The following is a 108,618-nucleotide window of genomic DNA, read 5'->3' on the forward strand; positions in this document are numbered from 1 at the left end:
CTGATCGTCCGTCAGCCAAAACAGGTCGCTCATCCGGGTCTCCTTGCAGAGCCTGAATCAGATCGCGACGCTCACATCAATGGGTCCTGACCCTAAAGTTTCTCGCCTAGCGTCGACGCGAAACTGTGGCCTCCCCGATCTGACACCCGAGCAGCTACGTTTCATCGATCACGTGACGCCGGAGCAGCGACGATCTTCCGTCGAGTGAGCCGAGCGAGAGGCGTCACGCTGGTGCGGTCCGCCTCACGACGACCTCGAGGTAGCTCACGTCGGTCGCCGACGCGTGTGCATGGCACGATCACCGGCTGCTCTCAGGCGCAGCAGCGCTTGTGCTTCTTGCCTGATCCACACGGGCACGGATCGTTCCGGCCGATCTTCGCCGCCATCATCGTGGACGGCGCTATGCGCGCCGCTTCCAGAGAACGATCAGACACCGCGTACAGGCGGAGCACCGCGTCTGTTAGGTCCCTAACGACATGGTCCTGGAGTGCGTTAACCTCCACGCTGTCCAGGTCGCTCTCGTTGCGGGCAATCTTGATGAGCGTCTCCAAGCGCGACCACGGCTGCGACAAAGATCCATCGCTCGCCAGCGCGCTCCACGCATCCGGCCGCAATGCCACCGCTTCCGCAAAGCCACCGACCCAGTCTTCCCAGAGCAGCTCTCGATCCCGCTCGTCGACGTCGAGGATCGGTTGGAATTTGCCGCGGGCAAGGTCGCGGGCGATCTCTGACTGGCGCGCCAATACCGCCGAGGCAAACCACTGCACGTCGAGCGGATCCTCGAAGGGCGGCACGCCTTCAGTCTCCGGTCCCCATATGATCTGCATCCACTCGTTCGCCGGCGCGGTTTGCGGGGACACAAGCAGCCCGGTCAGAAAGCCGTCGAGTTCAGTCAGTAGCATTGGCTGCTCGACCGGAAGGTCCGCAAGCGCGCCATCCAGGCGCCGAAAACGCGAAGGAGGTCGCATCACAAACTGATATGACGTCGACGCATTTCGTCCTGCGTCATCTCGCGCAATGGGCTGGGGTCTCTGTCGACAAAGATGTCGGCGAGATCGAGCAGATCCTCGTCGCCTAGAGCCGCTATCGACGCTTCTATGGCTGCAACGCGATCGAACATGCGTTCGACCCTCGCTTCGTGGCGCTTGATCTGTAATCTGAGCATGTGCAACCGGTAGCAGGATCGATGGCGATGACCAGTCACCCGTCGTGATGTGGGTGGATCACCCTCTTGGCGACTTTCCCTTTAACCGAGTCGACCTGCGGTTTGATGTCTCTAAAAAGTTGGTGCCGCGATTTTGAGGTTCGAATGTCCGATCGCCTGAAGGTTCTGCTTCAATATGTGCTGCCGAAGCAGCGCCTGACCGTGTTTGCGGGGCGCATCGCTGGCGCTCGGGGAAGCATGGTGACCACGCGGCTGATCCGCTGGTTCGTCGGCAGATACGCCGTCGACATGAGCGAAGCTGCCGATGCAGACGTCCGCAGCTACGGAAGTTTCAACGACTTCTTCACCCGCGCCCTCAAAGCGGGATCGCGCCCGATCGCGGACGTCGATTTCGTCTGTCCGGTTGACGGCGCGATTAGCCAATTCGGTCTCATCGACGATCATCATATCCTTCAGGCAAAGGGACATCGGTTCACCACAACCCAGCTGCTCGGCGGCGACGCCGCGTTGGCTGCTCAGTTCCGGCACGGCAGCTTCGCCAACCTGTACCTTTCGCCGAAGGATTACCACCGCCTGCACATGCCTTGCGAGGGGAAGCTCACGCGCATGATCTACGTGCCGGGAAAGCTCTTCTCCGTGAATCCGGTCACAGCGCGCGGCGTGCCCAACCTGTTCGCGCGCAACGAGCGCGTGGTTTGCACCTTCACATCAGGGGAGCATGGCCTGTTCGTCATGGTGCTGGTCGGCGCGACGATCGTCGGAAGCATGGCGACCGTGTGGCATGGAGTGGTCAATCCCAAGAGGACCAACGAAACCTCAATATGGGACTACACCAACGACGACATCGTGCTGGAAAAAGGCGAGGAGATGGGCCGCTTTCTTCTCGGCTCCACCGTGATCATGTTGTTCGAGCAGGGCACCATCGCGTTCGATGAAGATTGGGAGCCAGAGCGGAAAGTGCGCCTCGGCGAACCGATGGGTCATCGCCCGGCCTGAGCATCAGATGCCCCAGCTTTGTCTGACGTAGAACCCGATCACGGCCATTCAGTCTCCTTGAAGCGCAGCCAAACTTCGGTCATTCGTTCATCGGACTGGCGCGGCAGTTAAAGACAGCGCAGCGACCAATCGCAGGGTCGAGTTGTAGTAGCTTTTCGGTTTTGCTGGGCTTGGGCCACCAGTACGGAAGTGCCTTATTTGCGCTTAGGCAGAAAACCGCTCTTGAACTCGGTGCGAATTGCAACGAACGGCGCTGATCCACGGTTTGTGATGGCGTGCAATCCTTCCGGCTCGCCTCTTACGGTCTGCGACTTAGCAAGCGCAGGCGCGTTGAAGCGCTCCGTTTCGACGGGCTTTCCATTGATCAGCTTATAGGTGATGTAAGTGATTGGTCCTGGTTGTTCAAAATACATCACGCTTGGCCAACGATGTTCGTGAACGGCTTCGGTCACGCCGGGCGCCACCTCGACACGCAACACGCGGATGCTCTCATCCTCAAGCAGGACGCGGTGACTATTTGGCGCAGCGGCAACCGCGTCGAAGCTCGCAGGAGCAGCCTGAATCGCGAGCAGCAATGCACCTATCATCGCGTTCCCCACTTCTCGTAGTTCAGATCGCCATCAATCCAATGCCGCGGCAACTTGAAAGGGAGCAATCCGCAACGATCCACAAGCCGTCACTCAAGCCACCTGGCCGGCTAATCAACATCGGACATTCGTTCAGACGCGTTCCTGGTTGCGTTCTGGAACTGCCATTAGATCGCCGCAGCTTGAACTCGTATAGCCGCGGCAATCGGCTGCAACCCCGTCGTGGCGCTCGGCGCGACCACGCTGAAGCCGATGCCGCGGTCCGCCCAACTCACCTGCTGCACGTCATCGTCGCGTGTCGAGACCATGCTGGCGTCCTTGTCGATGTCCATCGGTCGGCTGAGAACGGCGAGGCGGGCACGCGCGGCGCCATCGTAGAGCAGCAGGAGCGCCGGCCCGTGGGGCGTCGCCACGAGGCGCCCGCCGGCGAAGCGGTAGCCGGCGGCCGCGAGATCAGGCACCGCTACCTTGCTTCCGATCCGCCGTGACGCCCAGCTGACGAGCTGCTGCTTTTCACCGGCACCCATCTCGGCCGGGCGCTGCGCATCGGAGGCGTAGACCCGGTAGCTATAGCCTGCCTCCCGAGCTAGCGCGCCAATCCCGGCCTGCGGCGGCAGCGTTCGCGTGCGCACGCCCCAGCCACCGCCGAAGCCTACCGCGAGGAGGAGCGCCGCTGCCACCGCCTGGAACCATGCGGGCCGCGTACCACGTTGGCTCGCTGCGATCGCTTCGATCCGCATCGTGGCAGGGAGCGGCTCCGCGGCGATCGGGGCGAAGAGGCTCCTGAGCGCGCTACGCTGGTTCTGCTGCTGCCGCAGACGCGCCGCGATATGCGGATGATCAGCGAGGTAACGCTCCACGACAGGGCGGCGCTCGACGGCGAGCCGGTCATCGACCCAGGCGGTCAGATCGTCCTCACCGACAGGAGCCGTCACTTCGCCCTCCGCAATCTGGCACGCGCGCCAGCGCCGATCAGCTCGGCCAACCTATCCCGCGCGCGCGACAGGCGCGACATCAGCGTACCCACCGGGATACCGAGCACCGTCGCCGCCTCCGCGTAGGACAGATCCTCGACCGATACGAGCAGGATAACTGCCTTCTGCTCGGGCGGCAGGGCATCGAGGCTGCGTAGCAGATCACCGTGCTCGATCGCGTCGGTCTGCTCCGCACGGACGGCGAGCGCCACCTCGTCCGCCATGTCGATCGGGACGAGCGTGGCGCGCCGCGGCGCGCGCCGGCCATGATCGACCAGCAGGTTGTGGAGGATCGCATACAGCCACGGGCGTACCGCATCACCGCGCCTTTGGCGCCAAGACGAGACGGCGCGCTCCAAGCAGTCCTGCACGATGTCGTCGGCCAGCGCAGCGTCGCGCAGCCACCCGCGAGCATAGCGCCGCAGACCGGGGATGAGCGGCTCGATCAGGGCGGCGCGCTCGTCCATCTCAGTCGCGCTGGACCTGGACGACGGCACCCGGAACTGTGCCGCTCTTCTCCGCGATGACCAGCCAGCGCCGACCCGACGTTGCCGTGCCTGCCACGATCTGGCGGATGGGGCCCGAGGTGTTGACGATCGCGGATCCCGCAGGATTGGTCATGAAGGTGGCGAGCGGCTCCAGCGGGCCAGAACCGTCGGCACGCCCGACGAGGGCGATGACGTAGGCGCGCTTGGGCTCCAGACCGGTCACTGATCCCTGCAGGACCTGCACGACGCCTTGATCGAACAGCGTGACGCTGGTCGCGGCCGAGGCCGTATCGCCGCGCGCCGCGAGGGTGAGGTGCGTCGCGTCGCCGGCGGTACCCAGCGGTTGCAGGTGCGCGGTGCCCGCGCCGTCCGGAACAGCGCCGGGCACATAGGCGATCGCCTGCGGCGCCTGCCCGATCGGCACCATGGCAATGACCTTGTTCGTCGCGGTGTCGATCACGGCCAGCTTGTCGTCGTTCTCGAGACCGACATAGATGCGCGAACCGTCGCCCGAAGGCCACACCCCGTGCGGCAGCTTGCCGACCGGAATGGTCGCGACCTGGCGGAAGTCACTGGTGCGGAATACCTTAACTTGGTTGAGGCCGCCGACCGTCACATAGGCGAACTGGCCCTTACCGGAGCTGGCGAAGTTGACGTGGTTGGTGATCGGACCGGTGTCGATGACCTGGCGGATCGTAAATGGCGGATGCGCGTCGAAGGCGACCGTCTTGCCCACGTCCTTCAGCGTGAACCAGACCTGCTTGCCGTCCGGGCTCGCCGCGATGTTCGGGCAGAAGGGGCTGGGTTGCTGAACCCGCCCGGCCTCACGGTGCGTCGCCACGTCGAACACGACCAGCTCAGGGTTGAAGGAGGAGCAGACGTAGCCGTAGCGGCCGTCCGGCGAGAAGATCGTCATCCCCGGTCCGCCAGGCGTCTTGATGCGACCGGTCTCCTCGTAGGTTCTGGGGTCGAGCACAGCGATATAGTCCTCGCCGCGCACAGTCACCCAGACTTCCTTGCCGTCCGGCGTGAAGAAGGCCTCGTGCGGGCTGCGGCCGACATAGGTGGTGTGTTTGACGGCGTTCGTAGCCGTGTCGATCCACGTGACCGAATTGGATCCGATCGACACCACCGCTAGGGTGCGACCATCTGGTGAGAAGCCGAGCCCGTGGACGAGCACCTGGCCCTTGTAGAGCGGGCTGAAATTGGCCGGCTGCGGGTCACCGAGCTTGATCACGCCCAGAAGCGTGTTGGTGGCCGGATCGGTGACCGAGAGCGTGTTCGAGAATTGCTCGGCAGCATAGACCCGGTCGCGGCCGCTGACCGCAACGTCGCGGTGATCCCATGGCGCCTGCACCTTCGCGGCGCTGCCGGTCGCCGGTGCCGCTGCTCGGTCATCGACGAGCGGGAGCTCGATCGCGGTCGGCGCCGCCCAGGGCGCCGACTGTGCGCCCGCCGAGCTGGCGAGCAGGGCGGCCGAGAGGAGGATGCGGTTCATGTCAGTGCTCCCTGGAAGGCGAAGAGGCGGGCTGAGGCTGCGTCGGTACGGGCCGCGATGGCGGCAGCGGCCGCCCCATCGCCAGCTGCATCGCCGCGATCTCCTGCTGCTGGTCGACGATGATCTCCTGCGCGATGCGCTTGAGCTGTTCGTTCTTGCCGTGACGCAGCTCGGCCACCGCCATGTCGATGGCGCCCTGGTGGTGCGGGAGCATCATGGTCACGAAGTCGGCGTCGACGTCGCCGCTGGGCGGCACCATCATCGCCTTCATCATGCGATCCATGGCGGCGTTCACCTCTGTGAGGTACGGTCCTTCGGGCGCTGTAGATGCCGCCAGCCCTGCACCGGCGCAGAGGGTCAGCAGTAGCGCGGCACATGCGCGCGTTGATGAGCGAGGGACGGGCACGGGTCGTCTCCGATTGAGCGGTTATGACCTGTGACGTCGATGCACCCGACTTTATTCCACCGCCGCATTTTTTCTGTGATGCCGAACTCGATCGGCCCACGCGTTTGTGAAAACTGAAAGAGTTTTCAACGTAGGGATTGGCAGCCTCCCATCTGCTCGGTCGTGGCACCCGCCGCAGTATCTAACCGCGATCGTTGCGGGCGCCCTGCCCGCCCCCTCGATGCCGCCTCCTATCCAGGATGAGATGGAGGACGCAGACAGACGAAGGGCGGAATGACGACGATCTAATGCTGAGGATCGGACTGGAGCATCCCACGAGGATCACGCCATGGCTTCAACGGTGATCGCAGGTGCGAACTCTATGGCAAGATGGTCAATAAGGGCGCGAACTGCCGGGGACAGACCCCGCCGCGTGGTAAAGACCAAGTGCACGATCCCGATCTGGCCGTGCCAGGCAGGCAGCACACGGATCAGCCGCCCGGCCTCCAGCGCCGGGCGACAAACGCGATCGGGCAAGAACGCGACGCCCATACCCGCTATCGCGGCAGCCAATAGCTGATCCATCGCCGAGCAACCTAGGCGAGGCTCCACACGGATCATCTGGCGCCGTCCGTCATCGGCTTCCAAATGCCAGTCGACCCGATCGTGTTCGTCGTTGGTCGATAGGGTCGGCAAGGACGCGAGCTGGTCTAGTGATGAGACCTGGCTTCCGAGCTGCGGCGAGGCGACCAAGATCCGCAAGGACTGTCCCAGGGATCTCACCGTGAGTTCGGCGTCGGTGGAGAGGTCTACGCGGACGCGCAGCGCCAGATCGATGCGCTCGTCGATGAGATCGACGGCATGATCCGTCGCGATGAGCTGCAGCCGAACTCTCGGATAGCGCGCTAGAAAGGACGCTATAGGACCGGATATTGGCGCGATCATCCCCGTCGGGCAGCTGAAGCGGATGCGGCCATGCGGCTCGGCCTGTGCCTGGACCACCAGCGCTTCGGCTTGCTCGGCCTCGGCGAGCATCGCCCGGCAGCGCTCGTAGAAGGCCTGGCCAGTCTCGGTCACGCGGAAGCGCCGGCTGGAGCGTTCAATCAGGCGCAGCCCCAACCGGTCTTCGAGCCCCGCGACCCGTCGACTGAGCTTTGATTTCGGCTCACGCAGCGCACGACCGGCTGCGGCAAACCCACCGTGGCTCACCACTTCGGCGAAATACGCCAGATCGTTCAGGTCCACCCGCATAGCGTTCCTCTCGTGGAACGCTGCGTGCAGCAACGACCGGCTACACGCAACATCGTCCGGGAGGCATCTCCGTGCAGCAGCGGCGCTCCGCCGCAACCACGAAGGAGACGTACAATGACAAAGCGCTTCAACAACAAGGTGGTCGTCGTCACCGGCGGCACCAGCGGGATCGGCCTGGCCGCCGCCAAAGCGTTCGTCGCCGAGGGCGCGGCGGTGTTCATCACCGGGCGCCGCCAGGACGTGCTAGACGCGGCAGTTCGCGAGATCGGCGGCCGGGTCACGGGCGTACGCGCGGACATGGCCAGGCTTGCCGACATCGACCGGGTCTATGACGCGGTCCAGCAGCGGCACGCGCAGATCGACGTGGTCGTTGCGAACGCGGGCGGGGGAACGATGCTTCCGCTCGGCGCGATTACGGAAGAGCAGTATCAGCAGACGTTCGACACGAACGTGAAGGGAACGATCTTCACCGTGCAGAAGGCCCTGCCGCTGCTGAAGGACGGCGCCTCGATCGTGCTGATGAGCTCCAATGCCGGCTCGTCGGGTACGCCCGCGTTCAGCGTCTATGGCGCCAGCAAGGCAGCGGTGCGCAACTTGGCACGCAGCTGGATCCTGGACCTCAGGGACCGCCACATCCGCGTGAACGTCGTCAGCCCGGGCCCAACCGAGACAGTCGGCCTCACCGACGTGTTCGGCGGCGGTGAGCAGGCTCAGAACATCAAAAACTCTCTGGCTACCCAGATCCCGGTCGGACGCGTCGGAAGGCCTGACGAGATTGCCGCAGCCGCACTGTTCCTCGCGTCCGACGAGGCTAGTTTCATCAACGGCGCGGAGCTGTTCGTCGATGGCGGCGTGACGCAGATCTGAGCCGCACGCATCCAACACTCGTCGCCCAACGATCGTCTGGGCGGCGCCTGCGGCCACGATAGTGTTAGACTTGCGCGCAAAGAGGGGATCGCTCGCTGGGCTTTGCTCCAGCGGCAGAACACGCCGGTCGCCGACCGTGGCCTACCCGCAGCGACAGGGTTGCCGTGGTGCCAAGGAGTCGCCGCTCCGCCGCGGCACCTCCTTTCGCTCGCCAGCTAAGGATTATTAGCGGGGCGGCGGAATAAAGCCGGGGACGGCCACGTCTTCATCGGTAGCTGCTGCACGAAAATCCTCATGTCCGCTCGCGGATCCTTGTTCCGCAAATACCTTTCCCGCTCCGGACCGCTCGCCAGCGCAACCGTGCTTACCATTACAACGAGGCTCCTATGAAACAACCGAACGACGGGGCGCGAGAGGTGCCGGCCAAGAACGAGAGCGCGATGCCCATGGCCGATCGGAATGATGCGAGCGAAGGAGGAGGCTGGTCTCTGAAGGTCTTTGCTTTGACGTGCGGAAGCTTTCAAGCGCCAAGAGATTTCATTCTCGAGGGCGGTGGCGCCAGCTTCCTACATGTGCCGGTGACGGCCTATCTGATCGATCATCCTAAGGGCCGGGCATTGTTCGACACGGGACTTGGCCTGCGCTTCCGCCGACAAGTGGATGAGGCCCTTGGTCCGCTCGATGTGGGCTTCGCGATCGATGAGAGCGCCGACGTCGCCGCGCGGCTTCGCCAGATCGAGGTCGATCCGGCTAGTATCCGCTGGATCATCAATTCGCACCTGCATCCAGACCACGCTGGTGGCAGCGCCTTCATTCCGAACGCCACGATCTTGGTGCAATCGCGCGAGCTGACCTATGCCCGGGAGCAGAAGGACGAACGGCTCTACCATCCCCAAGATATGGACACCGGTCATCCCATTCATGCGATCGACGGCGAACATGATCTGTATGGCGATGGATCAGTGGTTCTCTTCCCGACACCTGGTCACACTCCAGGACATCAGAGCGCCAGGATCAAATTGCCGGACGGCGATGCCATTCTAGCCGCAGACTGCTGCTATCTCAAAGAATCACTCGACAGCATGACCGTCTCATCATTGAGCGCCGACCGTGAGCAGAGTTTGCGCACGCTGCGTAGGCTTGCCGACCTTCGCGCTGGCGGCGTTCGCATCTTTTACGGGCACGATCCGAAGTTCTGGCAGACAATGCGGCAGGGCCGACCATTGCGCTGAGCCAATCGGTGGTGGATCGTCAAGTTGAAAGAAAGAGTGACATGACAGAGAGATCTGACGATAGCCTGCTGGTGCGCCGTGAGGGGCGCACGTTCGACGTCGCTGGCGCACACCTCGTCTGGAAGGCCAGGGCCGAGGAAACCAGCCATAGCTTCTGCTTTTTCGAGCAGACGCTGTTCCCAGGTGAGCAGGTACCATCGCACCGGCACAGCTACACCGAAGCCTTCTACGTCTTGGCCGGCACCTTGAGCTTCGTCGATGGCGCCGGGCAGACGCATCGCTGCGTCGCCGGCGAGACCGTGATTGCCTCGCCTGAGGTGTCTCACAGCTTTTTCAACGATGGCCCCGACATCGTTCGACTCCTGAGCATCGCGCCGGCTGCGCATCAACACTTTTTCGATGCGATTGAGGAAGCTAACGACGCAGCGCCCTTCGCCGATATGACGCATGAGCAAGCCATGCTCAGGGTAGGAGCGATCGGTGCGGAAACGGATACAAGGTTTCAACCGACGGCAGCTCAGGGTAGAAGTGTACGCTGATCCATCGGACACTAACCGTAACTTTCGGGCGAGGCGTTATGAAGCACTGCGGCGCCGAAGCAACTGACAGAGGGAGCTACACCGTCTCTGATGGTTGGAGAGGTCGGCGCGACCCCGCCAGCTGGTTCAGGTCCGGTTACCGATCCCCGACCGATAATTGATTGGACATGGCTTTTACTCTCGGCTGATCGCCTCCGCTGACTTAGCGGTCAGCTCAACGGCCGTGAGTAGGATCGATTAGCCTGATGTAAGGAAGGTTGGTGTAAGCACGCCCAGAGGTGCCGTACCGGTGCCTAGCGACCCACAGATCCTCAGCCACAAGGAACTGACCTTGGCCCGGCAGACCCAAGCTGTCGGGCCATTTTTCGTCAAGAATGAAGCCAAGTCTCCTCCCCTGCCTCCTGAACGATCGGCCGGTTTCCCCGGCCGACCCCCGATAGCGGACGGACAGTGTTCCACCCTCGGCCGGCGATCGAGCCCCCTCCCTGCCTGCTGAACGAACGGCCGGTTTCCCGGCCCACCGCCCTAAACCGGACCGGCCGCTATCCACCCATTTGGGTCGACCGGCTCATGGCGCTCGGCTGCTTGCTCATCTACAAGCGCGTGTACACTCAATCGTATGCACGCCTTTTTCGGAAGTGGCTCTTCCGCCAAGCGGAAGAGCCACCTCACGGCATTACGCCGCTGCACCGCCGTCGATGGTAAGCGTGGTGCCCGTAATGTAGCTCGCGTCCGGTCCGGCGAGGAACGACACCGCGCCAGCGATCTCCTCGACCTTGCCATAGCGGCCGAGTGGCACGAACGAGGTCATCTGCTGAGCAAACTCGCTGTCGGCAGGATTCATGTCGGTGTCGATCGGCCCCGGCTGCACCGTGTTGACCAGGATGTTGCGCGACGCGAGGTCCTTGGCCCAGCCGCGCGCCAGCGCGGCGACCGACGCCTTTGTCGCGCTGTAGACGGCGGTCGCCGGGAAGGCGAGCTCGCCCGAGACGCTGCCGATGAGGATGATGCGGCCGCCGTCATTCAGGTGAGGTAGCGCTGCACGGGTACCGACGTGCAACCCCTTCACGTTGACGCCGAACTGACGATCGAAGGCTTCGTCGGTATCGTCGCCGACAGCAGAGAACTCGGCGACGCCGGCATTGTGGACCAGGATGTCGAGAGCGCCCAGCGCCGCGGTAGCCTGCTCGACGCCCGCGCGCTGTGACGCCGGATCGGCGGCGTCCGCCTGGAACGCAAAGGCCGTCCCACCAGCGCCTTCGATCGCAGCCACGGTGGCATCCGCCGCCGCCTTGTTGCCGGCGTAGGTGATCGCGACCGCCGCGCCGTCGGCAGCCAGCCGCTTCGCAATTGCAGCGCCGATGCCGCGCGACCCGCCGGTGACAAGCGCCTTTTTGCCCTGGAGTGACATGCGAAATCCTTCGAGAACGTTGCCCGCGATCACACCATCGTGCGCTGTCGGCTGGCGGGTAGATGGGCTGCGATAGCGATAGTTCAATATTTCCGAAATATGAAAACTATGAATTGTTCTTATATCCCCCTCATGCCTCGCTTCACCCACCCACGGCTTGAGGACGTTCCGCTCGATCTGGCGATGCATGCGCTGGCTGATGCCAACCGCTTGAGCATGATAGCGCGGCTGGCGGCAGCCGAGCGATTGAGCTGCACGGGTGCGGCTCCGTGTGACGCCATTCCCAAGAGCACCCTGTCCAATCACTTGAAGGTGCTTCGCGCCGCTGGACTGATCGAGACGGTCCAGGTCGGGCGCGAGATGATCAACACCCTTCGTCGTGACGAGTTCGAGCGGCGTTTCCCTGGCCTCCTGAATGCGGTGCTCACCAACATCGAAGCGTGATGCCGCTAGGGGGTGCTGTCAGTCTAATGCGAACTCGTCTCTACACGATGCACCTCGCCCTCGGCTCGCGTCGGATCAGCTGGCGAGCGCCTGCCACTCTGCCAGCGCCGCGGGGCGGCGCTGCTTGTAGCTCTGTCTGTCGACGCGGTGGCGTTCGTGATTGAAGTGGTTGTGGACGTTGGCGTGAACCGAGGCGAACTTCTGTAACGTGCGCATCTGGCGAAACCGCTGCATCGCCCGCTCTCGTCGCCTGAACGGCAGGTGAGAGTTCTCCACCCGGTTGTTGGCCCAGCGACCCACCTCCTGCTTCTCGCGCGTGCCGAGTTCGCTCAGAGCAGCGCCGTAGGAGCGCAGACCGTCGGTGGTGAGCGCCTCGGGCGAACCGTGGCGCTTGAGCGCCTTCTTCATGAACACGAGCGCTGCTTTCTTGTCGCGGGTCTTGTTAACGTAGCTCTCGAGAACCTCACCCTCGTGATCCACCGCTCGCCATAGATAAACCATCTTGCCGTTCAGCTTCACGTACATCTCGTCCAGGTGCCAGCGCCAATGGCGGAAGCCGCGCATCCGGCTCGTGCGCTGCCGCCGCACCTCGCCGGCGAACAGCGGACCGAACCTGTTCCACCACAGCCTCACCGTCTCGTGGCAGATGTCGATCCCGCGTTCGAACAGCAGGTCTTCCACGTTCCGCGGCGACAACGGGAAGCGCACGTACATCAGCACCACCAGCCGGATCACCTCAGGCGACGAGTTGAAGTAGCGGAACGGACTGGCTGGCTTGCGGGGGCGGGACATGCCACCCTCCTAGCCCGGCCAGCTCCGTAGGTGCATTAGCCTTGACAGAGCCGTCTTTCGTAGCTCCCTGCCCGCCTTCCGAGTTCGAACGTCGAAACAGAGCGGTGCTCAAGGCTTTTGGGCGGTCCTAAGAGCCTGCCGATTAGAGGTCTCGCATGTGACCCCCGGGCGGTCACCAATAAGGTCTATTGGTTGTCCGCCGTTTAGTCGCTCGAAGTACGACGGCTGCTCGCTTCAGTCTCGCCTAAGTCCGGCAACTCGGCGAGCCTGTGGTCGAAATCCGCAGCGATGCTCGCAAGGGACACCTCATCCAAACGCCGCAGGAGCAGCGCTTCTGCCTCACGCAGCGCACCTTCGAGTGATGCGTTGACCGCTTGCTCGACCAGGCAGGTCGCCGTCGGGTCAGCTGGACCGAGCGCGAAGATGCGGTTTTCTCCCAGCGCTCGGTGGACGTCGAGCATGGTGATATCGTCCAAACGCCTGATCAGCGACCATCCGCCGCCATGGCCCTTCACCGAGCGGACGTAGCCCGCGTCGCGCAGCCCCGCCATTGTTCGGCGGACGACGACGGGGTTCGTTCCCAACATCGTGGCCGCTGCATCTGATGTCAGTGGTCCGCCCATGCGGCCCATGTGGATCAGCAGGTGCAGCATTCTCGACAGGCGGGCGTCCACAGCATCGATCCTCCTGAGCCCTCCCTATCACGTGACTTTAGCTGTTGCAAAAGCTTGCGGCGTACGTCATGTAACACCCGTAGTGCGCTGAAAGGCTCAATATGTACGACGTGATCGTTGTTGGCGGCAGCTTCGCCGGCCTGTCCGCTGCCCTGCAGCTTGCCCGGGCGAGACAGAAGGTGTTGGTGCTCGATGCCGGGCTGCCGCGGAACCGGTTCGCCGACGAAGCCCACGGCTTCCTGGGTCAGGATGGCCGGCCTCCCGCTGCGATCCTACGTGACGCTCGATCTCAGCTTCTACGCTATTCGACGGTGGAGATCCGGACAGGCGAGGCCAGCGCGGTCGAGCCGATCGATGACGGCTTCGCCGTGGGCCTCTCGTCTGGCGCCGACGAGCGCGCCCGACGTCTCGTGCTCGCCACAGGGGTGACGGACACGTTGCCTTCGATCCCGGGCTTGCGTGAGCGCTGGGGTGAGAGCGTGCTGCATTGCCCCTACTGCCACGGCTACGAAGTACGCGACCTGCCGCTCGCCGTGCTGGCCGCGAATCCCATGTCGCCGCACCAGGCATTGCTGATCCCGGACTGGGGACCCACCACCTACTTCACGCAAGGAGAGTTCGAGCCCGAGCCGGCCGAGCTCCAGGCGTTCGCCGCGCGGGGCGTGGCAATCGAGCGCACGCCCATCGTCGAGCTGCTCGGCGAAGCACCCGGACTCGATGGTGTTCGCCTGGCGGACGGGCGAATACTGAACGTCGCAGCAATCTTCACAGCGCCCCAGACGACACCCACGACTTCGCTGGCCGCTATTCTCGGATGCGATCATGAGGACGGACCAACCGGCCCCTACATCAAGGTCGATCAGTGGGGAGCCACCTCCGTCAAAGGCGTATGGGCTGCCGGGGACGCTGCCACCCCCATGCATAATGCCACGCTTGCGTCCGCGGCCGGCGTCTTGGCCGGCATTGGCGCGCATCAAGCCAGAGTGTGGGCTGCGGCGGAGTGATGGTCAGCTCGTCGACCCATTCCAGCAGACACCCGGGCGGCCTTTCCAGCTACGCCAGGTTGGGACGTCGTTTCATCATCGCTGCCCTGAGGCCCTTGCTAATCAACGGGGCTGCCTGCCTCGGCACGTAACCGCTCGTCGACCGTTCCCTGCTCACTCCATCAGCAGGAACTGAAATGACCGACGATCCGCGCATCAGCCATCCGACCAGCTTTCCTGACGAGCCGCAACAGCCGCGTCCCGGCCTAACGGCAGAGATGCGGACCAAGCCCGATCACGGCGAGGACAGCTATGTCGGCAAGGGATTGCTCAAGGATCGGATTGCGCTGATCACCGGCGGGGACTCAGGCATCGGGCGGGCCGTGGCGATCGCCTATGCTCGCGAAGGTGCAGATGTCGCGATATCCTACCTTCCCGACGAGCAGGTGGACGCGGAGGAGACCCGGGCCTGGGTCGAGAAAGCCGGGCGGCATTGTCTTCTGCTTCCGGGAGACATTCGTGACCGGGATCATTGCGCGAGCATTGTCGAACGAACGGTCGCCGAGCTCGGAGGTGTCGACGTACTCGTCAACAATGCCGCGGCTCAGACCATGAACGAGGGTTTGGACAGCATCGACGACGATGAAATGCAAGGCGCCTTCGCTGCAAACGTCTTCGCCATGATCCGCCTCGCGAAGGCAGCCGCGCCGCACATGAAGCCAGGCTCTGCCATCATCAACACGACCAGCGAGCAGGCCAAGGTCGCGAACAAGACCATGGTCGTGTACGCTGCTACGAAGGGCGCGATATCGAGCCTGACGGTGGGCCTGTCCAATCTTCTTTCCAGTGAAGGGATCCGCGTGAACGCAGTGGCGCCTGGCCCGATCTGGACTCCCATTCAGCCAATTGCCAAAACGCCGGAGAAATTGCAGACGCTGGGGCAGGATACGCCAATCGGGCGTGCCGGGCAGCCAGCGGAGCTTGCTCCCGCATATGTGCTGCTCGCCTCATCTGAGGGCAGCTACATGTCTGGTAACGTCGTAGCTGCCACGGGCGGCGTCCCCGTTTCTTAAACGACGAGCCTCGACATCAGCCGTCACTTGAGCGGTACTGGCTGATGTCGAAAACTCATCGCTCAACAGCCAATTTGACCCACAATCCGCCGTTTGCGCGGTTCGCTGCCGCCGCCAAGAATGGACGCTTGTTCATCGGCGGGAACAAGCAGCCACGCGCCCGCTCAACCTACCGGGCGAGCACGCCAGTAGGTGCTGTGAGTCTAACGCGAACTCGTCTGTACACGATGCATCTCGCCCTCGGCTCGCGTCGGATCAGCTGGCGAGCGCCTGACACTGAGCTAGCGCCGCGGAGCGGCGCTGCTTGTAGGTCTGGCGGTCGGCAAGGTGGCGTTCGTGATCGAAGTGGTTGTGGACGTTGGCATGAACCGAGGCGAACTTCTGTAAGGTGCGCATCTGCCGGAAGCGCAGCATCGCTCGCTCTCGACGCCTGAAGGGCAGGTGCGAGTTCTCCACCCGGTTGTTGGCCCAGCGGCCAACCTCCTGCTTCTCGCGCGTGCCGAGTTCGCTCAGCGCAGCGCCGTAGGAGCGTAGACCATCGGTGGTGATCGCCTCAGGCGAGCCGTGCCGCTTGAGCGCCTTCTTCATGAAGGCGAGCGCAGCCTTCTTGTCGCGTGTCTTGGTGACGTAGCTCTCGAGGATCTCGCCCTCGTGATCCACCGCTCGCCACAGGTAGACCATCTCACCATTCAGCTTCACGTACATCTCGTCCAGGTGCCAGCGCCAATGACGAAAGCCGCGCATGTGCCTCGTGCACTGCCGCCGCACCTCGCCGGCGAACAGCGGGCCGAACCTGTTCCACCACAGCCTCACGGTCTCGTGGCAGATGTCGATCCCACGCTCGAACAGCAGGTCCTCGACGTTCCGCAGCGACAGCGGGAAGCGCACGTACATCAGCACCACCAGCCGGATCACCTCCGGCGACGAGTTGAAGTAGCGGAACGGACTGGCTGGCTTGCGCGGGCGGAGCATGCCACTTTCCTAGCCCGGCCAGCTCCGCAGGTGCATTAGCTTTGACAGAGCCCATATCGTCTCTCGCCTGCATATCGTTGGTGCCGAAGCATTGGCGGAAATATGCGATAACGGTCTCGGCATTCTTTTCGATGAACGTGAGAAGGTGTTTCGACGCTTCTACCGGCGGGATGCCAGTCGCAACACAGAAGGCGCGGGGCTTGGCTTGGCACTCGTGGCTGCGATTGCCGCCCTGCATCAGGCGGACTGCACTATACCTCACAGCGTAGAGGGCCTATGCGTCCGTCTCACTTTCGATCGGTCGTCTGCAATAGATCAGGTGACCGATGCCCCGAAGCACCATGGCTTACCATGATCGCCGATAGTCATCATGGCCGGGCTCCATCCTGTCGCAGTCGGGTGGGTGACGTCGTTGGCCAGGCAGAATCGCGTCGCGTTGCGACCCGACAGGATTTTAGGGCCCTTCGACAAGGTCCGCCTCCATGGGTCTGCACCGCCCCATTATCCCGACCGGCATTCCTCGCGCTCGCATGATCAGAGGGACCAACCGCCGTCGACGACGATCGCCGAGCCGGTGACGAAGCCGCCCATATTCGACGACATCCAAAGGACCGCCTCGGCGACATCCTCGGGCTTGCCGAGCCGGCCGACCGGCTCAAGATCGATCGCCTTCTGGATGTCGCCATCGGTGAAGCGGTCCATCATTGGTGTCTCGATGTTGCCCGGCAGGACCGCATTCACCCGGATGTTCTGCTTGGCATAATCGAGCGCGGCCGACTTCGTGAGGCCGATGATCGCGTGCTTGGACGCCGCGTAGGCGGCGCCACCAGGAACACCCTTGATCCCGGCGCCTGAGGACGTGTTGACCACCACGCCGCTGCCCTGCGCCACCATCTGCGCGAGCTCATGCTTCATGCAGACGAACGTGCCGCGCAGGTTGATGTCGAGGATGCGATCCCACTCCTCCAGCGGGATCTCCGCGACCGGGAACGCCTTGTTCTCGACACCCGCGTTATTGAAGGCCACATCGAGGCGGCCGAATGTGTCGACGACCTTCTTGACCGCCGCTTCGACGTCTTCCGGCGTCGAGATGTCGGCTGCGATCGTCAGCACCTCGCCGCTCCCGGCGTTGCGCACAGCAGCTTCGACCTCCTGGAGAGCATCGACGGTGCAATCGAGAATCGCGACCTTCGCACCTTCCGCCGCAAAAGCGACTGCCGCGGCGCGACCAATGCCGCTCGCGGCGCCGGTGACGAAAGCAACTTTATCAGTGAAGCGTGCAGCGTTCGGCATGAGTTGTCCTTTGGACGAATGGACCGGCGTCCGCCTGTTGCGGTGCCGAGAGGAGCAAAGAACGACTGCTTCTCGCCATGCTTCCATGACCCGATCTCAACGTAGCGTTGCGAATGCATCATGCCGCGAGAGCTCGGATGGTGAGTTATCAGATCCGGCGCGAACGCGAGGATCTTCAATGCGACCACGGATTACCTGCCACATGGCGAGCAGCCTTGATGGCCGTATCTTGCCCGAACGCTGGTCGCCTCGCGATGCCCACTCCCACGAAGCCTATGATCGAATTCACGACCGGCTTGGCGGCGGGTCATGGATCGTCGGGCGCGTCACGGGGCAGGAGTTTGCCAAAGGCGAAGCCTATCCCCCGCAAACGGACCTGAGTTTTCCGCGCGAGGCGTGGCTGCCTCAACCTGACGCATCCGCCTACGCCGTTGTCGCGGACGCCCACGGCAAGATCGCCTGGGGTAGCGCCGATATAGGTGGCGATCCGATCGTCGTTCTGCTGACGGAGCAGGTATCCGACGCTCACCTTGCGGGCCTGCGCGGCAATGGCGTCGGCTATCTTTTCGCCGGGGTCGACGAGTTGATGTTCGAGCAGGCGATCGCGACGCTCGGCGATCAGCTTGGTATCGACCACCTTCTTCTTGAAGGCGGCGGACATATCAATGGTGCGTTCCTACAAGCCGGGCTGATCGATGCGATCAGCCTGATGATCGTCCCGGCCATAGACGGCAGCGCCGGCGCGGCGGCGGTCTTCGATGGTACCGAGCGGCCTGGCGCAGACCTCCTTCCCCTCACCCGTCTGACGCTCGAAGAGCAGGTAATTCTCAGCAGCGGTATCGTGTGGCTGCGCTACCGGGTTCATTACCCGGAAAGCTGACGTGACGCTGCAGTGTTGAGCAACGCTCACTGCTGCATGGACCTGCGACCGGATTGTTGCTGCAGCGACCGCGACCTAGATCCACCGTGTACGCGGCCCGTCCTCCCCCGACACGGGCCGCGCGCGCCCGAACCTTGCGCTTGTGTTCCCCCTCACATGCCAGGTTCGGGCGCCCCCGAGACAACAGGAAAAGACGATCATGGTGAGCCTCGCCGCCACGGCATCGACCGGTCTAGCCGGCCACGACAACAAACCCGCACGCTGGGGTGCTGTCTACGCGATGGCGCTATGCACGTTCGTGCTGATCGCGTCCGAGTTCATGCCCGTCAGCCTGCTGAGCCCGATCGCCCGGACCCTGGCGCTGACCGAGGGGCAAGCCGGTCAGGCCATCGCCATCTCGGGCGTGTTCGCGGTCGTTACCAGCTTGTCGCTCACCACTGTTCTGGGCACGCTGGATCGACGTCTGGCCCTTCTCGGATTGACCGCGTTGCTGGTCGTCTCCGGCGCGATCGTGGCCTTCGCGCCGAACTACGCCATCCTGATGGGCGGGCGGGCGCTACTCGGGGTCGCGATCGGCGGTTTCTGGTCGATGTCGACGTCGGTGGTCATGCGGCTGGTTCCGGAGCAGTCGGTTGCCAAGGCGCTTGCGATCGTGAACGGCGGCAATGCTCTCGCGACGGTGATCGCGGCGCCGCTAGGCAGTTTCATGGGGGGCCTGATCGGGTGGCGTGGCGCCTTCTTCTGCGTCGTGCCCGTCGCCGTTGCCGCGATCGTCTGGCAGGCAATAAGCCTGCCCGCCCTTGTGGTGACGACCAAGGGTAGCGCCCGCGGCATGTTCGCGCTTCTGAAGCGTCCTGCGGTCCTTCTCGGGCTTATTACCGTGGCCTTGCTCTTCGTCGGCCAGTTCGCGCTCTTCACCTATCTTCGTCCCTTCCTCGAGCAGGTGACGCATGTCAGCGTCTCGATGCTTTCTGGGCTGCTGCTGGCAATCGGCGTCGCTGGCTTCATTGGCACCCTGGTGATCGGTCGCGTCATCGAAACCGGGCTCAACCGTACGCTGATCGCTATCCCTGCGGTCATGGCGGCGGTTGCCGTCTCGTTGGCACTCTTCGGCAGCTCGACTGCTACGGTTGCCCTGCTACTCGGCATCTGGGGTTTCGTGGGTACTGCGGCACCGGTGGCCTGGTGGACCTGGCTCGCCCGCACCGTCCCAGGTGACGCGGAAGCTGGTGGCGGGCTGATGGTCGCTATCGTGCAGCTCGCGATCACGCTTGGAGCGACAGGGGGCGGCATCGTGTTCGATGCCGCGGGCCCCGCGCCTGAGTTCCTGGCGAGTGCTGGGCTCCTTGTACTTGCCACCCTGTCGGCCTTGGCGGTCGCGCGGCTCGACAAACGCATGGGCATCATCTGAGCCCATGAAGCAGGCGCTGCCTATCCTTCGCTTTCTAGCGGATCGAGCCGCCCGCGGCGAAGGCACCGTGCTGGTGACGCTGACCGACGTCACCGGTAGCGCCGCCCGGGCACCCGGTGAGCATATGGCAGTTGCGGAAGACGGCACTGCGGTCGGCTCCTTTTCAGGCGGGTGCGTCGAGGCAGCGGTTATCGCTGAGGCGCTGGATGTGCTCGCCGCCCGACGGGGACGGCTCGTGCGCTTCGGTGCCGGTTCGCGCTACATCGACATCCGGCTGCCCTGCGGGGGCGGCATCGACCTTCTGTTCACCCCGCTGCCCGCCATCGACCAGCTAACAGCGGCTATCGCGATGCTGGAGACGCGCCGACCTGTGACGCTTCGATTGACGGAGAGCGGGGGCTTCGGCGCTGCGCCGGCAGCTCGAATGGACGAAGCTGGATGGATCGATGGTGAATTCCGTGTCCGGCATGACCCGGACCTGCGCGTCGCCATTCTCGGGCACGGTGCCGAGCCGATGGCGCTCCACGACGCCGCGACGGCCTATGGCGCACAAACCCTTATTCTGACGCCACAAAGCAGTCTCGTCGACGAGGCGAGCAGCCGTGGCATTGAAGCGCACCTTCTGCGCACTCTCGACCGCTCCGAGCATTTGACGATTGATCGTTGGACGGCAGTCGTGACGCTGTTTCACGACCATGATTGGGAGACCGCACTGCTACTTCAGGCGATCGACGGCGAACCCTTCTTTATTGGCGCCATGGGAAGCCGAAAGACCCATGAGGAGCGTCAACGGCGTCTGCTGGCGGCCGGAGGAGAGAGAGAGCAGCCGTCGAGCGTATCGTTGGCCCTGTAGGTCTTCTTGCAGCGTCACTTGATTCCCGCACACTTGCTCTCTCGGTCATGGCGCAAGTTGTTCAAGCCTATGAAGAGGCCGCTGCAACCCGGCAAGTCGGGTGGTCAGTGAGTGGAGTGCACCGTTTCATTGAGCATCAGTCAGCGCGCGATTGCGAACCGCGCGCGTTATAACAGCTGCGCGGCGTTGCCGCTGGTCGAACGACGGCCGCTGGCTGAATAAACGTCCGGTGATGCACCGGGCAGGAAGGACACTTACCCATGCCGGAGACCTCCGAACTGGAGCTATCGCGCCGCGGCGTGCTGACTGCTGGCGCTGCCACCGCAGCGCTTGTCGCCGCTCCTGTATCCGGTGCGCCGAAGGCCATCGCCCCCTCCCCGCCCACGCCCGCAATGCCGGTTCGTTTCAAGGTGAACGGCGAGCGGCGCGAGCTGTCGCTGGATCCGCGCACGACACTCCTGGATGCACTACGCGAGCATCTGCATCTCACCGGCACCAAGAAGGGGTGCGACCATGGCCAGTGCGGTGCCTGCACCGTCCTGGTGGACGGTGTTCGCATCAATTCGTGCCTCAGCCTGGCGGTGATGCACGAGGGCGACGAGATCACGACGATTGAGGGCCTGGGCACGCCCGACAAGCTGCATCCGATGCAGGCGGCGTTCGTGAAGCATGACGGGTATCAGTGCGGCTATTGCACGCCGGGTCAGATCTGCTCCGCAGTCGCGATGCTCGACGAGATCAAGCGCGGTGTCCCCAGCCACGTCCAGGTCGACCTGACCGCGAAGCCGACCGCGACCAACGTCGAAATGCGCGAGCGCATGAGCGGCAATATCTGCCGCTGCGGTGCCTATTCGAACATCGCTGAAGCCATGGCCGAAGTCGCTGGAGCAAAGGCATGAGAGCTTTCACCTACGAGCGCGCCAAGGATGCGAGCGCAGCGGCACGCGCCGTCACCGCGAATCTGGCCGCCAAGTTCATCGCGGGCGGCACGAACCTGCTCGATCTCATGAAGATCGAGGTGGAAACGCCGACCCATCTGGTCGACGTACAGGATCTCGGCTTCGACAAGATCGAGGCAACGCGGGAAGGCGGCCTGCGCATCGGTGCGCTGGTCACCAATACCAATCTGGCGGCCGACGAGCGCGTCCGCCGCGATTATGGCGTGCTGACCGTGCGATCGTCGCGGGCGCGTCAGGCCAGCTGCGCAACAAGGCGTCGACCGCGGGCAACCTGCTCCAGCGGACGCGCTGCCCGTATTTTTACGACACCAACATGGCGTGCAACAAGCGCAAGCCGGGGTCGGGTTGTGCCGCTATCGGCGGATATTCACGCCAGCTCGGCGTCATCGGCGTCAGCGACAGCTGCATCGCAACGTTCCCTGGCGACATGGCCGTTGCCATGCGTGTGCTGGACGCGGTCGTCGAGACCGTCGATGCAACCGGTCAGCGCCGTTCGATCCCGATTGCCGATTTCCATCGGCTGTGGGGTGACAAGCCTGAACAGGACACCGTGCTGAAGCAGGGCGAACTGATCACCGCGGTCACGTTGCCGAAGCCGCTGGGCGGGAAGCAATTCTACGAGAAGGTGCGCGATCGCGCGTCCTACGCCTACGCACTCGTGTCGGTCGCCGCGGTGATCCAGCCCGACGGCACCGGACGCGTCGCCTTTGGTGGCGTCGCCCCCCGCCCCTGGCGTGTCGAAGCGGCCGATGCCCTGCTACCGCGCGGCGCCGCTGCGGTGACGGCGCGCGCGTTCCAGGGCGCAACGCCGACAAAGGACAACGCATTCAAGCTGCCGCTCGCCACACGCGCGCTCGCCTCCGTCCTCGCCGAAGCGAAGGCATAATCCCATGAAGTTCGAAACGCCCGCTACAACCAACCCGATCGATCGCATGAAGGTCGTCGGGCAGGCCAGAAGCCGGATCGATGGCCCGCTCAAGACCACCGGCACCGCGCCGTATGCCTATGAGCATCATCGTGAGATCGAGAACGTTGCCTATGGCTATGTCGTGGGCGCCGCGGTCGCCAAGGGGCGCATAAACGCGGTCGATACAGCGAGCGCCAAGGCAGCACCCGGTGTGGTCGCGGTCGTGACCGCGGCCGACGTGGGCAAGCTCGGCAAGGGTAAGTACAACACCGTCAAGCTGTTGGCCGGCCCGGATGTCGATCATTACCATCAGGCGGTCGCCGTCGTCGTCGCAGAGACGTTCGAGCAGGCACGGGCCGCTGCCGCACTGGTGCGGGTCGACTATGCACGCACCAACGGCCGGTTCGATCTCGATGCGGCCCTGAAGACGGCGCCCCTGACCGATGCGGACAAACCCGGCAAGGGTGAGGACCGCGTCGGCAAGTTCGAAACGGCTTTCGCATCGGCAGCGGTGAAGCTCGACGCCGAATATACGACGCCGGATCACAGCCATGCGATGATGGAACCGTTCGCATCGATCGCGGCATGGGATGGCGATGCGCTGACGGTGTGGACGTCGAACCAGATGATCGACTGGGGCCGCACCGATCTTGCCACGACGCTCAACATGCCCAAGGAGAAGGTCACCTTCCTGTCGCCGTACATCGGCAGTGGCTTTGGCGGGAAGCTCTTCCTGCGAAGCGATGCGGTGCTGGCAGCACTCGGTGCAAAGGCAGCCGGTCGTCCGGTCAAGGTCGCCATGAGCCGGCCTTTTATGGCGAACAACACGACGCACCGTCCTGCTACCCGTCAGCGTATCCGGATTGGTACGACCAAGGATGGCACGATTACCGCGATCGCCCACCAGAGCGGCTCGGGCGACCAGCCCATTGGCAGCCCGGAGGCTGCCGTTCTGCAGACGAACCTGCTCTACGCCGGTGCCAATCGCCTGACGTCGATGCGGTTGGCAGTGCTCGATTTGCCGGAAGGCAATGCGATGCGAGCACCGGGCGAGGCCCCGGGCCTGATGGCGCTCGAGGTTGCGATGGAGTGGCGAATATTAAGTTTACTTAAGTGGAAGCTGAGCGTCGAGCTCCTCCCCACCGATTGCAAGCGATTTGGTGCTCCAGCACGTTGCGAGGCTACGTTCGGAGCGAAAGTCCGCAGAGGTCATTGACACCAACGAGGGGGAGGTATCTTCGCCCGGGCCGACCCTGATGCCAGCAACGCGCTGGCTGGTGACGCGACGTCAGCTTTGTTCGTTTCCGGCAATCGGCCGACGAACGAGCCGCTGGAGAGCACTGCAATCCGTCTAGATGTGTCGTTTTAGCACTGGCATCCTGGCTCTAATTAGGTGCCGTCCTGCCTGTTACCGCGCGAACACCGCACATCGTCCCGACGGTTCTCTCCGTCCGCCGGCATCGCGTAGGCCTAGCGCTTTACGCACACCCGGTGGCCGCAACGACCTGGAACTCTTCTGACGAGTGAGCATCGCTCCTGCCGCCCGCGAGAGCTGTCCCGGCGCTCAGGAAGGCCGTAACCGCTTCCCGGGGCAACGGGCGACCGAGCAGGTAGCCCTGGACATGAGTGCAGCCGAGGTCTGAAAGCATCCTGAGCTGCTCCTCAGTTTCGACGCCCTCCGCGACGACGCTCATCCCCAGCCTGGCGCCGACCTGCGCCACCGCCTGGATGATCGCCTGCGCCGCCAGCTCGGCGGGCGCGGCGCTGACGAATGATCGGTCGATCTTGACCTTATCGAAGCGGAAGCGCTGGAAGTAGCTGAGCGACGAGTAGCCTACGCCGAAGTCGTCCATGAGGATCCTGATGCCGAAGCCGCGCAGCTCCTCGAGCTGCTCGAACGTGCGCTCGACGTCGCGGATGAGCAGCCCCTCGGTGACCTCGAGCTGCAGCCTTCCCGGCAGAAGCCCAGTCTCGGCGAGGACCTGTCGCACCGTGTCGCAGAGCCTGCCCGTCTGAAACTGGAGTGGCGAGAGGTTCACGGCGACGGGGACGGCCGCGTCCCATCCGGCGGCTTCCAGACAGGCCTTGTGGAGGACACGCGTCCCGAGCGCCTCGATCAGGCCGCACTCCTCCGCCAGGGCAACGAAGTCAGCGGGCGACACCAAACCCCGAGAGGGGTGCCGCCAGCGCGCCAGCGCCTCGAAGCTGGCGACCCTGCCGGACCGTACCTCGAAGACCGGCTGATAGGCGACTTCGATGCCGTCATCGTCGAGCGCATGTCGAAGCGCCTGCTCGAGCTGACGGCGGTCGCGCAGCGAGGCGTCGAGCGCCGCGCTGTAGAAGCACGCCGAGCCGCGCCCTGTTTCTTTGGCCCGGTACAGCGCCAGATCGGCGGCCTGCCGCACCTCGGTGGCGGTCCTGCCGTCGCCCGGACAAGACGCAGCACCGATGCTGGCACCGACGAAGGCCCGGGCACGGCCGGTTGGGAAGGGCTCGCTCATGGCGGCGACGATCAGTGGCGCCAGCTCGCCGGCGCGCCGGATTGCCTCGGCACCGACAAGGATCATCGCGAACTCGTCACCGCCTACCCTGGCCACCAGATCACCGCGACTGGCGAGCTCGCCAAGGCGAGCGCCCACCTGGGCGAGCACCTCGTCGCCGGCGAGATGGCCGAACTGGTCGTTGACCGCCTTGAACCGGTCCAGGTCGACGCTGAGCAGCGTGAAGGGCGTTCCGGCGCCCGCCAACGCTTCCACGCGGTCGACGAAGCCGCCCCGGCTGCGTAGGCCGGTCAGGGAGTCGTATTCCGCCATGCGGCGGACCTCGGCCTGTGCGCGCCGGGCCTCGGTCACGTCCTCCGTCATGCCGAGCAGGTAGCGTCCGTCACCGTTGGGCGCGTCGATCACGAGCCGCTTGGTGCGCAGGCTGAAGCGCTGCCCGTCCGCTCGGACGTGCTCGCTCTCGAAGACGTGCACGCCGGGCGCCGCTCCGGCGGCGCGATCCCTAGCCTCGTAGACCTCACCCTGACCCGGGAAGAGCTCGCCGTCGGTCTGCCCTGCGAAGTCCGACTGAGGCCTGCCCGCGATCTCCGCTCCAGCACGGTTCATGAGAAGGTAGCGACGGCTTTCCGCGTCCTTGACGAACAGCATCGCCGGCAGGTTCTCGATCACAGTGTCGAGGAACATGCGGGCTTGCTCGCGCTCGCGCTCCAGCATCTTGCGCGACGTCACGTCCCGGATGATCGCGGCGAAGGCGAACGACGTACCGTCGTGCCAGCGGCCGAGCGTCAGCTCGATCGGAAAGGACGATCCGTCCGCCCTCGTCGCGGTGAGCTCGACGGGACGCCCGGCAAGCGTCATGGGTGCGCCAGCCGCTGCCCGGGCGAAGCCATTCCGATGCGCGCCTCGGAACTCGCCCGGCATGATGATGTCGAGCGGAGCGCCGATCGCGACTGACGCCGTGTGGCCGAACATGGTCTCGGCGGCCGCGTTCCAGTATGTGATGCAGCCTCTGGCGTCGGCGCACAGGATCGCATCGGAGGTGACGTCCGCGACCTTCGCCGCCACCCTCCCGATCTGGCGGAACCGGCTGGTGTCCATGAGCTCAGTAGCGATTCGCGCCAGACCGCGGAGTGCCTCGCGCTGACCGTCGGTAAGCCCCTCGCGCGGCTCGCTATCAAACACGCATAGGCGCCCGACACAGTGACCGGAGGACGAGAAGAGGGGAGCGCCCGCGTAGAAGCGGATGGCGCCCTCGCCTTCGATCAGCGGGTTGCCGGCGCAGCGCTCGTCGAGCCATGTGTCGGGAATGACCAGGAGTTCGGCGCGGTCAATTTCCAGGCTGCACAACGCCTGCTCACGCGGCACCTCGGACACGTCGACGCACAGCCGCGACTTGAACCAGACCCGGTCGGCATCGACCAGTGTGACGCCCGCGCTGCCAGTACCGCAGGCCAGCGCCGCAAGGCGCCCCACCTCGTCAAAGTCATGCTGCGGCGGCGTGTCGAGGATGCCGAGGCTCAGCAGGCTCGTCAGCCGCTCCGCCTCGTCCAGGCCTGCCAATCCTACCGAGTCCATCATCGGCGACCCTTGCCACAACGACGGTTAAGCAATCACCCTGTGACTCCCCGAGGCTACGATCTCGCCAGCCCCGCCGACGTACATGCATGCCCTTCAACCCGTTCTGCTGATGAACACGTGCCCGCCAACGACTTCCGAAGAAGTCTTGAACGCACCCTGCCCGCCTCCCTCCAGACGTTTTCGAGCAAATCCGAGAACAGCCTGATACAGCATCGAGAGGGGAGTCGATCGTCAGCAGCAGGATGATAATTCAGGTAATCAGACGTTTGCGCTTACCACCTGGAGGTAGGATGGCCCGGAAGCAGCCTGTCACCCGCGCGTTCCTTTGCCTCGCTTCTTCGCAGAAGCCGAGAGCACCTTCCTACTGCTGTATGATGTCAGGCAGTCGCCCAATTTCTGGCTTGGCGTACCAGAAGCCTTGATGGAAGCGTATGCCCAGCTGTCGCAAGGCGTAGGCCTCTGCTTCTGTCTCGATACCTTCCGCGATAAGGAGGGTGTTCAACTCCTCGCACATGCTTACGACCGACCGTACGATGGCACGGCGAAGAACGTCCGTGTCGATGCCGCGAATCAGGCTCATGTCGAGCTTGACCTCGTCCGGCGCAAAACGCGCGAACATGTCTAGACCGGAGTGGCCGGCACCGAAGTCGTCGATGGCAATTGCGAAACCGATCTTCTTATATGTTTCGATGATGCTCATGACGTGCTGGGGCGAGCCCATCTGCTCGTTCTCGGTGAACTCGAAAATGAGCCGATCACGCGGCAGGCCCGCCTGCCCAGCGGTGCGTAGCATCAGCTGGATACACGCCAGCGGCGAGTAGACGGCATTGGGAAGAAAGTTGATGGAGAGACGTGCATCGGTGTTCAGCAGCCCCGCGCTGAGCGCACCTTGGATAGCCATGACCCTGCATGCCTGATCGAAGGCGTAACGGTTCGTCTCGTTAACACAAGACAGGACCGAGAGAGCACCCGAGCCGTCAACTCCGCGGACCAGTGCCTCATAGGCGAACGGTCGTCCGAGCTCTACGTCGACGATTGGCTGGTACGCCATCGTAAACGGTATATCGAAGTCCACGCCGTCCCGGCAGCCGGAGCAGATCCTACCCATTTCCATGCGAGCTTAACTACTCAGGCAGCGTTAAAACAGCCTGAAACCAGCTTCTTGCGTGGGATTCCGTGGGTTTTCCTCATCACGAGTTTGACTCTGGCAGGCCTGACAGCGGTTTGATCAGGAGGTGGACGCCTTCGCCGCCGCGCCCAGGGCACCGACGCTGCCCGTACCGCTCTCACACTGCGCTACCGTCCCGTCCTTCGCTACGATCCCTTCTCGAAGCTAACCCTGGCTCAGGTACGCCTCAGCAGCGTCGCGCGACAAGAAGACATCTGTGTAGCTTGGATCGTGCGAGACCTTTGTCTCACTCTTTCTGATCGAGTCTCGAACAACGACCGCGACGCGATCGTTGACTCGGTACAGGACCGGTAGCACCCGCGCGATATGAGCGCGTACCTCCGCAGGGTGCGGCGTGGCTGCACGAAGATCAATCATCAGCCTCACGCCCCTCGTCGATCGTCGCTCCATCACCAGCAATGATGAGAGTTCACGAAAGTGCTGCTGGGCTTCGGCAAGGCTCGCCAAGCCACTGCCTTGAACGAGGATGTGGCTCGGTCTCCGCTCGATTAGCAAGGGCATCAGAAGGCGGCCCAGTCTTCTTGCGCGGTTTGCCGCAACGCGGCCACCCGCGGCGCCGATCGCACGACCTCAAGCCGCCTGCTATCGCGCAGGTGCCGCGCGGGCTGCTGTCGATCCGTTCGACCAGCGCCCTCCTTCGGAAGCGTGAAGAGCGCGACCTCCTCGGCCAGCTTCTCGGCGTCCGCCGCCAAGCTGCGCGTCGCCGCCGTAGCCTGCTCGACCATGGCGGCATTCTGCTGCGTCACGCCATCCATCTCCGAAATGGCGGTGTTGACCTGCTGCAGGCCAATCGCCTGCTCCTTGGCCGACGTGGCGATCGTCGTGACGATCGCGCTGATCTCCTCGACGCGCTCGTTGATCCCGCGCAATGCCAGGCCAGTGGCATTCACCAACTCGACCCCCACTTCGACCTGGACGGTCGAGGCGGCGATCCGCGCCTTGACGTCCTTGGCGGCATCGGCGGAGCGCTGCGCGAGCGCGCGAACCTCCGAGGCCACCACGGCGAACCCTCTGCCCGCGTCGCCCGCGCGTGCCGCCTCGACGCCGGCGTTGAGCGCCAGCAGGTTCGTCTGGAAGGCGATGCCATCGATGACGCCGATGATGTCGGCGATCTCGGCGGACGTGCGCTCGATCCCGCCCATGGCGCTCACCGCGCGCTCGACGATGCCGCCGGAGGTCTGCGCCTCGCCTCGCGCCTGCGAGACGAGCTCACTGGCCTTTGCCGCGCCGTCAGCAGTCTCGCGCACCGTCGTCGTGATCTCCTCCATCGCCGCCGCAGTCTCCTCCAGCGCCGCCGCCTGCTGCTCGGTGCGCCGCGACAGGTCATCCGAGGCCGCACGGATGTCGCTGCTGCCGCTGTTGATGCCCGATGCCACGACCGACACCCTGTTCAGCGTCGACGCCATCGACTCCCTGGCAGCGTTGAAGTCGCGTCGAACCGTCTCGAACTGCTCGGCAAACGGTGTGTCGATCGGTGACGTCAGATCGCCGGCCGCCATGCGACCCAGGCCGGCTCCCAAAGCTTCGACCATCATCTGCGAGTCAGCGCTCGCTCGCCTGATCGTCTCGGCGTTGTCGCGGAAGACCTGCATCGCTCGGGTCATGCGCCCCACGCAGTCGCGGTGATCGAAGTAGAGGATCGCGCTGTCGAGATCGCCCGCTGCCAGCCCTTCCATGCGCACCACGGTGGTCACGTATGGATCGCTGATAAGCTTGCCGCTATACCAGGTGAGGAGCACCGGCAGCGATGCGAGGGCCGTGCCGCCCAGCATGATGCTCAACAGCTCGGTGGCCGGCGACACCGCTGCCAGATAGATCAGCCCGAGGCTCAGCGCGGCTACCACGATCTGAAAGGCGACCACCACGCGGAATTTAACGCGGATCGGGGCATTGTTGCGAAACCAGCTGATCATCTTCGTACTCCTGAGGCCGGCATAACTGCCGGACAGGAGTAAAGCTCCGATACACCTGCACCGAGCAAATCACATCACCGTGATCGATTTAGTGAAACAAGAATGCATTAACCTCTGCATGCATCCATTTACCATATAGGTACGTGATTGTCCTTGTATTCTCGCGTGAGAACGCGCGCCACCCTCCTTAACATACATGGTTTATCAATCTTTAATTATGGGCGCTCGAATGTCGCGCGATTCGGGTGTTTATATGACCTTACGTTATTCCACTTTTCCGGCGTGGCGAGCGGAATAGGACCGTTTCGAGTTTGGCTCGAGACGCCATCCGGGAACGGACGAGGCTTGTCCTCTAATCGACCGGTCGAGCGCCCCGCCCGCTTGCTCTAGATCATGCGCGATCACGCTAGCTGCTGATCATACATTAAGAGCTCAGGTGTAGCCCCAGCCGTATGGACGCCCTTCAAACCATCGCCCACTGCGTCGTGCACAACCACGATCACCGGCTTGCGAGCATGGCGGCGCTGGTCTGCGCGGTTGGTGTCTACGCGACCTTCGCCATCGCGCGCCACGCAGCGCGCGCAAGCGGGATCGCGCGACGGCGATGGGCTGAAGCGAGTATCGTCGCGGGCGGTTGCACCGCCTGGGCGACACACTTCATCGTACTGCTTGCTTTTCAACCTGGCATTGAGGCCGCCTTCGACCCGATGGCAACAATCGTGTCGCTGGCATGCGCAATCATCGGAATCGGCGCCGGCATGCTGGTGTCGATGGGATCACGCCGGAGCTCCCGACAATTCGTCGCCGGGCTAATCATCGGTGTGGGCATCGCCGGGCTCCACTACATCGGCCAGTCGGCCTACCTGGTTCGCGGCTCCGTCAGCTGGGACCCTGCGCTCATCCTCTTATCGCTGCTTCTCGGCGTGCCGCTCACCGGAGCGGGAATGATGACGCTCTCGCATCGCCGAAGCCGCGTCCGGCGCGCGGCGCCGGCTCTGCTTCTGCTCGCCATCGCCGTGCTGCACTTCTGCGGCATGGCCGCCATGACGCTGCGAAGCGATCCCACCGTGGTCTTCCCCGATGCCGCGATGTCGCCCGGGATGGTAACACCTTGGGTAGCCGGCGTTTCACTGGCGCTGCTTACGCTGGCGGTAATCGGGTGGTGTTTCGACGTGGCGGCGAAGGCGCGAGTTCGTCAGGACCAGCGCCGCCTCCGAGAACTCGCCGACGTGGCGCTGGAGGGCCTACTGATCTGTCGCGACGACGCGATCGTCACGGCCAATCGTAGCGTCGAGCGGCTCTCGGGTCACGTCGTCGGCGGTCTCGTGAGCCGACCACTCAGCTCGCTGCTTCCCGGTGTCGAGTTCGACAGCCTGCCGGAGCGGGAGGAGCGGGAGGCACAATTGGTCAGCGCGGACGGGACGACGATCCCGGTTCGCGTTCTTCGTTCCCAGGTCACGCTCGGGCATAAGCTGCAGACCGTCATCGCCGTGCGCGATCAGCGTGAGCGCCTGCGCACAGAGGCGCGTATGCACACACTGGCGTTCAACGACTCTCTTACCGGCGTGGCGAACCGGGCGCGCTTCTTCGACCTGCTGTCGCTGCACACCGCCTCGCGGCGCGATCGCGACCGGTCCTTTGCGGTGCTTATGCTCGACTTGGACCGTTTCAAGCCGGTCAACGACACTCTCGGCCACGCGGCAGGAGACGCCATCCTGCAGATGGTGGCGGAGCGATTGCAAGCTGCCTTGCGTGAAGATGATGTGCTGGCGCGCCTGGGCGGCGACGAATTCGCCGTGTTGCAGGGTGCCGCGGACCACCTCGACTCAGTGGCCATCCTCGCCGAGCGCCTGGTGAAGACGATCGGTGATCGTCCTTTCCCGTATCGCGGACAGACGGTGCACCTTGGCGCGAGTGTCGGCTTCGCCTGGGCGCCTGATGACGGTGACGATCCTGCTGAGTTGCTCCGCAACGCCGACCTCGCGCTCTATGCGGCCAAGTCCGATGGCCGCGCTACGTGGCGCCGTTACGATCCGGTGTTCGATGAGGAGACGCAGGAGCGTCGCAGGCTCGAGATTGGCTTGCGTCACGCGATCAGCGAGGGAGAGCTCGAGCTCCACTATCAGCCGCTGGTTGACGCCAAGACAGGGGAGATCACCGCGGCCGAAGCGCTGGTCAGGTGGAATCACCCTGACCGCGGTCTCGTCTCGCCGGTCGAGTTCATCCCACTCGCCGAGGAGACGGGGCTGATCCTGCCGCTCGGCGACTGGGTGCTGCGCACCGCATGCGCTCAGGCGGCGACTTGGCCAGTCCATGTTGGCGTCGCTGTCAACCTGTCGCCGGCCCAGTTCCGTGATCCCGCGCTCGCCTCGATCGTGCTGGCCGCGCTCCATTCGTCAGATTTGGCGGCCAGCCGGCTGGAGCTCGAGATCACCGAGGGCGTTCTGCTCAGCGACGAGGCGAACACGCTAGCCACCCTGAGGGAGCTCAAGGCCGCCGGCATCCGCATCTCCATGGATGATTTCGGCACCCGTTATTCCTCTCTGAGCTACCTTCGCAAATTCCCGCTCGACAAGATCAAGATTGATCAATCCTTCGTGCGACAGATACCGGATGATCCGGAGAGCGCGGCCATTGTCAGGGCGATCATAACAATGAGCGCCTGCCTAAGTATCGGCACAACGGTCGAGGGAGTGGAGACAAGCGAACAGCTCGCCTTCTCCGTCGCCGAAGGTTGCGACACGATCCAAGGCTACCACATCAGCCGACCACTGACCGGCACTGCGTTCGACCAGGTTCTCGATCTCACACAGCCGTGTAGGCCGCTGGCGGAGCGACCAAGCTTACGTGACTGCGAGGCAGTTTAGCCAGGACGCGGTCCTTTCCGCAGTCTATCGCCTGTCAGAGGCGTCGAAGCGCATACTACGCGAGAGAGGGGTGCGGATGCTCAAGCCACTCACGCAGGTGCGTTCTGGCTGTCAACGGGCGACCACCTCGCATCTGCCTTACTGCCTGTAGCCTGATCTTAATCAGTAATGCGCATTGCCTGACTGATGCAAGCGGGTGGATCCATGTTGGGCAGTGTACGTGATCACGCGTCTTTCAACAGCTATCGGCGTCATTTCCTGTACCCGCTATGCGCCCTCATGGCGGTCGCAGGCATCATCATCGTCGCCCTGCTGGTCTGGCTGACCGTCAATGCCGATGCTCAGGAAGCCGCTCGCGAGGCCGAACTCGCCCGCTTAGTCGTTTCCAGCCGGCTCGACTTCATGCTGCGCAATCAAAGCGACTACGCCACCTGGGACGATTCCGTAGCGAAGCTCGTGCTTTCCATCGATCCGGATTGGGCGAGCGGCAACATCGGCCCATACCTTTTTCGCACGCAGGGCTATGAGCACAGCTTCGTCATCGACGGCCACGACCGGACGATCTACGCCAGCGATCGTGGAGTTGCAGCCCGCGTCAATCCGTTCGCACTGATGGGACCGACGTTAACGCGCGCGCTGGCAGAGTTACGCCAAAAGCCGATCGGTGAGGATCATCGCCGCAGCGGTCTATTCCGTGTCGGCGACCAACTCGCCGCGTTCAGCATCGCCGCCATCGTCCCCGACCCGGGCAAAGTCCGGTTGCCACCCGGGCCCGCGTCCTACCTGCTGTTGGTGGACATCCTCACGCCGCAACAGCTCGCCAGCTTGGGCACAGAACGGCGCCTGCCGACCCTACATTTCACGGGAGATCCCGTCACGAAGCCGAACGTGCCCGGCTCCGTCGTGCTGCGGAGCGCAGATGGACGACCGCTTGGTCACCTGCGATGGGCCGTGCAGCTCCCTGGTACCGCCTTGCGCGATAGGTGTCTCCTACCGCTCGGTATATTGTTGTTGGCGATGGTGCTGATCGGAAGCCGCGTCTTGCGCCGCTGCCGTCTCGCTGTCGAACAGACCGACGCGGCGATGCGGCAGTCCGCCGCCGATGCTCAGGAAGCGCGGTTCGCCCTCGAGGATCTGAAAAGGGCCAGAGCCGACGCGACGATGGCGGACGCGGCGGCACGCGAAAAGCTCGAGGTCATCGTCCGAGACGTGAGGCACGAAAACAACGAGCTGAACCGGCGTCTCGCCGCTACTAGAGATGCCGCGCTGATCGACGCGAAAGAGCAACTCGAGGCGAAGCTGTCGCCGCTGCTGGATGCGATGCAGGGGCAGGCACGAACGTTGACGGCCGCCTCTGAACTGGTCCGCGATCAAGGGCGCGGGCTGGAGCAGCTGGTCGAGGTTGCGACCAAGGCCGCGACCGAGACGGAGCGATGTCTGGGCGAGCTGACGCCAAGGGCAGCAGCCTTCGCGGACGCAGGTCGCGAGATCGAGGCGGAGGCGCGCACCGCGCTGATCGAAGTGCAACGCGCCAGCGACGATGGCGAGGAGGTGCAGACCAGCATCGCCGCGCTTTCCTCGACACTCGACGAGATCGGCTCGATCGTCGGCGGCATCGACCAGGTTTCTCGTCAGACGAACCTTCTCGCGCTTAACGCGAGCATTGAGGCTGCGCGTTGCGGTGCCGCTGGTGCCGGCTTTGCCGTCGTGGCCGGCGAGGTGAAGGCGCTGGCCGATCACACCGCCGATCTCACCCGACAGGTGACCGACCAGCTCCACAACCTGCTGCGTCGTACCGCGGACACGTCCGGTGCGGCAAGGACCGTCGCCTCGGCGCTCGCCCGAACCGAACGCGCCGCAGAGGTTATCACTGCGGTGGTCCGACAACAGGTCCAGGGAGCATCCTCGATCCGGCAGAGTATCGACGCCGTCGCAGACGAGAGCCGCGGCACCACCACCGCGGTGGCGAACGCCCGAGCGGCGATAGCGGCCGGTCTCCACGCCGCCGACCGTATGGACGAGGTGGCGACGGATCTGACCACCGCGCTGAGCTCACTGAACGACGACATCGCCCTCTTCCTTCGCCAGTCGAGGGCAGCATGATTCCGCTCGCCTTGGCTATCCTCCTGGCCGCCCCTGCCGGCGCGGTCGGAGCCGTCGCACCACCCGAACAGACCAGCGGACCGCGGCCCAACCGCGATCCCGACGCCATCCCTGACGGCAAGCGGGTCCCGGCGGGCCGACCAACGCTGGCGTTCAATCTCGCTGCCGTCAGCGACTATCGGCTACGCGGCGTCAGCCAGACGAACGGCGGTCCCGCTGTCCAGGCCTCCGTGGAAGCGAGCGCACCAGCCGGCTTCTACGCTGGCCTGTGGAGCTCGTCTGTTGCCGCCTATGAAGGCGCACACTCGGAGGTCGACGCCTATGGCGGCTATCGTACGGCCCTTCATGGATGGAACGTCGACGCCGGCATCATGTCGTACTTCTACCCCGGCGCCGATGGTGTCAGCAGCGCCGAGATTTACGCCAGCGGCGCTCATGAGGTAGGCGATGCCGAGGTGAAGGCCGGCATCAGCTACACGCCGCATCAGGCCGCGCTGGGCGCAGGAGATGGTTTGTACCTCTTCACTGAAGCGGCAAAGCCGCTGCCGTCGATCCCGATCACCTTGCGCGCGCATCTCGGTCGCGAAACCGGAGTCAACACCATTAGCGGCTCGCCCAAGATCGATTGGTTACTCGGCGCGGATATCACGGTGAGCAGCGTTGTCTGGTCCTTGGCATGGGTCGACGTCCGCTATCGCGGGCGCTCGTCGGAGGATGACAGCAAGGGTCGGCTAGTTGCAGCGCTCGCCTTCGATTTTTAACAGAGCCATAGCAAATTTGATCTCCAGTGGCCTAGACCCAATGCCGGTCGGCACTGCCGCTGAAGTAGCAGCTCTATTGCTTACCTTTGTGGTCTAATATCATTTCAAGACGCGCCGGTCGCACCTGCGGCTAAGCGGTTGACTCTCCAGCATGATGTGGCGCTACCTGTCGCCAACAGCCGAGAAGAGAGGATCGCACGTGCGCCGTCTGCTTATCGCCGCTCTGGCCGCCGCTGCGGCTGTTCCAGCGCCAGCCCAGTACTACACGCCGGGTGGCAGCTTGGAGGCGGCTTACATCCCTCAGTTAGGTTCGAACGGCCGCACGACGAGGCGAACCGCCGGGTTCAGACGTCGCAACGCAAGTTGGTCGTGTTCTCGAGATCGGCGACGTGAGGGTACCACCCGTCTTAAGGGCTTTACGTGCCTACACCTCGGCGGCGTCCTTAGGATCCCATCTCATCAACGAAGAGCTGTTCACGCCAGAATTCTCTGAAGCGGACGGGCTGGTATCCACCCTCGAAAGCCGCTCGAGCCCCCTTCCTTGATGCTGAACGAACGGCCGGCTTTACCGGCATTCCGCCCGAAAGCGGACCGGCCGCTATCCACCCTCCGACGGCAATTAGCCCCCCCTTCGCTGCACGCTGAACGAACGGCCGACTTTCTACTACCGTCTGCTTAAAGCAGGCGGGCAGCTCTCCACGCCGAGCCCGCGATACAACACTAGCCCTGCGCCTTGGAAAAATTAGATTTTCGCCGCCGCCAGTCGGAAACGATTAGGAGATAACTCAGCGGCCCATGCCTAATTCCCGCGACTCCCCCCACAAGCGGCCATAAAGGCCGAGCCGCGGACCGAAACAGCCGGGCAGCTTGCGCGGTCGTTCCGCGGGACACCGGCGTACCGGCGTGATCTGGGCCGAGCTCGATGACCGCGGATCACCTTCGTAGACGACACCCAAACCTTTGTGGGACGGGTACTCTCAGATTGGACCCGGGGGGGGGCGTGACTACATCAGGATGGAACCGCTCTGAGCGACGGCGGCTTCCGCCTCACCACGTCCCCGCCCCCACGGGTAGCCTTTTGACAGTCTTGTCAGTGAAGCGCGTAGCGCGTCGTTGATGAAGCTATGACCGAAGCACGTGGACGAGATGGGATACAAAGCGTCCATGCTGCACACTGAGGGCTTGCGACATCGGAGGCTCGCCCTCTCAGTTCAGCGTTCGTAGCGGTTCATGGCCGATCGCCCGCAACCACAACGAAGTGTGGGAACAATCGTGGGAACTCAGAGCCAAGCCGAACAAAAAGCTTAAGCTTTCTGCCGATTTTGGCAGCACGGGTGGCGGAGCGGGAGCCCGTCGCAACATAGCGCGAAAGTGACGGCTTTCTGCGCCTTTCGCCGCCGCCGCCGCCGCCGATACCCCACTAGATACCCCACTCCCCTTTTGGCACGCGCACGACTCCCCCGCGCTCCGCCAAACCCTCGATCGCGAAGCGATCAGCCAGGGACTGATCGAACGATCAGCTCCCCCACTCGCTTCCCGCTGCCGGCGGCGGCGGTGCCGATCGTGTAGGTGGTTGCGACCTCGTCCAAGGCGAAGCGGGCGAACACCTCCCGCGCGCCTGGCGTGGCGTTGATCGACAGGACGAACGTGCCAGCGATCGCGGCCAGCTGGTCCGACAGCCGCTCGAAGTCGGCGCGGGCGAACACGCCCTCGCCATAGTCGGCCTCGCAGTCCCAATAGGGCGGGTCGAGATAGAACAGCGTCGCCGGGCTATCGTACCGCCGGATCACATCGGCGTAGGGCAGGCGCTCGATCGTCACCCGCTCGAGGCGATCGCGCAGGCCGCGCAGGTCACCGCGCAGCTTGGCGACGTTGAGCCGGCCGGGGGCGCGGTGATCCACACCGAAGGTCCGCCCGGTGACCTTGCCGCCGAACGATAGCCGCTGGAGGCAGAGGAACCGAGCCGCGCGCTCGATGTCCGTCAGCGTCGTCGGGTCGACGCGCCGCAGGCGCTCGAACTCGTCGCGGCTGCTGAGCATCCAGCCGAGCTCGTCGACCAGCGGCTCGTAGTGCTTCCGGGCGATCCGGAAGAGGTTCGTCACGTCGGCCGATATGTCGTTGATGACCTCGACCGGCGGCCTGACCGTTCGGCGCAGGAACACCCCGCCCATGCCGACGAACGGCTCGACGTAGGTGTGATGAGGAATGGTGGCGATCAGCGCGCAGAGGCGCCGCGACAGGTTGCGTTTGCCACCGAGGTACGGCGCAGGGGGATTGACCGGCAGCACGCCGGAAAGACTCGACTCCATGGTGTCTGATGCTCACACGAGCCCCGCCTGGTGCACAGGTGCGGGGCGTTAGCGGCTTGGCCAGCCGCGCGTGACGGGGGTCCTGGCAGATGCCCGTCGGTTTCCCAGTCTCAAGCTGGGCGACCCCCGCTTGGCCGATATGAGGATCCCCATATCGCCTCGCGGGCGTGTTTGAGAGGGTGCGAGTCGTCTCGCGTTTTTCGCGCTCCAAATCGTACCGAAACCCGCAGAAATCCTCAGGTTCTCACCCCTGAGTCGCCCGCTTCAAATCGTGCCGGTTCGATATACCCAATATATACTTAGTGCTTGCGTTCTCGTCGCATACTCGTATATACCGCGTATATTCGAAAGGGACGAACGATGATAAGCAGCCGCGAAGTGATGAAGGTGCTCAAGGCGAACGGATGGGAGCTGGTCGCGACCCGCGGTGATCACCACCAATTTAAGAAGGACGGGGTCAAGGTGACCGTCCAGCACCCGGTCAAAGACCTCTCGCTCCGCAACATCATCAGCATCGAGAAGGCCACCGGGATCAGGCTCCGGCCCTGAGGGGCCGGGCCATCCGCAAGGAACCCAGACGCTCGACTCCTGCCCGCGCGCAGCCTATATACGGCGTATAGCAAGGAAGCTGACATGCCCGCCACCTACTACCCCGCGATCATCGACCGGAGCGCCAGCGGCTTCGGCGTGACCTTCCCCGACTTCCCCGGCTGCATCGCCAACGGCGAGAGCGTGTCCGAGGCGTGCGTCCAAGGCGAGAAGGCGCTGGCGCTGCATATTGAGGCCATGGTCAAGGACAAGGACGCGATCCCGCAGCCGTCCGACTGCGAGCAGGTCCGCGCGGATCTGGGCGAGGACGAGGTCATCGCCATGATCCGCGCGGACGTGCCGGTGAAGGTCGAGCGCGTGCTGGTCTCAATCGACAGCAACCTGCTGCGCGCGATCGACGCCTCGGCCAGCAACCGTTCGGCTTTCATCGCCGACGCGGCGCGCGCCTACCTCGGCGGGGTCGTGGCGGCCGGGATCATCGGCCAAGGCGAACTTGCGACTAAGGGGTTCGAGGATCTGGAGAAGCGCTACGGGCTGAAGCCCAAGCGCCCACGCAACGACTTCGGAACCCATGTGGTCTCCGTCAAGGCTTGATCCCTAGCCGCGGTCCTGCGACGGCGCCGCCAGCCCGCGGCGCCGGCTCTGCATCCTGTCCTTGGCGCCGCGGGTGAACCTCAGATCGTTGGCACCGGCACGACGCGCGGCTCGGCCTTGTAGGTGAGAGGCGGCCCCTCCTGCTTCATCTGCCAGCCATCGCCGAGGTTGCCGCCGTTGCAGTTGAGCAGCTTATCGATGCAGTTGGCGGTCCAGCGCGCCATGGTGTCGTCGTCCCACGCGCCCCACCAGTCGGCATGCAGCGTGCTGCCCGGCCGCATCATGCCGTGGCCCATCGCGCTCATGTCGTCGCTCGACAGGCTCCACGTCGGCCGCTTGGCATCCCAGGTGCCGCTGCGGTCGAGATCGGCGTCGACCGTGTACCAGCCGCCGAGCGTGAAGGTCGGGATCACGTAGGGATGGGTCGCCGGGCAGGCCTCCCAGGTGCCGGTCGGGAAGTTGGTCCACTCCGAATAGGCGACGTGGTCGCGGTGGTTCGGGCTGTCGAGATCCTTGCCGTTCCAGCAATTGGGCGCGTTGATGATCAGCCCCAGCTGCGAACCGATCTGGCAGTGCGAGGCCGCCTCGACGATGTCGGCGTAGTGCCCCTCCTTCGCGCCGTTGCCCTGGCAGTTGAAGTAGCCGTGCCCGGTCGGCGCCTTGCCGCTGACCATGTCGTAGCCGAAGACGAAGCGAAGGCCTCGGGGCAGCGCGACGCAGGCCTTCCCCATGCGCTGGCACTCAGGGTCGGCCGCTGGGCGGCGCTTGTAATAGATCGACACGAAGTCCGGTCGCACGACGCCGCCCTTGCCGTTAAGCATCGCCGGCACCCAATAGGCGGATCGGTTAAGCCGGTTCGTGCAGGTGCTGTCGCCGCTCGTCCGCAGCGTGTTGAAGGTCGAGAAGGCGTTGGCCCCGGTGTTGCCGAAGAACTGGTGCAGGTGGCTTTGGCCGGGCTGACCCGGAAAGACGATCGGATCGTCACGCGCGATCTGCCCTGCGGTGCAGATGAAGCGGAAGGCTCCGACGACATCGGGCACGCCGCTCGGCGGGATTGCGCCCAGCACGCCCGTCTGGTAGGCCGGCTCGAGCAGACCCGCGGTCGGAAAGTTGCTGGCGATCGACGGCAGGCCGACCGCGACGGTGCCGCCGGGGATCGGCTGCGTGGCGTTGCCCTGGCTGGCGCTCGGGGTAGGCGTCGGAGCGGGCGGCGCGGGCGGCGACGTGACCACCGGCGGCTTAGGCGTGAGCGGAGACTTCGGCGGAGCGGCCAGTGCCGCCAGCCTGGCGACGCGCGCGGCGACCTGCTCGGCGTCGACCTTGTTGGCCGCCTGCAACCCGATGATCGTGTCCTGCCGGCCCTTGATGCGCGCGGTGCGGCACGCCACGCCCTTGTTAAGCGCCGCCGTGTCCGTGCTGGTCGCGACCTTGGCGTCGGCGGGGGTGGCGCAGGTGTCCGCGGCGTAGGCGGGCGAGGCGGCCAGCAGCGCGAACGCCGCGGCGAGGAGCGAGCGGATCATGCGAAGGCCTCCTTGAAGGCCGCGCCGATCTTCGCGCGGTTCCCGTTCGTGATGGCGGCGCCGATCGGGCCGTCGTTGCGGTCCCACCAGCAGTGGTGATGCAGGTTGTTCTTTCCGATCCAGTCGGCCGCGGCGTGGAGGTCCGGCAGGAACCGATCGTCGTCCATGCCCCACTCGGACCAGCCGTAATCCTTGCCGAGGCGCGTCGCGAGCTCGCGGCCCCACGCCAGCCCGCTCGGGCGGTCGCGGAAATAGCCGAAGAAGCCCGGGCCGTCGAAAGCGCGCTGAAGGTAGAAGTCCTGCGCGACGCAGTGGAAGAAGCCGCGGCCGGGCACCATCGACGCCGGATCGCAGCCGTAGACGCCGACGTTCGGGCACCAGATGATATAGGCATAGTCACCGCCCTTGCGGTCCTTGCCGAGCACTCGCTTGAAGATCGCGGCGACGTGCTCGAATGCCTGGACGTGAAGCGTCGGGCTCCACTTGCCATCCTTCGTGCGCGCGGCGTTCTCCTGCCACTCGAAATTCTGCTCCCAGAAAAGCCGAACCCGAGCCCGCGAGTCACCATGCCGGCGCGCCGCGGTGCCGATCGCCGCCGCGATCGCGCTGTAGAGCCCGTCGTGCAAACCCTGGATGATTGCCTCGAGCTGGCCCGGACCCGGGCACGGCACGGACCAGAGCAGCCGCGGTGCGCCCGCCTGGTAGAACTCGATGTTGCGCCCGACCTGCCACTGCCAGGACCCGGGCAGCATGCCCTTCCGCTGGTCGAAGAACAGATTGAATAGGTCGGGCGTGCGGCCGAGGAAGCTCGACTGCCGCTTGATGTCGCCGACGTCGTTCGTCGGGCAGATGCCTACGAGGGTCATGGGCGTGCCTCACATAGAGAAGCGCCCCGCGCTCACTGGAGTGAGGCGGGGCGCAGGGAGGGTGGACGGGGCGGCTGATCAGGCAGCAAGCATTGCGTTGACCGCGTCGCGGACGGACTTGGCCGCGCGCATGCCGAGCAGCCGCGCGCCGCGCAGGTTCGGGTGCGTGCCGTCCGTGCCGATCGCCACGTCCGAGTTGCCGGCGCCGGTCGTGGCCCCTTCCCGGCCGCTACCATCCGTATAGGGCGGCACCGCCTTTGCGACGGGCGCGAAGGCGATCAGCTTGTCCGCGGCACGCTGGACAGCGACGCGCTTCGCCTCTTCGACGCGAAGCGTGTTCGCATCGGTCGCGCCGCGAGCGCCGATCTGCGACCCGAGGACGACGATCGGGCCAGCGTGGAAGGCGCGCAGCTTGGCGAGGTTGTCGAGCACGACGTCCTGGTAGGCCACGTCGCCGTTCGTCGCCGGCTCGTTGCGGTCATTGAACCCGTGCGTGTCGACGATCAGGTCGAACGGCGCCTGATCCTTCCACATGGCGATCAGCTCGCGCGCGTTGCCCGCGGCACCATTCGCATTCGCGACCAGGCCGGTGCTGCCCAGGCCCATCTGACGCACGTCCTTGATACCCAGATAGTCGGCCATGACGATCGGGAACGGCGCGACCGCGCGAGCCGAGACGTTCTGGGTGATCGAGGCCGACTGAGGGCCGAAGCCGATCGAGAAGCTGTCGCCCTGGACGGCCATCTTCAGCGCGCCCGGTGCCGGCTTCCAGAAGCTGCCGAGCGGAGCGACGCGCGCCGAGAGAAGATACGCCATGTTGGCGGCCGCCGACTCGCCGCTGAGCACCAGCCGGACGCGAGCCCCGTCCGGGATGCCCGTCACCTTCAGGTAGACCGCCTGATTGCTGCCGCTCGCCGGCGCGAAGCCGGTGGTGAAGTCGCCAACATAGCGATCGTCGACCAGGACGAACGCCCAGCGGAACGATGCGCCCCACGTCTGGAACTCGATCGTGCCGCCCTCGACGTGCGTCTCGACGCTCCAGGTCCACTGAAAATCCTGCTGCGTGACGTTGCCGTTTGACGTGCTGGCGATCGTCGAGAAGCCCGAGGTCCCGGTGTACGGGGCCGGGATCCGACCGACCGGACCGGCGACGAAGTTGCCGCCGACCGCGACCGGCCCCTTGCAGCCGTAGAAGTTGAAGCGGTCGACGAAATTGGAGTTGAGCACGTTGCTCGCGGCGCCGTTGATCACCGGACCGAGAGTGGTATCCGTCGCGGATCCCACCGCGACCGCCGCGGTTGGGTGAGGAGCCAGAATGCGCGGTCCGCTTCGCGCCGCCGAGTCGAAGGTCCGCTTCAGTGCTGACAGAGTTTCGATGCCAGCGGCGCTGCTGAGCCCGCCGACAAGACCGGCGCCGACCAGCGCCGTGACCAGAGCCGCCTTATCGGCCGCCGAGAGCGATGCGATGTCCTTATAAGCCATGTCGTTCAAGCTCCGAGTGTGAGGACGTCGCCGCCCAGGGTGAGGAAGTCGCCGTTGAGGGTCATGGCGTTGGCTGGGATCGACGGGCTGGTGCCGCCGCCGGCAGCGACGCGGATCGGCTTGGAGCAGATCTCGACGACAGCGTTGGTCATGAGGACCGAGTCAGCACCGTCGACATTCTCAGTCGCGGCGAACACGCGGGCGCGCAGGTATCGGATCGATCCGTTGGGGAAGCTGACCCGCACCGGATAAAGGCGCTGCGTCTGATCGTCGGCGGCTGTCCGCAGCAGCGCCTGACCGGCATCGCTCTCGTCGTACGCCATGGATGGCGCCAGCGAGCCATAGTCCGGCGTCGACTTCAGCTTGTCCTTCGGCCCTTTCAGGGGCTGGAACTCCGCCTTGCCGAATGTCGGGCCGATGGAGCCGATCTTATCGACCCCGCCCACCTCGGTGTAGGTCAGCGCAGCGAAGCCCGCGGCGTCGAACGAGGCGAGTGTTCCGGCTGAGATCGCGAGCGCTGTGCCCGCTGCGGTGGTGGCCACCATGCGCGTTCCCCTGTGTTAGTGGTCGGTGATCGGGTTGCGGGGCCACGCGTCGAGCAGCAGCTGCCGCTTGTCGTCGCAGCGCTTCAGGTCGAAGCGACCTGAGCGGATCCCGCTCTCGGTGTCGGCAGCGGTGGCGCTACCGTCCGGCTGGCGCGGGATCGGAGTCGATGAGCACGGCTCCCTCGCTGCCGGGGGCGGGTCCGGGAGCCGTGCCGGTGAGGCTGGCGTCAAGCGCGTCGATGCCGCGCACCCGGTCAGCGCCGAGGCACAGAGCCCGGCCAGCAGCAGTCTGCGCATATTCCCTCACGGTGTTGGTGGAGTGGACGATCAGCGGCTCGCGCGCGGCGAGACGGTCGGCGAAGTCAGAGGTCGCTTTCGCCTGCCTCGTCAGGAAGCTCACCTCGAGCTCGGCCCGCTCGCGCTTCGCGCGCTCGTCCGCGGTCTCCTGATGGCTCCGCTCGAGCGCGAGATCGTGGCGCGCGTCGGTGAGTTGACCACGGGTAAGGAGCAGCGCGGCAGCGAGCAGCCCGATGGGGATCGCCGGCCAGAAGCGGCGCAGCAGGAGCAGGAGCGCTTTGGTCACGCCTCATTCCGCGACACCGGCTCGCCGTTGGACGCGAGCTGCACCGGCTTGCCGGTGAGCGTGCGCCCGACCGGCCAGCGCCGCGCGACGCAGCGCGACTTCTCGATCCAGGTGAGCGTGACCGCGTCGCCCTGATTGCCGCCGAGCACGCGGTACGCATCGGAGCGCTCGCCGTCGTAGAAGCCGACGTGCCCGCCACCTGGCCGCTCGAACACGAGCACCGCGCCCGGCGCCAGCTCGCCGACCTTCAGCGGTCGCCCCCAGGTCGCCCACGCTTTGGCGCGCACCGCGATCGGCGCCGGCGTGATGCCGGCCTCCTGCATGCAGGTCGCCACGAACAGCCCACACCAGGGCACGCTGTCGGCGTTGTAGACCATGCCGAGCACCTTCGTGCCGAGGCGCTTCGCCCAGCCCATGATGGTCGGCGAGTTGGCGGCGCCCGGCGCTTCACGCGTGCCGAGCTTCGCCCGCGCGGCTGCGAGCCACGCCGGTTCGGTTGCCATGTCAGGTCTCTCCGATGGTGGCGGTCAGCCCGCCGTGGTGTCGTCGTCGGTGCCGGGCACCTGATCGAGCTTGGTGATCGAGCGGTTCATCGCCCCGGCATCGCCGCCGGCGAGCGCGATCAGCATGGCCTGCATGCCGGTGCGGAAGGCCGCCCCGACCTGCCCCTTCGCGATGCCGATGATGCCGATGCCGATCGCAGCGATGCCGATGCCCGTAACACCGGCCTGGAGGAGGTCGAGGCTATGCGCCTGCGTCCACAGCGCCGAGACGAGCGCGCAGAGCATCGAGATCAGCACGTCGAGGATCACCTGCCGGCGGCCGGTGGTCTGGAGGAACACGATCGCGCGGGTGATCGCGACCGCGAGGACGGAGACCAGCACCGGGCCGGGATGGTAGGCATAGCCTAGAAAATCCCAGGTGACGGCATTGGCGGTGACCGGGAGCGTTGCAGCGGCCGCTCCTGCCGCGGCCGCGCGCATCACCGAAAGACTACGGCAACGAGCGCCGCGGCAAAGCACAGGACGACGACCAGAGCGGCGCGCGCGAGCACCGGCCATCGCGACCACATATCAACCGGCAGCGGCGCCTTGCGCAGCTGGTGCTCAATACCCGGCTCACCCAGGAGTACGATGCTCATCCACGCGAACCCAAGCATGAGGGAGACAGGGTCTATGATCCGCTTCGCCATCAGAGCGCGGGCGGTGATTGTCGGATCGCTCGGGTTCCAGCCCCAAAGGCTCAAGGCCTCGGCGCCGCAGCGTAGCGTCAGCGCGCCGCCGGCGAGCAGCGTCACGATGCGATAGAGGCTGACCGGATCCTTGGGATGGTCATAGAAGCGTTGCTGCCAGACGCGCATGGCCTGGCGCCCGACCATCATCGCGCCGAGGAACGTGCCGACCGTCATCAGGAAGATATTCCAGAAGAACAGGCTCGGATTGTTGTTGAAGGAAGGCGGTGCCGGCGAGGGCACGCGCTCGACGACGGCGGCCGACAGGCTGTTCGCCGCGTCGGCCGCCTGCGCAGCCGCCACCACGAGGGCGTGCGCGATCATCACGGGCTTACTTCGCCGTGCCGTCGTCGTAGGGCGCGGCCTCGACGTAAATCGTCGCGGTCGCGTTCGGGCTGGGGGAGCTCGCGTCTTCGTCGCAGGCAGCCAGCATCGCTGCGGCGGCCAGCACGGCCGCCAACATGATCGTCTTCATATTCGTTCTCCTTGTTGAACTCAGGCAGGCCATCCGCTGGCGGGATCGACCGCCGCGATCGCCGCGGCATCCATCGCCGCTTCGAGCTGCGCGCGCTTGGCGCGGCTGACCTCGTGGCAGGCGAGGACATGCTCACCGACCGCTAGACCCATTCCGATCATCGCCGCATCGTCGTGATCGACGGTGGTGTTGTCCTGCATCGTCCAGCCGATCGAGAACGGCTGACCGGCCACTTGGGCGAGCATCGCCATCTGGACCGCTCCGGCGATCTTGACCTGGCTCGCCTCGGTCGTGTCGATGCGGCCAAGCGGAGTGTCACAGCCCCCGATCTCGGCGCCATCCCGTGCCAGCTTGACCTCAGTCCACCGCAGCGCGCGCAGGGCGTCGAGATCCGGTTCCCAGACGGTGCCGGTCCACCGCTCGCGGGTGACGTCTGGCATGCGCTCGATCCGCCACGCCTTCTGCGTCGCGGCATCCCAAGCCCAGCCATTATCCTTCGGGTGACTACCCTCGCTCGGCGTGTGAAATGCCGTAGCGAGTACAGTCACGCCGTCGAGCGACGTGATTGTCCAAGCCTGCACCATCAGTTGCTGTCCCCGAGGATGCGGCCGGTCAGGACCGCCGTCTGCGCGCCCTGGAAGCGGCGGGTGAACACGCCAACCTCCCACCGCCCAGGCGACACGGTGCCGATGTGAACGCTGTTGACGTTACCCTGCTCGTCGATTGGTTCGGCAGGATTGTTGTTGTTGAGGCGAGCCTGCGATCCCTGCTTAGCTGGGAAGGTGGTCCACCCATCGTTCGTGCCAGCTCGGCGGAAGCCGATCATAGCTTCGACGTAGACGTTGCCCTGACCGCCGGCGCTATATGTCAGATCGTAGGTGCACCGTACCTGGTTGGAGACCACTGTCACGATCAGCGAGCTGTCGGGCTGACCCGGGTAGGTACTTGAGCTGACCGTCTTGCCGACGTACGCCGAGCCATGCTGATCGCTGTTTGCCGGCGGCGTGTCCTTCACCAGCACGATCGGGACCTTGATGGTGAAGGTCTGCCCCTTGTAGGTGCCCGACACTCGGAAGTAGCCGGATGCCGAGACGCTATTGAAGGTCACTAGCCCCGACGAGGTCATCTGTCCGGAGCAACCGGAAAACTCCGGGATCGTCCAATCGACAGAGGTCGAGACGTTGTTCGGGCCTTCCGTGTAGGTGAGCACGATGACCTGAGCGAGCTGGCCCGACTTCAGCGTGCCGTCGTAATCGGCCAGGAAGGTCAGGCTGCTGACCGACGCCGTCAGGTTGAGCGCGTTCGCGCCAGGCGTCCCCACTCCGTTCGCGCCGTCCTTCACCTTGGTCACCGAAGTGGTCGCGACGACGCCGCCCGACAGGCTCGTCGCCGCCTGGACGGTGTAGGAAGGTGCCGCGCCGCGATCGATCATCGCATTGCAGACCGCGGCGCTCCAAGAGCCGCTGGCCTTCATCACGAAGTTGTCCGGACCGTTCGAGGCGAACAGGTTGGGATAGTTGGCGACGTGCTGCGCTGCCGTGCCCCAGCCGAGCTGAGTCGAGCCGTCGCTGCCGATCACGCTGAAGAAGGGGTCGGTCGGCGAGTTGAAGCGGGTCGCCTGGAACGTCATGTCGACGTTCACCGGCGCATTGTTCGCGTCGTACCGTTGCGTGTTGAAGGTCGCCTGGAGGCTGATGCTCGGTAAGTTTGACGAGTAAGAGGCGAAGTCCACATCATACAGGGCAGCGCCGGGCGAGGCGAGTGCGCAGTCGAAGTAGAATGTGCGGTTCAGCCCAACGTCGACGCGACGATACACGGCGTCGTTATAGACGTACTCGACAAAGCGGCCGTTATACCGGACGTCGAACTTGCCCGCGCCATAACCGTCGACAAAGACAGTCTCGATGCCGGGCGTCGGTCGCGACTGCCCGTCCTCGTAGATGCAGGCGCGATTGTCAGAGCGGAGATACCAAGCAAAGTCGAGACTGCTGTAACTGGAGTCGGTGCGCGGATCGCTGTTCAACCCGAACATCATGGTGGCATTGCCGAGGTCCGCGCGCGCGGTGGCGATCGCGCCGCCGGTGTAACCATTGGTCGAGTAGGCGTCAGCGTCGCCCCAATTGTCCGGCGCGTTCGCGGCCTTGCGGATCGTCCGACCGGCCACCGAGGCCGTGCCCCGCGTGTCCATGCCGAACGGCGGCCCGACGTAGCGCGACCAGGTGTAGAGGCTCGGGATCGTCGGCTCGTTCACCGCAGTGCCCGTCGCGGTGCCGACATAGGTGCGCGTGCCGGGTTCGGTGGTCGTGAAGTTGACCGTGCCGTCCGGGCTGTCGGCATAGGCGAAGTAAGGATACCAGGTCTTGCCGTCCTTGCCGTCCTCGCCGGGCAGGCCGTCCGTGCCGGCCTTGCCCGCCGAGGGGATGCCGTTAACCACCGAGAACACCGTCTGGACGATGCCGCTGTCGCTCTGGATCGAGATGCCGCGGCCGGCGAGCCAGCCCTTCACGCCGACGTGGACGAAGGCAGAGCGCACCGCCCAAGCCTTGCTCACCACGTCCATCTGCGCACCGACCATGCTGAGCGCGCTGTTGACGAGCGGGTGCAGGTGGTTCGTGCTCGGCTCGTCCCAGGTGTAGATCGCCACCACCTTCCCGAGCGGGATGGCATTGATGCAATCGTAAAAGCCCTGGATCCCGCTGCCCGGGGGAGTGGGATTGCCGGCATAGTTGAGCGAGCCGTCATACAGGTCGAAGTGACGCGAGTGCCACACGGTCGGGCTATCCCGCCAGCACACCGTATAGCTGCGCGCTGCTCGCCCGGTGTGGTTCGGATCCGCATAGTAATCCGGGTCGATGAAGGTCTGCCCCTTGGCGCCCAGAAGGCCGAGGTTCGGCGGCTGGCCGAAGTTGGCGCCAGCTGCGACGAGGCTGTAGACCTCGGTGTCAGCGCCCGGATCGCCCTTGATCTGCGCCGGCAGCGACCATGGCCCGAGCAGGATGCCGTTGCGCTGGTAAGCGACGCTCAACCAGATCAGGTCGGTGCCATCCGGCACGCCATCGGACCAGCCAGCCGGGACGCCGCCGCCCGTTGGCGTCGCCGGCCGAGTCGGCGAGCGCTTGAAGACCTGCTGCTGATAGCTGCCGTCCTCGCCCGGCATCGCGTCCTCGCCTGCGATCCGAACCGGCGTGCCGAAGGTCGCGCCATAGTCGGTCGACAGGCGCATGTAGACGTCGCCGGTCTGAAGGCCATCGTGCCAGTTGACGGCGTCGACCGAGCCCTGCGCGACGACGTTCGGCCCCTCAGGCGGCGGCTTCGGCAGCGGCTGCGCCTTGCTCAGCCCTTCCACCGTCAGCGACAGCTTGCTCGTGTCGGCGCCAACCTCGATCGAAAAGTCCTTGAAGAAGCCGTAGATGGTGACGCTGTCGAGCGTGCCGTCAGCGATCCAGAGGCACGGCCGCGCGCGCACGGAGGCGATCCGGTTGGCGACCTGGTCGACCGCGTCGGTGCGGATCAGCGATCGCACGCTCATCCGCTTGGCGAAGGCGCGCGGCACGACGTTGATCGCGCCGAAGTCGTCCGCCTCCTTGCGGCTATAATCCGTGATGCCGGCGGTCGCAGAGGCCTCGGTGGTGCCTAGCCCGACCACGGAGCCGAGCAGCAGCGTGCCGATCGCGACCTGATTGGTCGCGGTGGCGGTGACGGTGATCGTGCCGGCATTGGCCGGCAGGTCGAGGAACAGCGTCGAGCCCGCGGTCGGGGCGAGCGTGCGATCGTAACCGGTCGCCTGCACCCGCACCGAGGTAGCCACCACGTCGAGCAGCGCGATCGCGCGCGCTCCGCCGGCGTTCAAGGCGACAGTGATCGAGCCGCCAGAGCGGGTCGCGGTCCCGAGCGCCTGATCGAACATCGCCCAGCGGTTCGTCGGCCCGGTGTCGAGCCATGCGGCCGGCGAAGCGCTCGGCTCCTTGCCGACATTGCCGGCTACGAGGCTCTCGTAGATCCGGTGCGCGCGGGTGACGCGCGCGCCCTTCGCGTACGTGGTGCCGGCGCCCCAGCTCGCCGCATCGTTCTCCGCGACGCTGCTCGACGCCAGCACGCTGTCGGTCACGTCGAGCGGCTGGAGCAGGCGAAGAGCGGACGTGCGGCCCGCGATCGCCGGATCGCCACCGGCGTCCGCAACCGTCTCGCTCTCCGCCAGCCCCTCAAACGAGAGGGTGCAGAAGCTGACGTTCTCCGACGCTAGGTCGAACTCGAACTCGCGGTAGAAGCCGCGGACCTGGAGCCACGCCAGAGCGTCGGCGGCGATCCAGCTGACCGGGGTGGCGCGCAGATCCTCAAGCTGACGGCGGGTCGCATCGACCGCGCTGGTCGACAGCCACATGCGGACCGACAGCTTACGCGAGAAGTTGCGCCGCACCACCGTCGTGACGCCGAAGTCGTCGGTCACGCGCCGGCTGTAATCGGTGATGCTGATCGTCGGCGTCGTCTCGGTCGCGCCGAGGTCGATCACCGACCCATTGTCGAGCTTGACCTTCACGCGGCGCTCGCGATCGTGCTGATCGCGTTGCCGCCGCTCTCCGACGTGACGTCATCGAGCTTGGTCGCGATCTTCCGCACTCCGCCGACCACGTCCGACAGACGACTGGCGTTCTCGCCGCGCATCGCGGTCATTTCCTCGAGCAGTCGATCGAGCGCATCCGCCATCGTCTCCTCCGGCATCTGCGACGCGCTCGCCGCCTCGCTGGCGGCGCTGGAGGCGCTGAGCTGGTCGGCAACCCGCGTGCCCGGTCCGCCGGCCGTCGCCGCGAACAGGCTGATCGCCGCATAGGTCGCCTCGAGCGACGCCGCGGTCTCCGCCTGGATGCGGTCGAGCTCCTGCCGGCTGGTCGCAGCATCGGCCGCGGCCGAGAGCAGCGCCTGGGACAGGCCCGGCAGCGACTTGGCAGCGTCCTGATCGCCTCCACGCGCCGCCGCCGTGGCGACGTTGAAGTCGCTCATGATCGCCGCGAACCCGCCGGCGGTATCCGCCTGCGACAGCCCGCGGATGCGCTTGACCTCGTCCATGATGCTGTCGCCGACCGACTTCCACGCCTCGCGCAGCTGCTCCGCCGCCTTGGCGGCCTCCTGCGCGTCCTGGATCGCCCAGATCTCCTGCTGGAGCGCGCGGTTGCTGGCGTCGAGCTTGGCGAGGTCGAGCGCGCGCAGCGCGGCGGTGTCGCCGCGCAGCTCGAGCAGCTGCCGCTCCAGATCCTGCCGCTCGGCCAGCACGTCGGCCGCCGACTTGGCGCCTTCCATGGCCTTTTGCAGGTCGGCGAACGCGGGCGCCAGGTTGAGGAGCGCGGCGTAGGTCGAGCGGCCCGCAGCGGTCGTCAAATCCTGCGCCTCGACCAGCTGGCGGAACGCAGCGAGCGATCCGGGCACCGTCAGCCCCAGGCTGGCGAAGACGCGGTTCATCTGAGCCGCCTGCGCCGCCTGCTTCTCCTCCGCCGTGTAATAGGCGTCGGCATATGCCTCGACGGCGCTCGAGAAGGCGCTGACGCTCTCGAATTGGTCGGCCAGGGCGACCTTTACGTCGATCCCAAGGTTGCGGCTGCTGCCGCCGAGCAGGTCGAGCGCCATGGTGACCGCCTCGACGGTCGACGCGACGCGGGTGAGCGTCTCGAACGCGCCCTCGCCGGCCTTCTGGAAGCGCGAGAGGCCTGGGAACGCCGCCGCGGCCATGTTGTCGGCCGCTGCGCCGAAGATAGCGTTCAACTTCTCCTCGATCTGCTCGCCGGTGAGCCCCTTCAGGTCCACTTTGCCGAGGTTCACGACGAAGCCGTTGAGGCGACGCTGGATCTCGTCCGTCGACTGCCCCAGCGGACCCGCCGCGGACGCGATCGCGTCGTTGAACTGCCGCAGAATGAGGGTAAATTGCCCCTCAAGCTCTCCGCTCGCCGCAGAGTATTGCGTCGACGTCTTCGACCCGGTCTTGATGCCGAGGAATGAGCTAGTCTTTTTGATATCGCTGTAATACTGCGCGTCGAAGCCTCGGTTTAGGATGCTATCGAGCGTCTGACCCTTCGCGAACAGGCCAGAGCCCGTCACTTCGGTCTTGCTGCCGAACAATCCGCCCAGAATGCCGCCGATCAGCGGGATCTTGCTCAGCACCGAGCCGATCAGGTTCTTCTGGAAGCCCTCCGTGACGCCTGCGGAGGCGTTCACGTCGCCAGCGCGGACGATCTGAGCCGCAACGCCGCCGATCGCGCCTTCGATCGAGCGCAGAGTAGCCAGCATTTCGCGCGTGTAGATGCTCGTCGCCGACTCAATGCCCGCCAGGTTGTCGATCGAGCGCTTCAGGCTCTCCGACTTGGCAGTCGGGTCACCCAGGACAGTGCCGGTGCCGGTGTTCGTCACCGGCGCGCTGCTCCCGCCGCTGCGGCCGGCGAAGATCGTCACGCCTGCGGCCACCAGCGCAGCCGCGGTGGCTGCCATCGCGGCCAGATTGAACGGGAATGGCAGTTTCGACTGCGCCGAGACGCCCTCGGCGCCGTTCGCCGCCGCGCGCGCGCCGCTGTTCGCCACCGACGAGATCGTCTCAGAGACGTCCTGCACCATCGCGCGCACCGACATGGCAAACTCGAAGGCTCGGTAGACCTTCTCTGCCGCCTGGAGCGCCGCATAGCCGCGGCTCTTCTCGTTGAAGAAGCCCTTCGCCGCAGAGGTCATGTCGCCGAAGAGGCCGATTTGTGCGGTCGCGGCGCGCACCTCATACTGAGCGTTGGTACGGCGCAGCGCTGCGGTCTTGGCCTCGCCTTCCGGCAGCTGACTGTAGAGGCGGACCTGCTGACGATAGACCTCGGTGAGGCGCTGCTGCTCGGCCCGAAACTGCGTGAAGATCGCGGCCGTGTCGCCGATTGCGCGCCCCGTGTCGCCAAACGCATCGGCCATGCCGCGAGCGGCGTTCGACACATTGGTGGCGATCGCGTCGAGCAGCTCGGACTGGTGCGTCAGGCTGCCGTTGAGCGCGTCGGTAAGCACCTGGCGCTGGACCTCGCCCTCAGCGATCTTCGCCTGCGTCTCGATGTAGGTCGCCGCCTCCGAACCGGTCCACTGACGGCGCGCGGCCTCCTGCGTCGCCGTGAGGATCGCCAGCGAACGAGCGCGGGCGACGTCGGTGGCGCCGATCAAGCGGATCTCTTCCTGGAGCTGCGCCAAGCGGTCATCGGCGCCGCCCTGCGCCGCCAGCAGCGAGGCGCGGCGCTCCGCGTCGGTGAGGTCGTCGCGCGCCTGGCGCGCGTCCTCCATGGCCTTCTTCGCTTCTTCGACTGCCTTGGTGCCCTCCTGCCCCTTGATTGTGCGGGCGGCCTCCAGCGCGTTGAGCAAGGGCAGGTCGGCGATGCGATCCTTCAGCAGCTCTGCGGCGCGCTCGGCCGGGATGACGCCGTTTGCCACGTCGTCATTTACGGCGCGCTGCGCGGCGGCCTGCTCGCGCATCCCGGCGGCGGTGCGCGAGGCATCGGAGATCCGCTGCGCGACCGCGAGGCGGATCTGGCGCGACACGAACTCCTCGGCGTCGCCGCGCTTCAGGATGGCGCTCGTTTCGGCCTTCACCTGCGCCTCAGCGAGGATCGCCTGCCCGCCCGACACGCGGTAGGCGGCAGCGATCTTGTATTGGCCGGCGATCTGCGCCTCTTCCGCCTCTGCCTGGCGCGCCAACTGCTCGGCGTGACGGTCGACCTTCGGCGGCTTCGGCGCATTGTAGCCGATCTTGTCGGCGAGCCGGTCGCGAGCGTTCTCGACGGCAGCCTTGCGGACTCGGGTGCCGAGCTTCGTAAGGTACGCGTCCGCAGCGTCGTATGCGGCGCCGTAGGTCTTCTCGAGCAGCTTCGGGTCGCCCTGCCCGATCGCCATCTTGCCGAGGCCGATGACGCCGCCCTTCTCGACCTCGCCGAGATAGGCTTTCGTGCCGGCGACGCCGGCGTAGAGCCCAGCGAGCGCGGTCTTACCGTAGGACGTAAGATCATCGAGGATCTCCTTCACGTCCTTACCCATCTGCTTCATATCGCCGACGAACGCCTCGGCCATATCCTTGCCGACCGTCTCGAACAGCGCCTTGGACGTGTCCGCCCAAGTGATCGTCTCGTCCTTCAGCTTGAAGAGCTCGGCCTTCGTCGCGTTCGCGCCGCCGGTGATCTTGCCGAGGTCGCGGGTCAGCTGGTCGTTCGTGACGCCCTGATTGATCCAGCGGTTGAAGAGCGCGAAGCCGGCCGTGGCGGCGCCGATCAAGCCGATCAGCGGCGCGAAGCGCAGCGCGAACATGCCGATCTCGGCCGCGAAGCCGCGGATGCCGCCCTGCGCCATCATGGCGATCTGCACGAGCTGGCCGCCCTGCTGGATCAGCACGGTCATCGGCTTCTGGCCGGTGAGCAGTCCCTGGATGATATCGGGCGACTGGATCGCGACCTGCTGCACGGCGAAGCCCTGCCGCCGGACCGACTTCTCGATCTCGTTGACCCCATCGGCGAAGCGCTTGGAGCCGGAGGCGATGACGTCGCCAGTGCCAGCAACCTGCCGGGCGTGCGCCGCCAGCGCCTCGCGCGCGCGGGTCGTCTCCGCGGCATATTCGCGCTGGCTCAGCGCGCCGGCGGCGAGCAGCCGATCGGCGCGCTCCATCTCGTCGTCGAAGCGGCGCTGAGCGGCGAACATCGGGTCGAGCGCCGCGCGCACGGTGGCCGCCTCGCGCGCGATCGTCGCCTCGGCCGCCGCCGCCTCCCGGGCCGCCTGCGCCATCTCACGTGCGCGCGCCTCGAACATGGCGAAGCCAAGCGCAGCGCTGCGCGCCTCCTGGGCGGTCTTCTCCATCGCCAGCGCACGCGCGGCGGCTTCTGCCTCGCGCAGCGCGCGCGCGCCGTCCCGGGCTCGCGCCTCGAACAGCTGGAACGCGAGCGCAGCCGAGCGCAGCTCCTGCGCCTGGCGCTCGGTCTCCAGCGCCTTCTCGGCCGCTGCGGCTTCACGCATCGCCTCGGCGCCCTTGCGCGCCGCCGCCTCGAACAGGTGGAAGGCCTGCGCAGCCTCGCGCGTGGCCTGAGCCTCTGCCGCACTCGCCGCCGCCGCCTTGGCGCGCTGGTCGTTGAGCAGCGCTTCCTCGGCACGCAGCCGACCCGCCGCCTCCGTCATGCCGAGCTGCTCGGCCTTCAGCGCCGCGGCGGCGACCTTCGTCGCCTGGATCTCTTGGCGGGACATGCCGAAGGTGGCATTCTGCCGCTCCAGCCCGCGCGTCAGTCCCTCGACCTCGCGCTCGACGCGGGCGAAGTCCTGCGCCGCGCTGCGCGTCTCGCGCCCGAGCGCGCGGAACTCGTCCGCCGCGCGCTTCAGATCGGTGCCACTCATCACCGCGCCCTGGATGCGCTGGAACTCGCGCACCGCGTTGGCAGCCGTGGCGCCGATCAGGTCGTCGAGCGTCTTCAGCCCGCCGAAGCTGTTGCCGAAGTCGATATCGAAACCGACGCCGAGGCCGGTGGAGCCGTCATCCATCGTCGTCGCCTCCCCCCAGCAGCAGCTCAAGCCGAGCCACTTCAGCGTCGATCTCGCTCTGTGTGGCCTTCACCTGCCAAGGTGCGGAGCAATGCTCACTCTCGGCGCGGCGCGTCTCGGTCACGTAGGCGGAGGACAGGTTGCGGAGCAGGTTCGCTTCCCACGGCGCGAGGCGGATCCCCATCGACTGCTGCCAGCCGTTGATCTCCGCCCAGCCAAGGGCTGCGATGCTCATGCCGGTCGGCTGGACGATCCCCATGGCGATCAGCCAGCCGGTGATATGCGGTGCCGGGTTCGGCGGCATCCGGATCGGCACCTTGTCCTTCTTCATTTGGTCGATGCGCGAGAGCCGGCTTACCTGCCGATCTTCCGCGGCGCGCTTCGACCCGGCCGGCGGCTTAGGCGTGGCATTGAGCCACGCCATCTGCCGCACCCATAGGATCAGCTCGTCAGCGAGCCGGGCGTGAACTTTCCCCAGTCACCCACGAACTTGATGACCTGCTCCTTGATCCAGCCGAGAGCCGGGTCGGAGTAGACCGCGTGGTAGAGCGCGGTGCCGGCGAGCGGCGTGCCGTCCGGCGCGTCGTGCTCGATGTGGCGGAAGCCGGCGGTCAGCGAGGCGAGATCCTCGGCGGCCTCGACGCGGCGCGTCGCCAGCGGCACGTGAGCGATCTTGTTGTCGTTTTCTGCCATGCGCTTCACGACGCGCGCGGACTGGCGCTCCTCGATCTGGCCGTGCTCGGGCGAACCCGGGCCGAAGAGGTCGATGCCGACAGGCGCGCCGTCTTCGAAGAGGGGGACGCCATCCGGACCCTTGAGGTGGAGGAACGCCGTGGCAGCGACGGCGAGCGTTGCGATCTTCATGTGGTCTTCCTTCGCGGGATGCACCGACCCGCCCCGTCCCGCGAAAGCGCAGGGCGGGCCGATGCCTATGATCCGGCTGAGCGCCGGAATGGGGTTGAGGTCAGGCCTTGATGGGCTTCGTGGTGATGCCGATGTCGGCGTTGATCATCAGCACCGAGTCGGCGCCGTCGACGTTCTCCGTGACGGAGAAGACGCGGCCCTGGCAGTACCGGATCGCACCCGTCGCGTACGTGACCTTGAAGGCATAGAGCTTGTTGGTCTCGTCCTCGGCGGCGGTGCGCAGCAGGGTCTGACCGGCGTCGGCCTCGTCATAGGCCGCGGACGGGTTGAGGTTGCCGTAATCGGCCGAGCCCTTCAGCTTGTCCTTCGGACCCTTGAGCGGCTGGAACTCGGTCTTGCCGAAGCTGGGACCGATCGTGCCGATCTTGTCGATGCCGCCGATTTCGGTGAACGTCAGCGCGGCAAAGGCCGCGCCAGTCTGCGCGGCGGGAGTGCCGGCGGAAATGGCGAGCGCCGTGCCCGCCGCGGTCGTAGCAACCATGGTGTTTCTCCTGTTGGGCGAGCCGGCACTGCCGGCGGTCATTCACCGCGAGTGCGGGGAAAGCGGGTTAGCTGCTGGCCTTGGTCGACCGGCGCGCGCGCTTCGGCTTCGCCGGCGCGGGCGTCGGCGCCGCAGCGGCGCTGGCGGGCGCGTCGGACGCGCCCTCGCCATCCTCGGAAGGCGCGTCCTGGGGGCCGTCCGTGCTCACCAGACCGGCGGCGCGATAGTTGGTCAGCGCCGACGCGCTCACGTCGACGTGCTCGCCAGCGGCGAAATGGCGCTCGGTGCCCGCGTCGCGGAAGTCGCGCGTGGCGTAGTGCTTCTTGCTCATGGGTGTCTCCTGGGGTCAGCCGCAGGCGCTCGGCGCCGAGCGGAACGTCAGTCCAAGGTGTCGAATGCGACCCTGAAATCCTGCGTCTTTTCGAAGGTGTCGCCCGGGCCGATCACGTCCGGGCCTCCGCCGAAGGTGTGAACGACCACGCTGGTCGCGTCGCCGACCGCACCGATCGCGCCGCGCGGAATGCTGCGCACGAGCTTCATCACCGCGATTTGGTCGTCGTAAGAGGCCGCCCGGACCATCACCGAGACGCGCGCTGTGGAGCGATACCAGCCGGGGTTCTTCAGCGGGTAGCGGTCGAGCAGGCTAATCTCGCGAACGAGCAGCCAAGGCATCGGCGTTTCGTCCGGCAGGCGCCCGCCCCTGATCCGCTCCTGCGGTACGACGGCGGTGAGCGGCTCGTGCGCCCACAGGATCGCGCCCAGGATCTCCGCGCTGGTCATCAGGCCACCTCGTCGATCGGGCCGCCAGCGATCGCGCCGTTGCGCACCTGCTGGTCGATGTAGGCCTGCGCGGCCTTGATCGCGTCGGCACGGCGCAGGTCGATCGCTGGACGCATGAAGGGCACCTGTCGCGCGCCCTTGTGCCAGACGGTCTTGCCGACCGGCTTGCCGTTGATCACCAGCGTGCCGCCCTTCGCCAGCTTGTTGACGCGGCGCGTGGTGCGGCCGCCGCTCTGCTCGCGATCAACGCTGATGTAGTGCCCGACCGTGCCATACTCGGCCCAGATCGCCAGCGACCGACCCCAGCCCGGCTTCACATCGACGCGCACGCGGATGCGGTCGTCGACCACCTCGACCTTCACGATCACGTCCTTGCGGATATCGTCCGACCAGGCGCGGTCCTTGGCCTCGTCCGCCACCACGTTGCCGCCGGCGCGGCCGGCGCCCTGAAGCACCCGCTTGATCCGGGAGGGGGCATTCTGAATGTAGCGGTGGACGTCATCGAGCCCGCGGACCGTGATGGTCATCGTCAGGCGGCGCTGCCGGCTTCGCTGTAATCCTCGACCATCACCTCGAGCCCGTCGCGGCCGAGCCGCGCCGGCGCGCTGACGATCTGCATGATGCGGCCGTCTACGCCGTCCGTGACGTCGACGAGGCGCATGGCGGACGTGACAGCGTCGCTCCAGTCCATGCGCACGCGCGCCGGGCGCGTGGCGACGTTGAGCCCTTCCGCTAACCGCTCGCCGCGGCTCGGCAGCGCATCCTGGACGTTCGCCCAGACGGTCGCGACCTCCTGCCAGGTGCCCTTGCCCGCGCCGGTGAAGGTGGCCTTGGCGACCGGCTTCTCGATGCGCAGCAGACGATCCATCGCGCCGCGGTCCAGGCCGATCATCGAGCGTAGACCCGGAGCGGCTCGAGCAGCCGGTCGACGGTCGTCGACATGGGGATGGAGATCGCCTGCACGGGGGTGACCGTGTCGCGATTGCGGTAGAGGTCGCCGACCATCAGCAGGATGGCCGCGCGCACGGCCGCCGGGAGGGTCGATACCGGCTCGGCGCCGCTGGTGTTGTCAGGATAGCCGGCACGGTAGCGGATCCGCACCGCATCGCTCCGCAGCGATCCGCCTTCCCAGGCGAAGGTGGAGCCCGCAGGGGCCAGCTCGGCGCCGTCGACAATGAAGTCGACTAGGTCAGCGGTGACCGTCTGGTCGCTGCGATCGAGGTAGCTGATCGAGAGGATCTCGATCAGCGGAGGATAGGGAAGCCGCAGCGAGCTGCCAAACGCCGACACGCCGAAACGCGCTTCCAGCGTCTGCACGCCCAGCGCGCGCCCGAAGTCGCCGCCCGGCCCGTCGAGCAGCTGCGTCGCCGCCGCCACCATGCCGGTGATCAGTGCGTCCTCGGCGCTATGCCGAACACGCAGATGATCCTTCGCCTCCTTCAGTGAGACGACCGGCTCAGGCGGTGTGATGACGACGACGCGCACGCTCAGGCGACCACCGCCGCCGTGGGCGCCGACGTTGCCGCCTTCGTGTTGCTGGCGCGCAGGGTGCTCGTCAGCGTGACGGTGACGGTGATCGTGCCGCCGATATCGGCGGTGACGGGCGTGTAGGTCGCGCCGGTTGCGCCAGAGATCGCAGCGCCGTTCCGCTTCCACTGACGGGCCACGGTGCCGGCGCGCGGGGCGCCGTCCGAGGCGGTGAGCACAGAGCCGACCTTCGCCGTCCCGGTGATGGCCGGGACGGCGCCGAAGGTCGGCGAGCATGCGAACGCCCGAAGGCGCTGCCCGCGCGCCATGGTCAGGCGGCCTTGTTGGCGGGGTTGGCCGCCTTCTTGTTCGCCGGCGCAGCGGCCTGCTTCTGGCCCTCGCCCTCGTCCTTGGTCGGATCGTTCTCGATCTGGGGCTCGTAGCCCTTCTCGACCTCGGCAGCGGTTGCCTCGCGCACCAAGCCGAGCTTCTCGAGCTCGTCGAAGCGCTTCTGCGTCATGTCGCCCAGGATCATGCCCTCGCGGACGGTGCCGCTGTCGCCGTGGTGATCGCTGGTCACGTATGCGTTCTTCATGGGTCGTCTCCTTTCTGAACCGTCGCCCGGTGCGGCGGTTGAGAAAGGAGGGCGGCGCGAACCGCCCTCCCCTTCGGGCCGAGCCTCAGAGGCCGGTGAAGTTGCCCTTCGCCATCGCGGCGAGGCGGCGCACGACGAGCGCCAAGCGCTTCTCCGCGCGGATCGTCAGCATGTTCTTGATGAAGTTGTCGCGATCCTGGTCCGAGATGCGCACCTCGGTGTCCATGCGGTCAAAGATCTGGGCGGCGGTCTTGAACGCGCCGACCAGGAAGTTGCCGGTGCCGATCCGCTTGGTCGAGACGACCGGGCGGCCCCAGAGGGTGTTGGACGCCAGCCCCTGCGGGTTGGCGAACACGTAGCCGCCGGCGCTGTCCTTGGTCAGCTCGATGTTGGTCCACTGCGTCGGGTGCAGCACCAGGCCATCGGGCGCATAGTCGGCGAGCTCGACCATGAGGATCGCCAGACGAAGGCGATCGATCCGGGTCTCGCCCGTGATGCTGACGCCGGCCGGCTGCGCATAGGCCGGCGCCTGGGTGTAGAGGCCCAGAATGTTCTGGCCGGTGCCGTCGCCGAGCAGCAGCTGCGCGTCCTCGGCGTCGTCGAGGCCATAGCGCAGCTCGCCGTCGATCAGGCTCTCGAGCTGCGGCACGTCGTCCATCGCCTGACGCGACGCGGGCACCCAATGCGCGATCGTGCGCACCGGCGCGTTCGCCACGTCCCAGCCGTAGTTGGACTCAGGCTTCTGCGCGCCCTCGGCCACCGCGGCGGCGTTGTTGGTGCGCACCGTCTGGTACGCATACTCGATCGAGTTGCTCTCGGTCTGGCCGGGCGTGAGCAGATCGCGCACGCGCAGCTGCTGGCGCGGGATGCCGACGATCTCGGGCTGGCGCTCGGGACGGATCAGGCCACCGGCCGAGCCGGTCGCGCTGGTCACCGCCTTGACGGTGAAGCCGATCGTGCCCTTGCAGCCGCCCTCAGCATAGGACTTGACGTCCGCGTGGTTGGCGACCTCATGGCCGAGGCTCTTGATCTCGGGATCGTCCTCGCCGCCGCGCCGGCCCTGCGCCAGCTTCTGCGACAGCTCCTTCATGTCGCCGCGGATTGCCTCGAGGTCGACCAGCGCCTTGTCGGCCTTCTCCTTGGCCTCATCGCTGACCTTGGTGCCCTCGGCGTTCTTCGCGCGGAACTCCTGCGCGAAGCCCTTCACCTCGGTGAGGGCGCTGTCGAGGTTGCGCTGGAGCTGATCGAGCGACGGCGCGTCGGCGGCGCCGTCCTTGCGGCCGAACTCGCGCGGCTGAGCGGCGACGAGACGGGTCGAGCCGGCGGCGAGCGCCGCGGCGGAGGTCATCATATTCATGGCTGTTTCCTCGTGCGGGCGGCTTACAGCTTGAAGCCGCTCAGGGTGTCCGAAAGGCTCTTTAAAGCCGGGTTCGTCGTCGTGTCGCAGTCGGACTCCCTCCGCCGCATTTCCGTCAGGCCGTGGGCGACGACGCCAGCGGCCCGCGTCTTGGAGAAGCCTACCTCCCGCAGGTACTTCTCGAACTCCCGCTCGGTCGGCAATTCGCCGTGCGCGAGCTTGAACTTGACCGCCTCGACGCGAGCGTCGTCATTGGCGGGGAAGGTCACCAGGCTGATCTCGACCAGGTCGAGCTTGGTCAGCGTACGAATGCCCGTTTTCTCGTCGAAGCTGGACTCGCGCACCCAGTAGCCGATCGACAAGCCGGTCACGATGCGGCGCTTGGCCAGCGCGTGCGCCTCGCGCGCCTGCGCGACGTCAGCGATCAGCAGCTCGCCGTCGCCGTACAGGCCGCGCTCGTCCTCCTTCAGGTTGGACCAGGCACCGATCGGCTCGCTCGACCGGTGCTGCCAAAGGATCGGAACCGGGCGGCCCTTGGCCTGGATCTCGACCAAGCTCTCGGTGAAGGCGCCGCGCGCGACGATCTCCTGGTAGCTGTCGACCACGTCCCAGACGGAGCCGTAGCCGCTGAAGGAGCCGTCATCGCCGACCGCCTTCACTTCGAAGTCAAAGTCGCGCACCTTAAGGGCGCCGGTGTGCTTGCGCCCGAAGACGCGACCCATGTTCATCGTCATGCCTCCAAGCTCGGGCCGCCGTTGTGGCCCATCATGCTCTGCACCTTGCTGGCGATCAGCGCCTCGATGTCGCCGCCCTGGACGCCCAGCATGCCGAGCAGCGCCGAGCGCAGCTGCTGCTCGGACGATGCGGCGCCGTCCGTGCCGAGCTGGTCGAGCCGAACGAGGTTGGACTGCACCGTCAGATACTGACCGCCCTCGCGGTGATCGAGGTTCTCGCGCGACCGCATCTCGTTGCGATCCATCACGCCGTTCTGGCCAAAGGCCGAGTAGAGCGCGGCGCGGCCGGCGCTGTCCGTCGCCATCACCGCCTCGCGGTTGAACTCGGGGTAGACCAGCTTCCGCTCCGCGCGCGGCAGCAGCTGCTGCTTCGCGGCCTGTTCGATCCGCCGCAGCAGCGGGTTGAGCCGGAGCGTCTGCCAGCCGAGCAGCAGCTGCTCGATGCCGCTGCCCCACATCGTCTGCCCCTTGGCGGCATGACCGATGAGGATCGGCAGCATGCCGAACCACCGGCAAATCTCCTCGACGTCCCAGCCCCGGGACTCGAGCAGCTGCACGTCAACCGGGCTCATCTTGAGCGGCTGGAACTTGAAGTCTTTCTCGAGCGGGACAACGCGCCCGCGCATCGCCTGCCCGACCCAGGCGTCGAAGATCTCCAGCAGATCGGCGCGCTGCTCCGGCGACAGCTTCTGCGATGCGGTCTCGATGAAGCCGGCTAGCTGGAGCCCGCCGCGGAACGTGTCGCCGGCCACCTTGTTCGCCGCCATCGCGCCGCCCAGCGTGCGCCGGCCGTACTCGATGGCGGAGAGACCCACGTCACCGCCGAGCGTGATGCCGCGCAGGTGGAAGACCTTCTCGGCCGGCAGCCGCTCTTCCTTGCCGCGGTCGGAGAACAGGTAGACCCGCTGATTGTTGCGATCGCGGGTGACGGTCACCAGCTGCGGCGGAAGCGGCGTCAGCGCGGTGACCCGGCTGCCGAGCGTCTCCTTCTCGGCGAAAGCATTGCCCCACAGATCCATGGCGGCGACCTGGCCGGCCCAGAACTCGAACGGGGTCTGATCTGCGTTCGGCTCTTCGTGGAGCAGGTCGTAGAGCCAGTGGCCCGACTCCGACTTACGACCGCCGGCCGGGCTCTTGCTGTAGACCCCGCACCCCATCGAGGCGACCAGCTCGGACTTCAGGCCGATGCACGCCCACGCGGTCGAGAGGCCGAGCGTGGTCTTCTGATTGACCACCTGCCCGACGCTGTCGATCGCCGAACCGTACTTGATGGCCTTGTCGGTCGGCTGATCCTCAGGCGCTCCCGAGAGCTTGCCGCTCTGATTGCCGATGCCCGCCCAGCTGAGGACGGAGCCTACCCAGCCGCCAGCCATCAGAAGCCCGCCTTCACGTGCGCCTTCAGCCCGGCGATCACGTCGTCGAGGTTGTCGTCGGCCTCAGGCACGATCATCGGGGCAGTAGCGTTGAGCACGGCATCTACTCCGTCGATCTTCTGGGGCGAGTTGGGGGTCTCCTTCTTCGGAAGGATGCTCCCGTTGACGCGGCGCTCGACCACCGCGTTGCCGACCATCCAGGTCAGCACCGGGTTCGCGTCGTGCCGCAGCCGAGCCGGCCCAGACTTGACCCGCGCCTCGAGCTCCTTGGCGGGGTCGGTGATGTTGTTGGCGTTCTTCGCCAGCTGCACCGCGAAGGCGTCGCCGCCGTCGTCGAAGTCCTGATTGAGCCGCGACGCCATCGCCAGCGCGCTGTTCCACTGGTCGAAGGTGACGCGCCGGATCGCCAATCGCGACTTCAGCTCGCGGATTTGTGCCTCAATCGTGTTGTGATCAATGAAGTCGCCCTGCGTCGCAGTCAGCGCACCTTCGGCGACCCAGCTGCGATAGAGATCGGTGATTTGCTTCAGCGACGTGTTCTGGTTCTCCAGCCGCGCCTCGGGGACGTAGAACCACGGCTTGATGAGCAGCCGTCCGGTGCTGTCCTCCGCGGCCAGGACCAGCGCGGAAAGGTCGTCGACGTTCGAGAGGTCGCCGCCGAGGTAGCAGTCGAGCCCGACGAAGTCGTCGAGGGTGAGCGCCGGATCCGCGCAGAGCGCCCACTGCGTCACGTTGAGCCAGGCCGAAGCCGCGCCGAGCCACTGATTGAGGTGCTTGGTCTTGAACTCGCCCTCGGCCGCCGGGCTGGCCTGCGCTTCCACCGCACGCTTCGCGACCTCGTCGCGCAGCGGCCGGGATGCCTCGATCAGCGGGTTGGCCTTGATCCACTTCGACGCATCGTAGGGATCATCACCCAGCTTCCGATCGTCGCCGTAATCCTCGGCGCGATCGAGCGTGAAGATGATCGCGAAGATATGCTCGGCGACGACGGTGCGCTCGAGCACCTTGGTCGCGAGCGTACGCTGCTCGTAGCAGACCCCGTGAAGGTTGAACCCGGCGGTGGTGATGATCCACATCAGCGGATTGCGCCGGGCGCCGAACGCCGAATTCATGACGTCGAAGAGGCCGCGATCGGAGTGCGCGTGCAGCTCGTCCATCGTGACCAGGTGCGGGTTGTGACCGTCCTGGCTCTTCGCCTTGGAGTGCATCGGCTGGAGGTAGCCGCCGTTATCGCCGCAGGTGATCGACTTCGCCCACGGGATCAGCGCGAAGGCCTCCTGCAACGCGGGCGTCTTCTCGACCATGCGCTTCGCCGGGTGGAAGACCTTCTTCGCCTGGTCGAACGTTGTCGCCGCGGTCAGCACCTGCGGCCCCGGCTCGTCCTCGCATGCGAGGCAATAGAGCGAGACGATCGCCGTCTTGGTCGACTTCGCGTTCTTGCGCGCGACCTCCTCGTAGACCGAGGTGAACCGGCGCCCGCCAGTGTCGCGTCGCCGCCAGCCGAACACCATCGCCAAGATGAAGATCTGAAACGGCTCGAGCGTGATGGTCGGGGTCTCCCACACGCCCTCGACGTGTGGCAGCTTCTCGGCGAAGTCGCAGATATCGTTCGCGTGCCAGGGGTCGAACCGATAGCCCCACGCCGCGGTGCGCTGGCGCTTCAAGTCGTCAAGGTGGCGCTGCGCCGCCAGGCGGACCCACTTGCAGTGCTTCCGCTGCCGCTTGTCCGCCGCCGCCGCCTTGGCATAGGCCAGCGCGATCGCGGCGTAATCCCTAGCGTGCGTTCCTGCCGTTGCGGGCGAAGGGGTTGCTCGACTTCGCGCCATCCGCAGCACTCCCGCCACCGACGCGGCTCTTCGGTCCGGCTATGCGGAGCAGCTCTTCGTGTTGGCGGAGCACCGTCAGGTAGGCGGCGGGCGGAGGCTCGTTGCCGGCGGCGAATGCCTTGCGCACCAGAGCCTCGAGCGAGCAGTAGCGCGCGAGCAGCGCGCTATCGAGCTCGGTCACCCCAGCCGACATGACCCGGCCCAGCGTTTCCTGCCAGACGATGATCGCCTCGGGCGTGAGATAGTCCGGCGCGAGCGGCGGGTTGCCTGGGACGACGATCTCGGTCACACCAGCGTCGCGGAATGGCCGAAGCGTGCCGGTCGCCGCCTTCTCCGTGGGAGTTTTCCGCTTGGGTCCGGGCTTCATCGCCGCCTCAAAATCTAATTTGGCCGGAAAGTTTAATTCGGGCGCGTGAAAAAAGACCCCGGGTTACGGTCCTAGGCCAGATGCCGCCTGACTTTCGACCCGCCCCTACCCCCTCGGGCACTTGCGATCAGACGCGATACTCACGCTCGACGCCGCCGAAGGCGGACCGATACTTGATGACGGTCTCGCCCTTCTGCGGCTCGGCCAGCGCCTCTTCGTAGGCGACCGCTTCGCCCACTCGGACAACGCGAGCATATCGGCGCCCGTTCTCGCCCATGACCTCGCCGAAGATATGCGCTGCCACGTCGCGGCAGCCGCCCTTCACGCGCCAGCAGGCGTCGCCGACGAGGGTCACGTCAGAGAGCGGCGCGTCCAGGTCGGGCACAGTAGAGACCGACACGACGTGAAGCGGGTTGAGGTAGATCACGGCGCCCTCTTCGGACACGAGCTCGATAATGGAGATCATCACTTCCTCCGTGCCCGTGCGCTCTCGCGCGCCGTCTTCGCCTTGTGGCAGGGACGGCAAAGGCCTTGGTAGTTGTCGCGCTCGTCGCTTCCACCTTCAGCCTTCGGCACGATGTGGTCGGCGATCTCAGTCGGCGAGATGCGGTGCTCGGCGGTACAGATGCGGCAGAGCGGCTCTTCCCTCAGCACCTGAGCCCGCATCAGCTCATGCTCGCGGCCATAGCCACGAGCCTGCCTGCTCGCACGGGTGGTCGTCCAGTTGGACAGCTTGCGAGCGGCGGAGACCTTGCGCGGCCTCAGGCTGGGCGGCTTACTCGGCATGAGAGAGGATCGCCATCGCCAAGCCCGGGGCGGGACTTGAACCCGCGGCCTCATCCAGTGCGCCGAGGCGCGACCGAGTGCGATCTGCCAGCTGATCTACACGGGAATGACGATGGCGAACTGAGAAACGGTTGAGGGGCGAGCCGGTCATGGCTTCGCCAGTGCTCGCCCGGCGCCCCATCGGGCAACCTGCGTTGGGGGCACGGTGGCGGCGGGTCGGGTGACCTCCAGTCCTACGTGCCGCGGGCCGGTGTACGGCGGCGCCCATCAGAGCGAGCCCATCTCTACCTGATCAGCCTTCAGCAGCCAAGCCTCTATCTTCACGATGAAACCGCCGCCCATGTTGACCCGCATGTTGCGGCCCTCGTGCCCCTCGACCACGCCCATCAGGCCGGCGAACGCCGTCTGCGGCACGCGCACCTGAGTGCCGAGGGGGATCGCCTGGGCGGAGGCGCGCAGCGCCTTGTTGCGCTGCCGTTCCTTCTCCCGGCGGTAAGCCTCGGCCGCCTGCTCCTCGACTTGGCGCAAGCTCGCCATCTGCCCCGCCCCGATCCGTGCCGGCCCGGTGCGGCAGGCGTTGGGGAAGATCGAGAACTGCGGGTGCGGGTTCGACGGGCGCGCCAGGATGGCGATCAGGTCCGGCAGCCGGTCGGCCGGCACGAACACGAAGGTCGGCATGATCGGAGCCGTCCGCTCGATCGTGGCCTTGCGACGCGGCAGGCGGCGCTTCGCCACCAGCGATGGCGTCCAGGCGGCGATGCCGGCAGCCGACAGCGACGCTGCCAGCTTGGTCGTGCACGGGCCGGCCGTGCGCAGGATGCACCACAGCTTCGATCCAGTCCCCATTTCCATCACGCCAGCTCCACCCTCACCTTGGCGACCCGCTTCTTCCGGCTGGCCGGCGAACGCTGGTCCTTGTGCTCGTCGCACCGCCGCTTGAGGCGGGTGACCGTCATCGTTGAAGAGGTCCGGAACGGCGCGCCGCATCCGTCAGTGCAGCAGCGCCCCTCCCACTCGAGCAGGAAGGTTGCGACACCGTCCGTCTTGCGGACGTAAGGCGCCACGCTCACCAGCTCGTACCGTTGGTCGTTGATCCACAGCCGGGTGCCAATTTCCGGCGTCGTCACGAACACTGCGCTCACGTTCTTTCCCTCATTTCGACCCCGTCGCTTTCCCCCGATGCCGGTTGACAGTCGGGGGAGTTAAGGGGTAAGCGCGTCAGCGCGCACCCCTTAGCCCCCTCCACCCGGCTTTCCCCCACGGCTACGGACCAGAGCGGAACAGCCCCTGGAACCTTCTGTCGGCGCGTGTAGGTCAGCCGATCTTTGCCGCTGTGGAGAATGGTCGCGCTCTCGCTGTCGATCGCCTCGACCTGCGCGCCGATCACGAAGTGGACGAGCCCCAGACGGTCTACACGGCGGTGCGCGGGGTCCGGCTCCGATCCCCAGACGTCCAGCGTCGACCAGCCGGCCTCGAACAGGTCCGATCCCCACAGTCGGAACAGGTGCGACGCCGCTGCGACAGTGTCGCGCCACTCCTTCGGGTTGGCGCCGGCCGGACAGCGCTGCCCGCGGAGCAGGTCGATCCCGCGCTGCCAATTTGCGACACTTGCGACGCCTGCGACAATCGGCTCGTCACCAGCCTCTACCCCGCAGAAATCCGCCGTTTTCGGTGTCGCAACGGGTGTCGCAGTCACCGCGACATATGGCTGCGACAGGAGGCGTTCGAGGCGCTGCCCCTCGGTTTCTGCGACACCTGCGACACCTGCGACACCATCGTCGGAAAGGTGAGATGCGGTCACCTTAACCGAGGGCGCCGCCGCCGGCGCGGGCGTCGCAACCGGTGTCGCAGCGGATTGCGACACGTCCGGCTCGTCCCAGGCGAAGCCAGCGCTGAAGAGGTCGTCGGTCATGCCGCGTCAACCTCCACCACGGTGTAGGCCTCGGCGTAGCTCTTGGGCTCGCCCTCAAGGTCGAGGACCGCTGGCCCCTTGATCTTGACCAGGTGCTGGTGCTCGACGAGAACCTCGATCGCGCGCTTCAGGGCGGTGGCGGCGCGCACCTGCGTCGGCCCCCGCCGGTTGAGGTAGCGGACGCCGACCGCGGTGTGGCCCTTCTTCCGGATCCAGTCGATCAGCAGCGCGGCGTTGTGCGTGTCGTCGTCGACCGCCGCCGCGCCATAGAGGCGCGCCGCCTCGCCGGCATAGAACTCCACCAGCGCGATCCCGGCGTTGACCGCGGTCAGGCTGAGCCCGTCCCGCTTGAGCCCCTGCCCGGCCGCAAAATAGGCCACCACGGCGGCGAGCCGGGTAGCGTTCTCCGTCATCTTCGACGCGAAGTCGGCGATCTGCTCATATTTCCCGCCTGGGCCGAGCTGGCGTTCGCAGTGGTCGCTGAAGGCGATCAACCGCGCGCGCGCGTCGGCGGTTAGGCGGACCAGATCGAGGTCGAGCGCGCGCGAAGTCTCGTCCCTATACCGGAACTCGAACTCGAGCAGCCGGCCGAGCCGCGCATGATATTGGCGCAGGTTCTCCCGGTCCTCCTCGCTCGGCTCCTTCCAGAAGCGCGAGCCCTTGAGGCTGCGCGGCGCGGCGACGAGGATGCGGCTGAGCAGCCCCTGGTTGCGCACTGCCTGATTGCCGAGCAGCTTGCCCGCGATATCGGGCTGCACCATCAGGTGGAGGCAGAGCCGCCGCCCGTACAGGATCTGCGTCCCGTTCTCCTTGTCGGCACGGATGCGCTTGATCGGTGAGCCGTCCCACAGCTTCGACAGCATGCCGCCGGTCGAGGCCTGCTGCTCCTCCTGCATCGACCAGCCACCGAGGAAGGTTGCGCCCTCGTCGGAGAACAGGCCGAGCGCCGGCATGGCTTCGGCGAACAGCCGTTGCAGTCCCGGGCCGGTCGGCTCGTCGGCGGTGAGCAGCGGCTGCATCGGCGGGCGTGGTGGCGCGCCGACCGCCTCCATGGCGGTGCGGATCTCCTCGCGCCCCTTGGAGCCGGTCTTCGCCTTCTGGATCGACGCCTTATAGGCCGCGTCGTCGACCGTGTACGTGTTCTGCGCCGAGGCGTACCACTGCGCCAGATACTCCTCCCGCTCCTTCACGGGCAGGATGGCGAAGCGGTCCGAGGTCGACTTGCGGTCGCCCGACGCCGCGATCGTGAAGAGGAAGAGCGAGACCGGGCAGCCCTGCCCCGTGATCGTCTCGACGTTGATGTGCCCCTGCGCCGCCAGCGAGGCCGCGCCCATCACCGACTGCGCGGCGAGCGACACCGGCACCTGCGCGATCGCGACGATCGCCTCGATCGCCTTGCGCAGCGGTGGCGGCAGAGCGTCGAGCGGATAGTCGGCGGCGTCGCCCAGCTGCGCCTTGATGTCGAGCGGCTGCGGCACGACGACGTCAGCTTCGCCATAGCGATCGTCGAACATGCCGGTCACGCTCGCACCCCGCGCAGCTGATCGTTCCAGTCCTTGAAGGCCGGATCGGGGTAGATCACGCGCACGGCGAACCCGCGCTCGAGCAGCGGCGCGCGCGTGGCCTCCGCCGCGGCGCGGCCGGCGTCGTCATTCTGCCCGGCGACCACCACCGAGCGCACGGTCGGCGGATAGTGGAGCTCGGGCATCATCGACGTGCCGAGCGTCACCCAGACCGCCGCCGCCGGCATCTCCTGCGCGAGCGTCAGCCCATCCTCGGGACCTTCGCAGACGATGACCTCGGACATGGACGGCGTCTCTGAAATCCGCACGGCCGAGCCGCGCGGCCGGCCGAGGCTGAACTTCGACCGCTTGCCCCAGCGCTTGCCGCTGCCGTCGTCGAGCAGGAACACGCGCTGCAACCCGACGATCGCGCCCGCGCCATCAGTGCAGCAGAAGACCGCCGCCGGGTATGGCCGCTTCCATCGCCCATCCTCATCGCGCGACGTCGGCACCAGGCCAAAGCGCACGGTCGGCGGCAGAGGCATGGTGATGCCGCGGACCTCGCGCAGATAGCGTTCGGCTTGGGTGCCAGCGGGATCATGGCACTGGTCCCACATGAAGCGGGCGTCGGCGATCGCCGCGGCGCGGCTCGCCGCCTCCTCAGCGGCGGCCTTGACGCGCTGCTCGGGGTCGACGGTCGGGAAGGTCTCGTTGGTGAGCGCCTGATAAGACTCGCGGAAGGTCATCCCGTCGAGCAGCTTCAACGCGGTGAAGTGGTCGCCGGCGGAGCCGCATCCGTGACAGTAGTAGGTCCCCTTCGCGTCGTTGACCTCGAAGCTGGGGGACTTCTCCTTATGGAAGGGACAGAGCCCGACCAGCTCGCGTGCGCCGCGGCGCTTCAGCGTCGTATGGCGGCCGAGCACGTCCGACAGGTTCGCGCCTGCCTTCGCATCGTCGATCAACGCGCGGAACCGGGCCTCATCAAGATGAGACCTGGTCGCGCTCCCCCGCCCTTGGCGGCGCGCCCCTGACATAGCGGCTTACTCCGCGGTCGCGGGGATGGAGCCTCGCGACAGGTCAAGCCGGGCTGCCGGCTCGAACGGCGGCAGGAAGTCGTCAGCCGAAACGGCGCCATTCGTCGCGGCGCGGATCTTCTCGGCGAGGTCCATCGAGGGGCGCTTCTCGCCCTTGGCGACCCTCGTGATCGTGGATACGGCGACACCACACTTGCGCGCGATATCGGTGGCTCGCTGCCCTGGCAGCTCGAGGAACGCGGAAAGTCTCATAACGAGGCAATATGCCTCACAGGCAACCCGCCGTAAACCATTCTTTGCCTCTGAGGTGGTATAGCCAGAGTCTTGTCCGTGGGGCAAAGAGAGCGGGCTATGAAAAACAACATCAAGGCACTCCGCAACGCGCGCGGCATGACCCAGGCGGACCTGGCCGCCCTGACGGGCGTGGGGGTTTCGCAGGTTTCGAAATGGGAGACCGGCATGGTCGACATTCCCATGTCGCGCCTGGTCCAGATCGCCGCCGCCTTGAGCGTCCGCGAGGACACGCTGACGAACCCGAACTATATCGCGCCGGGATCTGGATCCGTTGGCATTGTTCGCGGTCCCGAGGATTGGCGCGGACCTATGCCGTCGCTCGGCGAGCCCGCCTTCGACAACGCGCCACCAGCCCGGCAGCGGGCGGCTGAAGATCGACCAAAGCCGAACGCCTCGGTGGTCAAGCTCGAGGGCGCGTCTCAAGAGCGTATGCTGGAGGATCTTCCTATCTACGGCACCGCTTTAGGAGCGGCGCGACAGGTCGACGGAGAGGCGATCGAGCAGGTGACGCTCAACACGGCCGAGACGATCGCCTACGTGAAGCGGCCGGTCATCCTCAACGGGCATGGCTCGGCGTACGCGCTGTACGTCACCGGGCACTCGATGGAGCCCCGGCACATGGACGGCGAGATGCTGATCGTCGATCCGAAGGCGCGCGTGCGCATCATGGATGACGTCGTCGTCTACCTGCGCCCGGAGAACCCGGAGCTGGACAACGGGCAGGAGGCGCGCGCCGTGCTGGTGAAGCGCCTGCTGCGGCGATCCTCGGGCTATATCGAGCTCGAGCAATTCCAGCCTGCGAAGCAATTTCGCATCGACGCCGCGGACGTTCTGCGCATCGATCGCGTCGTGCCGTGGCAGGAGCTACTTGCCTAAATTGCCTGTTAAGCATTTTCCGTTTGACCCGACGTTGCCTGTGAAGCAATATGCGCTTCGTCAGGTGAGTGCAGCCGCAAGGCCAGCCGACCCTGACGAGCAGGGTTGGAAAGACGCGCTCGGCCGCCAGCGATAGGGGCCAGCCTCCGCCGATCCACCTGCGCCACACTTAGCAGGGAGGTTGGCTCATGGCCGCCGAAGCACAGCGCGCGACCCGTTCGCGCGAACAGACGAGCTTTGCCGCACGACTTCGCGCCTTCTGGCGCTACATCGAGCCGGGCATCGACGTCGACCGCAACAACTTCATCGAGAACTGGTCAGCAACCGGCGAGGGGCGAGCGACGGCCGTTTCGTTCGAAGGCTTCGGCATTTCGCTCTTTCTCACGATCGGCCGCACGCCGAAGGAGCGCCGCTGATGGGCCGCGCTGCTCCCGCCGCCGCCGCGAGCGACGCGCCGAAGTCGGCGCCGCGCTTCCCCGCCCCCGCCGGCAGCCTCGCCGAGTCCGCCGCGAACCCGATGACCGGCATGGCTCGCGCGCTCGACACGCTGAGCACCCGACAATTCGTCGATGTCACCCCGTTCGACGGTAACCCGGAAGACTTGGCGGCCTCGGCCGCCAACATGGCCGGCTCGGTGTTGCTGCTGGCGACCAGCGCGATCCTTATCAACGAGGACTCGAACAGCGATCACGGCGCGCGCGGCGTGCACATCGCCGGCGCGCTCGACGCCGCCTTCCATCTGCTCGCCCTCTCCGATCTGGCGCGCGACCTCGCGCTGTACGGCCCGAAGCGGGGCGAGCAGTGACCGCGCCGCGGCCGCGCAACCCCGGCGCAGTGACGCAGGCGATCCGCAGCTTCCTGCACGCGGGCGGCCGCATCCTCATCAGCCCGACCGGCCAGATCGAGGAGGCAGGCGGACGCCTCGCCGGCTCCGATGCTGACTGGCACGGCTTTCTGACCGCTGGGCGCGCCCTCTGGGTCGCCCGCACCACCTACGACGCCGACGAGCACGTCGCCCGCGCTGTCCGGATCCTCGGCAGCAAGCACCCGAGCGGCTGGCGCTCGCTCAGCGCCGGCGCCCCCTATCAGGAGAACCAGGCATGACCCGCTCCACCACGCGCCGCGCCTTGATCGGCGGCGCCGGACTCCTCGCCGTTGCTGGCGTCGCTCAGTGCGCGGCACCCGCCCACGCCGGTTCCGCCGCGGCGGCCGGCAGCGTTCGCCTTCGCCGCCTGATCGCGCTCCAGCAGCGCGCCTACGAGATCAGCGAGCAATATTGGGACGAGGTCGGGCATCCTGCTCATCAGGCGTTCAACGCGGCTAAGGCCGCCTACGTGGGCGAGCCTGAGCCGCCACACCGGACGACCAAGTCTTCCTTCATCAACCTCAATGACGAGCGTCACACCTTCAGCACGGAAGGGTTCATGTGCAGCACGGCGCGCCGTGTCCGCGACGACCCTGAGTGGGCCGATATGGGCGAGGACGATCCGGAGTGGCGCGCGACGCACATTGAGCTGGCCAACCTTGCAGACGAGCGCGACGCCATCATTGCCGAGCAGCAGCGGCGGCAGAAGGAGTACGAGGACGGCGAGCTCGCACGCCTCAACATATTCGGCATCAACAACCGCTATGATCAGCTGTGCGACCGCGACTTCGCGCTGTGGGATCGCGCCATGTTCGAGCCGGCCGAAACGCTCGCCGACATGGTGCTCAAGATCGATGCCACGAAGGCGTCAGGTCGCGAACTCGACGACGCCTCCCTGATCGTGCCGCTCATGGCGGACATTCGCCGCCTCGCGGCGGGAGAGGCAGCATGAGCGCCTCGCCTGCTGTGGCGGCGGCCTTCCAGGATTGGAAGCTGGCCGAGGTCGCCGTGCACTATGCGTGCCCGTGCCCCGACGTGATCATGGACCAGCTCACCGATCGCGCTGGTGTCCTGTTTGAGCGGCTTCAAGCCCTCACCCCTGCGAACGCGGACGACATGCTGTTGCAGGTCTACCCCATCTTGGTCCGCGAATTCGAACCGAAGCGCGGTGAGCCGCCGCTGCTGCTCAGCATGTCGTCGTTGAACAACTACGAGCCAGCGTTCGTGGATCGGCTCAATCGTCAGCTCGCGTCTGTGTGCCCGGCCATCGCGGAAGCGATGAGTGTGCCGCACCAGACCCCGACGCTCGGAGAAGCGGCATGAACCTCAATCATCACACCGCGGTCGACAAAGCGTCGAACCAAGCCAGCAATTTCGCTCTCGAGCTAGGCGCGCTCCTTGGCATGCTCAGCCTGGCGGTGCGCACCAACGAGTTTGACCCGTGCCAGCACGCGATCATCTGCGCAGAGGCCATGCTGCCCCCGATCCTCGAACAGCTTGAGGAGTTGGAGGTCAGCCTGCGGGCGGTGGTGCTCGAGACGCGCGCCACGGTCAGCGCGGAGCAGGCGGCATGAGCACGCCGGGCGGCTGCTGCGCTAAGTGCGCCTACTGGTGCCAGGAGCTACCGGCGGTGACGACCGGCTGGCGCCGGCCGCACGGCTCCGACCCTGACCTCGGCACCTGCACCTTCCGCGCGCCGGTGGTGCACGCGATCGCCGGGTTGCCGGTGTCCCTTCAGGCCGAGACGCGGGCGAACCGCGGCTGCGCCGACTGGCTCGATGCCGACTGGATAGGCGGCGACGAACCCGCGCGCGCCGACGCCAACGTGATCAACCTCGACGATCGGAGGCCGCAGTGACGACGATAGGAGACATTGCCCTGATCGGGGTCACAAGCGGCATCGTCGGCTTCACGATCGGAACATGGGCGCCGCAGTGGCAGTGGCGCGCGCCAGCCGCGCCGGCGCGGCCACGCTTTCGCATCCTCACCAGCGGCTGGATCCGCAATCAGGGCGGGCCGTGCCCGGTGCCGCCTTACACGGTGATCGAGGTGGTCGACGATTACGGCTCATACGGCCCGAAGTACGCGCAGGAGGTCCCGGCGGAGTGGTGGCGCGGCGAGGCCACAATCTATGGCCGCAATGTCCTATTCTACCGGATCGTCCGCGAGGCGCTTCAGTGAGCCGCGGCGACTTCGACGTGATCGCCGGCGCCGGTCCTTACCGCGTGCAGAAGGACGGGCGCCGCCGCGGCGTCGCGCACAGCCGCTTCGCTGACGCTGAAGCGGCCGCTCTCCACCTGGTCGAGGCCAACCCTGGCGAGACCTTCATCATCACCCGCGAGGTCGCCCGTGTCGGGAGCCACCGCGCAAGCAAAGGCGAACAGCAATGACAATTCTGGCAGAGATGAACTGGCGCGGCCTTCGCTGTCCGATCGCCCATATCGAGAGCATCGGCGAGGAAACGATCGTGCGCGATGGGTGCAAGGTGCACCAGGTGAAGCTGCGCGGGCGCGACGTGCCGCTGCAAGTCGCGCACTACGACGTTGATCGCATCCTCACGACGCCCACGCAGCTGATCCCGGCTCAGCCCGACACCTACCTTCTCTGGTGCTGGACGGCGGAGCTCGGGATCAGTGTCGGCAAGAACCCGGTCATTGCCTGGGCGCTCTGCGTCGACGGGCGCATGCGCCCTGTGACCGCGCAGGGCGTCAACGACGGTGACACGGACCCCGACCGCGACTTCTACGTGCTGATGCCGAACAAATCTGTGCAGTGCACGAACGAGCACGCAGAGAACCCATTCTACGACACCCTCGATGAGTACGCCGCGAGCGAAAGCAAGAAGGCGGACGATCGTAAGAACGGAGACGTAGAATGATCAGCTCGATCCGATGCTCGTTCTGCGCAAAGAGCGACACCGAGGTGAAGCGCATCGTCGCCGGTCCTCACAGCGTCTTCATCTGCAACGAGTGCGTGTCGCTCTGCGCGCTGATCTGCCTTGGCGCCGACGAGGGCGCCACGCAGGTCGGGCGTTACTATATCTCGACCAGCAAGCCGATCGATCCCGCAGCGATCGCCGCCGAGGTCGCGAAGCTGATGCGCCCGCAGCTGACGATCATGCAATGGTCGGCGGACGGCGAGACCTGCTGGAGCGACCGCTACTTCGACGGCGCCTTCTTCTCGCGGACGTCCGACGATCACGGTGAGACGTGGAGCGATGCCGAGCCGATGAGGGCGAAGGCGTGAAGCAGGATCTGATCCGCGCCGCCCGGCGGCAGGCCACCGCAGCGGGGATGAAGGTCCTCCGCCGCGGCGATCACTTCGCGCTCAAGGATCGCGACACGAACAGTGTGGTGATGGGCTTCGGCCCTGACGGCCGGCCGATCGCCTCAATCGACGAGGTCGTGGAGTGGCTCGGCCGTGAGTGACGCGAGCGTTCTGACGCTCCTGCTCGGTGCCTGGGCGATCTGGACGCTCGCCAACCTCTCGGCCCGTGTTGGCCGCATCGCGGACGCGCTCGAGGCGCTCCGCGCGATCGCAGAAAGGAACCGCCAGTGAAGCCGACGACGCATGTCGCAGATGCTGCGGCACTTAGAGACGCTTTTGAACGCGGTCGGCACGCCGGCGTCAACGCCGGCTTGCAGCAGGCGATCAGCCTCGTCCTACTCCTGCGCTATCAGGAAGAGCAGGCAATCGCGGCCCGTGTCACCAACAAGCCGCATCTGCAGCGTCGTAGGATCCGGCTCTATACAGACGTGGCCGCCCGGCTCGACAGTGTTCGGAAAAAGGCCGGTGCCAGCCCCGCTGCACCAGCGACGGCAGAAAGGCTCGGTCTCTTCGCAGCCTTGGGGCGTGCTCTCGATCAGCGCCGCGCCCGCACCAAGGTCGCGCCTGAGCTGCGGGACTGCCCCGACTGCAACATGGCCGAGCCTGAGTGGTGCCTGAAGGCTGGGTCGTGCTGGCGGCGAGACGCTGCCTTGGGAGAACGCCGATGAGACTGGTTGACGCGGACAAGCTGGCCGAGCGGCTCAACCTTCGGGCCGACGCCATCCGGCAGATCGACCAAGTCGACGCGCCGTTAGCCGGCATCGTAGCGGCGGCTCTTGAGGCCGTAGCCAATGCGGCCATCGAAGCGGCCCGGGAACTTGAGGATCAGCCGTGAGGATCCCGGAAATCCGCGACCGCATGCATGAGCTGGCGGACGAGTATGGCATCGCCGAGCTGCACGAGCTCGCCGAGCATACGCGCCGCCGCGCGCCGCTGCGCATCGTGCAGGCGCGCTGGCCGCGCCTAACCGAGCACCAGAAGGCCGCGGTGCGCGAAGCGTTCGTCAGCAACCCTCACCTGGGCGTGCGCGAGCTCGCCGACCGCTTCCACACGTCAATCGGCCGGATATCCGAGGCCATTAGAGGGAAACGCGAATGACGACCGTCGACCGCAGCCGCGACAGCCTGCTGCGCCTGACCGAGGTCCGGGCGCGCACGGCGCTGTCGCGCACCACGATCTACCGCCGGATCGCCGCCGGCACCTTCCCGGCGTCGGTGCCGATCAGCGACGGCTTGGTCGCCTGGTATCAGGCTGATATCGACGCCTGGGTCGCGAACCCGATGGGCTGGCGCGCCGCCGCCGCATAGCAGGAGCCGAGAGCACAACATGGCACAGCATATTCAGGACTTCTGCGAGGACGAGGCACGCAAGGGCAACGGCCATTTCGCGATCGCCTACGCCCTCCTCGAACTCGCCAGCCAACAGCAGGACCTGGTGCGCTCGCTCGACCGGCTGGGCGCGGGCACGAACTCAGCGCCAGGCGCGGTCGAGTTGATCGCAAAGGAGCTGAAGGACGGCGCCGAGCGGATCGCCGAGGCTCTCGGCGATCGCGAGTAACGTCGCCGGTCAGCCGTTCTTGATCATGTCCTTCGGTACCTGGAGGCGGATCATCTTCCACGTGAACAGGCCGCGTCGCTCCAGCACAATCATCGGGGCGCGCTCGGCCGGCACGTCCTTGGCGTGTATCGTGATCCCGAACCGGTCCAGGCTTCGCCAATCGTAGTCGTAGGCGAGGTCTAGCTTCGGCTTCTCTTTCTCGCCGGCCTTGGGTTTGTCGAGCTGGCCTACGGCCACAATGGAGGCGATGCCGTCAGGGGTCACGAAGGCGTCGACGGCCCGCTGCACGATCGTCGGCATCAGCAGCGTGCCGATGCCCTTGAACGGATTGTCGCTCTGGTCCTCGTCGAACTTCTCGGTAAGCGCGACCGTGAGCTGGCCCTTCAGGCTCTCGCGCACGGCCTGGAAGTCGACTGCGGCTTCCATGCGATCAACGTCGCCGCTCCGCGCCGCCGCGTAGAGCTGGCGCGCCGCCCAGTAGGGCGACCCGAAATATGCCCCGACGAACAGCGCCACCATCGCGATCGCCGCCACCACCCACTTGCGCGCCATTCGTACCCCTCCGAGCGAGCGGTGAACCTCGGCGCGCCGCCGCCGCTTGGCAATGGCCTATCGCCTCCGCCCTGACATGAGCGTGGCGGCCGGCGCCATGTCCTTGAGCAGCAGATCCGCCCACTCCTGCGACAGCTCGCGCCGGCGCTCCATATGGCCTGAGCGGTCGTAGGCTGCCTTGACCTTGTTCTCGGGCACGTGCGCCAGCATCAGCTCGATAACCGCCTCGTCGCCGAGGCGCTTCTGCCGCACGGCTAGTCCGTTCATCGTCGTCGAGAAGGACGAGCGCCAGCCGTGGGGTACGTGCCGGCCGTGATACCCCACGCGATTGTAGAGGTATCCGATCGCGTTCTCGCTGAGCGGGCGGTGGCTGTGGCGCTGGCCCGGGAAGATCAGTCGGTTGCGCCCGGTGAGCCGGTGCATCGTGCGCAGCACGTCCACCGCCTGCCAGCAGAGCGGGATGACGTGCTCGAACGTCTCCTCCCCCTTCAGGTCCATGACCAGCTTCATGCGCGCCGCCGGCACGCGCCAGATCGGCAGGTCGGGACCGTAGCGCTCGCCCGTCCAGTCGATGCCCTCGATCTCGTCCCAGGTGACGCCGCGGACCATGCCCGGCCGGCTCTGCGTCAGCGCGAGGAAGCGCGAGGCCAACTTCGTGATCGGCGACGCGCCGGACGCCTCGGCCGCGATCAGCACCTGCCGCGCCTCGTCCGGGTCGGTGAGCGCCGGTTGCCGGCCCTTGGTCGGCAGCGGCTTGAGCGCCTTGCCGATGCCCGCCGCCGGGTTCGTCTCGGTGACGCCCTCGCTCTTGTGCATGTCATAGACGGCCGCGATGCGCTGACGCAGGCGCTTGGCCGTCTCGATCGAGCCGCGGTCCTCGACCAGGCGTAACGTCGTCAGCACGTCCGGCGCCTTGATCGACACCAGCGCGCGCTTGCCGAGCGTCGGGAAAACGTCCCGCTCAAGGCTGGTGATCACGTCCGCGGCGTGGACCGGCGCCCAGCGGCCGCGCTGTAGCTCCCACCAGCGCCGCGCCGCCTGCTCGAACGTCAGCAGCTGCGCCGCCGCCGCGCGCTCGGCCTCGCGCGCCTCCTCGGCCTTCCGGCGCACGCCGGACGGGTCCGAGCCGTCGCGCAGCTGGCGCCGGGCGTCGTCGCGCTTGTCGCGCGCCTCCGTCAGCTTCACGCCCGGGTAGGCGCCGAACGTCAGCAGCTTCTCCGAGCCGCTGACCTTGAACTTCATGCGCCAGGACTTGAGCCCGGACGGCGCCACGTACAGGTAGAGGCCGCCTGAGTCGGCCATCTTGTACGGCTTGTCCCTCGGCTCCGCTTTCCGCACCGCTGCGTCGGTCAGCGCCATCGTACCCCACTCCACCAGATCGATACCCCGACTGATGCCCCCCCGATACCCCGCGCTTGGACGGGATCAGTCGGGATCAGTCGGGAGGACCATAACCCGAAAACGCGCGCTTTTCAGCGGCTTTCGGTACTGATTGGGGATGGTTGAAATGGCGTATTGGCGGAGCGGGAGGGATTCGAACCCTCGATACGCTTTTGGCGTATACTCACTTTCCAGGCGAGCGCCTTCGACCACTCGGCCACCGCTCCGCATACCCGGAAGCCCGCCCGCCTAGACACTCACGCGCTCCCGCGCAAGCCGCCTCGCGCGTGGGCGCGCATGTCAGCGCTGCCCCGCCACCCAGTCGGCGACCTGCTGCGCCACCTGGTTGGCCGCTTGGCTCAGCGCCGCGCCGGCCGAAGGCGCGTCGATCGCCGCCACCGGGACACGCGCCTCGAAGCGCCGCTTCTCCACGTTGGTCGCGCCCGCCGGGGTCAGCGCGGCGTCATACACCACCAGCGCCTGGCGTTGCGTCGCGTCGAGCCCGAACCAGCGCAGCTCGCCCGCCAGATTGGCGCTGGGATCGCTGAATGACTGCGCCGGCGACAGCACCACCATGTTGGCGCGCGCGGTCACCGTATCGGCGAGCAGCCGCGCGAAGAGGCGCGCGGGCGGCTCGGCCCATTGCGCGTCCTTGACGTAGGCGATCGTCGTGTCGGTCTCCTGCACCGGCACGCGCGTCGTCGCGATCGCGGTCGGCACCGCGGGCACCTGCACCACGATCGAGCGCGCGGTGGCGGAGTTCTGCGCCGCGCCGGGCTGGGGCTGCGACTGTGCCGCGATCGTCAGCAGCGAGGGCGGCGGCTCGGCGCCGAACCGCACGCAGCCCGCCAGCAGTGCCGGCACCGCCGCCACGAGGAGAGTCTTGGCCACCGATCGCACGATCATTTCCCCTTGTAGTCCGGCAGCTTCTGTTGCCCGATCAGGGAGCCGGCGCCGCCCTGCTCGACTCGTTCGGAGATCGCCGACAGCGACGCGGTGGTGACGCGCAGGTCGCGCACCAGCTGGTTGATCTGCGGGATCGTCTGCTTGCTGAAAGTGGTCAGCCCCGGTCGCGCGTCGCCGATGGCGGAGTTGAGCGTGTCTGCGCTCGCCTGCGCCGAGGTGATCGCCTTGTTCAGGTTCGCCATCGCCGGCTGCACGTCGTTGGCGAGCACGCCGTTGGTGGTCTGCGCGAGCTCGCCGATCTGCTGCGCCGCATTGCCCGCCTGTGCGATCGCGACGCGGGTCTGCGCCAGGGTCGCGGCAATCTCGGGGCCGCGGTCGGCGAGCGCGTCGGTCAGCCGGTTGGTGTTGTCGAGGATGCCCGCGATCGAGGCCTGGTTGCGGTCGCTCAGCATGCCGGTGAGCCGCTCGGTCAGCGTCGAGAGCCGCTCCAGCAGCTGCGGCGCGGAGTTGAGGATCGCGCCGATGCCGCCGGTCTTGGTCGGGATCACCGGCTTGCCGAGCGGGCAGACGTTGCCGGCATCGTTCTCCGGGCAGGTGATCGGCGGCGCACCCTTGACGGCGCCGTCGAGGCTGACCGTGCTGGTGCCGGTGAAGCTTCCCTGGATCGTCGCGGTGGTGCCGCGCAGGATCGGCGTGTCGCCGTTGACGCTGATGCGGACGCGGACGAACTGCGGGTCCGGCTGCCACAGCGAGATCGACTTCACCTGGCCCGAGGGCACGCCCGAGAAGGTGACCGACGAACCCTTGGCGAGCCCGTCGACCGCCTGGCGGAAGAAGATGTCATATTCGCGCTCCTCAGTGCCGCCGATGCGCGCGATCCACACCGTGAAGATGGCGACCATCGCCAGCAGGATCAGCACGACGGCGCCGACGAGGACGTGGTTCGATCGCGTTTCCATCACTCTGCCCCTGCGGCCCCGCGGGCCCTGTTGTCGGCGAGGCCGCCCTGGCTGTGCTGCCCGGTGACCCGCTCGCTCACGTCGGTCGGGTGCGCGCGCGCGTCGACAGCGGCGGCGTCGACCCGCTCCGCCGCCGCGCTCTGGGAGGCGACCGCGGCGCGCCCGCGCGGCCCGTTGAAATATTCCTGGATCCAGGGGTGATCGAGCGCGAGCAGCTCGTCGATCGTGCCGACCGCGATCACTCGCTTGTCGGCGAGAACCGCGACGCGGTCGCAGATCGCGTACAAGGTGTCGAGGTCGTGGGTGATCAGGAAGACGGTGAGCCCCAGCGTCTTCTGCAGCGCGCGGGTGAGCTCGTCGAACGCCGCGGCGCCGATCGGATCGAGTCCGGCGGTGGGCTCGTCGAGGAACAGCAGCTCGGGGTCGAGCGCGAGCGCGCGCGCGAGACCGGCGCGCTTCTTCATCCCGCCCGACAGCTCGGCCGGATATTTCGGCCCGGCATCGGCGGGCAGGCCCGTCATCACCACCTTGTACGAGGCGATCTCGTCGAGCAACGCAAGGTCGAGCTCGGGGTAGAATTCGCGGAGCGGCACCTGCACGTTTTCGGCGACCGTCAGGGTCGAGAAGAGCGCGCCGCCCTGGAACAGCACGCCCCAGCGCTTGCGGATCTCCACCGTCTCATGCTCGGAGCGGCCGAGCGTCGGCTCGCCGAACACCTCGACCTCGCCGTGATCGGGCGATTGCAGCCCAATGATCGAGCGCATCAGCACCGACTTGCCCGTGCCCGACCCGCCGACCACGCCGAGGATCTCGCCGCGGCGCACTTCGAGGTCGAGGTTGTCGTGGATCACCGCGTCGCCGAAGCTGTTGCGCAGCCCCTTCACGCGGATGATCGGCTCGTCGCGCCGGCGGGTATCGCGCCGCGCCATCAGATCCAGCCGATCTGTTCGAAGAAGACCGCGAAGAAGGCGTCCACCACGATCACCATGAAGATCGCCTGCACCACCGCGGAGGTGGTCTTGAGGCCGACCTGCTCGGCGTCACCCTTCACCTGCATCCCCTGGAAACAGCCCGCGATGGCGATGATCGCACCGAACACCGGCGCCTTGATCAGGCCGACGAAGAGGTCCGTGATCGGCACCACCTCGCGGATCCGCGCGACATACGCGACTGGCGGGATATCGAGCGCGAACCAGCACAGCAGCCCGCCGCCGATGATCGCGATCACCGAGGAATAGAAGCCGAGCAGCGGCATCAGCACGATCGCGGCGAGCGTGCGCGGCAGCACCAGCGCCTCCATCGGCGAGACGCCGATCGTGCGCATCGCGTCGATCTCCTCGGTCAGCTGCATCGTGCCGAGCTGCGCCGCGAACGCCGAGCCCGAGCGACCCGCGACCATGATCGCGGTCATCAGCACGCCGAGCTCGCGCAGCGTAATGCGGCCGACGAGATTGATCGTGAACGCCTCGGCCCCGAACTGTCGCAGCTGCACCGCGCCCTGCTGCGCGATGACGATGCCGATGAGGAAGCTCATCAACCCGACGATGCCGAGCGCCGAGACGCCCACCACCTCGAAGCGCTGCACGGTGGCGTTGAAGCGGAAGCGGCTGGGATGGCGGATCACGCCGCCGAACGCCGCGATCGTCGCGCCCATGAAGCCGAGCAATCCGATCGAGGTGCGCGCAGCGTTGCTGGTCGCCTCGCCGATCTCGCCGAGAACGCGCCGGAATGACGAGCCCGACTGCGGCCGCATCTGCACCGGCTGGTCGGCGGCCTCGACCTGCTCGAACAGGTGGCGCGCGTCCTCGTCCAGCCCCTCGATCCGGGCGTCGTGCTGGCGCGCGAAGCGGTGGATCACCCAGGCGCCGATCGTGTCGATCCGGTCGACCTCGGAGAGGTCGACGGTGGCGACCTCGCCCTGCACCTTGCCGAGCCGATCGGGCAGGTTGCCGAGCCGCGCCAGCGACAGGTCGCCGGTGAAGCGCAGCACCGGCGCCTGGCCGTCTCTCTCCTCGCTGAAATCAGCTGCCGCCGTCATCTGTTATCCCATGCGGCAAAGCTCATGTCGCCACAAGCGTTCCGACACGCAGTTCGTTCCGCGGGCGTATCTCTTGGTGCCGGCGGAGGAGCGCTCCGCTGCTACCGCCCCGGCGAACGCCGGGGCCCTGTGGGGGACGCTACTGAGCCCCACCACGGCCTTCCGACCTCAACAACGGCGTCCGCCTAGGTGGCAAGGAGGAGAAAGGGGGCGCTCGTTGCCGCTCCCCTCACAGCACCACGTCGACCGCGTGGATCAGCACGCCCACCAGCCCGCCTACCAGCGTGCCGTTCACCCGGATGAACTGCAGGTCCTTGCCCACCGCATGCTCCAGCCGCGCGGTGATCGTGCGCGAGTCCCAGCCGCGCACCGTCTCGGACACCAGCCGCACGATCGAGTCGCCATAGTCCGCCGCCGCCCCCACTGCGGCGCGACGTACGAAACGGTTGATCGTCCGCCCCAAACGCGGCTCGTCGCGCAGCGTCGCGCCGAGCTGGCGCAGCGCGTCGCCGAGCCCGCCGCGCAGGATCGCCTCCGGATTGCGCGCAGCACGCAGCATCGCCGCGCGCGCCTGCTCCCACAGACCGTTGATCCAGTCCTGCATCGCGGGGTTCTCGAGCAGCTCGAGCTTGAGCGTCTCGACGCGCGCGTGCATCGCCGGATCGTGCTGGAGCCGCTCGGCGAGCTGGGCCAGCCCCTCCTCGGCCTTGCGCCGCAGCGGGTGCTCGCGATTCTCCGCCATCTCCGCGACCATCTTGTCGAGCCCGTCGATGATCTTGTTCGCGAGCGTCTCGTCCAGTCCGGTCCAACGCAGGATCGATCCGGCACGGTCATGCACCATCGCGCGGACGAGGTGCTCGTTGCTGGCCAGCGCGTCGCGCGCCCAGAGGATCAGGTTGTCGATCACCGCCAGATGGCGCCCCTCCGCCAGCGCGGCGGCGAGCGCGCGGCCCAGCATCGGCGCGAGCCGCGCCTCGCGCACCCGCGCCACCAGCATCGCACGCACCATGCCGCCGAGCCGCTCCTGGTCGAGCGACTGGAGCACCTCGACCGACAGGCGCGACACGCCGCGCGTCAGCCGGCTGCCCGCGCCCGGCGGATTGGCGAGCCAGCGCCCCGCCGCCCCGGCGACGTCGACCCGCCCCATCCGCCGCGCGACCACCGCGGGCACGAGGAAATACTCGCGAAGGAACTGGGCGAGCTGGTCGCCGATCCGGTCCTTGTTGCGCGGGATGATCGCGGTGTGCGGGATCGGCAGCGCGAGCGGGTGGCGGAACAGCGCGGTCACCGCGAACCAGTCGGCGAGCCCGCCGACCATCGCCGCCTCGGCGAAGGCGCGGACGAAGCCCCAGGCGGCGTGCTGCGGCTCGAGCGCGCGCGAGGCGAGGAAGACGCCCGCCATCAGCACCAGCAGCCCGGTCGCGACCAGCCGCATCCGCACCAGAGCGGGCGGCGGCGCGGTGGATCGGGCGAGCGCTGGCATCAGCGGGACAATTCGTGAATAGCGCGAATGTTCAAGCGGCGAGTGGCTTGGTCACCGGTGGCGTCCCCATGCGACACGCCGGCGCTCATGCCACCCATGCTGCCGTGCCGGGCCGCCATTGTCTCGTTTGCTCGCCCCTTCCGTTCCCCGGCGAAGGCCGGGGCCCAAGTGGGAAGGCCGATGTTGGAGCCACCAGCGTCCCCCAACTGGGCCCCGGCCTCCGCCGGGGAACGGAGAGGCACGGACAACGATCAGCCTCGCAACCCTCACTCCGCCGGGCTGGTACCGTCCTCGTGGAAGCCGATCCGCCCCGGCGGCGCCGGTATCGCCGGGTGCGGCGCATGCTCGATCAGCGTCCCCTCGTCGCCAGGGCGATAGGTGAGCAGGCGCCGGCCGAGCCACGGGCCGACGCGGCGCTCGATCCCGATCGCCAGCGAGAAGGCGGCCGGCACGATCAGCAACGTGAGCATGGTCGAGACGGTCAGCCCGCCGATCACGACGATCCCCATCGGCGCGCGCCACGCGCCGTCGCCCGACAGCGACAGCGCGGTCGGCACCATGCCCGCGACCATCGCCACGGTCGTCATCACGATCGGCTGCGCGCGCTTGCGCCCGGCGTCGACGATCGCCGCATAGGGCGCCACGCCCGCGGTCATCTCCTCCAGTGCGAAGTCGATCAGCAGGATCGAGTTCTTGGCGACGATGCCGAGCAGCATCAGCAGCCCGATGAAGACCGGCATCGACAGAGCGTCGCCCGAGATCAGCAGCGCGAGCAATCCGCCCAGCGGCGCCAGCAGCAGCGAGCCCATGTTGACCAGCGGCGGCAGCAGCCGGCGGTACAGCAGCACCAGCACCGAGAAGACGAGGAACACGCCCGACACCACCGCGGTGACGAAGTTCATCAGCATCTCGAGCTGCCACTTGGCCTGGCCGACGTTGAGCTCCTGCACGCCCACCGGCAGCGACTTCATCGCCGGCAGCTGCTTGATCTTGGGCAGCGCGACGCTGGTCGCCACGCCGGGCTGGAGATCGGCGCCGATGGTGAGCTGGCGCTGCTGGTTGATCCGCTGGATGCGCGTCGGGCCCGAGCCGAAGCCGATGTCGGCGACGAGGCTCAGCGGCACCGAGCCGCCGCTCTGCGTCTGCACCGGCAGGTTCTGGATCGTCGCCAGCCGCGAGCGCGAGCTCTGCTCGAGCGCGACACGGATCGGGATCTGCCGGTCGCTGAGCGAGAAGCGCGCGCTGTTCTGGTCGATGTCGCCGATCGTGGCGATGCGGATCGCGTTGGACAAAGCCGCGGTGGTCACGCCCAGGTTGGCGGCGAGGTCGGAGCGCGGCTTGATGATGATCTCGGGCCGGTTGAGATCGCCCGCGATGCGCGGCGCGATCAGCCCCGGCATCTTCGCCATGTCCTGCACGACGCGGTCGGCGGCCTGGCGCAGCACGACGGGGTCGTCGCCGCCGAGCGTCACCGAGATGTCGCGGTTGTTGTCGCCGAAGCCGAACTGCGACTGGAAGTTGACGCGCGCGTCGGCAATCTTGGCGAGCTGCGGCGCCAGACCGCGCTCGAACTCGGTCGAGGTCTTGTCGCGCTTCTCGCGCAGCTGCGCGGTGACGCGACCCGAGCCCACCAAGGTGCGGGTGTAGACGCTCTCCACCTCGGGCTGCTTGCGGATCAGCTCATAGACCTGGTCGACCACGCCCTGCGTCGTCTCCAGCGTGCTGCCCGGCGGCATGGTGATCGTCACCGTGCTGCGCGGCTGGTCCGACGCGGGCTGGAACGACATCGGGATCTGCGTGAACAGGAAGAGCGTGAAGAGGAACGCGCCCACTCCCATCATCACCACCCACAGGCGATGGTCGCGCCAATAGCCGAGCACGCGATGCATCCCGCCCCTGGCACGCGCCGCGGGCGCACCGCCCTCGTCGAGCGTCCAGGCGAGCACGCGCTGGTAGAAGTTCATCACTGGCCCGCCGCCGTGCTCGACATGGCCGCCGGCGCGCAGGAAATAGGCCGCGATCATCGGCGTGATCAGCCGCGCCACGGCGAGGCTCATCAGCACCGCCACCACCACGGTGAGCCCGAAATTCTTAAAGAACTGCCCCGAGATGCCCGGCATGAGGCCGACCGGCAGGAACACCGCGACGATTGCCATGGTCGTCGCCAGCACCGCGAGACCGATCTCGTCGGCGGCGTCGATCGCCGCCTGATAGGCCGTCTTGCCCATGCGCATGTGGCGGACGATGTTCTCGATCTCGACGATCGCGTCGTCGACCAGCACGCCCGCCACCAGGCTCAGCGCGAGCATCGTCATCTCGTTGAGCGTAAAGCCCATCAGCTCCATAAACCAGAAGGTCGGGATCGCCGAGAGCGGGATCGCCAGCGCCGAGATCACCGTGGCGCGCCAGTCGCGCAGGAACAGGAACACGACGACCACCGCGAGGATGGCGCCCTCCAGCATCGCGTGGATCGCCGACTTATACTGCTCCAGCGGGTACTTCGAGCCGTCGACGCGGAGCCGGAACTTGACCTTCGGATTGCGCTTCTCGAGCTCCTCGAGCTTCTTCTTGCCCTCGCGGAAGACGGTGACGTCGGACGAGCCCTTGGCGCGCTTGAAGTCGAAGCTGAGCACCGGCTTGCCGTCCACCGCCGCGGCGGAGCGCTGCTCGGCGTAAAGGTCGCGCACCGTGGCGACGTCGGCGAGGCGGATGGTGCGGCCGTCCCCGACGTTGATCTGCGTCTGGCCGAGATCGTAGGCGGTGCGCGCGTTGCCGAGCACGCGGACCGACTGTTCGGCCCCCGCGATCTCGGCGCGACCGCCCGGCGCGTCGAGGTTCACCTGGCGCAGCTGGTTGTTGATCTGGCTCGCGGTCAACCCCTGCGCCGCCAGCCGCGCGGGATCGAGGATCACGCGGATCTCGCGGCTGACGCCCCCGTTGCGCTCCACCCCGCCCATGCCCGGGACGGAGAGCAGCTCCTTGGTCACCGTATTGTCGATGTACCAGCTGAGCTGCTCGATCGTCATGTCGGTGGCGATCGCGCTGTAGCTGCCGAGATCATTGTCGTTGATCTTCACGCGGCTGACCTGGGGCTCGAGGATTCCCTCGGGCAGGTTACCGCGGATCTGCGTGACCGCGTCGCGCGCCTCGTTGACGGCGCGATCGACCGACTGGCCGATCGCCATCTGCACCATCGTCGTCGAATTGCCCTCGGACACGAACGACTGGATCTCGTCCACCCCTTCGAGCGTGCGCACCGCGGCCTCGATCCGCTGCGTCACCTGGGTCTCGAGCTCGCTAGGCGCGGCGCCCGGCTGGGTGATCGTGATCATCACCGCCGGAAAGTCGATGTCCGGCGAGTCGTTGATGTCCATGCGGATGAAGCTGACGATCCCCGCGACCGTCAGCATCACGAACAGGACGATCGCCGGCACCGGGTTGCGGATCGACCAGGCGGAGATGTTGCGAAAGCCCATGGTACTGATCCCGCTCTACTGGCCCGCGACTCGCGCCCGCACCGGTTTGACCTTCTGGCCGGGGTTGAGGAACGCGCCCGCCGACTGCACCACGCGCTCGTCACCCTTCAGCCCGCTGGCGATCGCGACCCGATCCTCGGTCACCGTGCCGAGCTTCACGTCGCGACGCTGCGCGCGATCCTCGGCGTCGACGATGTACACGTAATTGCCGCGGTCGTCGCTCAACAAAGCGGACTGCGGCAGCGAGGGCTCGCTCTCCGCCCCGGCGGTGATCGTCGCCGAGGCGAAGCCGCCCGGGCGCAGCGCCGGGTCGTAGCTGAGCTGGATGCGCGCGATGCCCTGGCGCGTCTGCGTGTCGATCACCGGCGCGATCTGCCACACCCGCCCAGCGAAGGAGCGCGTGTCGCCGACCGGCGTCACCTTGGCCGCCGAGCCGACGCGCACGCCCTGGAGGTCGTTCTCGGCGAGTTGCGCGCGCATCTCCATCTCACCGTCACGCGCCATGCGGAACAAGGTGCCAGAGGCCGAGCTGACGATCTGCCCCGGCTCGACCCCGCGGGTGAGGATCAGCCCCGCCGCGGGAGCGCGGATGTCGAGCCGGGCGTTGCGCGCGCGCTGCTCCGAATAGGTCGCCCCCGCCACCTTGAGCCGCGCCGCGGCGGCGTCGCGCGTGGCGATACGGCGCTGCACGTCGGCCTTGGAGATGAACCCGCGGTCGACCAGGCTCTGCGCGCGCTCCAGCTCGGCCTGGGCCAGCACCAGGTCGGATCGCGCCACCGCGATCTGCGAGGCGAGTGACTCGGCAGTCTGCACCTGCACCGATCGGTCGATCGTGGCGAGCACCTGGCCGGCGCGGACCCACTGGCCGGGCTCGACCAGCACGCGGCTGACCATCCCGCCCTCGCCCGCGACGCCGACCGGCATTTCGCGCTTGGCGGCGAGCGAGCCGGTCGCGCTGACCTGGCGCGCCACCGCCGCCGCGCCGGGCACCAGCACGGTGACAGTCGGGGCCTGGTCGGCCGGCGCGGCGTGCGGCGCGTCCTTGTGACGGGTGAGGAAATAGCCGGCGAGCGCGGCGACGAGCAGCGCGATGCCGGCGATCAGGATCCAGCGACGCCGACGCCGCGGCGTGCCGTCCTCGATCATCAGCTGCTCGCCCTGCAGAGTACCAGCCTCGTACGTCATCCATCCCCCTCCGGCCGGCGTGTATTACCCGCATACATCACCGCGTACAAGTCCGGCGCTGCCCGAGCGCGACATTTTGTGCAAGCGACAACGTAAGTTATCGCGTTCAGCTTGCGTTTCATCGCGGTCCAACACAGCGCAAGTTGTTGAACCACGGGAGACTAAGACGATGAATCGGGCATTGGTTGGCTTGGCGCTATCGCTCGCTACGCTACCCGTGATGGCGAGCGCGCAGGCGCCGCTGCCGATGGCGACCGTGGTGCCCGAGGGCACGATCCTCGACGTCACCGCGGTCGGCAAAGTGTCGCGCGTGCCCGATCTCGCCACCGTGCGCGCGGGCGTGGTGACGCAGGACGCGGTGGCCGCGACCGCCATGCAGCAGAACGCCGATCGCATGGCCGCCGTGGTCGCCGCGCTGAAGAAGGCCGGGATCGCGCCGCGCGACATCGCCACCAGCCGCGTCGCGCTCTCGCCGCAGTATCGCTACGCCGAGAACCAGCCGCCCGCGATCACGGGCTATCAGGCGAGCAACGCGGTGACGGTGCGTTTCCGCGACGTCGCCAAGGCGGGGCCGGTGCTTGACGCGCTGGTACGCGCGGGTGCCAACCAGATCGACGGACCGACGCTGTCGCTCGCCGACGCCGCGGGCGCGCTCGACGAGGCGCGCGCGGACGCGGTGGCGCGCGCGCGGGCGCGGGCGACGCTCTACGCCAAGGCGGCGGGACTGACGGTGGCGCGGATCGTGTCGATCGGCGAGGCCGGCGAGAGCGACGGGGAACCGCCGCGCCCGTTCGCCCAGATGCGCATGGCGGCGGCGCCCGCGGCCGCGGACAGCGCGGTCCTGCCGGGCGAGAGCGAGTTGAGCGCGACGCTCAACGTGCGCTTCCTGCTGAAGTGAGAGGGTGGGGCGAGCTGCGGAAGCCATAGATCCTCCCCGCTCGCGGGGAGGGGGACCGCCGCGAAGCGGTGGTGGGGGGGCCTCCACAGACGCTGCGCTGCGTGGATAGCCCCCTCCACCACCAGCCTTCGGCTGGCGGTCCCCCTCCCCGTAACGGGGAGGATTTCTAGCACTTGCTCCCGAAAACGAGAAAGGCGGCCGCCCCGCGAAGGGCGACCGCCTCGGTCAGCTCAGCGCGCGCCGCAGGTGCGACGCCGGCTCAGCGCTCAGGCGCTCAGCGCACCCGGCCGCGACGGACCAGGTTGACGATCGCGAGCAGCACGATCGCGCCGACCAGCGAGACCAGGAACGAGTAGATCGTGAGCGGGGCGTTGTTGATCGAGCCGCCGGTGAACAGCAGGCCGCCGAGGAACGCACCGACCACCCCGACCACGATGTTCAGGAAGATGCCCTGCTGCGCGTCCGTGCGCATGATGATGCTGGCGAGCCAGCCGATGACACCGCCGATGACGAGCCAGATGATGATACCCATGATGTTACTCCCCTGCGATACGCCCACACGGTGACGGGCTCTGCCGGGGAATACTCACGAGGCCGGCGCATTGTTCCGGCCCCGTAATTCTGAAAATGGGACGTCGGGGTTAGAAGTTCTGCTGCCGCTCGTAAAGCGTCTTGTAGTGCTGGATCCGCGTCACCCGCAGCCCCGGCATGCCCGATCGATCGATCGCGCGCTGCCACCCGGCGAACTCCTCCACGGTCAGGCCGTAGCGTTGGCAAACCTCGTCGACGGACAGCAGCCCCCCGTTGACCGCGGCGACCACCTCCGCCTTGCGCCGCACCACCCAGCGGGTGGTGTCCGCCGGCGGCAGCGAATCGAGCGTGAGCGGCTCGCCGAGCGGGCCGATCACCTTGGCCGGACGGATTTTTTGGTTCTCGATCATTCCTTACCTCGGTTCCGGGGGTATTCCCCCTCGCCACGTTGGACCCTTGTTGTGTCTCTTCCGTAACGGACGCTGGTTGAACACGCTCTAAAGTGGACCGGTAAACGAGCTATTCACGCCTGCTCCAATCACTCAAAACGGCTGCCGCGGTGGCGTTGAACGTGCCGCTCGCGCCGCGCTCGCCCTGCGCCGTGTCGAGCGCGCGCGCGACCTGGGCGGTGCGCGAGGCGAGCTGGCGCTGGCGCAGTGCGGTGAGCAGCGGCGGGTCGTTGTGGGTCGGTTCGAGTGACATGCCGGCTGCTGTAGCGCCGATGGTCTGAAGGTCGCGTAAAGTGCACCGCAACGCTTCGTTCATTTCGGTTTACGCGACGCGCCCGGAAGGAGTATCCGCTGCCGCATCATGGACAGCGTGGATTTCCAGCTCGCGCCCGGCGCGCGACGCATCGTCGTGGCGATGTCGGGCGGGGTCGACAGCTCGGTCGTCGCCGCGCTCGCCGCGCGCAGCGGCGCCGAGGTGATCGGCGTGACGCTCCAGCTCTACGACCATGGCGAGGCGACGAAGCGCGCGGGCGCCTGCTGCGCCGGGCGCGACATCCGCGACGCGCGTGCGGTCGCCGACCGGCTCGGCATCGCGCATTACGTCTTCGATCACGAGAGCAGCTTTCGCACCGGGGTGATCGAGCAGTTCGCCGACGATTATCTCGCCGGCCGCACGCCGATCCCGTGCGTCCAGTGCAACATGGGCCCGAAGTTCACCGACCTGCTCGCGCTCGCGCGTGATCTCGGTGCCGACTGCCTCGCCACCGGTCATTATGTCCGCCGCGTCGTCGGCGCGGGCGGCGCGGAGCTGCACCGTGCCGCGGACCCTGCGCGCGACCAGAGCTATTTCCTGTTCGCCACGACGCAGGCGCAGCTCGACTACCTGCGCTTCCCGCTCGGCGCTCTTCCGAAGGCCCGGGTGCGCGCGATCGCCGCCGAGATGGGGCTGCTCGTCGCTGACAAGCCCGACAGCCAAGACATCTGCTTCGTCCCCGACGGCGACTATGCCGGCCTGGTCAAGAAGTTGCGCCCCGCGGCGGCGACCGGCGGCGACATCGTCGACCTCGCCGGGCGCAAGCTGGGTGAACATCGCGGGCTGGTGCATTACACCGTCGGTCAGCGCCGCGGGCTCGAGATCGGCGGCAGCGCCGAGCCGCTCTACGTCGTGCGGCTGGAGCCGACGGCGCAGCGCGTCGTGGTCGGTCCGCGCGCGGCGCTCGCCGTCGCAGCGGCGCGGCTCGAGCGGATGAACGTGCTCGGCCCATTGGAGGGCGCGCTCACCGCCAAGGTGCGCTCGATGGCAAAGCCTGTGCCGGCACGGCTCGAGCGGGACCGGCTGGTGTTCGACTCGCCCGAGTACGGCGTCGCGCCGGGCCAGGCGGCGGTGCTGTACGACGGCGACCGCGTGCTGGGTGGCGGCTGGATCGCCGGGACGGAGGCAGCGCTCGTGGCGGCGTGAAATGTCGCGATTTACCAGCGCTCGCCGTCCATCCCGGACTTGCTGAGAAATCTGCCGATGCACGCCGTCGTGAGCACAACGGTCGGACCCGGGACAAGGCGCGGATGAGGGTGAAGAATGGCGGCTCCTCGCCCGCGGCGATGCGGAAATTGTTAGACAATTAACTTGCCGCACCGTCGCGACCGCCTAGACTGCTGCTCCGGGAGGGAGACGAGCAGTGGCGAACGGAGAACGTCGAGGACCCGCGCATGTCACGCTCGCGCGCACGCTCGGAGTCGCGATCGTCACCGGCGACTACCCCAGCGGCACGGTCTTGCCGGGCGAGCTCGAGCTGGCCGGCCAGTTCGGCGTATCGCGCAGCGTCATCCGCGAATCCCTGCGCATGCTCAGCGCCAAGGGGCTGGTCGAGAGCCGCCCCAAGGCCGGCACGCGCGTGCGGGAGCGCGCGCAGTGGAACCTGCTGGACCCCGAGCTGCTCGCCTGGATGTTCGAGGGCGCGCCGTCGCTCGGCTTCGTGCGCAGCCTGTTTCAGCTGCGCATGATCGTCGAGCCCGCCGCGGCCGAGCTCGCCGCAGTCCAGCGCAGCGCGGCGCAGCTGTCGCGCATGGGCCACGCCGTCGAGGTGATGGCGCAGCAGGGGCTGCGCACGCAGGACGGGCAGACCGCCGACCAGCGTTTCCACGCAGCGATCCTGGAGGCGACGGGCAACGAGCTGTTGGTGAGCCTGTCGAGCAGCATCGCTGCGGCGGTGCGCTGGACCACCTTCTTCAAATATCGCGTGCCGCTCCAGTATCGCGACCCGATCCCGCTGCACCGCGAATTGTTCGAGGCGATCGCCAACGGCGACGCGGGCGCGGCGCGCGGCGTGACCGAGCGGCTGATCGCGCAGGCCGGGCTGGATACCGAGCGCGCGCTGGGGGCGTGAGATTTGTAAAATCCTCCCCGCTCGCGGGGAGGGGTACCATGCGCAGCATGGTGGAGGGGGGCTTCCGCAAACGGGCCGGTTCGTGAGCGGAGAGCCCCCTCCACCACTCGCTTCGCGAGCGGTCCCGCTCCCCGCAAGCGGGGAGGATCGTAGTCTCTCACGCCGCCGCGGCCGCCTCCGTCTCGGCGACGGCGCGGTAGCGGCGGCGCAGCGTGATCTTGTCGATCTTCTCCGTCCCCAGCCGCGGCAGCGGCGCGTCCTCGATCCAGAGCCGCGCGGGCACCTTGAAGGCGGCGACATGCTGCGCGAGGAAAGCGAGCAGGTCCTCGCACGTCACCCCGCCCGGCTCGCTCAGATGCACCACCGCCCCCGGCACCTCGCCATAGCGCGCGTCCGCCAGCCCGAACACCGCCGCCTCGGCCACCAGCGGATGCGCGTAGAGCGCCGCCTCGACCTCCTGGCAGCTGATGTTCTCGCCGCCGCGGATGATGATGTCCTTCTTGCGGTCGACGATGAAGAGATAGCCGTCTTCGTCGAGATAGCCGAGGTCGCCGGTACGGAAGAAGCCATCGGCGGTGAAGGCCGCCGCGGTGTCGTCGGGCCGGCCCCAATATTCCTGGAAATTGGCCGCGGAGCGGATGCCGATCTCGCCGGTCGCCCTTAGCGGCAGCGCGGTGCCGTCGTCGGCCAGGATCGCCAGCTCGACCAGCGGCGCCGAGGCGCGCCCGGCGCTGTCGGGCTTGGCGATGTAGTTGCTGCGCCAATTGCCCGTGCCGATCGCATTGGTCTCGGTGAGGCCGTAGCCGATCAGCGGCGCGCCGGTCAGCTCGGCGTCGAGCCGGCGGACATGCTCGACCGGGCGCGGCGCGCCGCCCGCGGCGAAGTCGGTGACGGTCGACAGGTCGTAGCGCGCCCGCTCGGGGTGGTTGACCATCTCGTAGCTCATCAGCGGCACGCCGACGAAATAGGTCACCTTCTCGCGCTCGATCAGCCGCATCGCCTCTTCGGCGTCCCATTTGGGCATCAGCACCAGCTTGCGCCCCATCGCGAAGCTCTGGAGCAACGTCGGCACCATCGCGGTGACGTGGAACAGCGGCAGGTTGAGCAGCGTCGCTGGTTGCAGCCCCGTCAGCGCCCCGTCCTGCGCCGCGATACCCATCATCATCAGCGCGGAGGCGAGGAAATTGAACGTCCCTTGCAGCACCTGACGGTGGGTCGACAGCGCCCCCTTCGAGCGCCCGGTCGAGCCCGAGGTGAAGAGGATGGTGGCATGATCGTCCCCGGTCAGGGCGGGCAGCACCGCGCCGGCGCCGTTGCCGAGATCGTCCTCGGCGTGCGCCAGCACCTCGGCGAGCGCGGTCTCGATCGGCTGGAGATCGTCGAAGATCTCGACCCGCACCGCCGCCCCGCCCGGGATAGCCGCGAGCCGGCGCGCGCGCGGCGCGTCGGCGAAGACCAGCGCGACCTCGACCTCGTCGAGCGCGGCGGCCATCTCCTCGGCCTGCCACCAGCCGTTGAGCAGCGTCGCCACGCCGCCGGCCATGATGATCGCCATGTAGAGCACGATCCACGAGGGCGAGTTGCGCGCGGCGATCGCCACCCGGTCACCGCGGCGCACGCCATAACCCGTCACCAGCGCGCGCGCGGCGCGAGTCGCGAGGTCGTGGACGCTGCCGAAGCGCAGCCGCTCGTCGCCGGCGACCAGGAACTCGACGTCGCGGTGCTGCTGGCAGAAATGCGCGAAATAGGCGGGAAGCGTCGGTGGAGCGGCCGCGATCATCGGCAGCGTCCGACCGAAACGCTCGACCCGTCCGAGGGGTAGCTGGCCACCGTCGCCGGTCAGCGCCGCCATCACCGCGTCCATCCGCCGGTCGAGCTCGGAAGCCATCACTCTCTCCGCTTGGGTTTGTGCTTTCCTCCCCTTATGCAGGCGCCATTGAGAAGGGGAAAGCCTTGATCCTGTCCGCCCTCGCCGCCGCCGTTCCGGGTGCCGGCGCCGCCACCGGCCACGTCCGTTTCGCCGACCTCGGGCTCCACCCCGACGTCTTCTCGATCGGCGTCTTCACGCTGCGCTGGTACAGTCTGGCTTATATCGCGGGCATCGTCGTCGGCTGGTGGTACCTGCTTAAATTGCTGGCCCAGCCCGGCGCCCCGATGGCGCGGCGCCACGCCGACGACCTCGTCTTCTACGCCACGCTCGGCATCATCCTCGGCGGGCGGATCGGCTATGTGCTGTTCTACGCGCCCGAGATGCTGACCCGGCCGCTGTCGATCCTGCGGCTGTGGGACGGCGGCATGTCGTTCCACGGGGGCGTGATCGGCACCTCGCTCGGGCTCATCTGGTTCGCTCGGAAGAACGGGCTCAACTGGCTGCGCGTCCACGATTATGTCGCCTGCGCCGTGCCCTTCGGCCTGTTCTTCGGTAGGCTCGCCAACTTCGTCAACGGCGAGCTGTGGGGCAAGCCCGCGAGCGTGCCCTGGGCGATCGTTTTCGAGCGCACGGTGCCGTACGGCGTGCCGGAGCCGGCGCGTCACCCGAGCCAGCTCTACGAGGCGGGGCTGGAGGGCATCGCCTTGTTCCTGCTGCTCTGGTTCTTCTTCTGGCGAACCGACGCGCGCTACCAGCCGGGCAAGTTGGTCGGTCTCTTCCTCGCCGGCTACGGCCTGGCGCGCTTCACCGTCGAGTTCTTCCGCGAGCCCGACGCGCAGCTGCGCGCCTTCGCCGAGCACACCGGGCTGCACATGGGCCAGTGGCTGTGCGTGCCGATGATCCTGGCGGGCGTCGCGCTGATCGTCACCGCGCCGCGCCGCCGCCGGCGCGTCGAGCCCACCGTCGGGCTGGACAGCGTGGCGTGAGCGAGCCGCTGCTCGCCGAGCGGCTGGCGCGCGCGATCACGTTGGGTGGGCCGATCCCGGTCAGCCAGTTCATGGCCGCCGCCAACGCGCATTATTATGCGACGCGCGACCCGCTCGGCGTCGCGGGCGACTTCACCACCGCGCCCGAGATCAGCCAGATGTTCGGCGAGCTGATCGGCGCCTGGGCCGCCGACCTGTGGGACCGCGCCGGTCATCCCGCGGTCGCCTGGGTCGAGCTCGGCCCCGGTCGCGGCACGCTCAGTGCCGACGCGCTGCGCGTGATGGCGCGTGCCGGGCTGACGCCGTCGGTCCACCTGGTCGAGACCAGCGCGACGCTGCGCGCCGCTCAGGCCGAGCGGCTGCCCGGCGCGACCTGGCACGACTCGCTCAACACGCTGCCGGAGGACGTGCCGCTCATCGTCGTCGCGAACGAGTTCTTCGACGCGCTGCCGATCCGCCAGCTCGTGCGCCGCGCCGACGCGTGGCACGAGCGGCTGGTGGCATGCCAGGACACGCTGTTCGTGCCGATCGCGGGTGCCACGGTACCCGACACAATCGTGCCGCCGGCGCTGCGCGACGCCGCGCCGGGTGCGGTGATCGAGACCTCGCCCGCCAGCGTCGCGGTGATGGCCGACCTCGCCGCGCGGATCGTCGCGCAGGGCGGCGCGGCGCTGGTGATCGACTATGGCTACGAAGGGCCGGCGATCGGCGACACGCTCCAGGCAGTGCGCGCGCATGCCTTCGCCAACCCGTTCGAGGCGCCGGGCGAGCAGGACCTCACCGCGCACGTCGACCTGGCGACGCTGGGGCTGGTCGCCACCGCCTCGGGCGCCCGGTGCGACGGGCCGGTCGGTCAGGGCGCGTTCCTGCGCGCGCTCGGGATCGACCAGCGCGCCGCGGCGCTCGGCGAACGAGTGACACAGGATCGCGACCGGTTGGTCGAGCAGATGGGGGAGTTGTTCAAGGTGATCGCCGTGACTCACGACCAATGGCCGCGCCCGGCGGGCTTCGCATGATGCCGCGCCCGACGCTCCGTCCCGCGACGGTCGACGATGCCGCCAGCCTCGCCGGCGTGGCGCGCGCCACCTTCACCGAGACGTTCGGCACGCTCTACTCCGCCGCCGACCTCGCCACCTTCCTCGAGCAGCACACGCCCGAGGACTGGGCGCGCGAGGTCGCCGACCCGGCCTATGCGGTGCAGATCGTCGAGATGGGGCATGTCGCGGTCGGCTACATCAAGCTCGGGCCGCCCAAGCTGCCCTTCACCCCGCCCGAGGGCGCGATCGAGCTCCGGCAATTCTACCTGCTCCAGCCGTGGCAGGGCTCGGGGCTCGGGCCCGAGATGATGGAATGGGCGCTGGCCGAGGCGCGCGCGCGCGGGCACCAGGCGATCTACCTCTCGGTGTTCACCGACAATCACCGCGCGCGCCGCTTCTACGCCAAATACGGCTTCGAGGACGTCGGCCCGTACCAGTTCATGGTGGGCGATCACGCCGACGAGGACGTCGTGATGCGCCGCGCGCTGTGACCGCGCCCGAGCCCTTCCGCGCGCGGCTGCTCGGCGCGGTGCCGCACGGCTTCCTCGGCCGCGTGGGCGGCGGCTCGGAAGGGCTGTACGCCGGGCTCAACTGCGGGATCGGGTCGGACGACGATCCCGCCGCGGTCGCCGCCAACCGGGAGGCGGCGCTGGCGGCGGTGGCGCCGGGGGCGTGCCTGCTGACGCCCTATCAGGTGCACTCCGCCGACTGCGCCACGGTCGACGCGCCCTTCGCCGAGCGGCCGCGCGCCGACGCGCTCGCCACCGCCACGCCGGGGCTCGCGCTCGGCGTGGTCACCGCCGACTGCGCCCCGGTGCTGCTCGCCGACCCAGTGGCGGGCGTGGCCGGGGCCGCGCACGCGGGGTGGAAGGGAGCGCTGGCGGGGGTGACCGACGCCACCGTCGCGGCGATGGAGGCGCTGGGTGCGTCGCGCGAGCGGATCGTCGCCGCGGTCGGGCCGTGCATCGCGCGCGCCAGCTACGAGGTGGACGGTGGCTTCCGCACCCGCTTCCTCGACGACGACGTGGCCAACGAGCGCTTCTTCGCCGACGGGCGCGCGGGGCACGCGCGCTTCGACCTCGAGGGTTATGTCGCTCACCGGCTCGCCGCGGCGGGGGTGGTGCGGGTCGAGACGCTGGGGCTCGACACCTATGCCGACGAGCGACGCTTCTTCAGCTACCGCCGCTCGACGCATCGCGGCGAGCCGGGCTACGGCCGCCAGATCGCGATCATCGCGGCGGGTTAGGCGCTGGCGGCTGCGAGACTCAACGAGCACTACCCCGGCGAACGCGAGACCGTTGCGAAAGCCGCGGCGCGCCCCTTTTTTCCATCATCCCGGACTCGTTCCGGGATCCACCGTCCCGCGAACTCAGTGCGCGTTGCTCTCGCGATAGGGTGGATCCCGGAACAAGTCCGGGATGACGGGATGGGCACTGACAAAGGTCGCGTTTGCCGAAGTGGGGGCGTGAGGGGAAGGACCTTACCCGTCCCCGCCACCCCTCACAGCACGAAGCGGCTGAGGTCCGAGTTGCGCGCCACGCTCGCCAGCTGCTTGTCGACATAGGCCGCGTCGACCACCAGCGCCTCGCCCGAGCGGTCCTCCGCGTCGAAGCTCACCTCCTCGAGCAGTTTCTCCATCACGGTCTGGAGCCGGCGCGCGCCGATATTCTCGATCTCGCCGTTCACCTCGGCCGCGATCCGCGCCACCGCGCGAATACCGTCCTCGGTGAAGCTCACGTCGACCCCCTCGGTCGCGATCAGCGCGCGGTACTGCGCCGGCAGCGACGCCTTGGTGTCCGACAGGATCGCGACGAAATCGTCCTCGGTCAGCCCCTTGAGCTCGACGCGGATCGGCAGGCGGCCCTGCAGCTCGGGCAGCAGGTCGCTCGGCTTGGCGACATGGAACGCGCCCGAGGCGATGAAGAGGATATGGTCGGTCTTCATCGGGCCGTATTTCGTTGAGACGGTCGTGCCCTCGATCAGCGGGAGCAGGTCGCGCTGCACGCCCTCGCGGCTGACCGAGCCGCCGCGCACGTCGCTCACCGCGATCTTGTCGATCTCGTCGAGGAAGACGATGCCGTTGGCCTCGGCGTCCGCCAGTGCGACGCGGCTGACCTCGTCCTGGTCGAGGCGCTTGTCCGCCTCCTCCTCGACGAGTTTCTCCCACGCCGCGGGCACCAGCAGTTTGCGCCGCTGCTTCGGCCCGCCGCCGAACGCCTTGCCCATCATCTCGGACAGGTTGATCATGCCCACCGAGCCCTGCCCGCCGGGCAGCTCGAACGGCATCTGCGGCGCCTGCTGGAGCTCCAGCTCGATCTCGGTCTCGGACAGATGCCCGTCGCGGAAGCGCTGCTTGAAGCTCTCTCGTGTGGCCTGGCTCGAGTCCTTGCCGACCAGCGCGTCGAGCAGCCGGTCCATCGCCGCGGCCTCGGCCTTGTCCTTCACCGCCAGCCGGCGGCGCTCCTTCTCGAGCCGCACCGCTTCCTCGACCAGGTCGCGCGCGATCTGCTCGACGTCGCGGCCGACATAGCCGACCTCGGTGAACTTGGTCGCCTCCACCTTGACGAAGGGTGCGTCGGCAAGCTTGGCGAGGCGGCGGCTGATCTCGGTCTTGCCGCAGCCGGTCGGCCCGATCATCAGGATGTTCTTGGGCGTCACCTCGTCGCGCAGGTCGGGCGCTAGCTTCTGCCGGCGCCAGCGGTTGCGCAGCGCCACCGCGACCGCGCGCTTGGCCTCCTTCTGGCCGATGATGTGCGCGTCGAGCGCGGCGACGATCGCCTTTGGAGTCAGATTATCGTTCATGCAGAATCAAAGCCTTCGTCGGCGAATGTTGAGTAAGTTGTGTCGCTGGCCGGTGTCGCGCGCGCCTCAGCTCGCGCTGTCGAGCGTCTCGATCGTCAGCCGGTCGTTGGTGTAGACGCAGACCTCCGCGGCGATCGCCATCGCGCGGCGGCAGATCGTCTCGGCGTCCTGCTCATAGTCGACCAAAGCGCGCGCCGCGGCGAGCGCGTAATTGCCGCCCGAGCCGATCGCGGCGATCCCGGCCTCGGGCTCGAGCACGTCGCCGTTGCCGGTGAGGATCAGCGTCACCTCCTTGTCGGCGACGATCATCATCGCCTCCAGGTTGCGGAGGTATTTGTCGGTGCGCCAGTCCTTGGCGAGCTCGACCGCGGCACGCATGAGGTGGCCGCCGTGGCGCTCCAGCTTGGCCTCGAGCCGCTCGAACAGGGTGAAGGCGTCCGCAGTGGCGCCGGCGAAGCCGCCGATCACCTTGCCGTCCCCTAGCGTGCGGACCTTGCGCGCGTTGGGCTTCATCACGGTCTGGCCCATCGAGACCTGGCCGTCGCCGACCACGACGACCTTGCCGCCGCGTCGAACCGATAGGATGGTGGTGCCGTGCCAGACCGGCGCGGCGTGTGGATCGTTCCCGCTCATGCCGCGCGATATGGGGAGTGCGGCGGGGTCTCGGCAAGTGTACCCGGAAAGGACGAGATCCTTGATCGACGCTGTGGCGAGACAGCCCGGACCGCGGCATAGCGGGTGCCGGAGAGTGAGTAGCGATGATAACCGACAGGGACCGGCTGTATTTTCAGAGCCGCGCCGAAGCCGAACTCAAGCTGGCTGCCGAAGCGAAGGATCACGCGGTGTGCCAGGCGCATTATGAGATGGCGACCCAATACCTCGAGGCGGCGCACGGCGCGCACATGCGCCTGCCGCCCGACCCGCAGCGGATGGCGCGCCACGGCTGAGCTGCTCTCGATCCTCCCCGCTCGCGGGGAGGATCTGAAACGTCGCCGTCGATCTCAGCATAAGATGCTGGCGGCTGTGAGGTGACGACGCGCAGCGCAGTGATGGTGACCTCATCCGCCCGCGAGATTTATCGCGGATGTGACTTGCCCCGGAGCCGGGCCGTCGCCGACCCGTCGACTCCGCACGCTACTCCGGCTCACGCCCGCACGTAGAACAGGTGCGTCCCCACCCGCGCTACCTTCACCAGCGAGTTGCGCCAGTACGGCACCATCCAGTCGGTATGGTAATGCGTCGCGCGCCCCACCTCGGCGTCGACCTCGCCCGCCAGCGCGCGCCGCGCCATCCGCCGCGCGCCGATCCAGCCCGTGCGCACGGGGCGCCGCCCGACCGATCCGTCGCAGGTGAAGGAGAATTGGCAGCCGGTGTCGCGCGTGGCGCCCTGGTAGACGACGCCGCACACCGTCTTGGGATAGCCGGGCGCGCGCACGCGGTTGAGCACGACCTGCATCACCGCGCGCTGACCGCGTCGGTCGTCGCCCGCCTCGTATAGCGCCGCGGTGGCGAGACATTCGACCGCCTGCGCGCGCTCCGCCTCGCCGCCGCGGAAGCGGTAGCGCGACGCGGTGCGGCGACGCTCGGCGTGGAGCGGGAAGGCCTGGTTGGAGGCGCGCGCGGCCTCAGCGCTCATCCGCGCCGTCGCGGGGCGCGGCGCGCGCGGGGACCAGCTGTCGAGCCAACCGAGCGTCACCGCCGCCAGCGCGAAGGCGGCGACGATCAGCGGCCACGTCAGCCACGTCCGCGCGCCGCGCCGGCCGCGCCGACGCGCCGGCCGCCGCCGCGCGGGAGAACGGGAGCGTCGCTGCGCCATCGCCGCGCTGTACCGCGCCGCGCCGCACCGGGGAAGTTGCCGACCGCCGGTTCGCTACCGGCGCGTGAGATGCGCGACGAAGGCCTCGGCGGCGGCCTGGTCGCGGCCGAAGCAGATCAGCGATCGCCGCGCCACTTCGTGCGGGTCGAGACGGTAGCGCAGCGTCACGCGCCACGCCCGCCAACCGTGCCGCGGCAGCACGCCCGCGATCTGTTCGGGGTCAAGCTGCACCGTCTGATAGGCGGTGGAGCGATCGATCAGCCATACGAGCGGCCCCTCCGCGACCGCGACCGCGCCGGGTCCAGCGAAGCACCATCGATGCGTGAGCGCCGTCCCGCTGATCGCAGCGAGCCGTTCGGCCAGCACGTGCGCCCGATGTCGGTCAAGCCGACGCGCGAGATAGAGACATGCCCCGGCGAACGCCGCCAGGATGGCCGCGGCGAGCGCGACGCCGCGCCACAGCGCCAGCAGCGACGCCGCGGCCGCCACGGCGGCATAGGCGCGGCACTGGCGCGGCCGCCCGTCGGCGCGCTCGCCCGGGACGAGCGGTACCAGCGCTGGCTCGTGGTCGGAGGGCGGCGCGGCGGGGTGGAGCATCATCCTCCATCTTAGCCGCGCAGCGGATCGGCGGCGGCGCGCGCTCGCCTGATCGGGTCGCGCCGCGTGCGCGCCGGCCACCACGGGCCGGCGCGGCGCCCGCTCAGGCCTTGACGTGCTGCGAGATGTACTTGTTCATCTCGAACATCGTCACCTTGTCGCGGCCGAACACCTTCTTGAGCTTCTCGTCGGCGACGATCTCGCGCTTGTTCTCCGGGTTCTGCAGGTTGTTCGACTTGATATAGTCCCACACCTTGCTGATCACCTGGCTGCGCGGCAGCTTCTCGTTGCCGACGATCGCGCCGAGCTCGGCCGAGGGCTGGACGGGCGCGTGGATGCCGCCGGTCTTGCCGGTGGTGGTGGTGGTCGCCATGTTCTTCCTTCCTGTTCGTGCCGGCCGAGCGGGCCGGTCCTGCGGAGATGTCGCCGTCACGACGCGGCGGCGCTGGTGCGCCGGCCCGCGCCGAGTCTCTCACACCGACGATGCGCGAGCGTAACGGTACGCCGCGCACTGGATCGCCGTCGCCGCGCCGTCTAGGGGAAAAAGCATGAGCGACGATACGCGACACACGCCCGACGACGGCGACCTGGTGGCGGCGACGGGCAAGATCCCCGTTCCCGAGGAGGTGGCCGAGGCAGTCCGCACCTTGCTGCGCTGGGCGGGCGACGACCCGACGCGCGAGGGGCTGCGCGACACGCCGCAGCGCGTCGCGCGCGCCTGGAAGGAATATTGCGCCGGCTATGCCGAGCATCCCGAGGTGCATCTCGCGCGCGTGTTCGAGGAGGTGGGCGGCTATGACGAGATCGTGCTGCTCAAGGACATCCCGTTCCAGTCGCACTGCGAGCATCACATGGCGCCGATCATCGGCAAGGCGCACATCGCCTATCTGCCGCGCGACCATGTCGTCGGCATCTCCAAGCTGGCGCGCGTGCTGCACGGCTTCGCACGGCGGCTCCAGGTACAGGAGCGGCTCACCGCCGAGGTGGCGGACTGTATCTGGCACAATCTGCGCCCGCAGGGCGTGGCGGTGGTGATCGAGGCGAGCCACGCCTGCATGACCGCGCGCGGCGTGCGTACCCCCGGCGTGGCGATGGTGACGAGCCGGATGATGGGCGTGTTCCGCGACGACGACCGCAGCCGCAAGGAAGTGCTGGCGCTGATGGGCCTGTCGTGAGCGCGCGGCGCGTGCTGGTGACCGGCGGCGCCAGGCGGCTGGGTGCCGCGATCGCGCGCGCGGTCGCCGCGGCGGGGCACGTGCCGGTGATCCACTACCGCCGCTCGCGCGACGAGGCCGAGGCGCTCGCCATCGAGCTGGGCGGCGCCACAGTGCAGGGCGACCTCGCCGACACCGAGGCGCTGCGCGACCTGCTCGACCGCGCCGGCGACGTCGACTCGCTGGTCAACAGCGCGTCGCAGTTCGACTATGACTCGCCCGCGGCGATCGACCCGGCGCTGGCGGCGCGGCTCCACGCGATCAACGCGGTCGCGCCCGCGGTGCTCGCCGCTGCGCTGGCCGAGCGCGACGGCGCGCGCGCGGTGGTCAACCTGCTCGACCAGAAGCTCGCCAACCCCAACCCCGATTTCTTCAGCTACACGCTGTCCAAGGCGGCGCTGGCGAGCGCGACCGAGCTGATGGCCCAGGCGTTCGCGCCGCGCGTCCGGGTCAATGCGGTGGCGCCGGGGCTAACGCTGCCGAGCGGCGACCAGAGCGACGCCGCCTTCCACTCGGTGGCGCGCGCCAACCTGCTGTGCCGCCCGGTCGGCGCGGAGAACGTCGCCGCCGCGGTGGTCTATCTGCTCGAGGCGGAGAGCGTCACCGGACAGACGCTCTACGTCGACGCGGGCCAGCGTTTCTGCCGCAGCGACCGCGACGTCATGTTCACGGGGGGCGAGGGGAGCCGGCACCAGCATGGCTGAGTTCACCACGCTGATCGAGGACATGGCGGTGGCGATGCGGCTCGGCATCCACCCGCACGAGGCGGCGCCGCAGCGCGTGCTGCTGTCGGTGTGGCTGACGGTCGATTACCCCGGCCTACCCGCCGACACGATCGAGGCGGTGCTCGACTATGATCGCGTCCACGACGGCATACGCGCGCTCGCCGACGAGGGATTCGCGCTGCAGGAGACGCTGGTCGAGCGGGTCGCCGCGCTGTGTCTGGCGGACGCGCGCGTGCGGCAGGTGCGGGTGCGCTCGGTCAAGGCCGACGTCTACCCGGACGCGCGCGTCGGCTGCGAGATCGTCCGCGGGCGCTGAGCGGCTGGGGCGCGGACGGTCGGCGGCGCGCCCGCATTGTTACCCCGGCCTAAAGCGTGAATTCCTGCAGCCGCGAGAGCAACGGCTCGGGCGGGTGCGGGACGTCGGATCCTGGCTCAAGGCCGGGATAACGGGGAACTCGTAGGAGGAACAGTCTCTCTTAGAAGACGGGACTCTCCTGCCCAGCCAGCAGCTCGAACTCGACCGCGTCGTGCGCGCAGAACATGCGCACCTCACCGGCGTGATCGAGCGACAGCCGCCGCAGCCGGCGCTGGTTGGCGAGCCGCGCGACACGGTCGACCTCCATCAGCTTCTGGTAGCCGCGCAACCCTGGCGGGCAGTGATAGTCCTCGCTGCCGACCTCGCCGCGGTAGAAATAAGCGTCGCCGGCGTGGAGCAGCCATTGCCCGTCGTCCTCCTGGATCGCGACGCCGGCATGGCCCCAGCTATGGCCCGCCAGCGGCACCAGCAGCAGCTCGGGCGGCAGCCCCTCGAGTTGACGCACCGCGTCGAAGCCGAACCAGCGCTCGCCGCCACCGGCGGCATAGAGGCGCCAGTTCTCCGCCTCGTCCCATTGTTGCGGGCGATAGCGCCGCCGCCCTACGAAGGCGCCGCCGGCGCGCGCGTCCGCCACCTCGCGCTCGCGCGACAGCAGGTGGATCGTGGCGTTGGGAAAGTCCTCGATCCCGCCGGCATGGTCAAAGTCGAGATGGGTCAGCACGATATGCCGCACGTCGGCGGGATCGAAGCCGCGCGCGATCACCTGCGCGCGCGCGGTCTCCTCGCCGCGCAGCTGCGGATTGCACAATTGGATGAAGAACTCGGCGAGGCGCTGTCGCGGCCGCGCGACGTCGCGCGTGCCATAGCCGGTGTCGACCAGCACCAGCCCCGCCTCGCTCTCGATCAGCAGGCAGTGGCAGACGAGATGCGCGCGCGCGCCCGCGCTGCTGCCGTCGAACAGCGCGCCGCCGGCGGGGCAGCAGGTGCCGCAGTTGAGGTGATGGATCCGCATCAGGCGACCTCGATCTCGGCCGCGCCCGGGTGCGCGACCGCGCGCGCGTGCGGCGCGAGGCGGCTGCGGGTGCGCTCGTCGATCGCGGGCCGCGCGATCCGCCAGGCGCGCGCGGTGAGGAACGCACCGCCGGCCAGCGCCAGCACAGCGGCGGCGCTCCAGCGGGTGGTGGTGAGGGGTGGCGCCATCGTCTCGCTCGTTGCTGCGGAAGGGTGGGAGATCAACGGCGGGAACCGGGAGGCGTTGCGGTCCGAGACGGGCAAAGTGGCTGATTTAGGTTTGTATTCAGCGGGTTAAGCGACAAATCCTTCCCGTGCCGGGGGAGAATCAAGGAAGCCCTGTCCTACATAGCAACGTTCCCGCTATGTTCCATCCTCCACCAAGCCAGGAGGACCCATGATCGACGAGCTCATCGACGCGGTGATCGACCGCGAGGGCGGCTATGTCCGCCACCCCGCCGACCGCGGCGGCGCGACCCGCTACGGCATCACCGAGGCGGTGGCGCGTGCCAACGGCTATGTCGGCGACATGCGCCAGTTCGCGCGCCCGGCCGCGGTGGCGATCTACCGCCGCGCCTACTGGCAGCAGCCCGGTCTCGACCGGGTCGCGACGCGCGCGCCCCAGCTCGCTGCCGAGCTGTTCGATACCGGCGTCAACATGGGGCCGACGACCGCGGTGACCTTCCTCCAGCGCGCGCTCAACGCGCTCAACCGCGGCGCCAGCGACTATCCCGACGTGCCGCTCGACGGGCGCGTCGGCCCGGCGACGCTCGCCGCGCTCGATCGCTTCCTCGCCACGCGCGGCGCGGCGGCGCAGGCGGTGCTGGTCAAGGCGATCGACTCGCTCCAGGGCGAGCGCTACCTGTCGCTCGCCGAGAAGCGCCCCGCCGACGAGGCGTTCCTGTACGGCTGGCTCGCCCAGCGCGTCGGCTGAGGGGAGGCGGAGATGGCACTTCTCGACGGACTGGTCGCGCCGGTCGCTGGCCTGCTCGACAAACTCATCCCCGACCCGCGCGCGCGCGAGGCGGCGAAGCTGGAGCTGCTGCGGCTCCAGGGCTCGCAGGAGCTGGAGCAGGTCAAGGCGCAGCTCGCCGCGGTGGTGGCCGAGGCGCAGTCGGCCGATCCCTGGACCAGCCGCGCGCGTCCGAGCTTCCTGTACGTCATGTATGCGCTGCTGCTGTGGAGCATCCCGATGGGGCTGATCGCGGCGACCCGGCCCGAGATGGCAAGCGCGATCGCGCGCGGCATGAACGCCTATCTCGCCGGGCTGCCCGAGCCGCTCTACACGCTCTTCGCCACGGGCTATCTCGGCTACACCGTGGCGCGCGAATGGGGCAAGGCGAAGGGGCGGTGACGGGCTAGGCCGTCCTGAGCGCGAGGGTGGAGGGCATCCGCCCCGCCCCCCCCCTTTTGACGCATGCGGGCGAGATCGTGTGCACCGGACGCGACCTCGCCCCGGCGTTCGATCCATCGAAGCCGCCCGTGCTCCCGCGCACGCGGGAACCCAGAGCCACAGGCGGAGGCGTCGGTGACCCTGGGCTCCGGCGTTCGCCGGAGCACGCTGCCGCCTTAGATGCGGTAGCTGAGCCTTCAGCGCAGGCGGGGCGGTATCACGCGAGATCGGCCGCGCTCAGCCGTGGAGGACAGCGCCACATCAAAGGCACCGACAGCGACACCGACCGGTAGTGCCGCGCTCCTGCGGCCCTCCGCTTCTCACGCTATCTCGCGTGATCGAACCTCAGCCGATGGCGCGCCGCGATGGCCCGTCAGTACGGCGGCTTGTCCAGCCCCGCGGGCGAGCAGGTGAAGATCTCGCAGCCGTCCTCGGTGATGCCGATCGAGTGCTCGAACTGCGCCGAGAGCGAGCGGTCGCGCGTCACCGCGGTCCAGCCGTCCTCCAGCAGCTTCACGTCGGGTCGGCCGATGTTGATCATCGGCTCGATCGTGAAGATCATGCCGGGGCGCAGCTCCACCCCTGTGCCCGGCCGCCCCACATGCACCACCTCGGGCGCGTCGTGGAACAGCCGGCCGAGGCCGTGGCCGCAGAAGTCACGCACCACGCCGTAGCGGTTCGACTCGGCATGGCGCTGGATCGCGTGCGCCACGTCGCCCATGTGATTGCCCGGCCGCGCCTGCTCGATGCCCAGCATGAGGCACTCGTAGGTCACCTCGACCAGCCTTTTGGCCTTCAGCGGCACGTCGCCGATCAGGTACATGCGGCTCGAGTCGCCGTGCCAGCCGTCGACGATCGGGGTCACGTCGACGTTGACGATGTCGCCCGACTTGAGCGGCTTGTCCGCGGGGATGCCGTGGCAAACGACATGGTTGATCGAGATGCAGGTGCTGTGTGCATAGCCTCGATAGCCGAGCGTCGCGGGCACGCCGCCGCCGGCCAGGATGAAGTCGTAGATCAGCCGGTCGAGCGCCGCGGTGGTGACGCCGGGCACCATGTGCGGCACCAGCATGTCGAGCGTCTCCGCGGCGAGCCGGCCCGCTTTGTGCATGCCGTCGAAGGCATCGCGCCCGTGCAGCTTGATCGCGCCGGTGCGCCCGTGCGGCGCGTCGCTGGTGACGGTGACATAATCGGTCATCGCGGCGATATAGCGTGGCGAGGGGGCGAATGCGAGGCTATGCCCGCCCGCTATGGAGACCGAACGCATCTGGACCGCGGCGCTCGTCGTCATCGGCGACGAGATCCTCTCCGGCCGCACGCAGGACAAGAACATCGCC

The 108,618-nt window shown here is 67.2% G+C and carries 123 protein-coding genes, 2 tRNA genes and 2 pseudogenes (1 of these 127 only partly in view); 52 read left to right on the forward strand and 75 right to left on the reverse strand.

The genetic code is table 11. The features are described from left to right. Positions 1 to 311: 311 nt before the first annotated feature. Together FHY02_RS08540 and FHY02_RS08545 are read right to left on the reverse strand one after the other, a co-directional pair. Complete coding sequence (locus FHY02_RS08540; protein WP_221198577.1) at positions 312 to 968, reverse strand: UPF0149 family protein; 657 nt, start codon at positions 966 to 968, stop codon at positions 312 to 314. Beyond that, a complete protein-coding gene (locus FHY02_RS08545; RefSeq protein WP_183921527.1) occupies positions 968 to 1,165 on the reverse strand; it encodes a hypothetical protein in 198 nt (65 codons plus the stop codon). The genes FHY02_RS08540 and FHY02_RS08545 overlap by 1 nt, the downstream gene beginning before the upstream one ends. Before the next feature lie 144 nt (positions 1,166 to 1,309). On the opposite strand from FHY02_RS08545, the gene asd reads away from it, so the two are divergent. Further along, positions 1,310 to 2,161: an archaetidylserine decarboxylase gene (gene asd / locus FHY02_RS08550; protein ID WP_183921528.1), complete on the forward strand. Its 852-nt coding sequence runs from the start codon at positions 1,310 to 1,312 to the stop codon at positions 2,159 to 2,161. A 194-nt stretch (positions 2,162 to 2,355) separates the two neighbouring features. Here the strand turns inward: asd and FHY02_RS08555 are convergent, their stop codons facing one another. The 6 genes from FHY02_RS08555 to FHY02_RS08580 all read right to left on the reverse strand — a co-directional run bounded on the left by FHY02_RS08555 (position 2,356) and on the right by FHY02_RS08580 (position 7,344). Next, complete coding sequence (locus FHY02_RS08555) at positions 2,356 to 2,736, reverse strand: hypothetical protein (protein ID WP_260172809.1); 381 nt, start codon at positions 2,734 to 2,736, stop codon at positions 2,356 to 2,358. 179 nt (positions 2,737 to 2,915) lie between these two features. Further along, positions 2,916 to 3,683, reverse strand: a complete 768-nt coding sequence (locus tag FHY02_RS08560; RefSeq protein WP_183921529.1) for an anti-sigma factor — start codon at positions 3,681 to 3,683, stop codon at positions 2,916 to 2,918. Then, positions 3,680 to 4,189, reverse strand: coding sequence for an RNA polymerase sigma factor (locus tag FHY02_RS08565; RefSeq protein WP_183921530.1), 510 nt, complete (start codon positions 4,187 to 4,189; stop codon positions 3,680 to 3,682). The genes FHY02_RS08560 and FHY02_RS08565 overlap by 4 nt, the downstream gene beginning before the upstream one ends. A 1-nt stretch (position 4,190) precedes the next feature. Then, positions 4,191 to 5,708, reverse strand: coding sequence for a YncE family protein (locus FHY02_RS08570; protein WP_183921531.1), 1,518 nt, complete (start codon positions 5,706 to 5,708; stop codon positions 4,191 to 4,193). A gap of 1 nt (position 5,709) precedes the next feature. Further along, positions 5,710 to 6,003, reverse strand: coding sequence for a DUF305 domain-containing protein (locus tag FHY02_RS08575; protein WP_311721285.1), 294 nt, complete (start codon positions 6,001 to 6,003; stop codon positions 5,710 to 5,712). 432 nt (positions 6,004 to 6,435) lie between these two features. After that, on the reverse strand, positions 6,436 to 7,344 hold the full coding sequence (locus FHY02_RS08580) for a LysR substrate-binding domain-containing protein (RefSeq protein ID WP_183921532.1): 909 nt from the start codon (positions 7,342 to 7,344) through the stop codon (positions 6,436 to 6,438). Positions 7,345 to 7,458: 114 nt separating this feature from the next. Here FHY02_RS08580 and FHY02_RS08585 point away from each other — a divergent pair, with 114 nt between their 5' ends. The 3 genes from FHY02_RS08585 to FHY02_RS08595 all read left to right on the forward strand — a co-directional run bounded on the left by FHY02_RS08585 (position 7,459) and on the right by FHY02_RS08595 (position 9,982). Further along, the gene (locus FHY02_RS08585) at positions 7,459 to 8,211 is read left to right on the forward strand and encodes an SDR family NAD(P)-dependent oxidoreductase (protein WP_183921533.1); all 753 of its coding nucleotides are present in this window, start codon (positions 7,459 to 7,461) and stop codon (positions 8,209 to 8,211) included. Between the two features lie 386 nt (positions 8,212 to 8,597). Beyond that, a complete protein-coding gene (locus tag FHY02_RS08590) occupies positions 8,598 to 9,443 on the forward strand; it encodes an N-acyl homoserine lactonase family protein (RefSeq protein ID WP_183921534.1) in 846 nt (281 codons plus the stop codon). Positions 9,444 to 9,451: 8 nt separating this feature from the next. Next, positions 9,452 to 9,982 (forward strand): cupin domain-containing protein, encoded by a 531-nt coding sequence (locus FHY02_RS08595; RefSeq protein ID WP_183921535.1) that lies wholly within the window; start codon positions 9,452 to 9,454, stop codon positions 9,980 to 9,982. A gap of 676 nt (positions 9,983 to 10,658) precedes the next feature. On the opposite strand, the gene FHY02_RS08600 is transcribed toward FHY02_RS08595, so the two are convergent. Beyond that, on the reverse strand, positions 10,659 to 11,393 hold the full coding sequence (locus FHY02_RS08600) for an SDR family oxidoreductase (RefSeq protein ID WP_183922014.1): 735 nt from the start codon (positions 11,391 to 11,393) through the stop codon (positions 10,659 to 10,661). Positions 11,394 to 11,525: 132 nt separating this feature from the next. Here FHY02_RS08600 and FHY02_RS08605 point away from each other — a divergent pair, with 132 nt between their 5' ends. Then, positions 11,526 to 11,837 carry a helix-turn-helix transcriptional regulator gene (locus tag FHY02_RS08605; protein WP_183921536.1) on the forward strand — a complete coding sequence of 104 codons (312 nt, stop codon included), beginning with the start codon at positions 11,526 to 11,528 and terminating at the stop codon, positions 11,835 to 11,837. Between the two features lie 75 nt (positions 11,838 to 11,912). Here the strand turns inward: FHY02_RS08605 and FHY02_RS08610 are convergent, their stop codons facing one another. Next, positions 11,913 to 12,629, reverse strand: coding sequence for an IS6 family transposase (locus tag FHY02_RS08610; protein ID WP_183921537.1), 717 nt, complete (start codon positions 12,627 to 12,629; stop codon positions 11,913 to 11,915). Positions 12,630 to 12,832: 203 nt separating this feature from the next. After that, a complete protein-coding gene (locus tag FHY02_RS08615) occupies positions 12,833 to 13,303 on the reverse strand; it encodes an Rrf2 family transcriptional regulator (RefSeq protein WP_311731808.1) in 471 nt (156 codons plus the stop codon). A 101-nt stretch (positions 13,304 to 13,404) separates the two neighbouring features. Between FHY02_RS08615 and FHY02_RS08620 the strand changes: the two genes are divergently transcribed. Then, complete coding sequence (locus FHY02_RS08620) at positions 13,405 to 14,307, forward strand: NAD(P)/FAD-dependent oxidoreductase (protein ID WP_183921538.1); 903 nt, start codon at positions 13,405 to 13,407, stop codon at positions 14,305 to 14,307. A gap of 176 nt (positions 14,308 to 14,483) precedes the next feature. Continuing rightward, positions 14,484 to 15,359, forward strand: coding sequence for an SDR family oxidoreductase (locus FHY02_RS08625; protein ID WP_183921539.1), 876 nt, complete (start codon positions 14,484 to 14,486; stop codon positions 15,357 to 15,359). Positions 15,360 to 15,614: 255 nt separating this feature from the next. Here FHY02_RS08625 and FHY02_RS08630 read toward each other — a convergent pair whose 3' ends face one another. Beyond that, complete coding sequence (locus FHY02_RS08630) at positions 15,615 to 16,331, reverse strand: IS6 family transposase (RefSeq protein ID WP_183921540.1); 717 nt, start codon at positions 16,329 to 16,331, stop codon at positions 15,615 to 15,617. 73 nt (positions 16,332 to 16,404) lie between these two features. On the opposite strand from FHY02_RS08630, the gene FHY02_RS08635 reads away from it, so the two are divergent. Beyond that, entirely contained in the window at positions 16,405 to 16,686 is a 282-nt protein-coding gene (locus FHY02_RS08635; protein WP_409322449.1) for an ATP-binding protein, read from the forward strand. A gap of 179 nt (positions 16,687 to 16,865) precedes the next feature. Here the strand turns inward: FHY02_RS08635 and FHY02_RS08640 are convergent, their stop codons facing one another. Then, positions 16,866 to 17,624, reverse strand: coding sequence for an SDR family NAD(P)-dependent oxidoreductase (locus FHY02_RS08640; protein ID WP_183921541.1), 759 nt, complete (start codon positions 17,622 to 17,624; stop codon positions 16,866 to 16,868). A 178-nt stretch (positions 17,625 to 17,802) separates the two neighbouring features. On the opposite strand from FHY02_RS08640, the gene FHY02_RS08645 reads away from it, so the two are divergent. The 6 genes and pseudogenes from FHY02_RS08645 to FHY02_RS08670 form a co-directional block, all read left to right on the forward strand. Continuing rightward, entirely contained in the window at positions 17,803 to 18,504 is a 702-nt protein-coding gene (locus FHY02_RS08645; protein WP_183921542.1) for a dihydrofolate reductase family protein, read from the forward strand. A gap of 199 nt (positions 18,505 to 18,703) precedes the next feature. Next, positions 18,704 to 19,915, forward strand: a complete 1,212-nt coding sequence (locus FHY02_RS08650; protein WP_183921543.1) for an MFS transporter — start codon at positions 18,704 to 18,706, stop codon at positions 19,913 to 19,915. A 4-nt stretch (positions 19,916 to 19,919) separates the two neighbouring features. Continuing rightward, on the forward strand, positions 19,920 to 20,768 hold the full coding sequence (locus FHY02_RS08655) for an XdhC family protein (RefSeq protein ID WP_183921544.1): 849 nt from the start codon (positions 19,920 to 19,922) through the stop codon (positions 20,766 to 20,768). A 260-nt stretch (positions 20,769 to 21,028) separates the two neighbouring features. Continuing rightward, positions 21,029 to 21,667, forward strand: coding sequence for an aldehyde dehydrogenase iron-sulfur subunit PaoA (gene paoA / locus FHY02_RS08660; protein WP_183921545.1), 639 nt, complete (start codon positions 21,029 to 21,031; stop codon positions 21,665 to 21,667). Continuing rightward, positions 21,664 to 22,613 (forward strand): annotated as a pseudogene (locus tag FHY02_RS08665) (FAD binding domain-containing protein). The gene paoA and the pseudogene FHY02_RS08665 overlap by 4 nt, the downstream one beginning before the upstream one ends. Positions 22,614 to 22,617: 4 nt before the next feature. Beyond that, positions 22,618 to 23,724: pseudogene (locus tag FHY02_RS08670) on the forward strand (molybdopterin cofactor-binding domain-containing protein); the annotation flags it as partial. 388 nt (positions 23,725 to 24,112) lie between these two features. Here the strand turns inward: FHY02_RS08670 and FHY02_RS08675 are convergent. From FHY02_RS08675 to FHY02_RS08685, 3 genes are all read right to left on the reverse strand, one after another. Further along, positions 24,113 to 26,713, reverse strand: coding sequence for an EAL domain-containing protein (locus FHY02_RS08675; protein WP_183921546.1), 2,601 nt, complete (start codon positions 26,711 to 26,713; stop codon positions 24,113 to 24,115). A gap of 361 nt (positions 26,714 to 27,074) precedes the next feature. Continuing rightward, the gene (locus tag FHY02_RS08680) at positions 27,075 to 27,764 is read right to left on the reverse strand and encodes an EAL domain-containing protein (RefSeq protein WP_260172817.1); all 690 of its coding nucleotides are present in this window, start codon (positions 27,762 to 27,764) and stop codon (positions 27,075 to 27,077) included. 638 nt (positions 27,765 to 28,402) lie between these two features. Beyond that, the gene (locus FHY02_RS08685; protein ID WP_183921547.1) at positions 28,403 to 29,815 is read right to left on the reverse strand and encodes a methyl-accepting chemotaxis protein; all 1,413 of its coding nucleotides are present in this window, start codon (positions 29,813 to 29,815) and stop codon (positions 28,403 to 28,405) included. Positions 29,816 to 30,267: 452 nt separating this feature from the next. Here FHY02_RS08685 and FHY02_RS08690 point away from each other — a divergent pair, with 452 nt between their 5' ends. The 3 genes from FHY02_RS08690 (at position 30,268) to FHY02_RS08700 (ending at position 35,546) form a co-directional block, all read left to right on the forward strand. Beyond that, positions 30,268 to 32,682 carry an EAL domain-containing protein gene (locus tag FHY02_RS08690; RefSeq protein ID WP_183921548.1) on the forward strand — a complete coding sequence of 805 codons (2,415 nt, stop codon included), beginning with the start codon at positions 30,268 to 30,270 and terminating at the stop codon, positions 32,680 to 32,682. Positions 32,683 to 32,886: 204 nt separating this feature from the next. Beyond that, positions 32,887 to 34,785 (forward strand): methyl-accepting chemotaxis protein, encoded by a 1,899-nt coding sequence (locus FHY02_RS08695; protein ID WP_183921549.1) that lies wholly within the window; start codon positions 32,887 to 32,889, stop codon positions 34,783 to 34,785. After that, positions 34,782 to 35,546, forward strand: coding sequence for a TorF family putative porin (locus tag FHY02_RS08700; RefSeq protein ID WP_183921550.1), 765 nt, complete (start codon positions 34,782 to 34,784; stop codon positions 35,544 to 35,546). The genes FHY02_RS08695 and FHY02_RS08700 overlap by 4 nt, the downstream gene beginning before the upstream one ends. 1,493 nt (positions 35,547 to 37,039) lie before the next feature. Here FHY02_RS08700 and FHY02_RS08705 read toward each other — a convergent pair. Beyond that, positions 37,040 to 37,855 carry a DNA adenine methylase gene (locus tag FHY02_RS08705; protein WP_183921551.1) on the reverse strand — a complete coding sequence of 272 codons (816 nt, stop codon included), beginning with the start codon at positions 37,853 to 37,855 and terminating at the stop codon, positions 37,040 to 37,042. Between the two features lie 381 nt (positions 37,856 to 38,236). On the opposite strand from FHY02_RS08705, the gene FHY02_RS08710 reads away from it, so the two are divergent. Together FHY02_RS08710 and FHY02_RS08715 are read left to right on the forward strand one after the other, a co-directional pair. Further along, positions 38,237 to 38,404, forward strand: coding sequence for a type II toxin-antitoxin system HicA family toxin (locus tag FHY02_RS08710; protein WP_221198579.1), 168 nt, complete (start codon positions 38,237 to 38,239; stop codon positions 38,402 to 38,404). A gap of 84 nt (positions 38,405 to 38,488) precedes the next feature. Continuing rightward, the gene (locus FHY02_RS08715; RefSeq protein WP_183921553.1) at positions 38,489 to 38,998 is read left to right on the forward strand and encodes a type II toxin-antitoxin system HicB family antitoxin; all 510 of its coding nucleotides are present in this window, start codon (positions 38,489 to 38,491) and stop codon (positions 38,996 to 38,998) included. 80 nt (positions 38,999 to 39,078) lie between these two features. Here FHY02_RS08715 and FHY02_RS08720 read toward each other — a convergent pair whose 3' ends face one another. The 36 genes from FHY02_RS08720 to FHY02_RS08895 form a co-directional block, all read right to left on the reverse strand. Beyond that, entirely contained in the window at positions 39,079 to 40,518 is a 1,440-nt protein-coding gene (locus FHY02_RS08720) for a DUF1996 domain-containing protein (RefSeq protein WP_183921554.1), read from the reverse strand. Next, complete coding sequence (locus FHY02_RS08725) at positions 40,515 to 41,384, reverse strand: hypothetical protein (RefSeq protein WP_183921555.1); 870 nt, start codon at positions 41,382 to 41,384, stop codon at positions 40,515 to 40,517. Before FHY02_RS08725 ends, FHY02_RS08720 begins: the two co-directional genes overlap by 4 nt. Before the next feature lie 78 nt (positions 41,385 to 41,462). Continuing rightward, entirely contained in the window at positions 41,463 to 42,866 is a 1,404-nt protein-coding gene (locus FHY02_RS08730) for a hypothetical protein (protein WP_183921556.1), read from the reverse strand. Positions 42,867 to 42,871: 5 nt separating this feature from the next. Beyond that, a complete protein-coding gene (locus FHY02_RS08735; protein WP_183921557.1) occupies positions 42,872 to 43,411 on the reverse strand; it encodes a hypothetical protein in 540 nt (179 codons plus the stop codon). A 136-nt stretch (positions 43,412 to 43,547) separates the two neighbouring features. Beyond that, the gene (locus tag FHY02_RS08740) at positions 43,548 to 43,994 is read right to left on the reverse strand and encodes a hypothetical protein (protein ID WP_183921558.1); all 447 of its coding nucleotides are present in this window, start codon (positions 43,992 to 43,994) and stop codon (positions 43,548 to 43,550) included. Beyond that, positions 43,991 to 44,497 carry a TIGR02594 family protein gene (locus FHY02_RS08745; protein WP_183921559.1) on the reverse strand — a complete coding sequence of 169 codons (507 nt, stop codon included), beginning with the start codon at positions 44,495 to 44,497 and terminating at the stop codon, positions 43,991 to 43,993. Before FHY02_RS08745 ends, FHY02_RS08740 begins: the two co-directional genes overlap by 4 nt. Positions 44,498 to 44,521: 24 nt before the next feature. Then, entirely contained in the window at positions 44,522 to 44,977 is a 456-nt protein-coding gene (locus tag FHY02_RS08750) for a hypothetical protein (protein ID WP_183921560.1), read from the reverse strand. Then, positions 44,977 to 45,549, reverse strand: coding sequence for a hypothetical protein (locus tag FHY02_RS08755; RefSeq protein ID WP_183921561.1), 573 nt, complete (start codon positions 45,547 to 45,549; stop codon positions 44,977 to 44,979). Before FHY02_RS08755 ends, FHY02_RS08750 begins: the two co-directional genes overlap by 1 nt. Positions 45,550 to 45,556: 7 nt before the next feature. Further along, entirely contained in the window at positions 45,557 to 45,700 is a 144-nt protein-coding gene (locus tag FHY02_RS08760; protein ID WP_183921562.1) for a hypothetical protein, read from the reverse strand. A gap of 20 nt (positions 45,701 to 45,720) precedes the next feature. Next, a complete protein-coding gene (locus FHY02_RS08765; protein WP_183921563.1) occupies positions 45,721 to 46,284 on the reverse strand; it encodes a DUF4376 domain-containing protein in 564 nt (187 codons plus the stop codon). Further along, positions 46,284 to 50,237, reverse strand: a complete 3,954-nt coding sequence (locus FHY02_RS08770) for a hypothetical protein (protein WP_183921564.1) — start codon at positions 50,235 to 50,237, stop codon at positions 46,284 to 46,286. Before FHY02_RS08770 ends, FHY02_RS08765 begins: the two co-directional genes overlap by 1 nt. Then, positions 50,234 to 55,216 (reverse strand): phage tail length tape measure family protein, encoded by a 4,983-nt coding sequence (locus FHY02_RS08775; protein WP_183921565.1) that lies wholly within the window; start codon positions 55,214 to 55,216, stop codon positions 50,234 to 50,236. Before FHY02_RS08775 ends, FHY02_RS08770 begins: the two co-directional genes overlap by 4 nt. Further along, a complete protein-coding gene (locus FHY02_RS08780; protein WP_260172818.1) occupies positions 55,209 to 55,640 on the reverse strand; it encodes a hypothetical protein in 432 nt (143 codons plus the stop codon). The genes FHY02_RS08775 and FHY02_RS08780 overlap by 8 nt, the downstream gene beginning before the upstream one ends. A gap of 17 nt (positions 55,641 to 55,657) precedes the next feature. After that, complete coding sequence (locus tag FHY02_RS08785) at positions 55,658 to 56,104, reverse strand: hypothetical protein (RefSeq protein ID WP_183921566.1); 447 nt, start codon at positions 56,102 to 56,104, stop codon at positions 55,658 to 55,660. 76 nt (positions 56,105 to 56,180) lie between these two features. Then, entirely contained in the window at positions 56,181 to 56,663 is a 483-nt protein-coding gene (locus tag FHY02_RS08790) for a hypothetical protein (protein WP_260172819.1), read from the reverse strand. A gap of 25 nt (positions 56,664 to 56,688) precedes the next feature. Then, positions 56,689 to 56,952: a hypothetical protein gene (locus tag FHY02_RS08795; RefSeq protein WP_183921567.1), complete on the reverse strand. Its 264-nt coding sequence runs from the start codon at positions 56,950 to 56,952 to the stop codon at positions 56,689 to 56,691. A gap of 47 nt (positions 56,953 to 56,999) precedes the next feature. Further along, positions 57,000 to 57,401, reverse strand: coding sequence for a hypothetical protein (locus FHY02_RS08800; protein WP_183921568.1), 402 nt, complete (start codon positions 57,399 to 57,401; stop codon positions 57,000 to 57,002). Continuing rightward, positions 57,401 to 57,928 carry an HK97 gp10 family phage protein gene (locus tag FHY02_RS08805; RefSeq protein WP_183921569.1) on the reverse strand — a complete coding sequence of 176 codons (528 nt, stop codon included), beginning with the start codon at positions 57,926 to 57,928 and terminating at the stop codon, positions 57,401 to 57,403. Before FHY02_RS08805 ends, FHY02_RS08800 begins: the two co-directional genes overlap by 1 nt. 2 nt (positions 57,929 to 57,930) lie before the next feature. Beyond that, positions 57,931 to 58,293 carry a head-tail adaptor protein gene (locus tag FHY02_RS08810; RefSeq protein ID WP_183921570.1) on the reverse strand — a complete coding sequence of 121 codons (363 nt, stop codon included), beginning with the start codon at positions 58,291 to 58,293 and terminating at the stop codon, positions 57,931 to 57,933. Then, positions 58,290 to 58,886, reverse strand: coding sequence for a head-tail connector protein (locus FHY02_RS08815; RefSeq protein ID WP_183921571.1), 597 nt, complete (start codon positions 58,884 to 58,886; stop codon positions 58,290 to 58,292). The genes FHY02_RS08810 and FHY02_RS08815 overlap by 4 nt, the downstream gene beginning before the upstream one ends. Positions 58,887 to 58,888: 2 nt before the next feature. Continuing rightward, complete coding sequence (locus tag FHY02_RS08820; protein ID WP_183921572.1) at positions 58,889 to 59,197, reverse strand: hypothetical protein; 309 nt, start codon at positions 59,195 to 59,197, stop codon at positions 58,889 to 58,891. Positions 59,198 to 59,199: 2 nt separating this feature from the next. After that, complete coding sequence (locus tag FHY02_RS08825; protein WP_183921573.1) at positions 59,200 to 59,463, reverse strand: hypothetical protein; 264 nt, start codon at positions 59,461 to 59,463, stop codon at positions 59,200 to 59,202. 85 nt (positions 59,464 to 59,548) lie between these two features. Next, on the reverse strand, positions 59,549 to 60,820 hold the full coding sequence (locus FHY02_RS08830) for a phage major capsid protein (RefSeq protein ID WP_183921574.1): 1,272 nt from the start codon (positions 60,818 to 60,820) through the stop codon (positions 59,549 to 59,551). A 23-nt stretch (positions 60,821 to 60,843) separates the two neighbouring features. Next, on the reverse strand, positions 60,844 to 61,554 hold the full coding sequence (locus FHY02_RS08835; RefSeq protein ID WP_183921575.1) for an HK97 family phage prohead protease: 711 nt from the start codon (positions 61,552 to 61,554) through the stop codon (positions 60,844 to 60,846). After that, positions 61,551 to 62,927 carry a phage portal protein gene (locus FHY02_RS08840; RefSeq protein WP_183921576.1) on the reverse strand — a complete coding sequence of 459 codons (1,377 nt, stop codon included), beginning with the start codon at positions 62,925 to 62,927 and terminating at the stop codon, positions 61,551 to 61,553. The genes FHY02_RS08835 and FHY02_RS08840 overlap by 4 nt, the downstream gene beginning before the upstream one ends. Then, on the reverse strand, positions 62,927 to 64,753 hold the full coding sequence (locus FHY02_RS08845) for a terminase large subunit (protein ID WP_183921577.1): 1,827 nt from the start codon (positions 64,751 to 64,753) through the stop codon (positions 62,927 to 62,929). The genes FHY02_RS08840 and FHY02_RS08845 overlap by 1 nt, the downstream gene beginning before the upstream one ends. Continuing rightward, the gene (locus FHY02_RS08850) at positions 64,701 to 65,042 is read right to left on the reverse strand and encodes a hypothetical protein (protein WP_311731810.1); all 342 of its coding nucleotides are present in this window, start codon (positions 65,040 to 65,042) and stop codon (positions 64,701 to 64,703) included. The genes FHY02_RS08845 and FHY02_RS08850 overlap by 53 nt, the downstream gene beginning before the upstream one ends. Before the next feature lie 205 nt (positions 65,043 to 65,247). After that, positions 65,248 to 65,586 (reverse strand): hypothetical protein, encoded by a 339-nt coding sequence (locus tag FHY02_RS08855; protein WP_183921579.1) that lies wholly within the window; start codon positions 65,584 to 65,586, stop codon positions 65,248 to 65,250. Further along, the gene (locus tag FHY02_RS08860; protein ID WP_183921580.1) at positions 65,586 to 65,906 is read right to left on the reverse strand and encodes an HNH endonuclease; all 321 of its coding nucleotides are present in this window, start codon (positions 65,904 to 65,906) and stop codon (positions 65,586 to 65,588) included. The genes FHY02_RS08855 and FHY02_RS08860 overlap by 1 nt, the downstream gene beginning before the upstream one ends. Positions 65,907 to 65,927: 21 nt before the next feature. Beyond that, positions 65,928 to 66,011: transfer RNA gene (locus FHY02_RS08865), tRNA-OTHER, on the reverse strand. 162 nt (positions 66,012 to 66,173) lie between these two features. Then, complete coding sequence (locus tag FHY02_RS08870) at positions 66,174 to 66,758, reverse strand: hypothetical protein (RefSeq protein WP_183921581.1); 585 nt, start codon at positions 66,756 to 66,758, stop codon at positions 66,174 to 66,176. Further along, positions 66,758 to 67,048 carry a hypothetical protein gene (locus tag FHY02_RS08875; protein ID WP_183921582.1) on the reverse strand — a complete coding sequence of 97 codons (291 nt, stop codon included), beginning with the start codon at positions 67,046 to 67,048 and terminating at the stop codon, positions 66,758 to 66,760. Before FHY02_RS08875 ends, FHY02_RS08870 begins: the two co-directional genes overlap by 1 nt. Beyond that, positions 67,045 to 67,818, reverse strand: a complete 774-nt coding sequence (locus tag FHY02_RS08880) for a hypothetical protein (RefSeq protein ID WP_183921583.1) — start codon at positions 67,816 to 67,818, stop codon at positions 67,045 to 67,047. Before FHY02_RS08880 ends, FHY02_RS08875 begins: the two co-directional genes overlap by 4 nt. Then, positions 67,815 to 69,332, reverse strand: a complete 1,518-nt coding sequence (locus tag FHY02_RS08885; protein ID WP_260172847.1) for a YfjI family protein — start codon at positions 69,330 to 69,332, stop codon at positions 67,815 to 67,817. The genes FHY02_RS08880 and FHY02_RS08885 overlap by 4 nt, the downstream gene beginning before the upstream one ends. A 5-nt stretch (positions 69,333 to 69,337) precedes the next feature. Then, positions 69,338 to 70,354 (reverse strand): CHC2 zinc finger domain-containing protein, encoded by a 1,017-nt coding sequence (locus FHY02_RS08890; protein ID WP_183921585.1) that lies wholly within the window; start codon positions 70,352 to 70,354, stop codon positions 69,338 to 69,340. Between the two features lie 6 nt (positions 70,355 to 70,360). After that, positions 70,361 to 70,606 carry a helix-turn-helix transcriptional regulator gene (locus tag FHY02_RS08895; protein ID WP_183921586.1) on the reverse strand — a complete coding sequence of 82 codons (246 nt, stop codon included), beginning with the start codon at positions 70,604 to 70,606 and terminating at the stop codon, positions 70,361 to 70,363. A 99-nt stretch (positions 70,607 to 70,705) separates the two neighbouring features. Here FHY02_RS08895 and FHY02_RS08900 point away from each other — a divergent pair, with 99 nt between their 5' ends. The 19 genes from FHY02_RS08900 to FHY02_RS08990 all read left to right on the forward strand — a co-directional run bounded on the left by FHY02_RS08900 (position 70,706) and on the right by FHY02_RS08990 (position 77,273). Further along, entirely contained in the window at positions 70,706 to 71,524 is an 819-nt protein-coding gene (locus tag FHY02_RS08900; protein ID WP_183921587.1) for a LexA family transcriptional regulator, read from the forward strand. A 188-nt stretch (positions 71,525 to 71,712) separates the two neighbouring features. Next, complete coding sequence (locus tag FHY02_RS08905; RefSeq protein ID WP_183921588.1) at positions 71,713 to 71,940, forward strand: hypothetical protein; 228 nt, start codon at positions 71,713 to 71,715, stop codon at positions 71,938 to 71,940. Next, the gene (locus FHY02_RS08910; protein WP_183921589.1) at positions 71,940 to 72,329 is read left to right on the forward strand and encodes a hypothetical protein; all 390 of its coding nucleotides are present in this window, start codon (positions 71,940 to 71,942) and stop codon (positions 72,327 to 72,329) included. Before FHY02_RS08905 ends, FHY02_RS08910 begins: the two co-directional genes overlap by 1 nt. A gap of 29 nt (positions 72,330 to 72,358) precedes the next feature. Next, positions 72,359 to 72,628 carry a hypothetical protein gene (locus FHY02_RS08915; protein WP_183921590.1) on the forward strand — a complete coding sequence of 90 codons (270 nt, stop codon included), beginning with the start codon at positions 72,359 to 72,361 and terminating at the stop codon, positions 72,626 to 72,628. Beyond that, complete coding sequence (locus FHY02_RS08920) at positions 72,625 to 73,341, forward strand: hypothetical protein (protein WP_183921591.1); 717 nt, start codon at positions 72,625 to 72,627, stop codon at positions 73,339 to 73,341. Before FHY02_RS08915 ends, FHY02_RS08920 begins: the two co-directional genes overlap by 4 nt. Further along, on the forward strand, positions 73,338 to 73,712 hold the full coding sequence (locus FHY02_RS08925; protein ID WP_183921592.1) for a hypothetical protein: 375 nt from the start codon (positions 73,338 to 73,340) through the stop codon (positions 73,710 to 73,712). Before FHY02_RS08920 ends, FHY02_RS08925 begins: the two co-directional genes overlap by 4 nt. Then, positions 73,709 to 73,963 (forward strand): hypothetical protein, encoded by a 255-nt coding sequence (locus FHY02_RS08930; protein ID WP_183921593.1) that lies wholly within the window; start codon positions 73,709 to 73,711, stop codon positions 73,961 to 73,963. Before FHY02_RS08925 ends, FHY02_RS08930 begins: the two co-directional genes overlap by 4 nt. After that, on the forward strand, positions 73,960 to 74,247 hold the full coding sequence (locus FHY02_RS08935; RefSeq protein ID WP_183921594.1) for a hypothetical protein: 288 nt from the start codon (positions 73,960 to 73,962) through the stop codon (positions 74,245 to 74,247). The genes FHY02_RS08930 and FHY02_RS08935 overlap by 4 nt, the downstream gene beginning before the upstream one ends. Further along, positions 74,244 to 74,570 (forward strand): hypothetical protein, encoded by a 327-nt coding sequence (locus FHY02_RS08940; protein WP_183921595.1) that lies wholly within the window; start codon positions 74,244 to 74,246, stop codon positions 74,568 to 74,570. The genes FHY02_RS08935 and FHY02_RS08940 overlap by 4 nt, the downstream gene beginning before the upstream one ends. Further along, positions 74,567 to 74,779, forward strand: coding sequence for a hypothetical protein (locus FHY02_RS08945; RefSeq protein WP_183921596.1), 213 nt, complete (start codon positions 74,567 to 74,569; stop codon positions 74,777 to 74,779). The genes FHY02_RS08940 and FHY02_RS08945 overlap by 4 nt, the downstream gene beginning before the upstream one ends. Further along, the gene (locus FHY02_RS08950; RefSeq protein ID WP_183921597.1) at positions 74,776 to 75,267 is read left to right on the forward strand and encodes a hypothetical protein; all 492 of its coding nucleotides are present in this window, start codon (positions 74,776 to 74,778) and stop codon (positions 75,265 to 75,267) included. The genes FHY02_RS08945 and FHY02_RS08950 overlap by 4 nt, the downstream gene beginning before the upstream one ends. Then, positions 75,264 to 75,635, forward strand: coding sequence for a ClpX C4-type zinc finger protein (locus FHY02_RS23420; RefSeq protein WP_221198580.1), 372 nt, complete (start codon positions 75,264 to 75,266; stop codon positions 75,633 to 75,635). Before FHY02_RS08950 ends, FHY02_RS23420 begins: the two co-directional genes overlap by 4 nt. Continuing rightward, complete coding sequence (locus tag FHY02_RS08960) at positions 75,632 to 75,817, forward strand: hypothetical protein (protein WP_183921598.1); 186 nt, start codon at positions 75,632 to 75,634, stop codon at positions 75,815 to 75,817. Before FHY02_RS23420 ends, FHY02_RS08960 begins: the two co-directional genes overlap by 4 nt. Then, positions 75,810 to 75,947 (forward strand): hypothetical protein, encoded by a 138-nt coding sequence (locus tag FHY02_RS08965; RefSeq protein WP_183921599.1) that lies wholly within the window; start codon positions 75,810 to 75,812, stop codon positions 75,945 to 75,947. Before FHY02_RS08960 ends, FHY02_RS08965 begins: the two co-directional genes overlap by 8 nt. Continuing rightward, positions 75,944 to 76,384, forward strand: a complete 441-nt coding sequence (locus FHY02_RS08970) for a hypothetical protein (RefSeq protein ID WP_183921600.1) — start codon at positions 75,944 to 75,946, stop codon at positions 76,382 to 76,384. Before FHY02_RS08965 ends, FHY02_RS08970 begins: the two co-directional genes overlap by 4 nt. Next, a complete protein-coding gene (locus FHY02_RS08975) occupies positions 76,381 to 76,551 on the forward strand; it encodes a hypothetical protein (protein WP_183921601.1) in 171 nt (56 codons plus the stop codon). Before FHY02_RS08970 ends, FHY02_RS08975 begins: the two co-directional genes overlap by 4 nt. After that, positions 76,548 to 76,814 carry a hypothetical protein gene (locus tag FHY02_RS08980; RefSeq protein WP_183921602.1) on the forward strand — a complete coding sequence of 89 codons (267 nt, stop codon included), beginning with the start codon at positions 76,548 to 76,550 and terminating at the stop codon, positions 76,812 to 76,814. The genes FHY02_RS08975 and FHY02_RS08980 overlap by 4 nt, the downstream gene beginning before the upstream one ends. Continuing rightward, on the forward strand, positions 76,811 to 77,023 hold the full coding sequence (locus tag FHY02_RS08985; RefSeq protein WP_183921603.1) for an AlpA family transcriptional regulator: 213 nt from the start codon (positions 76,811 to 76,813) through the stop codon (positions 77,021 to 77,023). Before FHY02_RS08980 ends, FHY02_RS08985 begins: the two co-directional genes overlap by 4 nt. Before the next feature lie 19 nt (positions 77,024 to 77,042). Beyond that, entirely contained in the window at positions 77,043 to 77,273 is a 231-nt protein-coding gene (locus tag FHY02_RS08990; RefSeq protein WP_183921604.1) for a hypothetical protein, read from the forward strand. 9 nt (positions 77,274 to 77,282) lie between these two features. Here the strand turns inward: FHY02_RS08990 and FHY02_RS08995 are convergent, their stop codons facing one another. The 10 genes from FHY02_RS08995 to FHY02_RS09040 all read right to left on the reverse strand — a co-directional run bounded on the left by FHY02_RS08995 (position 77,283) and on the right by FHY02_RS09040 (position 89,252). Further along, on the reverse strand, positions 77,283 to 77,825 hold the full coding sequence (locus FHY02_RS08995) for a DUF2939 domain-containing protein (RefSeq protein ID WP_183921605.1): 543 nt from the start codon (positions 77,823 to 77,825) through the stop codon (positions 77,283 to 77,285). A gap of 57 nt (positions 77,826 to 77,882) precedes the next feature. Next, a complete protein-coding gene (locus tag FHY02_RS09000; RefSeq protein ID WP_183921606.1) occupies positions 77,883 to 79,184 on the reverse strand; it encodes a phage integrase central domain-containing protein in 1,302 nt (433 codons plus the stop codon). Positions 79,185 to 79,341: 157 nt separating this feature from the next. Continuing rightward, positions 79,342 to 79,432 (reverse strand) — tRNA-Ser (locus FHY02_RS09005). A gap of 73 nt (positions 79,433 to 79,505) precedes the next feature. Beyond that, positions 79,506 to 80,111, reverse strand: a complete 606-nt coding sequence (locus FHY02_RS09010; RefSeq protein ID WP_183921607.1) for an ABC-type transport auxiliary lipoprotein family protein — start codon at positions 80,109 to 80,111, stop codon at positions 79,506 to 79,508. Continuing rightward, on the reverse strand, positions 80,108 to 81,070 hold the full coding sequence (locus FHY02_RS09015; protein ID WP_183921608.1) for an MlaD family protein: 963 nt from the start codon (positions 81,068 to 81,070) through the stop codon (positions 80,108 to 80,110). Before FHY02_RS09015 ends, FHY02_RS09010 begins: the two co-directional genes overlap by 4 nt. Continuing rightward, the gene (locus FHY02_RS09020; RefSeq protein WP_183921609.1) at positions 81,070 to 81,999 is read right to left on the reverse strand and encodes an ABC transporter ATP-binding protein; all 930 of its coding nucleotides are present in this window, start codon (positions 81,997 to 81,999) and stop codon (positions 81,070 to 81,072) included. The genes FHY02_RS09015 and FHY02_RS09020 overlap by 1 nt, the downstream gene beginning before the upstream one ends. Continuing rightward, complete coding sequence (locus FHY02_RS09025; protein WP_183921610.1) at positions 81,999 to 83,108, reverse strand: ABC transporter permease; 1,110 nt, start codon at positions 83,106 to 83,108, stop codon at positions 81,999 to 82,001. The genes FHY02_RS09020 and FHY02_RS09025 overlap by 1 nt, the downstream gene beginning before the upstream one ends. A 229-nt stretch (positions 83,109 to 83,337) precedes the next feature. Further along, positions 83,338 to 84,591, reverse strand: a complete 1,254-nt coding sequence (locus FHY02_RS09030) for a DUF445 domain-containing protein (protein WP_260172825.1) — start codon at positions 84,589 to 84,591, stop codon at positions 83,338 to 83,340. A gap of 266 nt (positions 84,592 to 84,857) precedes the next feature. Continuing rightward, on the reverse strand, positions 84,858 to 88,067 hold the full coding sequence (locus FHY02_RS09035; protein WP_183921611.1) for an efflux RND transporter permease subunit: 3,210 nt from the start codon (positions 88,065 to 88,067) through the stop codon (positions 84,858 to 84,860). A 15-nt stretch (positions 88,068 to 88,082) separates the two neighbouring features. Then, positions 88,083 to 89,252 carry an efflux RND transporter periplasmic adaptor subunit gene (locus FHY02_RS09040; RefSeq protein ID WP_183921612.1) on the reverse strand — a complete coding sequence of 390 codons (1,170 nt, stop codon included), beginning with the start codon at positions 89,250 to 89,252 and terminating at the stop codon, positions 88,083 to 88,085. 220 nt (positions 89,253 to 89,472) lie between these two features. Here FHY02_RS09040 and FHY02_RS09045 point away from each other — a divergent pair, with 220 nt between their 5' ends. Next, the gene (locus FHY02_RS09045) at positions 89,473 to 90,150 is read left to right on the forward strand and encodes an SIMPL domain-containing protein (RefSeq protein ID WP_260172827.1); all 678 of its coding nucleotides are present in this window, start codon (positions 89,473 to 89,475) and stop codon (positions 90,148 to 90,150) included. Positions 90,151 to 90,424: 274 nt separating this feature from the next. Here the strand turns inward: FHY02_RS09045 and FHY02_RS09050 are convergent, their stop codons facing one another. The 3 genes from FHY02_RS09050 to FHY02_RS09060 form a co-directional block, all read right to left on the reverse strand. Continuing rightward, positions 90,425 to 90,682 carry a GlsB/YeaQ/YmgE family stress response membrane protein gene (locus FHY02_RS09050; protein ID WP_183921614.1) on the reverse strand — a complete coding sequence of 86 codons (258 nt, stop codon included), beginning with the start codon at positions 90,680 to 90,682 and terminating at the stop codon, positions 90,425 to 90,427. Positions 90,683 to 90,791: 109 nt separating this feature from the next. Beyond that, complete coding sequence (locus tag FHY02_RS09055; protein WP_183921615.1) at positions 90,792 to 91,091, reverse strand: DUF1153 domain-containing protein; 300 nt, start codon at positions 91,089 to 91,091, stop codon at positions 90,792 to 90,794. 109 nt (positions 91,092 to 91,200) lie between these two features. Further along, complete coding sequence (locus FHY02_RS09060; RefSeq protein WP_183921616.1) at positions 91,201 to 91,383, reverse strand: hypothetical protein; 183 nt, start codon at positions 91,381 to 91,383, stop codon at positions 91,201 to 91,203. 108 nt (positions 91,384 to 91,491) lie between these two features. Here FHY02_RS09060 and mnmA point away from each other — a divergent pair, with 108 nt between their 5' ends. Both mnmA and FHY02_RS23310 read left to right on the forward strand, forming a co-directional pair. Next, a complete protein-coding gene (gene mnmA / locus FHY02_RS09065) occupies positions 91,492 to 92,589 on the forward strand; it encodes a tRNA 2-thiouridine(34) synthase MnmA (protein WP_183921617.1) in 1,098 nt (365 codons plus the stop codon). 217 nt (positions 92,590 to 92,806) lie between these two features. Next, positions 92,807 to 93,514, forward strand: a complete 708-nt coding sequence (locus FHY02_RS23310; protein WP_183921618.1) for a FadR/GntR family transcriptional regulator — start codon at positions 92,807 to 92,809, stop codon at positions 93,512 to 93,514. Between the two features lie 157 nt (positions 93,515 to 93,671). On the opposite strand, the gene FHY02_RS09075 is transcribed toward FHY02_RS23310, so the two are convergent. Further along, positions 93,672 to 95,402 carry a class I adenylate-forming enzyme family protein gene (locus tag FHY02_RS09075; protein WP_183921619.1) on the reverse strand — a complete coding sequence of 577 codons (1,731 nt, stop codon included), beginning with the start codon at positions 95,400 to 95,402 and terminating at the stop codon, positions 93,672 to 93,674. Between the two features lie 65 nt (positions 95,403 to 95,467). Between FHY02_RS09075 and lgt the strand changes: the two genes are divergently transcribed. Genes lgt through pgeF form a run of 4 tightly spaced genes read left to right on the forward strand, consistent with a single transcriptional unit; the run spans position 95,468 to position 98,653 of the window. Further along, complete coding sequence (gene lgt, locus FHY02_RS09080; protein WP_183921620.1) at positions 95,468 to 96,370, forward strand: prolipoprotein diacylglyceryl transferase; 903 nt, start codon at positions 95,468 to 95,470, stop codon at positions 96,368 to 96,370. Further along, the gene (locus FHY02_RS09085; RefSeq protein WP_409314142.1) at positions 96,367 to 97,386 is read left to right on the forward strand and encodes a class I SAM-dependent methyltransferase; all 1,020 of its coding nucleotides are present in this window, start codon (positions 96,367 to 96,369) and stop codon (positions 97,384 to 97,386) included. The genes lgt and FHY02_RS09085 overlap by 4 nt, the downstream gene beginning before the upstream one ends. Beyond that, the gene (locus FHY02_RS09090) at positions 97,383 to 97,898 is read left to right on the forward strand and encodes a GNAT family N-acetyltransferase (protein ID WP_260158616.1); all 516 of its coding nucleotides are present in this window, start codon (positions 97,383 to 97,385) and stop codon (positions 97,896 to 97,898) included. The genes FHY02_RS09085 and FHY02_RS09090 overlap by 4 nt, the downstream gene beginning before the upstream one ends. Next, entirely contained in the window at positions 97,895 to 98,653 is a 759-nt protein-coding gene (pgeF, locus tag FHY02_RS09095) for a peptidoglycan editing factor PgeF (RefSeq protein WP_183921621.1), read from the forward strand. Before FHY02_RS09090 ends, pgeF begins: the two co-directional genes overlap by 4 nt. Positions 98,654 to 98,907: 254 nt before the next feature. Here pgeF and hslU read toward each other — a convergent pair whose 3' ends face one another. Together hslU and hslV are read right to left on the reverse strand one after the other, a co-directional pair. Beyond that, positions 98,908 to 100,209: an ATP-dependent protease ATPase subunit HslU gene (gene hslU, locus FHY02_RS09100; protein ID WP_183921622.1), complete on the reverse strand. Its 1,302-nt coding sequence runs from the start codon at positions 100,207 to 100,209 to the stop codon at positions 98,908 to 98,910. Between the two features lie 66 nt (positions 100,210 to 100,275). Next, positions 100,276 to 100,842, reverse strand: coding sequence for an ATP-dependent protease subunit HslV (gene hslV / locus FHY02_RS09105; RefSeq protein ID WP_183921623.1), 567 nt, complete (start codon positions 100,840 to 100,842; stop codon positions 100,276 to 100,278). A gap of 125 nt (positions 100,843 to 100,967) precedes the next feature. On the opposite strand from hslV, the gene FHY02_RS09110 reads away from it, so the two are divergent. After that, on the forward strand, positions 100,968 to 101,156 hold the full coding sequence (locus FHY02_RS09110; protein WP_132908728.1) for a hypothetical protein: 189 nt from the start codon (positions 100,968 to 100,970) through the stop codon (positions 101,154 to 101,156). A 197-nt stretch (positions 101,157 to 101,353) separates the two neighbouring features. On the opposite strand, the gene FHY02_RS23315 is transcribed toward FHY02_RS09110, so the two are convergent. From FHY02_RS23315 to FHY02_RS09125, 3 genes are all read right to left on the reverse strand, one after another. Continuing rightward, a complete protein-coding gene (locus FHY02_RS23315) occupies positions 101,354 to 102,025 on the reverse strand; it encodes a cell wall hydrolase (RefSeq protein WP_183921624.1) in 672 nt (223 codons plus the stop codon). A 54-nt stretch (positions 102,026 to 102,079) separates the two neighbouring features. Beyond that, positions 102,080 to 102,622 carry a hypothetical protein gene (locus tag FHY02_RS09120; protein ID WP_183921625.1) on the reverse strand — a complete coding sequence of 181 codons (543 nt, stop codon included), beginning with the start codon at positions 102,620 to 102,622 and terminating at the stop codon, positions 102,080 to 102,082. Positions 102,623 to 102,725: 103 nt separating this feature from the next. Next, positions 102,726 to 102,995: an SWIB/MDM2 domain-containing protein gene (locus FHY02_RS09125; RefSeq protein ID WP_183921626.1), complete on the reverse strand. Its 270-nt coding sequence runs from the start codon at positions 102,993 to 102,995 to the stop codon at positions 102,726 to 102,728. A gap of 175 nt (positions 102,996 to 103,170) precedes the next feature. Between FHY02_RS09125 and folE the strand changes: the two genes are divergently transcribed. From folE to FHY02_RS09140, 3 genes are read left to right on the forward strand one after another with little or no spacing between them, the layout of a single operon-like run. After that, complete coding sequence (gene folE / locus FHY02_RS09130; RefSeq protein WP_183921627.1) at positions 103,171 to 103,797, forward strand: GTP cyclohydrolase I FolE; 627 nt, start codon at positions 103,171 to 103,173, stop codon at positions 103,795 to 103,797. Then, positions 103,794 to 104,540: an SDR family oxidoreductase gene (locus tag FHY02_RS09135; protein ID WP_183921628.1), complete on the forward strand. Its 747-nt coding sequence runs from the start codon at positions 103,794 to 103,796 to the stop codon at positions 104,538 to 104,540. The genes folE and FHY02_RS09135 overlap by 4 nt, the downstream gene beginning before the upstream one ends. Continuing rightward, complete coding sequence (locus FHY02_RS09140; protein ID WP_183921629.1) at positions 104,533 to 104,877, forward strand: dihydroneopterin aldolase; 345 nt, start codon at positions 104,533 to 104,535, stop codon at positions 104,875 to 104,877. The genes FHY02_RS09135 and FHY02_RS09140 overlap by 8 nt, the downstream gene beginning before the upstream one ends. Before the next feature lie 160 nt (positions 104,878 to 105,037). On the opposite strand, the gene FHY02_RS09145 is transcribed toward FHY02_RS09140, so the two are convergent. Both FHY02_RS09145 and FHY02_RS09150 read right to left on the reverse strand, forming a co-directional pair. Continuing rightward, the gene (locus FHY02_RS09145) at positions 105,038 to 105,889 is read right to left on the reverse strand and encodes an MBL fold metallo-hydrolase (RefSeq protein WP_183921630.1); all 852 of its coding nucleotides are present in this window, start codon (positions 105,887 to 105,889) and stop codon (positions 105,038 to 105,040) included. Next, a complete protein-coding gene (locus FHY02_RS09150) occupies positions 105,889 to 106,077 on the reverse strand; it encodes a hypothetical protein (RefSeq protein ID WP_183921631.1) in 189 nt (62 codons plus the stop codon). The genes FHY02_RS09145 and FHY02_RS09150 overlap by 1 nt, the downstream gene beginning before the upstream one ends. A gap of 208 nt (positions 106,078 to 106,285) precedes the next feature. On the opposite strand from FHY02_RS09150, the gene FHY02_RS09155 reads away from it, so the two are divergent. After that, complete coding sequence (locus FHY02_RS09155; RefSeq protein ID WP_183921632.1) at positions 106,286 to 106,822, forward strand: glycoside hydrolase family 108 protein; 537 nt, start codon at positions 106,286 to 106,288, stop codon at positions 106,820 to 106,822. 12 nt (positions 106,823 to 106,834) lie between these two features. Next, the gene (locus tag FHY02_RS09160; RefSeq protein ID WP_183921633.1) at positions 106,835 to 107,242 is read left to right on the forward strand and encodes a holin family protein; all 408 of its coding nucleotides are present in this window, start codon (positions 106,835 to 106,837) and stop codon (positions 107,240 to 107,242) included. A 412-nt stretch (positions 107,243 to 107,654) separates the two neighbouring features. Here the strand turns inward: FHY02_RS09160 and map are convergent, their stop codons facing one another. Continuing rightward, positions 107,655 to 108,479 (reverse strand): type I methionyl aminopeptidase, encoded by an 825-nt coding sequence (map, locus tag FHY02_RS09165; protein ID WP_183921634.1) that lies wholly within the window; start codon positions 108,477 to 108,479, stop codon positions 107,655 to 107,657. Between the two features lie 52 nt (positions 108,480 to 108,531). Here map and FHY02_RS09170 point away from each other — a divergent pair, with 52 nt between their 5' ends. Then, positions 108,532 to 108,618, forward strand: partial view of a molybdopterin-binding protein gene (locus tag FHY02_RS09170; RefSeq protein ID WP_183921635.1) — the beginning only. 672 nt of this gene lie beyond the right edge of the window; only the first 87 of its 759 coding nucleotides appear in the window; its start codon is at positions 108,532 to 108,534; its stop codon lies beyond the right edge, outside the window.

Source organism: Sphingomonas sp. BK069, from assembly GCF_014193405.1.
Taxonomy (GTDB): domain Bacteria; phylum Pseudomonadota; class Alphaproteobacteria; order Sphingomonadales; family Sphingomonadaceae; genus Sphingomonas.

Coding starts and splice junctions, on each gene's coding strand:
- FHY02_RS08540 (WP_221198577.1), bottom strand. CDS start 968: ATGCGACCTCCTTCGCGTTTTCGGCGCCTGGATGGCGCGCTTGCGGAC.
- FHY02_RS08545 (WP_183921527.1), bottom strand. CDS start 1,165: ATGCTCAGATTACAGATCAAGCGCCACGAAGCGAGGGTCGAACGCATG.
- asd (WP_183921528.1), top strand. CDS start 1,310: ATGTCCGATCGCCTGAAGGTTCTGCTTCAATATGTGCTGCCGAAGCAG.
- FHY02_RS08565 (WP_183921530.1), bottom strand. CDS start 4,189: ATGGACGAGCGCGCCGCCCTGATCGAGCCGCTCATCCCCGGTCTGCGG.
- FHY02_RS08570 (WP_183921531.1), bottom strand. CDS start 5,708: ATGAACCGCATCCTCCTCTCGGCCGCCCTGCTCGCCAGCTCGGCGGGC.
- FHY02_RS08580 (WP_183921532.1), bottom strand. CDS start 7,344: ATGCGGGTGGACCTGAACGATCTGGCGTATTTCGCCGAAGTGGTGAGC.
- FHY02_RS08585 (WP_183921533.1), top strand. CDS start 7,459: ATGACAAAGCGCTTCAACAACAAGGTGGTCGTCGTCACCGGCGGCACC.
- FHY02_RS08590 (WP_183921534.1), top strand. CDS start 8,598: ATGAAACAACCGAACGACGGGGCGCGAGAGGTGCCGGCCAAGAACGAG.
- FHY02_RS08600 (WP_183922014.1), bottom strand. CDS start 11,393: ATGTCACTCCAGGGCAAAAAGGCGCTTGTCACCGGCGGGTCGCGCGGC.
- FHY02_RS08605 (WP_183921536.1), top strand. CDS start 11,526: ATGCCTCGCTTCACCCACCCACGGCTTGAGGACGTTCCGCTCGATCTG.
- FHY02_RS08610 (WP_183921537.1), bottom strand. CDS start 12,629: ATGTCCCGCCCCCGCAAGCCAGCCAGTCCGTTCCGCTACTTCAACTCG.
- FHY02_RS08620 (WP_183921538.1), top strand. CDS start 13,405: ATGTACGACGTGATCGTTGTTGGCGGCAGCTTCGCCGGCCTGTCCGCT.
- FHY02_RS08625 (WP_183921539.1), top strand. CDS start 14,484: ATGACCGACGATCCGCGCATCAGCCATCCGACCAGCTTTCCTGACGAG.
- FHY02_RS08630 (WP_183921540.1), bottom strand. CDS start 16,331: ATGCTCCGCCCGCGCAAGCCAGCCAGTCCGTTCCGCTACTTCAACTCG.
- FHY02_RS08640 (WP_183921541.1), bottom strand. CDS start 17,624: ATGCCGAACGCTGCACGCTTCACTGATAAAGTTGCTTTCGTCACCGGC.
- FHY02_RS08645 (WP_183921542.1), top strand. CDS start 17,803: ATGCGACCACGGATTACCTGCCACATGGCGAGCAGCCTTGATGGCCGT.
- FHY02_RS08650 (WP_183921543.1), top strand. CDS start 18,704: ATGGTGAGCCTCGCCGCCACGGCATCGACCGGTCTAGCCGGCCACGAC.
- FHY02_RS08655 (WP_183921544.1), top strand. CDS start 19,920: ATGAAGCAGGCGCTGCCTATCCTTCGCTTTCTAGCGGATCGAGCCGCC.
- paoA (WP_183921545.1), top strand. CDS start 21,029: ATGCCGGAGACCTCCGAACTGGAGCTATCGCGCCGCGGCGTGCTGACT.
- FHY02_RS08675 (WP_183921546.1), bottom strand. CDS start 26,713: ATGATGGACTCGGTAGGATTGGCAGGCCTGGACGAGGCGGAGCGGCTG.
- FHY02_RS08680 (WP_260172817.1), bottom strand. CDS start 27,764: ATGGCGTACCAGCCAATCGTCGACGTAGAGCTCGGACGACCGTTCGCC.
- FHY02_RS08685 (WP_183921547.1), bottom strand. CDS start 29,815: ATGATCAGCTGGTTTCGCAACAATGCCCCGATCCGCGTTAAATTCCGC.
- FHY02_RS08690 (WP_183921548.1), top strand. CDS start 30,268: ATGGACGCCCTTCAAACCATCGCCCACTGCGTCGTGCACAACCACGAT.
- FHY02_RS08695 (WP_183921549.1), top strand. CDS start 32,887: ATGTTGGGCAGTGTACGTGATCACGCGTCTTTCAACAGCTATCGGCGT.
- FHY02_RS08700 (WP_183921550.1), top strand. CDS start 34,782: ATGATTCCGCTCGCCTTGGCTATCCTCCTGGCCGCCCCTGCCGGCGCG.
- FHY02_RS08705 (WP_183921551.1), bottom strand. CDS start 37,855: ATGGAGTCGAGTCTTTCCGGCGTGCTGCCGGTCAATCCCCCTGCGCCG.
- FHY02_RS08710 (WP_221198579.1), top strand. CDS start 38,237: ATGAAGGTGCTCAAGGCGAACGGATGGGAGCTGGTCGCGACCCGCGGT.
- FHY02_RS08715 (WP_183921553.1), top strand. CDS start 38,489: ATGCCCGCCACCTACTACCCCGCGATCATCGACCGGAGCGCCAGCGGC.
- FHY02_RS08720 (WP_183921554.1), bottom strand. CDS start 40,518: ATGATCCGCTCGCTCCTCGCCGCGGCGTTCGCGCTGCTGGCCGCCTCG.
- FHY02_RS08725 (WP_183921555.1), bottom strand. CDS start 41,384: ATGACCCTCGTAGGCATCTGCCCGACGAACGACGTCGGCGACATCAAG.
- FHY02_RS08730 (WP_183921556.1), bottom strand. CDS start 42,866: ATGGCTTATAAGGACATCGCATCGCTCTCGGCGGCCGATAAGGCGGCT.
- FHY02_RS08735 (WP_183921557.1), bottom strand. CDS start 43,411: ATGGTGGCCACCACCGCAGCGGGCACAGCGCTCGCGATCTCAGCCGGA.
- FHY02_RS08745 (WP_183921559.1), bottom strand. CDS start 44,497: ATGGCAACCGAACCGGCGTGGCTCGCAGCCGCGCGGGCGAAGCTCGGC.
- FHY02_RS08750 (WP_183921560.1), bottom strand. CDS start 44,977: ATGCGCGCGGCCGCGGCAGGAGCGGCCGCTGCAACGCTCCCGGTCACC.
- FHY02_RS08755 (WP_183921561.1), bottom strand. CDS start 45,549: ATGATCGCGCACGCCCTCGTGGTGGCGGCTGCGCAGGCGGCCGACGCG.
- FHY02_RS08760 (WP_183921562.1), bottom strand. CDS start 45,700: ATGAAGACGATCATGTTGGCGGCCGTGCTGGCCGCCGCAGCGATGCTG.
- FHY02_RS08765 (WP_183921563.1), bottom strand. CDS start 46,284: ATGGTGCAGGCTTGGACAATCACGTCGCTCGACGGCGTGACTGTACTC.
- FHY02_RS08775 (WP_183921565.1), bottom strand. CDS start 55,216: ATGGATGACGGCTCCACCGGCCTCGGCGTCGGTTTCGATATCGACTTC.
- FHY02_RS08780 (WP_260172818.1), bottom strand. CDS start 55,640: ATGGCGTGGCTCAATGCCACGCCTAAGCCGCCGGCCGGGTCGAAGCGC.
- FHY02_RS08790 (WP_260172819.1), bottom strand. CDS start 56,663: ATGACCGCCGGCAGTGCCGGCTCGCCCAACAGGAGAAACACCATGGTT.
- FHY02_RS08795 (WP_183921567.1), bottom strand. CDS start 56,952: ATGAGCAAGAAGCACTACGCCACGCGCGACTTCCGCGACGCGGGCACC.
- FHY02_RS08800 (WP_183921568.1), bottom strand. CDS start 57,401: ATGACCAGCGCGGAGATCCTGGGCGCGATCCTGTGGGCGCACGAGCCG.
- FHY02_RS08805 (WP_183921569.1), bottom strand. CDS start 57,928: ATGACCATCACGGTCCGCGGGCTCGATGACGTCCACCGCTACATTCAG.
- FHY02_RS08810 (WP_183921570.1), bottom strand. CDS start 58,293: ATGATCGGCCTGGACCGCGGCGCGATGGATCGTCTGCTGCGCATCGAG.
- FHY02_RS08820 (WP_183921572.1), bottom strand. CDS start 59,197: ATGGCGCGCGGGCAGCGCCTTCGGGCGTTCGCATGCTCGCCGACCTTC.
- FHY02_RS08825 (WP_183921573.1), bottom strand. CDS start 59,463: ATGAAGAACGCATACGTGACCAGCGATCACCACGGCGACAGCGGCACC.
- FHY02_RS08830 (WP_183921574.1), bottom strand. CDS start 60,820: ATGAATATGATGACCTCCGCCGCGGCGCTCGCCGCCGGCTCGACCCGT.
- FHY02_RS08835 (WP_183921575.1), bottom strand. CDS start 61,554: ATGACGATGAACATGGGTCGCGTCTTCGGGCGCAAGCACACCGGCGCC.
- FHY02_RS08840 (WP_183921576.1), bottom strand. CDS start 62,927: ATGGCTGGCGGCTGGGTAGGCTCCGTCCTCAGCTGGGCGGGCATCGGC.
- FHY02_RS08845 (WP_183921577.1), bottom strand. CDS start 64,753: ATGGCGCGAAGTCGAGCAACCCCTTCGCCCGCAACGGCAGGAACGCAC.
- FHY02_RS08855 (WP_183921579.1), bottom strand. CDS start 65,586: ATGATCTCCATTATCGAGCTCGTGTCCGAAGAGGGCGCCGTGATCTAC.
- FHY02_RS08860 (WP_183921580.1), bottom strand. CDS start 65,906: ATGCCGAGTAAGCCGCCCAGCCTGAGGCCGCGCAAGGTCTCCGCCGCT.
- FHY02_RS08870 (WP_183921581.1), bottom strand. CDS start 66,758: ATGGAAATGGGGACTGGATCGAAGCTGTGGTGCATCCTGCGCACGGCC.
- FHY02_RS08880 (WP_183921583.1), bottom strand. CDS start 67,818: ATGACCGACGACCTCTTCAGCGCTGGCTTCGCCTGGGACGAGCCGGAC.
- FHY02_RS08885 (WP_260172847.1), bottom strand. CDS start 69,332: ATGTTCGACGATCGCTATGGCGAAGCTGACGTCGTCGTGCCGCAGCCG.
- FHY02_RS08890 (WP_183921585.1), bottom strand. CDS start 70,354: ATGTCAGGGGCGCGCCGCCAAGGGCGGGGGAGCGCGACCAGGTCTCAT.
- FHY02_RS08895 (WP_183921586.1), bottom strand. CDS start 70,606: ATGAGACTTTCCGCGTTCCTCGAGCTGCCAGGGCAGCGAGCCACCGAT.
- FHY02_RS08900 (WP_183921587.1), top strand. CDS start 70,706: ATGAAAAACAACATCAAGGCACTCCGCAACGCGCGCGGCATGACCCAG.
- FHY02_RS08905 (WP_183921588.1), top strand. CDS start 71,713: ATGGCCGCCGAAGCACAGCGCGCGACCCGTTCGCGCGAACAGACGAGC.
- FHY02_RS08910 (WP_183921589.1), top strand. CDS start 71,940: ATGGGCCGCGCTGCTCCCGCCGCCGCCGCGAGCGACGCGCCGAAGTCG.
- FHY02_RS08920 (WP_183921591.1), top strand. CDS start 72,625: ATGACCCGCTCCACCACGCGCCGCGCCTTGATCGGCGGCGCCGGACTC.
- FHY02_RS08925 (WP_183921592.1), top strand. CDS start 73,338: ATGAGCGCCTCGCCTGCTGTGGCGGCGGCCTTCCAGGATTGGAAGCTG.
- FHY02_RS08930 (WP_183921593.1), top strand. CDS start 73,709: ATGAACCTCAATCATCACACCGCGGTCGACAAAGCGTCGAACCAAGCC.
- FHY02_RS08935 (WP_183921594.1), top strand. CDS start 73,960: ATGAGCACGCCGGGCGGCTGCTGCGCTAAGTGCGCCTACTGGTGCCAG.
- FHY02_RS08950 (WP_183921597.1), top strand. CDS start 74,776: ATGACAATTCTGGCAGAGATGAACTGGCGCGGCCTTCGCTGTCCGATC.
- FHY02_RS23420 (WP_221198580.1), top strand. CDS start 75,264: ATGATCAGCTCGATCCGATGCTCGTTCTGCGCAAAGAGCGACACCGAG.
- FHY02_RS08975 (WP_183921601.1), top strand. CDS start 76,381: ATGAGACTGGTTGACGCGGACAAGCTGGCCGAGCGGCTCAACCTTCGG.
- FHY02_RS08985 (WP_183921603.1), top strand. CDS start 76,811: ATGACGACCGTCGACCGCAGCCGCGACAGCCTGCTGCGCCTGACCGAG.
- FHY02_RS08990 (WP_183921604.1), top strand. CDS start 77,043: ATGGCACAGCATATTCAGGACTTCTGCGAGGACGAGGCACGCAAGGGC.
- FHY02_RS08995 (WP_183921605.1), bottom strand. CDS start 77,825: ATGGCGCGCAAGTGGGTGGTGGCGGCGATCGCGATGGTGGCGCTGTTC.
- FHY02_RS09000 (WP_183921606.1), bottom strand. CDS start 79,184: ATGGCGCTGACCGACGCAGCGGTGCGGAAAGCGGAGCCGAGGGACAAG.
- FHY02_RS09010 (WP_183921607.1), bottom strand. CDS start 80,111: ATGATCGTGCGATCGGTGGCCAAGACTCTCCTCGTGGCGGCGGTGCCG.
- FHY02_RS09015 (WP_183921608.1), bottom strand. CDS start 81,070: ATGGAAACGCGATCGAACCACGTCCTCGTCGGCGCCGTCGTGCTGATC.
- FHY02_RS09020 (WP_183921609.1), bottom strand. CDS start 81,999: ATGGCGCGGCGCGATACCCGCCGGCGCGACGAGCCGATCATCCGCGTG.
- FHY02_RS09025 (WP_183921610.1), bottom strand. CDS start 83,108: ATGACGGCGGCAGCTGATTTCAGCGAGGAGAGAGACGGCCAGGCGCCG.
- FHY02_RS09030 (WP_260172825.1), bottom strand. CDS start 84,591: ATGCCAGCGCTCGCCCGATCCACCGCGCCGCCGCCCGCTCTGGTGCGG.
- FHY02_RS09035 (WP_183921611.1), bottom strand. CDS start 88,067: ATGGGCTTTCGCAACATCTCCGCCTGGTCGATCCGCAACCCGGTGCCG.
- FHY02_RS09040 (WP_183921612.1), bottom strand. CDS start 89,252: ATGACGTACGAGGCTGGTACTCTGCAGGGCGAGCAGCTGATGATCGAG.
- FHY02_RS09045 (WP_260172827.1), top strand. CDS start 89,473: ATGGCGAGCGCGCAGGCGCCGCTGCCGATGGCGACCGTGGTGCCCGAG.
- FHY02_RS09050 (WP_183921614.1), bottom strand. CDS start 90,682: ATGGGTATCATCATCTGGCTCGTCATCGGCGGTGTCATCGGCTGGCTC.
- FHY02_RS09055 (WP_183921615.1), bottom strand. CDS start 91,091: ATGATCGAGAACCAAAAAATCCGTCCGGCCAAGGTGATCGGCCCGCTC.
- FHY02_RS09060 (WP_183921616.1), bottom strand. CDS start 91,383: ATGTCACTCGAACCGACCCACAACGACCCGCCGCTGCTCACCGCACTG.
- mnmA (WP_183921617.1), top strand. CDS start 91,492: ATGGACAGCGTGGATTTCCAGCTCGCGCCCGGCGCGCGACGCATCGTC.
- FHY02_RS09075 (WP_183921619.1), bottom strand. CDS start 95,402: ATGGCTTCCGAGCTCGACCGGCGGATGGACGCGGTGATGGCGGCGCTG.
- FHY02_RS09090 (WP_260158616.1), top strand. CDS start 97,383: ATGATGCCGCGCCCGACGCTCCGTCCCGCGACGGTCGACGATGCCGCC.
- hslU (WP_183921622.1), bottom strand. CDS start 100,209: ATGAACGATAATCTGACTCCAAAGGCGATCGTCGCCGCGCTCGACGCG.
- hslV (WP_183921623.1), bottom strand. CDS start 100,842: ATGAGCGGGAACGATCCACACGCCGCGCCGGTCTGGCACGGCACCACC.
- FHY02_RS09110 (WP_132908728.1), top strand. CDS start 100,968: ATGATAACCGACAGGGACCGGCTGTATTTTCAGAGCCGCGCCGAAGCC.
- FHY02_RS23315 (WP_183921624.1), bottom strand. CDS start 102,025: ATGGCGCAGCGACGCTCCCGTTCTCCCGCGCGGCGGCGGCCGGCGCGT.
- FHY02_RS09120 (WP_183921625.1), bottom strand. CDS start 102,622: ATGCTCCACCCCGCCGCGCCGCCCTCCGACCACGAGCCAGCGCTGGTA.
- FHY02_RS09125 (WP_183921626.1), bottom strand. CDS start 102,995: ATGGCGACCACCACCACCACCGGCAAGACCGGCGGCATCCACGCGCCC.
- folE (WP_183921627.1), top strand. CDS start 103,171: ATGAGCGACGATACGCGACACACGCCCGACGACGGCGACCTGGTGGCG.
- FHY02_RS09140 (WP_183921629.1), top strand. CDS start 104,533: ATGGCTGAGTTCACCACGCTGATCGAGGACATGGCGGTGGCGATGCGG.
- FHY02_RS09145 (WP_183921630.1), bottom strand. CDS start 105,889: ATGCGGATCCATCACCTCAACTGCGGCACCTGCTGCCCCGCCGGCGGC.
- FHY02_RS09150 (WP_183921631.1), bottom strand. CDS start 106,077: ATGGCGCCACCCCTCACCACCACCCGCTGGAGCGCCGCCGCTGTGCTG.
- FHY02_RS09155 (WP_183921632.1), top strand. CDS start 106,286: ATGATCGACGAGCTCATCGACGCGGTGATCGACCGCGAGGGCGGCTAT.
- FHY02_RS09160 (WP_183921633.1), top strand. CDS start 106,835: ATGGCACTTCTCGACGGACTGGTCGCGCCGGTCGCTGGCCTGCTCGAC.
- map (WP_183921634.1), bottom strand. CDS start 108,479: ATGACCGATTATGTCACCGTCACCAGCGACGCGCCGCACGGGCGCACC.